This window comes from Gimibacter soli (genome assembly GCF_028463845.1).
In the GTDB taxonomy this organism is placed as follows: domain Bacteria; phylum Pseudomonadota; class Alphaproteobacteria; order Sphingomonadales; family Kordiimonadaceae; genus Gimibacter; species Gimibacter soli.
Window position 1 is genome coordinate 1,529,666 of record NZ_CP116805.1, and the last position, 115,343, is coordinate 1,645,008.

The window sequence follows — 115,343 nt, forward strand, 5'->3', positions numbered from 1 at the left end:
ATATCTGCAAGCTTGGCGGGATCGGCTTTCACGCCCTTCTCGACAAGCGCGCGGCCCTGCACATAATCCTTCACGGCACCGACGCAATCGAGAGCGATCACGCGGCCTTCCTTCAGGTAAATGAGGCTGAAGGTACGCGCCGCCACATCGCCGCGCAGGACTGTGGCGTCGTAACCCGTCGATAGCCCCACGGTTTGCAGGCGCAGGTCATACTGGTTGGACCAGAACCAGGGCACCGCATGATAAGGCGCCGCATTGCCGGTGATGGCAGCGGCCACCACACGGGCCTGATCGTTGGCATTCTGGACGGATTCAAGCCGGATACAGGCGCCGTCTGCGAAGGCGTTCTCGTGCGCCGCGCAGTCGCCGATGGCATAGACGCCTTCAAGCGAGGTGCGGCAAAACGCGTCAACCTCGACCCCGTTGCCAACCTTGGCACCGGCTTTGGCGAGCGGCGCCACAGCGGGCAGGATGCCGATGCCGACAATCACCAGTTCGCAGTCGATCTGGGTGCCGTCCTTTAGCATCACACCCGAAATCGCACCCTTGTTGGTGCCGACAAGATGATCGACCGTCACGCCAAGGCGGACATCGACCCCGTGGCCGCGGTGCAGGTCTTCAAAAAATCTGGAAACGGGTTCGGCGGTCACGCGGGCAAGCACGCGGTCCATCGCTTCAAGCACGGTGACCTTCTTGCCAAGCTTGGTCAGCACCGCTGCGGCTTCAAGCCCGATATAACCGCCGCCGATCACCGCGATCCGTTCGGCAACCGGCAGTTCCACCTTCAGGGCGTCCACATCGGCGCGGTTGCGGATCGAATGGATACCGTCGAGCTCGGCGCCTTTGACCGACAACGGGCGGGGGCTGCCGCCGGTGGCCCAGATAAGGTGCCGCCAGCCATAGGTGTGGCCCAGATTGTCGGTTGCGGTTCTGGCCTCGGCGTCCACCTGTGTGATGGCGTGGCCAAGCTTCAGTTCCACGCCCTTGTCGGCCCAGAAGTGCAAGGGGCGCAGGGCCAGCCGTTCGGCCGGTTTCTCGCCCGAAAGATATTCCTTCGACAAGGGCGGGCGTTCGTACGGCGCATCGGGTTCCTCGCCCGCGAGCGCGATACTGCCTTCAAAACCGGCTTGCCTCAGCGCGATTGCCGCGTTTCCGCCAGCCTGGCCGGCGCCGACAATCAGCACGTCAAAGCTTTGGTCCGGTTTCGTCATACTGCCCTCTTGTCACGGTTGCCTCCTGAATATCGCCCGCGGTTTGGCCTTTGCCAAGGGGCTGATCACTTAAAGTTAACACTCTGACTCTTTTACATTTTCGCCGAACGTGGCAAACTCGGGTCAGGGCAGGTGAGGTTATCCATGCGTGAACTTGAACTGAGACTGGCGCTCGTATGTTTCGGCGGCGCGTCTCTGGCCGTCTATATGAACGGGATCAGCGCCGAGATCCTGAAGCTTGTTCGGGCCTCGCGCGCCTTCCATGCCAGCACGCCGCCGCCCACGAGCGCCGAGGCCTCGGGTCTTGTACGCCCCGAAACGATGGATACCGAAGCCGTCTGGTTCGATCTCCTTCGGGTCGTGTCCGGCAAGGTGAAACTTCGGGTCGTCGTCGATGTGATCTCCGGCGCTTCCGCCGGTGGCATCAACGGCATCTTCCTCGCCCGCGCCATCGCCCACGATCTTTCCTTTGCCCCCTTGCGCGACATGTGGCTGAACCTTGGCGACATTGAAGAGCTGATGGAGGAAGACACGCTCGCCGATGTGCTGAGCAAGTTTTACATGCGCCCTTTCATGTGGATGTACAGCCGCCGCATGTTCGGGCGCGCGGGCGACCCCGAAATCCGCCGCAAGCTGTCGCGCTTCGTGCGGTCGCGCTGGTTCGAGCCGCCCTTCTCGGGCGAGCATATGCTGACCTGGATGATCGATGCCTGCCTCAATATGGGCGAAAGCGGCAAGGCGGGCACGCTGATGCCGCCCGGCCACTCGCTCGATCTCTTTGTCAGCCTCACCAACTTCGGCGGGCAGCGCCGGATTGTGGAACTCCATGACCCCAAGGAGATTTACGAACCCCAGCACCAGCTGACCCTGCATTTCAGCCACCGGTCCACGACCGCTGGCGTTACCCGGTCGGACTTTCAGGATGCGAACGCCGTGGGCCTTGGCTTCGCGGCGCGGGGCACGTCATCTTTCCCCGGCGCCTTTCCGCCTGTCAGCCTTGCCGATCTCAAGGCGCACATCACCCGCCGCAAGATCCCGTGGCCGATGGAGGAAGTGTTCCTCACCCGCAACTTCGCCACCTATCTGGAGGACCGGGAAGCCCTGCAGGAGATGTATTTCATCGATGGCGGGGTGACGAACAACAAGCCCTTTGCTGCCGCAATCAAGGCCATCGGCAGCCGGTCGGCCCACCGGCCGGTTGACCGCCGCCTGATTTTCGTGGACCCGAACCCCGATCGCACCGCGTGGTCGGAGGAAAAGGCGGGCAGGGCACCGGGCTTTGTGCGCACCATCCTCGCAAGCATCGCCGAAATCCCGCGCAACGAGCCGATCTTCGATGACCTTTCGGATATCGCCGACCACAACGCCCGCGTCCGCCAGTTCGAGACGCTGACAGGCGCAATTGAAACCGAAGTTGGCTGCCTGATCGAGAAAGCCATCTATTTCCAGCCAGGCAAAAAGCTCGATAGCGCCATGCTCGCCTCCTGGCGGGAGCAGGCGCACGAGCTGACCCACCGCGAGGCTGGCATCGCTTACCGCGCCTATATGCAGGTGAAGGCCTCGCAGATACTGGAGCGGCTGCCCTTGCTGCTGCACCGGCTGACGGCGAGTGCCGCGGCACCCGCCAGCGCGCGCCGGCTGATGCGCGAAGCCGTGCGCCGCTGGGCGGAGGAGCAGGGGATCGTGGCGATCTCGGGCGACGATACCTGCCCGATCGAGACGCGCCAGATGGCCCAGATCGGCTTCTTCCGGACAACGGACGTCGACTATCGTATCCGCCGCCTGCGTTATCTGGTGCGGAAGGTGAACCGGCATATGTGGCGGATGGACGGTGTCGGCAATGGCGGCACTGACGAGGCAGCCTATCAGGTGCTGCGCCAGCTGAAGCGGCTGATCTATGATCATATCGAGGCCTTGGAAGCACGCTGGACCGCCGATCACTATGCCGAGGCCTGCACCAAGATCAGTGCCGCAGCCACCGGCATGACACCCGACGCCATCGGCAAGGCAGTGGCAGCGGTGCAGGAATGCATGGCGCTTGAGGATATCGACCTTGATTTCGATGCCGAGCTGATCGATGTCGTCAACGGGTTCGAGCAGGATGCGCTGCGCCACGATATCATCCGCGCCTATGTGGGCTTTTCCTTCCATGACGCGCTGCTCCTGCCGGTCACCGGCAATACCGATGTGGCGGAGATGGAGCGGATCAAGGTGGACCGTATTTCCCCGCGCGACTGTATGACGCTCCTTGGCCATCACTTCCCGACCCCCCTGAAGGGCACCCAGCTGCACAGCTTCGGGGCCTTCTTCAGCCGCACGGCGCGCGAGAATGATTATCTCTGGGGACGGCTCCACGCAGCCTCGCGGCTGGTGGACCTGATCTTCGATGCAGCGGGCGACATGCCGCACACTGACCCCGACATGTGGCGGCAACGATTGTTCACCGCCATCCTCCGGGCCGAGGTCGAGCATCTGCCGAACAGCCGGGACATGATTTTGGACCTGATGGACAAATTTGGCGCCAACGGCTGATTCGAACCGGCAATTTCTTCATTTCTGCCAAAATCCGCGGTTGTCCCGATGCGGGACATAAGCCGATGGATTATTTCGCCTATTGCCCCAAATTGAAACAACCTCGCCCGAGTGGCCCGGAAATTGCCAGCTGCGCGTCGGGTTTTGGCCACATTGTTTTGGATTTTAATGAAAATCGTGGCAAACGAACCGTTAACCAAGCCCCGCGTCTTAAAGGCTGTCGCGCCGGGCCAGTATCAAGTCCCAAGCCTGAACATAATCTGATGAGCGTGACCTCAGGGAGAGGGCGCACCGGATGACAGGAGAGAGACAATGAACTTCAACCTTAAAGCAGCGCTGACCGGTGCCGTATTTGCAACCGCAGGCCTGACCAGCGCAGAAGCCGCCACCACCTATTATTCGGGCGACGGCAACGGCACCTGTAACGGTGGTGCTTGCGTATCGATCACCCCGCACGGCGTTTGGGGCGATGTCAGCGACAATGCCGGCCTTGCAGCAAACACTGCCGACTGGATCTCGTTCGCCAACACCGGCATCGGTGGCAGCGTCCTGCCGAGCCTTGGCGGCCCGCGTGACGACAGCAACTATACGATGCTGTTCTCGAACACCTTCTCGGTGGGCGGCACTGGCGACCTGAACCTCTGGGTACTGGCTGACGATACCGCGCTTGTACGCATCACCGGCCTCAATGGCGCTGTACTTGATTTCCCGGCCTTCGCCGGCCAGATCAACCCCTGCGCCGGTGGCGGCCTTGGCAACCCGGTCGGTTGCGTTGAAGGCGACATGGGCTCGTGGTCCTTCTCGGGCCTCGAAGCCGGCAACTACACCCTTGATATCTACAGCTTCCAGACGGGCGGCGACGTGTTCGGCATGCAGTATGCCATGAACGTGACCTCGGCAATCCCCGAGCCCGCCACCTGGCTGATGATGATCATGGGCTTCGGCCTCGTCGGCATGGCTTCGCGCCGCCGCACCGGCGTTTCGATGGCCTAAGGGCTAAGAAGCTGCCACGACTTCGCAAAGGGCGGTATCCTGACAGGTGCCGCCCTTCTGCTTTTCCGGGGCTTGTCACTCGCCGTGCATGCGCCGCTTGATATGGCGCACCGATAGCGCGGTGAAGACGATGGCAACAGGCACGATCACGCCGGTTGCGGCCTCCACGGGCACGGGCAGCCCCATGCCTTTCAGCGCCTTCAGCATGTAGCCGAACAGCGAAACGGCATAATAGGCAATCGCGAAGACCGAAAAGCCCTCCACCGCTTGCTGCAGGCGGACCTGCGTGGCGGCCTGCTTTTCCATCGATTGCAGGATCGCCTGGTTCTGCCGTTTCTGCTCCATATCCACCATGGTGTTCAGAAGATTGACGGCACGGGACACCCGCCCCGTGAAGCCGTCGGCGCGCACCGCTGCCGCCTCGCAGGTGCGCATGGCGGGCCGAAAGGATTTGTTGAGGAAGGTGGTGATGCGCTGGTAGCCCGGCACCACCTCTTCGCGCACATCTGCCAGCCGCCGCGCCACGATATCCTCATAGGCGCGGGCGGCGGCGAAGCGATAGGCGGTGGAGGACACCAGTTCCTCACCCTCGGCAGCCAGATGGGTGATCTGCCGCAAGAGGGGCTCCAGTTCGTTCCCTGCGCGGCTGCGCAGGTCCGCCATCAGGCGGTCCAGTTGCGGTTCCAGCGCGTCCAGCCGTTCCATGGTGCGGCGGGCGACGGGTAGGGCGGCAGCGGCGAGGAAACGATAGGTCTCGATATCCAGAAGCCGCTGCGCAAGGCGCGACATGCGCGGCTCGGTGAGGCTGATATCGATCACCAGAAAGCGCAGGAAGCCCTCCGCGTCGGGGCGGAAATCGGCCCAGACGGCGGCGTTGCCATCGGTCATCAGCCCGCCATAAAGGGGCACCTCGCCGAACTGCTGCCGTGCCGCATGGTAGCCGCCCGCTTCCACATCCGCCCCTGCCGCCACAAAATCGACCCTGACGCCGAGTTGCCGGGCGGCAAGGACAGCCTCGGCGGCTGTCGCCGGCAGGAAGCCGAGCGCGGGGGCGGTGAAGGCCGCCTGATCAGCCTCGGCAGGTACCGCGAAGGTATAATTCGAAACCTCGGTATGGCCTTCCCACTTCACCGAAAAGGCGGGGGTGGCAGCGATATGGTGGCGGGCCTCGGCGGCTGTGAAGCCGGCGTCCGGCGGGATGCCGATCCCTTCCAGAATTCGCCGCCCGCGCGGGGTGACGATATGCACCACCCGGCAGCCCTTCGCCAGCTGCATCCCCGGCCGCGCATGCCATTCCGCGTTGAGGGACAAGAGATCAACGCTATCCACCAGATCACCCATATCCGCCGCCCTGCCAGTGAAAGGATCAGGGCTATCCTAGTGGCTGGAATTAAGGCGAGCTAGGGGATTGTTGGGGAAGCTCACGGTTGCATTTTTCGCTCGGGTGTTTCCTTATTCACTCCGTGTAATTGGACTTTTGGGAGGGCGCGTATGCTTAAGATATCGGGCTGGCTAGTGTCTGCCATTTTGCTGGTGGGCTTGTTCTTGGATTGGGATCCATATTGCATCGACGAGCTAGCAGAAATCCAGATTCTGGAAAACAAGCAGAAGGAAGTCGTTATCAAGGCCACGGACGCAATTTTCTGGAAAAAGTCCTATGACCTCTTGTCTGAAAAATACCCAGAGGCGCTACAGAAGGATTCGTATTTGGCTTGGAACGAAACTACCCGCACGATGTCAACATTCATTCCTATGTCGATGGGGGGAGTTGTAATTATTACGTTCGATGAAAGTGGCGATGCGACAGTCGCTGCCTACAAGTAGCTACCTGCTAAAGAGTGGCGCGGATGAAAATCACCAAGCATGTTGTTGACGCAATTTCACTCGGTCAGAAGGCTTTTGACCTTGAGGTTGATCAATGGGTTCGTCCGCAAATGGTCAAGCTGTCTCGCCCGCTCGAAGAAATTCGTTCTTTGAACCGGGCATATCTTTTGGGCGATGGGTTCGGAGGCGAGGAAACTGTCGATCAGGATATCGTCGATTACATGGCGGCCTACCTGAGGCGGACAAATGCCATCACTGACGAGGAATTCTGGATCGTTCTTGACGATATCGCTTGGGTTGCTGAGCAGATGCTTTCGTCCTATGCGCTTGAGCTTTTAGACTATGTCTTCTCCCGCCACGTGACCAAAGAACGGATAGACCAGACGATGTTGCGACTGAAAGCCCTCTATTCGCAATCCTCGCCGCTACTGAACTCTTCGTGGCGCAATTTTATCCTTGATGCTTCGCATGTGAATGAATGGAGCGATGAACAGGTTCGGGAAGTTTTGAGTGGAGAGGCGTATGGCTTCGTTAAAGAAATCAGAGCGGTCTGAAAAAACATGTCCCCAACTGCTTCCTTCGTGCTTCCGCGAAAACCACAAGCGGCAGCATGCCACAGTCGCAGCACATCCAACATTCTGATTTCAGGGATTTAAATGGTGCCGGCTGCAGGGATCGAACCCGCGACCTGATGATTACAAAGAAGAAAAAGTAATGTTGTCGGATGATGTTCTATGTTGCGGTATGTTGATATTCACCAATAATATCAATTGGTTATATTGACTCCTTGGTTGATGGGTGTTTCCCTTGGTAGCGCGAAATTGAGCCACGCTGCTTACCTATTGCTTACCCGGAGACCACCCCATGAAGCTCACCAAGGCGACCCTGAAGGCCATTGAGGCGACCGATAAGGACATCTTCCTTTGGGACGATACTCTGCAGGGCTTCGGCGTCCGGATCAAGCCGACGGGTGTAAAATCCTACCTCATTCAGTATCGCAACGAGAATGGCCAAAGCCGTCGTGCGACGGTCGGTCGGGACGGCGTCCTGACGCTCGATGAAGCTCGCAAGAAGGCCAAGGCGCTCCTCGGCCGTGTTGCGAACGGTGCGGACCCGCGAGAGGAGGTGGTCGAGAAGCGAAGCGCCGTCCGCTTCGATGATATGACCAAGCGCTTCCTGAAGGAGCATTGCGCGACCCGCTGCAAACCACACACCGTCCGCAATTATGAAACCATGATCGACCGCCATCTGGTACCGGCGTTCGGCACAAAGCCACTCGCCTCGATCACCCGCGCGGATATCGCTGCTTTGCATACCTCGATGGCCGAAATCCCCCGGATGGCCAACCTGGCCCTCTCCGTCCTCTCCAGCATCTTCAATCGCGCCATCGAATGGGGTGTGCTGGATGAAGGGCAAAATCCGGTAAAGCGGGTCAAAGGCTATCCCGAGAAGCCGAAGCAGCGTTTCCTTGTGCAAGATGAGATCAAGCGCTTGGGTAAATCGATCCAGAAACTCGAAGAGGCGGAGGACATTTCGCCATACGTGGCCGCCGCATTTCGCCTGCTCGTGGCAACCGGCGCCCGTCACGACGAGATCCGAACCTTGAAGTGGGAAGATGTTCACCTCGACCGTGGCATCATCCTTCTCGATGAGCACAAGACGAGCAGCAAAGGCGCCAAGGTCATCCCACTCAACGCCACCAGCCGCCGCATTCTGGAGGGGCTGACCAAAGTGTCAGGCAATCCCTATGTGATCGTCGGTGTGCGGGCAGGGCAGCCCTATATCAATCTCCACAAAGCCTGGCGGCGCGTACGTGCGGACGCAAAGCTGGAGGATGTACGTATCCACGACCTGCGCCACACTTTTGCGAGCCAGGCGATTGCCGAAGGGGCATCATTGCCGGTGATCGGGGCACTGCTTGGGCATCGATCAGTGCAGTCGACAGCGGTTTATGCGCATCTTGCGGTTAATACACTTAAGGACGCGACAGAGAAGGTGTCCGATCGGATTGGAGGGATGATTTAGCGAGATGGGAGCGTGACCAGAAGTGTTTAGTGATCTGCAGAAAGCGCCTATGCGGCCCGCCCCTTTGGTCGCGAAGGAAGTGGTTCTAAGGTTCATGTGGAAGACTTCGCACAGGTCCTTGGAATTGAGGTTCAAAGAACCTCCAAGGCGGCTTTTCACTGTCAGCCCTTCGGAGATAACTGGCGTGGCTCATGAAAGTTCGGCCATCTAGGCGGCGGATATCTTATTGCGCACTCTGCTTACGCCAGGATTGAACTGCACGGTCAGTATCAGAAACTGGCTCGTTCTCATTCCACCGATCCCAGAATTCTACGGTAGCACTGTTCGGTTTGAATCTGGGTTCGTATACACGCACCCGCGTGGGCAAGAGGCTTGCATCCCCCACAACAAGGGCTTCGCCTACATCGAGAACCGGCAATAAATCACCAAATCCGCCAAGGCTGTCGGGGAGTAGCCGCTTAATGACCGATTGGTCCTCTCCGTTGGTCAAGCGCATGGCGATAACGTTGTTGCACTGGCTCAGAACAGTCCGGTTAACCTCGGATGGGCGCTGGCTGATAACGGCCAATCCAACACCATATTTTCGGCCCTCTTTTGCAATACGTTCAAAAATCCCAACCGAAATCTCGTCGACTCCGTCCTTTTTACCTCGCTCAGGGATATACAGATGCGCCTCGTCACAGAACAAAGCGACCGGATGCCGCTTATCAACATCTGTCCATTGCATGACCGTGAAAATAAGGCGCGCCAGAAGGCTCACCATGAGCGGCAGGATGTCCGAGGGCACCTCAGAAAAATCGATTACTTTAATGCCACCCTTTCCATCCGTTTGCGATCCCCGCCCACCGATCAGTTGGTGGGTCATCCTCGGGAGCCATGCCATTTCCATGCATTCAGCATGCGGTTGGAACAGGAAACCAAGCCGACGATCCAAACGCTTCGACTCAAAGCGGGCAATCAAGCGGCTGAGTTTCCCATTGAAATCCCCCGCCTTGTCGGTGCCAGCTTTAGCGCCTGGTACACGCTCAGTGTCAAGCCGATTCAGCTCCTCCACCACCTCATCGATACTGAATGGAACGGGACTATCAACGGTGAAATTCTCCAAGATTTCATGATGCCCACCAGCTGTAAGATAAGTGCGTTTGGCATCAGTGATACACCGGGACATGACCATTGCTTGATTGGGTGCATTTTGATCAGAGCGGTCCACGAACAGCGAAACCATCGCCTCATATCCGAGGAGCCAATATGGCAGGTACAACACGCCCGTATCTAGGGCGTTGCCCCCATCAAGATCGCCCGGCCCAGCAATTCTGAAATGCCGGAACTCGTCTCCCTGAAGCGTTTTATACTCTCCGTGGACATCGAACAGGATGGCGTTCGCTTGTTTGAGTACAGCCACCTGATCCAACAATCTGGCTGTCGTCCATGATTTGCCTGAACCGGTACTGCCTACAACAACCGCATGGCGTTGAAACAGCCTGTTCCCATTGAGATAGGCGGTTGCATCCTCGTCCAAAGTGTATCTACCAAGTTCCAACTGTGGGCCATCGCCCGTCACGTTGGAAATGACCTGCATAAAGTTGGTGAGGCGCTCGCCCTCCAAGGCAAAGCAATTTGCATCGATCTCGGGTACCGTCTCCAAAGTACGGCGAAAAACATTCTGGGCTTGCCCCAGACGATCAATCAACGTCCCAATCAGCGACACCCTGACCAGATTGTTTTCCGGCAAGATAACGTCTTCAGATTCGTCCGTTGTCGGATCAACACCCCCGTCTGGTGCTTTTCTGGTAATCCGCGAGACAACTCCGATCAAATGCTGACCGGCCTTGCTACTTTGTAGGGCGACAAGACGGTTGACCTGTACACGCTTCAAGCGTTCCAGTTCATCAACCCTCACAACAACAACCGCGCTATCGACCGCGATGATTTTTCCAAGAGCGTCATTATCCTGATAATCAAGAATCGTCATGCCATGCCTCACAGAACCAGTTCGTTGAATTTTTCGAAAGACCATAGCGTGACATCGGGCAAGATCACGCCGTCCTTGAATGCGTGCGAATATGCCCTTGTTCCACCCTCGCACTCTTCCATGGCGAGATAGGAAGTACCCGCACTCTTCGCCAAGAATTCTTTCGCCTCATCCGTCAGCACTTTGGCAAGAATGACGATCGGGACATTCCTTTGGCGACACCGCTCGACAAGCTTGGGCTGAATGTGGGCATCACGAAAGCCATAACCAACACACAGAAAAGCTGAAGCCGCACCGAGCGCTTCGTCGGCACCTTGCAAGGCAGACCGGAAGGGTTCTTCGTGGGTGCGCTCATATTTGCTGACCCCCGGCGTCACAATTACCGGACTAAACCCCTGCGGAATTTCACTAGACAGAGGCAACGACAAGACCCTGCCCTGAGGGTCTTGAAACCAATCCAGTGAGCCATGAACCTTCCATATCCGAACCGTCCGCGCCGGAGCATTCCCGCGCCTGACCAGAATTTTGTCTGCGCCTTCCCTTTGACGGATAAAACCGGGAATAAACCCGGTATTATGCACCACCCCGGCCATGTCCGAGGCATATTCCGCAACCCGATCATAATTTGGTGTCACAATGTTCAAGGTGGGATTCGTGGACCTGAACAGGCCTTGTATCAATGCCGCAAGAGGAAGCGCTTCTTCCCCCGAGGCTGCCCGCCGCAATACTGACAAGTCATCGCTCGCGATGGCTTTCCATGTGAAATTGACAATTTTTTTGACCAAAGAGGCTGGGGCTGCCGTCTGCTGAAGGGCTTCCTCAAGCCCCATATCATTTGCGAGTGCTCCCCTGATCAGGGTCCATGCGTCAAGCTCTTTGTCGCCCTCAGGTGGCACGTGATCAAGCAGGTATTGGGCTAATGCCCCCATTCCACGGATTTGGTGAGAAACCGATGCCCCACTGCCAAGAACAATCACAGGAAAGTGCTGGAAACAATCTTGCGCAATTTTAGCCACCACATCCAAAGGTTCATTTGTCACAATAGATCATTCCCTTTACCCTGATGGTCTTCATGAGGATCGGCCATTACCGTAAGATTGATTCAAATTTCTACTATTAAGCGTATTATGCAAATTATTGAGTGACCTAGCTACTCAGGTTTCCAGCAGCCAAGCCAATCGAGAAATAAGCTGTCTGCATTACAGCCCTTTTCAAAGCTCCCAAATTAGGAACTTTAGCCCCCCATATTGATATCTTTTGATGCAGGACAGAATAGCTGAGCCGCCAATTTTAGGGCAAGATGTCCCAATCAATCTGACGATTCTCGATCAACGATTTAAGCTCAGGAGGGCTCATGACAGTTACATGCCGGCCCCATCTGATTAAATGCCATGCCATCTCCTGTAGGCCTGCAGCCTTGAATTTAATCGTCAGTGATCCGTCGTCGTTCGCTTGGGCAGTCTGATCGGGATGGAAAATATAGTCCCTCGCGGTTGAGGCCGCGTCGGGGTCAAACCGCCATTCAACATCATAAACTTGATCGAAGTAGACCCCGAAAGATTGGTGCGCATATTCCTGCAAACAAAAACCTTCGGGCACTTCAAACATTTCGTCGGTCAAAAGTACCTTCTCGATAGATGACAAAATGATCTTTCGGAGCTTTCCATCAGCTCTAACGGGATTGTGGGCTACCAAATAGTGGCGATGCCCATACAGGAAACCGTATGGGTGAACCCGTTCACATCGCTTGGTGCCATCACGCTTAGTATAATACAGCTCGCATACGCTGCTCCCTTTGATGGCCTCCCTTAATGTTGACACATGCTCGGTTGGTATCGCTCTGCGCGGCCCAGGCGAGGCAATCAATCCTTCTGCCTGCAATAATGACTCAAGATCAGGGCTAATCCGGTTCCTCTCATCAGGCTTCATCAATGCCTTGATCTTGCGAATTGATGAACGAACCAGTTTGGCGTCGTCCTCATAGCCCTTTAGGTCGATTTTTTGTGCGGCTGTTTCTAGGGCCATCAGCTCATCAATTGAAAACCCAATCAACTTGTCAAAGGTCCCATTGGGAATGCGGTACCTCTTCACGCCATTATCGCCTGTTTGGATGTCCAACTGCGGAAAATAATATTCCATGCTCCGCATAAGTCTTTGTGTGGTGCGGATATCTTCATCCATGTGATCAGCAATTTCTCGGGTTGTCATGCCTACATGCCGGAATTGCAAGGTCACGGCCAAATCCAACGTTCGCATCACTTTTTCAAACCTATCTGAAGTCATGCTTACCACTCCAAAATAGACAACCTTGGCGAAAGTTTATACCCGCGTCCAATTTTGTCACCCCCCTGATTTAGATTCAGGGTCGGGTCAATGGACTCGTAAAATCTGAAACAGAGGAGGAATTGGAAATGGCTACTAACCCGCCAAAAGGTGATGGACGGCGCATCGGAGCAGTTCGCGGTCGATCACAGACCAAAACGACCAGTGGTCACTATGTTAAACGCGACACGTCGACAGGTCGCTTCATGGACGTAAAGACATCCAGCAAAGCGCCTTTCAAGGGCGTCAGGAAGGAAAAGTAGTGGCGAACCGCGTTGAACACGAAATTATCGGCGCTATTGCTGGCGGCACCGTCGCCGCATTGAATAATGATGCCAAGGACCAATATGCTGTAAATTTTGCAGCAGGTGCATTCTTAGGCAAAGTTGCAGCGCGCCTGCCCGATCTGCTTGAGCCAGCTATTCACCCAAACCATCGAGGATTCTTCCATTCGTGGCTGTTTCTCTCTGTCTTGGGCGCAGGCATGGTTAAGCTTTGGGAATGGGAGCCCGAAGCAACCAATCAAAAGGTTTTGAAATGGGCACTGCTCGTCACGGGGGCTGCTTACGCATCGCATCTGCTGCGCGACTCCATCACTCCTAAAAGCCTACCCATAGTGTAGGAGTGCACTATGTCCCTACACACTGCGCGCTTAAGTAAGATCATAAAAATCGCCTACACCGACGAAAAGCTGGCTCGCCGGGATATCCATGCAGATGTCGCAGATCATATCCAGAAAGGTAAAGTCACTGACAAATCCAGTGGGGGCGGCGGAGACTTTCATAGTGAGTTATGGGCGAGGTTCAAAGATTGTATTTTTGAACATGACGCCGAAGGTTTTGACCTGATTGTCACAGCACTGATCAAAGCAAACTCGCGACGCAAGCGTCTTTTCCCCCTACTAGCAGCAGGGCTAAAGTCATGGGGCCTGGAGAAGCGGCGCTGGATGAACGAAGAGATCAAGCGCATCAAAAGCCCCACAGGCACGGTTGATCTGAACAGTCCCGATTTGTCCTTTAAAGTGAATAACATTCTTGCGCTCGAAATTGTCGGGCAAAGCAATCGTTACATCTACCCTTATTTCAGCGCAGAACCGGCCCTGTCCGACGAAGCCGCTCGCGTGGCGCTATGGCAAATTCACAAGGCGCTGCCACACGTCAAATTGGAGGAAGTCCGCATCTTGGACGTACTTCGCGGAAGAAGCTTTTCTGTGTCAGACGTGCCATTTTTGGGTGACGAACAATCACTGTTTGAACATCACGTGACCAACATCATGAAGCGCTGGCATGAGCGTTATGGACAACGGCATAGTGAAGGCGATTGACCTTTGGGCAACCTCTATAGAGCTCAACAATGGTCTGATTTCAGAGAAGCTATTCTGGAAGCAGACGGCTACAGATGTAGCGATTGCGGCAGATCAGGTCCGGATGTCGTTTTACAAGTCCATCACAAAAAATATCGAAGTGGGAAGCTACCTTGGGAATACCCCCAAGGCGCTTGCGAAGTTTTATGCAAGGGGTGCCATGCCAGGCATCATGGAATAATCCCGCCAAATCATGGATGGGACTTCCTCTACGAAAATGACTTAGAGGACCTCGCAGGTAAATGTGACCTATGCAACACCGCACTTAGGTATGAATTCCATATTCATCACCCCAACTGGGAACCCATGGTTGTTGGAACTGTCTGCTGTGACAAATTGACAGCGACCACAGTGGCATCTGATTTCCGAAAGAAATTTATAAGAAAAGAGAATTTTATCCGCTCTCGTAAGTGGAGGGCTCTTAATAACCAGTATTTTTTCAAAAAAGACGCCCTTTACATCGTTATTAGCGAGGGGCTGAATGGGCTAAAAATATCAATCAATACGACCCAAGGAATAAAGACCTATTCCTCTATTGATGAGGCAAAGAGTGTCGTTTTTGAGTTAATTGAAAATGGTAGGGCCTTTGAGTTTATTTGATTTTTTGCATCGGCCCCACAGTATCTATATTAGTGTGGCGTGATAGACACGCCTTGATTGTTAACGCGATGGTGGGTGCAAATGGGCACCAGAACGATCTGCCATCCACTTGGCAAGTAGATCCATGTGTTCGAAGAAACGGACAGACGTGAGCTCTTTAGCGGCGATCAATTTTAACGTCGCCGCCCTTAGCGCAACAATGATGATCACTGCCATAGGTATTTGCGCAGCCAACGGAAGCCACTCCCTCCAGAAGCAAAGGAGGGCAAGTATGCAAACTACAGCCAGCGCGACCTGCAACCATCGCTCCCATTGGGCACGACCAATTTTCTGCAAGAGCTGGCGGTAGGGTTCACTTGTCCAAACTTCACCTAAAGTGTGATTGGCGATTAACACAACTGAGCTTCTTTGGCGTCGGTAATTGCTGACGCGCAATACTGTAACCTGATCGCCGATATTCACACGGGCGTTTGTGGCTGGCAAAAGCGCCATAAAGTTTGAATCGCCGATGTCTGGGCGTGCGATGATTGCTAGGCCAGATAAGCTTTCAGGCCCAGCGAGTTGCCAGGATCGCAGGTCTATAACTCGGCCTCGATTGTATGAAAAATAACAAGATAGACCCAATCCGTTGAAATCCGGCAAAAGCATCTCAGTCTCCTGAGGTGGGAGCAGATTGATGCTATTGTAGTGGGTCTTTTGAAAACTTAAAGCTGCGTGATGTGTCCTAGCGGAGGTTAGGCCGATAGGTTCTTGGCAGTTTTGGAAGTTTGCCTAGCGTACCCAGAAGTCGCGACGCCCGTATCGCTAGTAGACGATCCTGATCACAGTATATTTTGTCTGCGCGATATGGGTGCCGACAGCTTGGCAGAAGCTATACGTCCGAATTTCTCTGCGCCAGATTTGCGCTATCCAAGGTCTAAGCGATTGACGAAGGCCCGCCTTCGATGCCGGGGCAGCGGCGCTAACGACCATGAGTTATTGATTTCTATTGTGTTGTTTCAATTGTGTTCCCTTGCTTCCTAGCGTGACATGAAACATGCCGTATTATTGTTGAAGCAATGAGTGTTGACCTTTGCGGCTTTTGGGGTGGCCAGTCGGCAGGTTGACCACCCAGGGCATGTTTTTCCCGCAGTCGGACCAGGCTTGACCGACATCAAGACGTCATACTGAGCCGTTCGCTAGATTGCTCCCGTCAATCCAAGGGAGCATCCATTCATGACCGATACACGTGCCGGGGTCGCCTTGGCCCGGCGGCTTTTGAGCCCTTTGCCGCTTTTGCCGTTGAACCGATTTCTCGTTCACTTCTCCCGCCATTTGACACGCCGTCACCCGGCTGTCATCCGCCGTCTGGAGCCCGTTACCGGGAAGCGATTTCTTATCACCGCCACCGATCTCGGGCTTTCTTTCGTCATGGAAACCGGTCCAGGCTCGGTGTCGGTGACAGCGGTCCGCCGGGAACATGTTGCGGCGGATGTTCGTGTGCGGGGCTCCTTTATGGCGCTCCTTCATCTGTTGGAAGGGCAACTTGACGGTGACGCATTGTTTTTCTCGCGCGATATCAGCGTGGAGGGCGATACCGAGGCGCTTTTAACCCTCAGGAATGCACTCGACAGCGAGGATATTGACCTGCGCAGCGAGATTGTCACCTTGTTCGGGCCCTTCGCTGGCCTGGTCGACAGGCTCGCAACCGAGGCCGTCGGGACGTGGGCTAGGCTGCTGCACACAGGACACGCTTTTGGGCTGGCCCCGGGCGAGAGGGTTGGCCGATGAAAAAACTGGAACTCGTTTGCCCGGCCGGTACCCCGGCTGCCCTCAGGGCAGCGGTCGATGCAGGGGCTGATGCCGTTTACATGGGTTTTCGCGACGAAACCAACGCGCGCAACTTCCCTGGTCTCAATTTTTCACGCGAGGAACTCGCTGAGGGACTTGCCTACGCCCATGCCCGCGGCGCAATGGTCTTTCTGGCGGTCAATACCTATGCCCGCGCGGGCGATGACGCGGCATGGCGGACGGCCATCCGGTCAGCAAGCGAGTTGAAGGTCGATGCTCTGATACTTGCGGATATAGGCCTCCTTGACTATGCGCGGGAAGCCTATCCCGATCTCAGGCTGCACCTTTCCGTCCAGGCATCAGCCTCGAATGCAGAGGCGATCAATTTCCATGCCCGGCGGTTCGGTGTGCAGCGTGTGGTGTTGCCGCGTGTGCTGACGGTTGCCGATATTGCCCGCCTGAACAAGGAGATAGAAATCGAAACCGAAGTTTTCGCCTTTGGGGGCATGTGCCCGATGGCGGAGGGGCGCTGCACGCTTTCTTCCTATGTCACTGGCAAGTCGCCCAATCGTAACGGGGTCTGTTCGCCGGCCAGCCATGTCGATTATGTCGATGAAGGGTCGAGCCTCGCGAGCCGGCTGGGCGGCTTCACGATCAACCGTTTCGGGGTGGGCGAGCAGGCGGGCTATCCGACGCTGTGCAAGGGGCGTTTCAGCGCTGGCGGCGAGGCGGGCTATCTGTTCGAGGAGCCGACGAGCCTCGATACCTCGGCGATCCTTCCAGAACTGACAGCAGCGGGCGTGACGGCGCTCAAGATCGAGGGGCGCCAGCGCAGCAAGGCCTACGTGAAACAGGTCGTTTCCGAATTCCGGCGCGCCATCGACGCTGCGGCCGAGGGCACCCGTGTATCGCTGGATATGAAAGGCCTGTCCGAAGGGCAGCAGAATACGACAGGAGCATATGCAAAGAAATGGATGTGACGAAACCGGACCTCTCCCTTGGGCCCCTTCTGTTCAACTGGCCGGCAGCCGAGGTGCGGGATTTCTATTGCCGTATCGCCGATGAAGCCGATGTCGATGTGGTGTATTTCGGCGAAGCCGTATGTGCCAAGCGCCGCCCATTCATTGCGCCGCATTTTGAGGAGATCGTGACCCGCCTGCAGACGGGCGAAAAGCGGGTGATCCTGTCCAGCCTGCAACTTGCCATGGACCGCAAGGATATGGCGGCGGTGGCCGACATGGTGGCGATGGCCGACGATTTTCTGGTCGAGGCCAATGACATGGCCGCGTGCAGCCTGCTTGGTGGGCGGTCCTTTGCCATTGGGCCTACGGTGAATGTTTATAACGAAGCAACGCTTCGTTTCTTCGAGAAGGAGGGGGCGGTCCGCATCAGCCTGAATGCCGAACTGCCGGAGGCGAGCCTCCGGGCGCTGGCGACCGCCGCGACGGCGCGTCTTGAGGTGCAGGTCTTTGGGCGCATTCCGCTTGCCATTTCGGCGCGGTGTTTTCACGCCCGCGCGCACCGGCTGGCCAAAAGCGGCTGCCAGTATGTGTGTGAACAGGACAGGGACGGCCTGACGGTCAATACCCTCGATGACCAGTCGTTCCTTGCGATCAATGGCTTGCAGACACTGTCGCACCGCTATCTGAACCTGCTTGGCGAATTGCCGCTGCTTCAGGACATAGGCATTGGCGGTTTCCGGCTATCGCCGCACACGGCGGATATGGTGAAAGTTGCCGATCTTTATCGCGCCCGTCTGAATGGCCGGGTCAGTGGCGAGGAAGCGAACGCCCGATTGGCCTGCCTGCTGCCGGCGGCCTCTTTCGCCAACGGATTTTTCCATGATGCGGCGGGACTTGCTGACATTCCGGCCTGAAGGCCTGATGGCATACAGGAAAGGCGGCTCCCCGGTGCCGGGCGACCGCCTTTTTGTCTGGTGAGGCTTGCAGGGTCAGGCTTCGCGAAGCGCGCGGGCAAAGAGGACGTTGTTTTCAAGGTCGATATGCGCTTCGAGATCGGCCTTGAAGGTGGCAAGGCCGCTATAAAGGGCGCGCCAGGTGTTGCAGGCGCCTTCCGGGGGTGTCAGGCCGTTCGTCAGCCTGTCGATCACGTCAAGCGCTCCGGCATGATCTTCATGCTCCGCCATCATGGCGCGGATGGGCCATGCGGCCATTTGCGCCTGCCCGCTCGTCAGCAGGGGGAACAGGATCTGTTCCTCCTTCTGCATATGGCTTTCCAGTTCGACCGTCATCAGTCGCAGGTGGTCGGCAAGGCCGTTCGGTGCCTCCGGCTTGTCACCGTGGACCTGCTCGACCCGGTCGGCGAGCCGCACCAGTTCCTTCAGTTGGGCGCGGTGTACCAGATGATACCGACCGAGGATATGCTGGACCAGATCGGCGGTCGACGCGCTTTCCCACGTCGATGCTTCATCCACAGGATGCTGCAGCTCCATCAGTTCGTCCATGAGGGCGACATGATTGATGCCAGCTTTGGTCGCGGCCTCAAGAAGTGTGTGGCTGCCGCCGCAGCAGAAGCTGAGGCCATAGCGGTTGAAGACGGCGGTCGCGCCTGGAATTTCCTGTGCAAGGGTGCCAAGGGATTGATCGAGAAGGGTCATGGGGGAGCTCCTTTGGGGATGGGTCAATCGATAGGGGATGCATGGCTGGCATTCCCCGAGATATGGGTCAGGGCGTGCCGCAGGACGGGGCCAAGGGCGGCAAGGCCGTCCCTCACGCCGCCGGTGCTGCCAGGCAGGGCGATCACAAGCGTGCTGCCATAGACATAGGCGACAGACCGGCTGAGCCATGTGGTTGGTACATGCGTTGCAGCGCTTGCCCGCAGAAGCTCGCCGATGCCAGGCACCGGCAGGCCGCCAAGGGCCGAAAGCGTTTGCGGGGTGATATCGCGCGGGGCAAGCCCGGTACCGCCGGTCGTCATGATCAGGTCAAACTGGCCGATCCTTGTCAGAATTTCCTTTTCGAGCGCGTCCGATTCGTCGGGAATAAGGATATGGTCAGCCACGATGGCACCCATCCCTTCCAACCCTTCCTTCAGGAGCTTCCCGGACTTGTCCTCATAGATGCCTTGCGAGGCCCGGTCGCTGAGGGTGATCACCGCGGCTTTGCGGCTGGTGAGGGGCAAGTCTATTCTCGGCGGAGTATTCTCATCCTGCTTGCGTTTGTTTGCTGCCTTGGGTTTGCGCAGATCGATTTGCACCTGAACCTGGAACCCGCCTGCCGTCGCGATCAGCCCGTCCCGGCTCGGCTCTGCAATCTCGTCGGCGAGCATTTGGCGGGGCAGGGTGAACTGCAGGCCATCGGCTTCAATGACTTCAATACGGTCATTCAGTTCGATGAACCATGGCACGACATGGCCACCTGGCAAAATGCAGCGTTCGTAGAGGGTGCCCTGCGCCAGGAGGGCATGCGCCTCATCGCGCGACATCTTGAGGCAAAGCGACGATTCACTGAGTTTGAGACTCGACACACTATCCTCCTATCATGGCGAGATGACGGGTTCGCCCGCTCTTGCCTTCGGTCAGTTCATGAGTTTCGCGTTTGAGGCCAAGCAGTGTTGCCACCCGGTCCTGCATCGTTTCCAGCGTGTCCTCGCGCGCGAGGAAACGGCGAAGGTCGAAAATGTCGTTACCGAACAGGCACAGTTGCAGACCGCCACGGGCCGAAATGCGCAGCCTGTTGCAGGTGGAGCAGAAATCCTTTGAATAGGGAGCGATGAAGCCGATGCTGCCGGTGTAGTCGCTGTGCCGGAACACCCGGGCCGGACCGTCAGTTGCGCGCCGTTCCTGTTCCGCCCAGCTTGCCGTCGCCAGGAAGGAGATCATCGGAGCGGGGTCGAGGTGACGTTCGGCGAAATAAGCGGCACTGTCGCCTGTGCGCATCAGCTCAATGAAGCGTACCGAAAGCGCCCGCTTTTTAATCAGTTTCAGGAAGCCTGGCAGTTCGTCGTCATTGACGCCGCGTTGCAGGACAGTGTTGATCTTGACCGCGCGAAATCCCAGCTCTTGGGCGAGGGCGATGCCATCCAGAACTTCCAGCAACCTGTCGTGCCCTGTAATTGCCTTGAAGCGATCGGGTATGAGCGAGTCGACGCTGACATTCAGGGCGGAAAGGCCAGCGGCCCGGTAATCGGCCAGCGACCGGGTCAGCTTGTAGCCATTCGTCGTCAGCGCCACCGTCTCGATCCCCGGCGTTTCGGCGATCACCGAGATGATGTCGGCAAGATCGGCTCGCAGCGTGGGTTCTCCGCCGGTGAGCCGTACCTTGCGGATACCAAGCCCGGCAAAGGCGCGCACCAGATTGCGGATTTCATCGACCGAAAGGAAATTGTGCGGTGCCGTCTTCTTGTACCCGTCCGGCAGGCAATAGGTGCAACGGAAGTTGCAGGCCTCGGTCACCGATAGCCGAAGGTAAGGGAAGCGCCGGTTATACCGGTCCTGAAGCATTGCCGCCTGCATTGTGGCTCCTTTCCTCGCCCGCCTGCAGTGCATTGCACGCGGCGGGACAAGGGCGAGGATAGGGAGGCAGGGGAAGTGTCAACTTGACCGGGGTCAAGCAGCAAGGAACGACAGGTCAGGCAGCGCCCAGGCGTTCCTTGGAGGGGCATTCGTGCGTGCCGGCGCGCTTGCAGTCGCGCGCGACATAGCTGTCACAATATTCGCACAGGATCTTGAGGTTCGGCAGGGTGATCTCGTCATTGTGCACGTCCAGCCCTTCGTCGCGCATCTTTTTGAGGACGCGGGAGAAGGTCTCGGGCCGCATGTCGAGATAGGAAGCGATGATCGACTTGTCATAGGGCAGGCGAATTCGCCCGTCTTCGCTGCCTTGTGCCAGGCTCAGCTTCAGGAGGAACCAGCCGACGCGGGCTCGTGCATCCTTCAGCCGGTTCTGTTCGATCTGATAGATCAGCGTCTGGGAGCGCAGCGAGATATTATTGAGCATGCTGACGGCCAGCGTGTTGTTGCGATTGACCCGCTGCCGGATCACCGGGGCAGGGATCGAAAGCAGCGTGGCATCGTCGATCACCTGTGCGCTCACGGGCGATTCGGTGTTCAGGAAAACCGCGGCCTCAAGGAGCGTGTCGCCGCTTGTCAGCATCTGCAGGATCGTTTCATCGCCGCTTTCGGTGCCGTTATAGAGCTTCACCCATCCCCGGATGATCACATACATGCGCTGTGTCTGTTCGCCTTGCAGGAACAGGAGCTTGCCGCGCGGATAATCGCGGATCTGGGCGTGGGTCAGCAGTTCGGCGAGGTCGGCGTCGTCGATGCCCGCGAAAAGCGGCAGCGAGCGCAGGTAGGGACGCACCCTTTCCGCCCCCGGCGTGATATGGGTGGGGAAGGCGGGTGGCGTGGTATCCGCGGTCTCGGGGGCAGAGGCGCCGGCAAGCCCGGCAATCATACGCTGGCCCGCCATATGCAATTGGTCGAGCACGCGACTGACGAGATCGAACCATTCTTCGGCATCGAATTTCTCGAAATGCGCCGGCGCCGAGGCCTCCTTCAGTTGGGCATGCACTTCATCGAGTGCGCCCATCTCCCGGCTGGCAAGCACATCGCGGACAATTTCGATCTGGCTCGGTGCGGCAAGGCCGATGAAGCCATCAAGATAGGTGCGGGTTTCGGCCGACAGGGCGGCCATCCTGTCCCAGAATTCGGGGTTGCGGAAGGCGAAGGAATAGAAGCCGCGCGAGCCGAGCGCGCGTTCAAGCCCGATCCGTTCCTTCCATTGCAGGAAATAGGCGAACGCACTGATCAGGGCGGAATTCAGCGCCTTATGCTCGTGGGCGACGATCATGATCGTGTCCAGAAGCGGCATGTTGAGCTCGAACGTGAAGGCGTTGAGCGCCCCCGTGTAGCTTGTCGCAAGTTTGTCGATATCGCCGCGCAGCCCTGACATCGCACCAATGCGCCGCCGGAGGTCGGCAAGACGCGCCTTGCTGAGCGTCGGCAGGGTTGCCGCCTGCTCGGCACGCTTGATGGCGTCAAGGCAGTTTGCAGCTGCCGCGTCGGTTTCAGCACGGCGGCGGGCAAGGCGTTCCTTGAAAATCTTGCCGCGGCTATCGAGGAAAAGCGCCGCACAGCCTCGCTCATACTGCAATGCATGCAGCAACGCTTCCCCGGCTAGTAGAATTGGTGTCACGCTGGCCACGGGGCGATCATTCCTCACATTTCATCAGGTGGTTCGCCTTCAGATAGCATGCATCATCATGCTGTTCAGGTCAAATCACAGCGGCAGATTGTCGCGCGCCGCTTGACCTCGGTCAAACCCAAACCGGCAAAACGGGCGGAGCATGGTGCCACTTCTTGACGAAGAGGAGGCAACTATGACCGATCCGACCGCCAAAGGAATGTCCCCCGCCGGGGGGCTGGCGGCTTCGCACTGGGCGCTGGGGGCAAGCACGCTCGCCTTCACCGTCTGTTTCGCTGTCTGGACAATCTTTTCCATCATCGGTGTCCGCATCAAGGCGGAGCTGGGCCTCAGCGATACCCAGTTCGGTATCCTGATCGCGACGCCCGTTCTCACCGGTTCCATCAGCCGCGTTTTCCTTGGCATATGGACCGACCAGTTCGGCGGACGGGTGATTTTCAGTGTCCAGATGTTGTTGACGGCGGTTGCCGCCTGGCTGCTGACGCTGGCGACCACCTATGAAATGTTCCTCGTGGCGGCCCTCGGGGTCGGCCTCGCGGGTGGCGGTTTTGCGGTCGGCGTTGCCTATGTCTCCAAATGGTATCCGAAGGAACGCCAGGGCACGGCGCTTGGCATCTTCGGCATGGGGAACGTCGGCGCTGGCATCACCAGCTTCGGTGCGCCGATCCTGCTCGCGGCCCTCGGCGGCGAGTGGCAGGCAGTTGCCCGCGTTTATGCTGTGGCAATCGCCATCACGGGTGTTGTCTTTTATCTCGTCACCAAGGATGACCCTGTCACCCGCGCGCGGCGCACCAGTCACAAGGCGCATGCATCGTTCCTTGAACAACTGGAGCCACTGCGGAAACAGCAGGTCTGGCGCTTCGCCCTCTATTATTTCTTCGTTTTCGGTGCGTTCGTGGCGCTGGCGCTGTGGCTGCCGCGCTACCTGATCGGTGCTTACGGCCTTGATATAAAGACGGCCGGCATGATCACGGCGGCCTATGCCGTGCCGGCAAGCCTTTTCCGTGCCTATGGCGGCAGCCTTTCGGACAAGATCGGCGCCCGAAAGGTCATGTATGTGACCTTCATCGTGTCGCTGATCTGCCTGTTCATGCTGTCCTATCCCGCGACCCATTACACGATCGAGGGCATCCACGGACCGATCAATTTCTCGACGTCGATGGGGCTCGTTCCCTTTGTCGTGCTGATCTTCATCCTCGGCTTCGTGATGTCGCTCGGCAAGGCTGCGGTCTACAAGCATATCCCGGTCTATTATCCCGATCATGTCGGGGCGGTTGGCGGGGTAGTCGGCATGATCGGCGGTCTTGGCGGCTTCGTCCTGCCCATCGCCTTCGGGGTCATGAACGACCTGACCAATATCTGGACCAGTTGCTTCATGCTGCTTTTTGCCATCGTTGTCGCATCGCTTGGCTGGATGCATGTGGCGGTTCGCCAGATGGAACGTCAGGCGGTTGGCACCGAACTTGGCGCTTTGCCGCAATTCCCGGAACTGCAGGGCGTCGAAATCCCGAAAGGTGCGGCCGAGCCCAAGGATCACGTGCTGACCGACTGGCGGCCTGAAGACCCTGCTTTCTGGAAAGACACAGGCGCGGCCGTTGCCCGGCGCAACCTCTGGATTTCGATCCCGTGCCTGCTCTTGGCCTTTGCTGTCTGGATGGTCTGGTCTGTGGTTGTGGCCAAGTTGCCGAGCATCGGCTTCACCTACACGACCGACCAGCTTTTCTGGCTGGCAGCCTTGCCCGGCCTATCGGGCGCGACCCTGCGCATCTTCTACGCCTTCATGGTGCCGGTGTTTGGCGGGCGGACATGGACGACGCTGACGACCCTGTCGCTCGCCATCCCGGCTTTTGGGATCGGCTATGCGGTGCAGGACCCGGAAACGCCGTATGTCCTGTTCCTCGTGCTGGCACTGCTGTGCGGCTTTGGCGGCGGTAACTTTGCGTCCTCGATGGCCAACATCAGCTTCTTCTTCCCGAAAAGCCAGAAGGGCAACGCGCTGGCGCTCAATGCCGGGCTCGGCAACCTTGGTGTGTCGGTCATGCAGTTTGCGGTACCGCTTGTCATCACGGCAGGTGTGTTCGGCGTGATGGGCGGCGAGCCGCGCGCTACGGCGGATGGCGCCTCGCTCTGGCTGCAGAATGCGGGCTTCATCTGGGTGCCCTTCATCCTTGCCTCGACCGTCGCGGCCTGGTTCGGCATGAATGACATCGCATCGGCCAAGGCAACCTTCGCCGAGCAGTCGGTCATCTTCCAGCGCAAGCATAACTGGATCATGTGCTGGCTCTATACCGGCACCTTCGGCTCCTTCATCGGCTATTCGGCCGGCCTGCCGCTTCTCGCGAAAAGCCAGTTCCCGGCGGTTGACTCGCTGCAGTTCGTCTTTGTCGGGCCGCTTGTCGGTGCGCTTGCACGGGCCGCAACCGGCTGGATTTCAGACCGTTTCGGCGGCGGGCGGGTGACCTTCTGGTCCTTCATTCTGATGATCCTCGGTGTTGTCGGTGTCCTTTATTTCCTCGACATCAAGGATCAACCGGGCGCCTTCTGGGGCTTCTTCGCCATGTTCATGGTGCTGTTCTTTGCCACGGGGGTCGGCAACGCCTCGACCTTCCAGATGATCCCCGTGATCATGCGCAAGGAAATGGAGCATCTGATGCCGCACCTGAACCCGGCCGACCGGCTGCGTCAGGCAGAGAAGGAAGCGGCGGCCATCATCGGCTTCACCTCGGCGATTGCCGCCTATGGCGCCTTCTTCATCCCCAAGGCTTACGGCAGTTCGATCGCGCTCACCGGCGGCCCTCAGGGCGCGCTGTGGGGCTTCATGATCTTCTATGTCAGCTGCGCCGTCATCACCTGGCTCGTCTACACCCGAAAGGGCGGCCTTCTCCACGATATCGAGCGGGGCCGTGCCGCGCCGCTTGCCACCCTTCCTGAACAACCTGCGGAACAAGGATCATCATCATGAGCAATTTTCTGGACAGGCTCACTTACCTGACCCGCACGCCCGAAACTTTTGCAGACGGGCACGGCATCACCACCGGCGAAAGCCGGGACTGGGAAAAGGCCTATCGCGGCCGCTGGGCACACGACAAGGTCGTGCGGTCGACCCACGGGGTCAATTGCACGGGGTCCTGCTCGTGGAAGATCTATGTCAAGAACGGGCTTGTCACCTGGGAAACCCAGCAGACGGACTATCCCCGCACCCGGCCCGACCTGCCGAACCATGAACCGCGCGGTTGCGCGCGGGGGGCAAGCTACAGCTGGTATCTCTACAGCGCCGCTCGCCTCAAATATCCGATGGTCCGGAGCCGCCTGTTGCGCCTGTGGCGGGACGCCAAGGCAACGCACGCCGATCCGGTGGCTGCGTGGAACAGCATCGTCACCGATCCTGAAAAGGCTAAATCCTACAAGGTGGTGCGTGGCCTTGGCGGTTTTGTCCGCGCTGAATGGGATGAAGTGAACGAAATCATCGCGGCGGCCAATATTCACACGATCAAGACCTATGGCCCCGACCGGGTGGTCGGCTTCTCGCCGATCCCCGCGATGTCGATGGTGTCCTATGCGGCTGGCAGCCGGTATCTGTCGCTTATCGGTGGCGTCTGCATGAGCTTCTATGACTGGTACTGCGACCTGCCGCCCTCGTCGCCGCAAACGTGGGGCGAGCAGACCGACGTGCCGGAAAGCGCTGACTGGTACAATTCGGGCTATATCATCGCCTGGGGCTCGAACGTGCCGCAGACCCGCACGCCCGACGCCCACTTCTTCACCGAGGTTCGCTACAAGGGCACCAAGACAGTTTCGGTGACGCCCGACTATTCGGAAGTCGCCAAGCTCACGGACCTGTGGCTCAATCCGCGCCAGGGCACCGACAGCGCGCTCGCCATGGCGATGGGCCATGTGGTGTTGAAGGAATTCCATCTCGCCGGAAAGAGCGACTATTTCGACGATTATTGCCGGCAGTATACGGACATGCCCTTCCTTGTGCAGCTTGAGGAACGGGATGGCCGCTTCGTCGCCGGTCGCACGCTCCGCGCTGCCGATTTCAAGGACGGCCTCGCCGCCGGCGAGCATGCCGACTGGAAGCCGGTCGTGTTCGACGCCAATGCCGGCAAGGTGAAGGTGCCGAATGGCACCATCGGCTCGCGCTGGGACAAAAGCGCGAAATGGAACCTCGAAATGCGTGCCGCCACCGACGGCAGCGAACTGTGGCCGGAAGTGACCTTCATCAAGAAGCATGACGATGTTGTGGCCGTCGGCTTCCCGTATTTCGGCAATATCGAAAACGACCAGCCGATCTTCCATCACACCGGACACGATAGCGTGCTTGACCGCAATATCCCGGTGCGGCGGGTGAAAACCAAGGATGGGGAGATTCTCGTCGCTACCGTCTTCGACCTGCTTGTTGCCAACTATGGCATCGACCGCGGCCTTGGCGGCGGTAATGTAGCCAAGGACTTTTCCGAGGACATTCCCTACACGCCTGCTTGGCAGGAAAAGATCACCGGCGTGCCGGCAGCCCGTGTCATCCAGGTCGCACGCGAGTTTGCCGACAATGCCGACAAGACCCACGGCCGCTCGATGGTGATCCTCGGCGCCGCCGTGAACCACTGGTATCACATGGACATGGTCTATCGCGGCATCATCAACCTTCTGGTGATGTGCGGCTGTATTGGCAAGTCCGGTGGTGGCTGGGCCCATTATGTGGGACAGGAGAAGCTGCGGCCGCAAACCGGCTGGCTGCCGCTCGCGTTCGGGCTCGACTGGTGCCGTCCACCCCGGCAGATCAACTCCACCAGCTTCTTCTATGCCCATTCCGACCAGTGGCGGTACGAGAAGCTGGATGTGGATGAAATCCTTTCGCCCACGGCGGACCGGGAAAAGTGGAAGGGCAGCACCTTCATCGACTGCAACGTGCGCGCCGAACGCATGGGCTGGCTGCCTTCCGCCCCGCAGCTTGATCGCAACCCGCTTGAGGTCGCGAAGGGCGCGGCGGCGTCCGGGCAAGCGGCCGATGCCTACATTGTGTCGGAGCTGAAGGACGGCAAGCTCGGCTTTGCCTGCAGCGATCCGGACAATCCGGTCAACTTCCCGCGCAACATGTTCATCTGGCGCTCCAACCTGCTCGGCTCGTCGGGCAAGGGGCACGAATATATGCTGAAGCACCTGCTCGGCACCCAGCACGGCCTTCTGGGCAAGGATCTGGGCGAATCCGGCGGGCAGAAACCACAGGATGTGTGCTGGCACGAGCAGGCACCGGAAGGAAAACTCGACCTTGTGGTGACGCTCGATTTCCGCATGTCCACCACCTGCGTCTATTCCGATATCGTTCTGCCCTCCGCCACATGGTACGAGAAGAACGACCTCAACACATCCGACATGCATCCCTTCATCCACCCGCTGACCCGCGCGGTTGACCCAGCGTGGGAAAGCCGCAGCGACTGGGACATCTACAAGGGCCTTGCCCGCAAGTTTTCGGATCTGTGCCCCGGCCATCTCGGAGTCGAGAAGGATCTCGTGACAGTGCCGATCCTGCACGATACGCCGGGCGAGATGGCCCAGCCCTATGACGTGAAGGACTGGACGAAGGGTGAATGTGACCCGGTGCCCGGCAAGACGATGCCGTCTGTCGTCGTGGTCGAGCGCGATTATCCGAACACCTATGCCCGCTTCACCTCGATCGGGCCGCTGCTTGAAAAGCTCGGGAATGGTGGCAAGGGGATCAATTGGAAAACGGAAGAAGAGGTCGAATTCCTCGGCAAGCTAAACGGTACCCATCTGAAGGGGGCAGCCGCCGGGCGGCCGAAGATCGACAGCGACATCGATGCAACCGAGGTCATCCTGTCGCTCGCACCCGAAACCAACGGTCATGTTGCGGTCAAGTCGTGGGCGGCACTTAGCCAGGCCACAGGGCGCGATCACACCCATCTCGCCACGCCGAAGGAAGATGAGAAGCTGCGCTTCCACGACCTGAAGGCCCAGCCCCGCAAGATCATCTCCTCGCCGACATGGTCGGGCCTTGAGGACGAACATGTAAGCTACAATGCGGGCTACACGAACGTTCACGAGCTGATCCCGTGGCGTACCCTCACCGGACGCCAGCAATTCTATCAGGATCACGAATGGATGCGGGACTTTGGCGAAGGCTTCTGCGTCTACAAGGGGCCGGTCAATACGCGCACCCTGAAATCCGTGGAAGGCAAGCAGGACGGCTCCAAGGAAGTGGCGCTGAACTGGATCACCCCGCACCAGAAATGGGGCATCCATTCCACTTATTCCGAAAATCTGCTGATGCTGACCCTCAACCGGGGCGGGCCGGTCGTCTGGCTCAGCGAGATTGATGCCCGCAAGATCGATGTCGCCGACAACGACTGGATCGAGCTTTACAACGCCAACGGGGCGATCGTCGCCCGGGCCGTGGTGTCGCAGCGCGTGCCGGAAGGCATGACGATGATGTACCACGCCCAGGAAAAGATCATCAACACACCCAAATCGAAGGCCACCGGCAACCGGGGCGGCATCCACAATTCCGTGACGCGGGTTGTGGTGAAGCCGACCCACATGATCGGCGGCTACGCGCAGCTTGCCTACGGGTTCAATTATTACGGCACCTGCGGCACCAACCGGGACGAGTTTGTCACCGTCCGCAAACTTCATGACGTCGATTTCGGGGACGAAGTTCCCGCGACGGCTGCCGAATAGGAGGGGCAAGATGAAGATACGTGCACAGATCGGCATGGTCCTCAATCTGGACAAATGCATCGGATGTCATACCTGCTCCGTGACCTGCAAGAATGTCTGGACCAGCCGCGCCGGCGTTGAATACGCCTGGTTCAACAATGTGGAGACGAAACCCGGTGTCGGCTATCCCCGCCACTGGGAAGATCAGTCGCGCTGGAACGGCGGCTGGGTTCGCAAGGACAATGGCAAGCTGCAGCCCAAGATGGGTGGCAAGTTCCGCCTGTTGGCCAAGATTTTCGCGAACCCTGACCTGCCTGAAATCGACGACTATTACGAGCCCTTCACCTTCGATTATGGCCATCTGCAAACCTCGGGCGAGGCCAAGGATGTGCCGACGGCGCGGGCCCATTCAGTGCTGACCGGCCAGAAGATGGAAAAGCCGGAGTGGGGTCCCAACTGGGAGGAAATCCTTGGGGGCGAGTTCGAGAAAAGGTCCGCCGACTATAACTTCAAGGACATCGAGAAGGAGATGTACGGCGAGTTCGAGAACACCTTCATGATGTATCTGCCGCGCCTCTGCGAACATTGCCTCAATCCGGCATGCGTCGCGGCTTGCCCGTCGGGCGCCATCTACAAACGCGAGGAAGACGGCATCGTCCTGATCGACCAGGACAAGTGCCGGGGCTGGCGGATGTGTGTGTCCGGCTGTCCCTACAAGAAGATCTACTTCAACTGGCAGTCCGGCAAGTCGGAGAAATGCACTTTCTGCTACCCGCGCATCGAGAACGGCGATCCGACCGTCTGTTCCGAAACCTGCGTAGGGCGTATCCGCTATCTCGGTGTGATGCTGTATGACGCCGACCGCATTCAGGAAGCGGCGAGCGTGGCGGACGAGCAAGCGCTTTACGAAGCGCAGTGCGATATCTTCCTTGATCCGCATGATCCGGCGGTCATCGCCCAGGCCAAGGTCGACGGCGTGCCGGATAGCTGGATGGAAGCCGCCCGCAATTCGCCAGTTTACAAGATGGCGATGGAATGGAAGATCGCCTTCCCGCTGCACCCGGAATATCGCACCCTGCCGATGGTCTGGTATGTGCCGCCTCTGTCTCCGATCCAGAGCCGCTATGAAGATGGCAAGATCGCGGGTGATGGCGTCATTCCCGATGTGTCGCAGCTCCGGATTCCGGTGAAATATCTCGCCAACATGCTGACCGGCGGCAAGGAGCAGCCGGTGGCCCATGCGCTGGAGCGCATGCTGGCCATGCGCGCCTTCATGCGCACCAAGCATGTGGAGGGGGTCATTGATACCGGCATCCTTGATCACGTCGGGCTCGATACCGAAACGGTCGAGGACATGTACCGGATCATGGCGCTTGCCGCCTATGAGGACCGTTATGTGATCCCGACCAATCACCGCGAATATTCGGGCGATACACCGTTCGAGAACGAAATCGCCTTTGCCTCGCGGTCGGGCTGCGGCTTCAGCTTCGGTGACGGCTGCCACGGCGGTCGTCCGAAGAAGAGCCTGTTCGGCACGCCGACCCACGAAAACACCATGTCCGGCAACATCAGGAGGGGATGATGAAAACCTATAAAACCCTGTCGCTTCTGCTTGGCTATCCGAAAGCGGACTGGCTGTCGCATCACCGCGAACTGAAAGAGGCGCTGATCGAAGAACGTCTGCTGCCGCCCAAGCAGCTTGGCAATGTGGTTGCTCTTCTGGACAGTTTCACCGTCAGCGATCTCCTGACGCTGCAGGAAAGGTATGTGGCGCTGTTTGATCGCGGGCGTGGCCTCAGCCTGCATCTGTTCGAGCATGTGCACGGTGAATCCCGTGATCGCGGGCAGGCCATGGTCGATCTGATGAATCTCTATAAATCGAAAGGTTTCGAGATCACGGCGGCCGAACTGCCCGATTATCTGCCACTGTTCCTTGAGTTTCTGTCGGCATGTGATCCGGCCGAAGCCCGCGAAACGCTTGGCGAGGCCGTTCATATCGTGGCGGCGCTGGCGGCCAAGCTGAAGGACCGGGAATCGCCTTATTCGGCGGTTTTTGATGCCGTCATCGCGCTTGCCAATGCGAAGGTGGACGCCGATTTCGTCAGTCACGCGCTTGAGGAAGATCGTCGGCGCGACGAAAGCCTTGAAGCGCTCGACCGCGAATGGGCCGAAGCACCGGCATTTGATGGCGCAGGCGAGGCTGCCTGTTCCATCTGCCCCACCGTGCAACCACCACGCGCCATAACGCCCACGGCATCCAAACCCGCACAGGAGGTAGCAAGATGAGCCATTATCTCAATGAATTCCTGTTCGGCATCTATCCCTATATCGCGCTTGTCGTGATGTTCGGGGGCAGCATCCTCAGGTACGACCAGAACCAGTATAGCTGGAAGGCGGATTCCAGCCAGCTGATCGCCAGCCGGGGCCTGCGGGTCGGCAGCAACCTGTTCCATGTCGGGATCATCCTGCTTTTCTTCGGGCACCTCGTGGGGCTGCTGACGCCGGAATGGCTGTATGAAATGGCCATCACCCCGGCGGCCAAACAGATGCTGGCGATGGTGGCGGGCGGTGTCTTCGGCACGCTCTGTTTCATCGGTATGACCATCCTGCTGCACCGGCGGCTGACCAACCCGCGCGTGCGCGCAACCAGCAAGCCCGCCGATCTCCTGATCCTCGTGATCCTTTATGTGCAGCTGATCCTTGGCCTTGCCACCATTCCCTTCTCCGCCCAGCACCTGGACGGCAGCTCGATGGTCGCGCTCGCCGAGTGGGCGCAGCATATCGTGACCTTCCGGGGAGGCGCTGCCGACTATGTTGCGGGGCAGGGGATTGTCTTCAAGCTGCATATCGTGCTGGGGCTGACCATCTTCCTGATCTTCCCCTTCACCCGGCTTGTCCATGTGTTCAGTGCACCGTTCAAATATCTGTTCCGTTCCGGCTACCAGATCGTTCGCAAGAGGGGATGAAAATGCCGATTTTCGTAGGTGATGTCGAAATCACGGATAACGCTGTTTTCAACGAAATGCAGTATCACCCCGCGCCGTCGATGGAGGCGGCGCGGAATGCGGCAGCGCAGGCGCTGGTGGTGCGTGAACTGTTGCGGCAGGAAGCACGCCGGCAGAAGCGCAAGATCGGGGACGAGGACGCCCGGCTGATGGGGCTGATCGAGGAGGCCGTCTGCGTGCCGGCGGCGACAACCGAAATCTGCCGCCATTATTACGAGCAGAACGAAGCCCGTTTCCGCGCATCGAACATGCCGGATCAGGTCGTGCCGTTCGACGCGGTGGAGGACAAGATACGAGACTATCTGCAGACCCGCAGCATGCGGGAAGGCATCCGGTCCTATGTCCTTTCGCTTGCTGAACAGACACGGATCGCCGGGTTCGACATATCGGCGGCGCTTTGAGCCGGAGGCAGCGATGGACGCTTACGATCTGCTGATCGATGGTTACCGGGCGTTCCGCAAAAGATATCTCGGTGACGCTGCCGAAGACTGGCGTCACTGGGCGGGCAAGCCGCAGGCACCCCGGATCATGGTCATCGGGTGCAGCGACAGCCGGGTCAATCCTGCGATCCTGACCCATGCCGGGCTCGGCGACCTGTTCGTGGTCAATAATATCGCCAATATCGTGCCAGCCTTCGCCGAGGGGCGGCACACGCACCGATCGGTCGGCGCGGCGCTCCAGTATGCTGTCACGGTCCTCAAGGTGGAACATGTCATCGTGATGGGGCACAGTTCCTGTGGCGGTGTGCGCGCTCTGATGTCGGGGATCGGCGACATCGACGAGGCTACACAGGACGATTATGTCGCTGGCTGGATCCGCGAACTGGAACCAGCCCGTGCAGCCGTTCTTGCCGACATGCCCGACGTGCCATTTGAGGAACAATGTCAGGTCTGCGAACTGGAAGGGGTGCTGGTGTCAATCGGCAATCTGCTGACCTATCCTTTCGTGCGCGCGGCCTTCGATGAGGGCAGGCTTTCCCTTCATGCCTGGTACTTCATGATCGAAAGCGGCGACATGCTCTCCTACGATTATGAGAAGGGCGAATACTGCCGCCTGATACGACCATTGGGCTGAAGTGCCGGGTGCGACATTCCGTCGCATTCTTTCAATAAAACCAGTCGCTTGACCCAGATCAGGTGAGACGATCCCCGACCCGGCGAGACTGCGTTATCTGCTCTGAGGAGACAAGAAATGCAGCTCGCAAACTTCCCCCTGTCGTTCATCGCACTGGCGCTTGCCGCTGCGGGCACAGCCCATGCCGATGACGCCCAAAGCTTGACCGAGGCGCTCACCAAAGGCGACCCGAACCTCGGTTTCCGCTACCGGCTCGAACTGGTTGATCAGGACGGTCTTGCCGAGGATGCGACAGCCTCGACGCTGCGGACGCGGCTCGGGTACCGGACGGGTACCTTCAAGGGTTTCTCGGCCTATCTCGAATTTGAGGATGTCACGGTGGTCGGCGAGACGACCTATAACGACACGATCAATGGCAAGACACGCTATCCCGTTGTCGCCGATCCGGACGGGACGGAACTCAATCAGGCGTATCTCACTTATACGAACGGGTCGGGCCTGACCTTGCAGGCCGGGCGGCAGGGAATAAATCTCGGTACCCAGCGGTTCGTCGGCACCGTCGGCTGGCGTCAGAACGACCAGACCTTCGATGCGGTCACCGGCATTTTTCAGAACGGTAACCTGACGGCTGTCGCCGCCCATGTCTGGAACGTTAACCGGGTATTTTCCGACAGGCATCCGCTCGGCAGCCTCGAAACGGCGACCGAAGTGCTGCAGCTCAGCTACAAGGCGTCGCCCGCGCTTGAACTGACGGCTTTCGGCCTGCTGATCGACCTCGATACCGATACGCCGGCTGTGAATGCGGCGCTGTCCAGCCAGACATATGGCCTGCGGGCTGCCGGTGCCGCGGAGTTCGCTGCGGGCACTCAGTTTACCTACAGTGCCGACTATGCCCGGCAATATGACTATGGTGATGCCATTGTGGATTACAGCACTGACTATTACGCCATCGAAGGCGCGCTGACAGTGTCCGGCATCACGGCTACAGCGGGCTATGAGGTCCTGGCAGCAGCAGACGGCATGGCATTCCAGACACCGCTTGCCACCCTTCACAAATTCAACGGCTGGGCAGACAGATTCCTGACCACGCCGGTGGGCGGCCTCACCGACTTCTATGCAGGTGCCGCAACAAAGATCGATACCGGTGCCTTGGCGGGGCTTGCGCTGCAGGTCACATGGCACACCTTCGCCGCCGAGGATGGCGGCGCGGATTATGGCGACGAGATCGACTGGCAGATATCCAAAAAGCTTGGCAAGTCACTGAGCCTGGCGCTCAAGGGCGTACACTATCGGACGGGTGGTTTTGCAACCGATACTGACAAGGTCTGGCTTACACTCGGGGCCGAATTTTAGGACGGATAGGCTCCGGTGTGGAAGGAGGCGGGAACCCCTAGCTCCCGCCTCCTTTTTCTATTCATTCCCGTCCTTTTCAGGCGAAAAGGCTACGGTCGGCCGGGAAGCAGTTTACCATCTCGTCGCCGTTCAGGGTTTCAATCCCCTCCGGGTGAACAATCCACGCATTCATCAGGGCCATTGAGTGCAGTTTGTAGGACTCTTGCCCGTTGAAGGGCGTGACCATGAGCTTGCCGTTGTCTTCAAAAAGCCCGGCCTTCAGGAAGACCGTGAAGCCCTTCGTGGCGGACACCGCGTCGGACAGACGGGCCTTCACCGGCTGTTCGGCAGGCAGACCAGCAAGCGCGCGCAGGAAGGGGATGGCAAACATCCGCAGTCCCATGGCGGTCGAGACAGGATTGCCCGGCAGGCCAAAGAAATGACGACCGTCGGGCAGCTTCGCGAACAGGATGGGCTTGCCCGGCTTCACGCGGGCACGGTGCAGAAGGATTTCAGCGCCCATGGCTTCGAGCTCCGCCCGCACAAAATCATAGGTGCCGACCGAAACAGCCCCGGTCGAGATGATCACATTCACCGGGCTTGCGAGGGCAGCGTCCAGTGCGCGGCGGAAACTCTCGCCGTCATCGCCCACCGTGGTGCGGCCGAGGCAGTCGCAACCAGCTGCTTTCAACGCGGTTTCGCCGTAGGGGCCTGAACTATTGTATATCTGGCCGGGCAGCAGCTGCCGTCCGGGTTCGTCGACCAGCTCGCGGCCCGTTGAAATCCACCAGACGCCGGGGCGGGGGCGCACCCGGAACCGTTCATGCCCCGAAGCGGCAAGGAGCGGGATTGCCGAGCTCGTAATCAATGTGCCGCTGGCCAACAGCAGGTCGCCAACGGCAAAATCACTGCCTTTGAGGCGTATATTGCGTCCGGCGGGATAGGCGGCGCTGATCAGAACTGTCTCGCCGTCCTGCTGTGTCATTTCGACCGGGATGACACTTACGGCGCCAGGGGGGACGGGCGCACCGGTCATGATCCGGGCGGCTTCACCGGCTGAAAGCGCAACGTTCGTTCCGGGATCCCCCGCCGCTAATGTGCGCGATACTGTCAGGTGTGCCGGCTTTTCGGCGCTGGCCCCGGCAGTATCGACCGAGCGAATGGCATAACCATCCATCGCTGCATTGTCGAAGGAGGGGGAGGCGGTCTTCGCATGCAGGTCACCGGCGAGCACGCAGCCTATGGCTTCGCCGAGCGGCCATTCGGCTGCTGCAGCCGGCGCTGCGTGATCAAGGACGAGGGCGAGGGCGTCGGAATAGGAAAGCATGGGATCTCCTTCAGGGGCGCGGACGGAAGATCATCGGCGCGAAATACACAACAAGGACAAGGAAAGCGAATGACCAGAGGGCAGCGCTGACGCTGAGGCCGGCCGGATACTGATCCGTGAACAGCGGAGCGAGCGTGCGGGCGATGGCAGCTGCGAAAAGGGCAAGATAGGCCACATTCATGGGACGGGTCGCGGCGAGGGGGCGCCCCGTATGCCCCAGTGTCGCCCGTGTGGTGACGGCAACGACCATCAAGCTCATCGCGCCTGCCGTCAGCGCATGCAAGCCCATGGTGGCGGGGATGATGGACGGAGCGATAGCACCGTACCCTGTCAGCACCAGCCCCACGGGCATCCAGAGATAGGCGGCATGCAGGATAAAGACGAGTGGTTCGGCGGTCGTTTTCCAGCCGCACCAACGCATCATCCGCAACCCATGCAGAAGGCCGGAAACGACAACAAGATTGCCCGTCAGTTCGCTTTCAGGAAAGGCGGTCCACCCCGCGAGAGCAAGGATAGTGACGCCGATCACCAGCTTGTCGAACCCGTTGAAGGCGCGTGGACGCTGCGGTTTGCCAGCTTTGATCAGCCAGTTGGTCGTGAAGCTCGGGATGATACGGCCGCCGATCAGGCTGATTAGCAACAGCACCATCGAAAGTGCGAGACGCAGGCTATAGTCCGGCGTGCCAGCCAGGAGGTGTTCGGCATGGAACAGGATGTTGGCAGTGGCCAGAAGGCTGACCATCACGCAAACCGGCAGGTTGCGCCAGTTCTTTCCGGCCAGGATTTCGCGCCACACAAGCGCTGAAAAGATGACGAGGAAGGCACTGTCGAGCGCCGCCCCCGAAAGATCGTCCGCATGGGCGGATAGCATGACGCCCCGTCCGGCGAGCCACAGCAGGAAGAGGAGGGCGAGACGCCATCCGGCGACAGGCAACCGGCCCGTCCAGTTCGGGATAGCAGTCAGCAGAAACCCGGCGATGGCCGCCGACAGGAAACCGAAGATCATCTCATGCGCATGCCAGACAAGCGGGTCCGGTCCGGCGATCCCCGCGCCTGTCAGAAACACATGGACCCAGACCGGCACCAGAAGAAAGGCCGCCGCCCAGGCGCTGAAGAAAAATGGCCTGAAGCCATAGGTGAAAAAGGCAGGGCCTGCCGGCCGACGTCGGGACATAGGTCTTCTCCTTGTTGATCTTGGCCCCTAGGGAACGGCGATTTGGGCGCCACCTCCTTGACCCGGATCAAATCGCATGGCGGCGGATGTTTTAAGGTGGAGGACAGAAACCTTACCGGGGCGCGCCATGACCGATATCGACCACCTGTCTCGCATGAACGCCTGTTTCCTCGGGCCCCGCTCGGAGAACGAGGCTTGGCTGCGGTCCGAGATGCAGGCCATCCTCGACAGCTGGTTCGGCTGGCGCCGCGATCTTTTCCCGGATGATCCCGAGGCGATCCCCTATGACGAGCGCGTCTCGGTACCCTTCCTGCAGCAGCGCGAGAAGCTGGCCCGTCAGATCAGCCGGCTGACGGATATCCTGCGGGACGAGGTGCCGAAGCATACGCCGCGCTATATCGGTCATATGGTTTCCGAAATCAGCATGCCGGCTCTCCTCGGGCATTTTTCGGCGCTCCTTCACAATCCGAACAACACGTCGAAGGAAGTCTCGAAGGTTACGTCTGTCCTTGAAGCGGAGGCGATTACGGCCCTCGCCGCCATGGTTGGCTATGATCCTGCCGGAGCCTCCGGTCATTTCACTTCGGGCGGGACAGTCGCAAATTTCGAGGCGATCTGGCGTGCGCGTTTCCGGCTCGATCACTGGCTGAGCCTAGCTCTTTATCTGGCCGAAGAACACGGCTTGCCGCTTGACGTGTTCAGGGCCGCCCACATGGGCTGGAAGCGCTATTTCGAGCTGATCGCCATGCATGGCGTCGATGAAGGGAAGACACGTCATTACAGCCTCGTTGCCAGCAACCCATTCGAGGCCGCGTCGCTCCTTTCTGCGCATACGAGGTCGCCCTACAAAGGCCCGGTCGTTCTGGTGCCCGGCAACAAGCATTTCTCCTGGCTCAAGGGCGTCAGCATTTTCGGGTTCGGGGAACGGGCTTTCTGGACCATACCGCTCGACGGCGAAGGCCGCACCGATGTGGCGGTACTGGCTGACCTCCTTGACCGGGCGGAAAAGGAGGGGCGGCCGGTTCTGATGGTGGTATCCGTGGCCGGCACCACGGAGGCGGGCGAGGTAGACCCTGTGGACAGGGTGCAGGACCTGCTCGACGAGCGGAAAGCGACACGCGGCCAGGATATCTGGCACCATGTGGACGCGGCCTATGGCGGCTTCTTTGCCAGCCTTCTGGGTGGCGTCGGGGAAAACCTGCTGGCGCCCGGCGTCCGGGCGGCGCTCGCGGCGCTTGGCCGGGCGCAGTCGATCACGCTGGACCCCCACAAGCTTGGTTATGTGCCCTACAGTTGCGGTGCTTTTCTGGCGCGGGACCGGGAAGCCTATTCGGTGTCTTCCTTCCATGCGCCCTATCTTGACCGCGCCGACCTCGGGGCCAGCGTGTGGGCTTATACCCTGGAAGGGTCACGGTCCGCCGCCGGGGCAACGGCTGTGTGGCTAACGTCGGAAGCGCTCGGCTTCGACCCGGCCGGCTTCGGCCAGATTATCGCTTCCACGATCGAGAACTGCCGGTTATTTGCTAAGACGCTTACGACCTCGCTGCCCTTCGTACGGACCTTGCAGCCGCTTGACACCAACATCTTCTGCTTCAATCTGGCCGAACCCGGCATGTCACTCGCCGAGGCCAACCGGCGGACCGAAGCTGTTTTCAGGAAATTCGTGGCAAGCCCGCATTTTTCCGTATCAAGGACCAGCCTGTCGCGGGAAAGCTATGAACAGCTCATCGCGGCGCATATGGCGGGAATCGGCGGGGCTGTGGATGCGGACGCGATGGTGTTGCTGCGCTGCGTCTTCATGAACCCTTTCTGGGCAAGCGCGGACGTTCATGCTCAGTTGATGCCGGAGTTTGTCGCCGAACTTGCCGGCCACTACGGAGAGGTGTCAGGCGCCAGCTTCGGGCCAGCTGCGGATGGCGGCGAGCTCCCCCGGCGTGTTGATATTGATGAAGCTGTGGCTACCGGGCCAGCACACTTCTGATGCGCCGACCATCCGGGCGAGGCGGTGGAGGGAGAGCGATTGGCTCAAATCAAGGGTAGGCCAGATGTTCCCGAGTGCAGCAAGCGGCCAATAGCCGAAGGTTGGATGTGTGCCGGTCTCGTCTGCGGCGATTGCTGGTGAACCGCTGGCTGTCAGTCTCGCCGCAAGGTCTGGCGGAAAGCATGGCCCGTCCACCGGAACGGTGACGAAGCCAGCTGCATTGGGTTCATACGCGGCCAATTGCTTCCAGACGGCGAAGAGCCCGGCGGCCGGTCCACCGGGGCCGTCCGGACAGTCAGCGATGCAGGCGAGGCCAGTGCCGCGATCATCGGCCCCGGAAATCAGAATCTCGCCGACCTGACCGACCAGCCGCTGCCGCACCACGTCGATCATGCGTTGATCATCGATTTTGACGAGTGCCTTGTCGATCCCGCCCATCCGTGACGACTTACCACCGGCCAGTATGATGCCAGGGAGCTGATCTGTCGTTTCAGGAGTCATCGTTCACTCGAGTCCAGAGTGTCTATCGCCGCGACTAGAATGGGACGATCGGTGACAGACGTAAAGAAAGCGTTTGCGAAGCGTTGCAGTTATCATCATACGCACAAGCACGACCAGAGATCTAAGTGGGTATGCTGCTTGATACCCTGCCAACAGTTTTGCGCTAAAATCCGTGCGCCAGATTTGCGCCAAGTGCTTGTAACTCATTGTTACACATAAGAGTCTGGTGCCGGCAGCGGGCACCAATGACTTTAAGTCATTGATTTTATTTGATTATTTTAAAATTTCGCGTGGGCGCGTCTTCGCGTATCGCCGCTGGGATTGGCGTTGGCATGCGGAAATGGCAAGCCGATATGCGGGCTTCGGGCTCGTCAACCATGTGATCCGATCACACCGTCAATAAAGCGGCGAATGTTGGCGATGGCCTTTTCGCTTTCAGGGAGTTCGTAGGCGAGAGCAACGAAGGAGTGGAAAAGGCCTTCGGTGACCTGCAAACTGCAATCGGCGCCAGCGGCGGTCATTTTTGTCATCAGGCGGCGTAAAGAGGGCAGGAATATCTCCCGCTCACCTGCCTGTATGAGGGTCGGCGGGTGCCACGGCCCGAAGGTGCCCATCAGCGGCGAGGCAATCGGATCGTCATGAGGCAATGTGCCCGCGTAACAGGCAGCACATATCTCGAGATCATCTTTGTAGCGCAGGACCGGATCATCCGCTGAAGGGTCATTGGCCGTCATATCGACCCATGGTGACCACAATATCAGTGCAGCGGGAAGCTGGCTCCCCTGCGTCTTCAGACGCTGTATCGTGGCAAGCGCCAGCCCGCCGCCTGCGGAATCGCCGACAAGGATGGTCCTGTTGTTGAGATGCGGCAGGAGGCGTGCGCATGTAGTCTCGACAATCTCAAGACACGTGCTGAAAGGCGCCTTGGGATAGTCGATGGAAATGACATCGACGCCCAAGCGGCTGGCGAGAGGAGCTGCCGCAAACAGGGTCGAGGCGGCGGAAAAGGCCGTAAAGCCGCCACCATGCAGGAAAGCCAGCTGCAGGCCGTTCATGTCGTGAATGGCCGGGATAATCCTGATCGCCGCTCCTGCTTCATCCATCGGTTCGACGGTGACCGCATTTGTTGCTGCGAGCGCCTTGATTACCGCCGCAGAGCGAAGCTGTCCCTGCTTTTCAGCGCGCGCCTGCCATGCCTGCCAGGCCTCGAGGTCTGCGGCAGCCGGCGGAAATGGGCGTTCACTGAACGCAGGAAGTGCGGCAATCCAGGCCTCGGCGGCAGCAGAGGGCATCAGGCGACAGCCTTTCGAAAGTCCTTCTGTGTAATGTAAAGCGCCTTGTAGCGTGCATATGGTTCGGCATAGTCACCGTGAACCGCCATATTCGGCTCAATGGTGCGGGACCGGCGTACCATGGCAGAAACCGCTTCGGTGATGTTCGCATAATGGCCACTGCCAACGGCGGCAAGGATGGCGCTGCCGAGCGCCGGAGCGTCGGGAACTTCGGTCAGCGCAATCGGCTTGCCGATGATGTCAGCATGGATCTGCAGCCAGAGGGGCGAGTTGGGGACTCCTCCGGCGAGGACGATATCATTCAGCGTAAATCCTCCCTTTTCGAAAGTGTCGAGGATGAGACGTGAACCCATCGCCACACTTTCCAGAAGCGCCCGGAACAGATGACCTCGACCGTGCCCCAGTGAGAGGCCAGCGAAGGCCCCGCGCGAATGCGGGTCAGTGAAAGGGGTACGATTGCCCTGAAAATGATCGAGCGCCGTAAGTCCGTTTGCACCTGCTGGAACGGCAGCAGCTTCCTCATCAAGTGTTTTGTAGCTTGTCTCTGCTGCGAGGGTGCGTTTGAACCAGTTGATCGCGGATCCGGTTGAGGCTTGCCCGCCCTCGACCAGATGAAGGCCGGGCAGGAGTGCATTTGCATAGGTGCCCCAGATGCCTTCTCCGGCAAATGGCTTCTCAGACAGGCCAAGATGCAGGTGAGACGAGCCGGTGATGAAAGCAAGGCTGCCCGGCCGGATGACCCCGAGGCCGATCATGCCGATGCCGGCGTCCGCCCCGCCCTGCGAGACTGGCAGGCCGGCCTTCAGGCCAAGATGGTTGGCAGCTTCGGCACTGAGTGGGGCGACCACCTCTCCGAGGCGCACGATTTCCCCGGGCCACTTTGTCGCTAGCTCACCGATGCCGAGGCTGTCGATCAGGCTGGTTGGTTGGCCGCCGTTGGTGACGTCATGATGCCATCGTGCGCTCACGTTGTAGACACTGGCAACCAGTCGTCCGGTCAGCTTGAGGTTCAGATAGTCCTGATATTCGCAGACATAGGCGGCGCGGGCAAAGGCATCCGGTTCGTTCCGTTTCAGCCACAGCGCCTTCGGGATCATCCACTCGGCGGAAACGGGTCCGCGCCCACCACTGTTCACCCGAAGAGCCTTGTCACCACTTGCTGCAACCTCATCGGCTTCTTTGGAGGCGCGGACATCCATCCAGATCATTGCCGGCCTGACCGGCTCACCTTCCGTGTCGAGCAAGACGACCGAGCAGTTGGTGGTGTCGACGGCAAGGCCTTTTACCTGATCCGCAGGGATGCCTGCCGCCGCCATTGCCTTGCGGACCGACTGGCCGCACCCGGCCCACCAGTCGACCGGGTCCTGTTCTGCATGGGCTGGCGCGGGGAAACGGGTTGTGTAGGGCGTGGCCGCAAACGCGAGGGGGCGCCCGCAGGCATCGAAAATGCCAGCACGGATGCCTTCGGTGCCGCCATCGATTCCGATGAAGTAGGGACCGGCCATGGCGTCAGTTTCCGTCCTTCAGGATACGGACCTTGAAGTTCATGGCCCGGGAAAGCGCCACCATTTCTTCGAAAATGTCGCCATACGCGACGGCGATATGATTGCTCATATAATGGGCCATCAGCGTGTCGCGGCCTATGCCAAGATCGGCTGCCATGAAGGGCCATTCGCGGGTCGTACCCTGCCACCAGACTTCACAGACATCATCGGGGAGTTCGACTACGTGGCCGGTGCCGATATCCATCCACAGTTCGCCGTCTTGCAGATAGGCGCGGGCCCATGTGATGGCGCCTGCCTTGGAAACACCTGCGAACGTGCCACCGGGGATCGGGAAATAGGCCGCAGGCTGACGATAGGAGTGAACGCCTTCAAGCGTGTCGGGATTGTGGTTGAAGGCATAAGCGCCTGAAGACCCCGAGTTGAGCAGTACCCACAGGAACTGACCATCATGTTCGGCCCCCCAGCGGATATCGTGGAAGAACACCGCCTGATGCAGGCCTTTCCGCTTCAGCAGTCGCTTCATCATTTCCTGTGGCAACAGGTTGCCCTGATCAGCTTCCGTCGCTGTGGTGATGACGTCGCCGTTCGATTCCGGGCGGCAGGTCGAATTGAATAGACCTTCATTGAAGTCTGACGGTGGGCGCGACCCGATCAGGCCAAGCTGATACTGCCAGCCGAGACAGTCGGCTTCAAACTCCTCGATCATGTCGAGGACGGCAAGATAGTCGCGAAGCTGTTCCCTGGTGGCATCTGGCGTAAAGTCACCGCCATAATGGAAGGTGACGCCCTTGTCGCAGACGAATTTGTAGGCCGTTTCGATGCGTTCATCGGTGACCTTCCTGCCCCGCTCGATGATCCATGCCTGATCGACCTTGTGCTCGGAGAAGCCGACCTTTGATAGCATGCGCGGGCCGAAATAGCCGTTCGTCATGCCCATCGATGTGTCGCCGAGCATGAGGGCAAGAGGCCGCCGCGCCCTGAACTCCGCGAGCACGGCATCAGCCGTTGCACTTGCTGATGGCGAAACCGCAGGGGCTGGCCGGATGGCAGAACGGTCATGCGCGATTGCACCGGTCTTTACCCATTCCTCAAGCTGGTTCATGAAACGATCATCGGCGGTCCAGTCGTCGGCATCGGTCCAGATGCGGCTGGCTTTGCGGTCAACCATTTCAAGACAGGCGGCAGTATTCAGAAGGCCGACAAGGCCTGGCCATGTGCCATCGAAATTGCTGGCGAGGAGCAGGGGACTGTCCTTGCCGACCACACCGTCCACCGTGTGGGGGCCATAGACCCAATGCGAATAGATGCCGATCATCGGCGCATCAATGGGGCCAAGGTGGGTGATGGCGGCATTCGGCTTGGAGAGCACATGAGGCACGCGCGTATGCCGTACGTTCAGCCGGTCAAGCGCTGCTTCCATGCGTGCCGTTGTGGCTTCGATCATTGGCATGGCGAGATTGTTGGGATGCGGGCGATAGTCGCCGGGCCAGAAAAGATGGATGGTTTCAGGCATGATGCATGTCCTCAGGCGTCAATAGAAGCAAGGGTGTCGAGAGCGGCAAGGCGTGCGGCTACATCCGGTAGCGGTGGCAGTGGCGCACTCGGCAGCGTTTCGTACCAGAAGGTGGCGATACTCCAGTCGTCCTGCCGCTCATAAAGCTCGGCCTGATACTCGGCTATGGAATTGGCGCCGGCGCCCGGTGAATGCCCTATTTGCTGGATGGTCAGACGGATGTCGGATTGCCAGTAGATAGGGTCCGGGAAATGCCAGCGATACATGGACACGGCTCCTGTATCGGCCATGTCATCTTTCTCGCGCCAGTTGGCGCCGTGATAAAGGAACGGCGTTTGCTGGATGCCCCATGAAAGGCCTACATAATCTTCCGCGCCGGTGCCGACGATGGTGGCAAAATCGCTGTCACCATCAAGGAATACCTTCACTTCACCTTCGCCCCACCATCGGGGATCGTGGGGGATCACGCCAAAAACAGCACCGAGATAGCGACCGCGGCTGCCCGAACGGTTCAGGAATTCGAAGTCTTCCCTTAGAGCCGTCGGGTTCTGGCGCTGGAAGGATACATGCAGATGCGGGGTATCATCGGTGATATCGTCGCCGAGCGTATAGTCGATCTGGTAAAAGAGCGGCATGCGGACATCACCCTCATTGGTGATCGTGACCCGGGCATGCTTCGCAAACGGCATCGGAATCCAGGCATTCATCCCGACCTTTTCGCCAACCGAATGAGCGGCAGACTGGAAGGCGGGCGTCTTACCGTGGGCAAAACCAAAAAAGTCACCGACCGGTGTCTCGATCGAGGGATGCGTCTGGCCATTCCAGTAGAAACGCAGGACCACGCCCCGCAACAGCTCTATCTTCGGGTGGCAGGTCATCCAGATATGGCGGATCATGCCCGGACCATCAATGGCAGCAAGCTCGATCGTTTCGCCGGGAAACAAGTGACGTGCCGGGGCACCTTTGCGGCCAATGCCGAGGGGGCTGGCTGCCTTGCCGCCTTCTCCTTTGGCACCGGTGATATTTTCAAAGCAGATGGATCGCGATTGCAGATGGGTCGGGATGTTGAAGGGGTTCGGGTCGCTGAAAATCATGGCGGTGTCTTTCTCATCCGGTCACGGAAGCAGGGGTTTGACGATCAGGGCATGGTCGCCGAAATGAATGGGGGCCGCGTCATCAGGGCGAAGGGCCTGCACGGCAGCGATGTCTTCACTCGGCGGGAGGGCGCCTTGTTCGAAGGCATAAAGGCCGTCGCTTGCAGTCGTTTTAAGGCGCAGTGCAAAGCGTTTTGGCTCGGTCCCGGCGCCTTGCAGGCGCAGCACGATGGGACCCGCAAGCGGCCGGTCAGGAAGGCCAAGTACGAGCTGGTCCTCAATCTTCATGGATGTCACATTGGCGCCGTCCGCGATGCCGAAGCCGGTGTAGATGCGTCCCTCGGGCGACCGGATGGTGCCTTCGATGAGGCGACCATCAGGACCCGACACGTCGTAGGTGATGACGATCTCGGGGCCGGTGAGGCCAAGGTCAATCGTCGGCCTTAAATGGGTCTTGCCCTGTTGCACGCCGTAGCGGGTGATGGGTTGTTGGGCTGTTTCGAAGCCCGCTGCCCTTACAAAATCGAGGTCGGCTGGACCAAGTGTCTGGATTTCCAAGTTAAAGGTGCCGGTCGACAGGTCGGCCAGATAGTTGACGTTCACGCTGCGGGGCCGCGCTGGTGTGTATGCCGGAACGACAAGCGCAGTGATGGTCGCGGCGAACAGGACAACTGCGAGGGCGCGCCCAAGGGGCGGAACGGTCACCCCGTCTTGTGTGAACCAGCCGGCGGCGGCCGCCATGAAAGGCCAGCCCAGCAACAGAAGGGGCAGCATCTTGAAATGGCTGAGCTGGAAATTGAACACGGCCTCAAACATCAGGAAGTGATAGAAAGCCATGTATCCACCCGCCAGAACAGCCAGGCCCGCTGCAAGCGCAACGCTTCGCCGAACGGTCACAAGGGCCGCAATGCCGGCGACAAGGCTCGGAGCGATCAGCAGGTAGGAGACGCCAGGGAGGACCAAGGCAAGTGTCAGTCCGCCGAGGGCGGCAATGATCCACACAACATGAAAAAGCGCTGACGCCCCTGCGCGCCTTGCCGCCGCATGTCCGATGGCCAGTGATACCAGCAAGGCTGCCACGACCAGGGCGATGCGGCCCGGCCATGCATGGGGATGGTCAAGGGGATGAAGGTCGCCAAACTGCGATAGCGGGAACGAGAGCAGGTATCCGGCGATGCCGAAGGCAACGGGAACCAACAGGAAGAAGAGGAATGCCCAAGCGCCTTGCCTGAAGCTTATTCCCCGACGGACGACGAGGGACGCACCTAATGCAACAAGCGCAATGCCGGCAAGCAGCGATCCTATATGGGCCGGCCATAGAACCAGGGCCCGTCCAAACAGGTCGAAATAGACAGCGTCCTCGTCAGCCCGGGTCACCTCAATCGGCTGGTTGGCCACGGTGCGCACCGCATTAAGCATATTGTCGCCCTGATGCTGGAGGCTTTTCAGGCTGAGGTTGGCTGGATTGTCGCGTGAGGAATGATAAAGCGAGACACCGCCTGAGAAGGCGAAATTGAGCCCCTGTGCGCCCTTCATCTTGTAGATGGTGAAGTCGGTGCCGTTTGGCATGCGCTTGTACATCTCGACGATCAGTGACGCACTCACCGGGTTGTTGGCTGTTGACCGGAAAGCACGGACAGTTGCGAGGTTATTGTCCCCGGTCTCGAACATGGTGCTCGGACCGTCGACTCCGCGAGCTTCGGCGTTGATGACGAAACCGACACGTTCCATCAGCGGGTGGCTGTCGACGAAGGCCATGGCACCTCGCAGGCCCGTTTCCTCGGCATCCGCAAACAGAAGGATGACGTCATTTGCAACGGGGGCAGCTTTAAGGTTGCCGGCGATTTCCAGCATCGCGGCAATGCCTGAGCCTGCATCACCTGCGCCGGGCGCGCCCGGTACGCTGTCATAGTGTGATGTCACAAGCAGGGCAGGCTGCGCTATGGCGTCGGCGGCACTGCCCGGGATGACCGAGATGATATTTTCAACGAGGGAACAGCCGGGGGCCAGTGGCGAACATTTGAACGTGCGCTGTATTTCACTTGTCAGTCCAAGTGCATCGAGCTTCGCTTCGATCCGTTCGCGAACCAAGGCGTTTTCGGGACTCCCGGAGGGGTGTGGTGGTGCGCCGTCGCCAAGGATGTCAGTCAGGGCCGCGTGAGCGCGCACGGCCGAAAAAACATCGGTCGGTGCATCGGCCGGAACGATATCAACCGGGGCAACGACGATGCTCCTGAGCCCGAAAAGAACGAGGAAAAGCAGTGATGTCACAAGAAGCGGGGCCTGACGTGTGGCAAGGATCATGAACCTGTTTCCTTAGAAAAATCGTCTTGATCGGCAAGAACCAGCACAATGCGGACAAAGGCATAAAGGAGAATGATGGCCATCGTGACCGGAATGATCGCCACGATGACCCCGGTGCTGAAACCGAGTGTTTCGGTTGGACGGTCCAGAAGCCGTTCAACTGTCGCAGGGGCGAACCAGAGGACCGGGCCGATGAAGAGCGCAATGGCGGCAGTCTCTACAATCTGCCGGAGCAGCGCCTGTCTCCGTGTCAGGTCTGGCCGCAGAACCGAAAGGGTGGGGTCCAGCCGACGGTAATAGGCACAGGTCGCCCCGAGCATTGCTCCCCACACCATGGCGTACCGGGCCAGTTCCTCTGTCCATGCCGGCGGGGAGTTGAGGACATATCGCGCAACGATCTGCAGGCAGACGCAAACGAGCATGAGAAGCATCGCGGCGAGACCGAGGCCAAGACACAGGCGATCAATCGAGCGCATAATGGCGCGCAGGAGGCTAATGAGAGTCATTCGGCCCCTCCGCAGTATCCTTGATCCAGCGGCCGACCTGTTCAGTCTTGGCCGGGTCGTACCATTTCGGGTCGTAGAAGTTGACCGTTCGATCTTTCCATGTCTGACGTTCAGAACCGCTCGGCTCGACCCAGTCGATACCGACCCGTGCCAAAGCATCACGTTCCTTGGCGATATAGTGACGGTTCCAGTTTCTGTTCGCGGTGCGCGCCTCAACGACGGCGCTTTCAAAAGCGGCCAATTCTTCCGGGGTGAGGCTTTCGAGCCAGCGGGTTGAAACAACAATCATGCGCCCGGAGGGGCCCATTCGGAGGTCGGTGAAATAGTCGAGCACGCTGCCGTGCCCGAACATGGTGGCGACGGCAGGGGGGTTCAGGTATCCGTCAATCATGCCTGTCTGCAGGCCCTGCGCCACTTCGCCCCAGGAAACCTGAACGCCGCGCACGCCCCAGGCGGCGAACAGTTTCAGGTCTGGCGCACTGAGGAAACGCAGACGGATCTTCTTCAGATCGTCAACAGTGCGCACCGGTACCTTGCGGGTCAGAAGGCCGACCATCGCCCCTGTGTAGGCGATATCCACAAACTTGAAGTCCTGTTTGGCGGCGGCCAGTTCGCTGTTCACCTGCGTGACAAACGGGGTCTGTTCCAGAAATCGGTCCATATGGTCGTATGACTGGAAAAGAAACGGCATGGCTATGCCGTAATAGGTGGGAGAATGACGGGAGATCTCATCCGGGTTGGTGACATTGATCTCCAGCAGGCCGAGGCGCATCTGGTCCACCCGTTCCTGATCGCCGCCAAGGCTTCCGTTCGGATAGATGCGGATTTCCCTGCCTGTCCGTTCAAATGCCTTACGGAAGGCATCAACCCAGACATAGACGCCGTTCCCGCTAAGATCGGTCGGTGTGCTGAGCGCGAACTTCACCGGCTCATCGGCGACAGCCACGCCGGGGACGACGAAGGCTGTGTATGCCGTAAGTGCTATGAGAAGACCACGCATCACAGAAGCCCCATGGCACGCGGCAGGGCCAGCGTCAGGTCCGGAAAGGCCATGACAAGGATAAGCACGGCGAACTCGGCAATCATGAAAGGGATGAGCCGCCGGACGAGGGCCCAATAGGAGCTGCCGGTGATTGTTGAAACCATCACGATGGCACCACCCATCGGCGGGGTGATTAGCCCGATCGTCAGGTTCAAGCAGACAAGGACACCAAGCTGCACCGGATGGAAGCCTTGCGCAATCGCCTCGGGGATCAATAGCGGGGTCACCATGGCAAGCGCCACCATGAGGTCGATCCCCATGCCCATGACGACATAAACCAGCATGATAAGGATGAGGTATTTGTAGCCTGTCATGTCGGCTGCTTGTACAGCGCCGGCGATGGCTTCCGGTACTTGCGCCAGGGCCATCAGGTAGGCGATGAGCGATCCGGCAGCCAGAATGACGAAAATTGACCCCATGAGAAAAAGGGTGCGCTGCAGGGATGTCAGGAAATCGCCAAGGCTGATCGTGCGCCGCGTGCCCCCGATGACAAGTGCAGCTATGACCGCGAGAGCCCCTGCCTCAATCGGAGTTGTCACCCCGAAGACGATGCCTCCAAGGATGATGGCAGGCAGGCTGAGCGCCGGCAGGGCAAGTCTCAAGGTCGGCCAGAAAGGTGGAATATCTTCCTTTTTTCCACCCGGGTGTCCTTCCTTCCAGGCCAGCCAGGCATTGAGGATGATAAGTGCGAGCGCGAGCAACAGTCCCGGCACAAGGCCGGCCGCAAAAAGGGCCGCTACGTCGGTCGACATGATGGCGCCGTAAAGGATCATGATGATCGACGGCGGAATGATCGGCCCGATTACTGAAGATGCTGCCGTAATGGCGCCCGCATATGTCTTGTCGTATCCCTGCCGCTCCATCTGCGGAACGAGCGTATTGCTGAGGGCGGCAACGTCGGCCGCCGCCGAGCCGCTGATCCCGGCGAAGAAAACAGAAGTCGCGACATTCACATGGCCAAGGCCGCCCCGGAACCGACCCATCAACAACATCGCAAAGTCAACAAGGCTGCGCGTTATACCAGTGCGGTTCATCAGTTCGCCGGCCCAGATGAACAAGGGCATCGCCATCAGGGCAAACACATCCATGCTGGCGAACATGCGCTGTGGGGCGATAGCCAGATATTTTGCGTGATCGGTGAGGAAATAGGCGAGGGTGATCCCCGCGCCAGTCACATAGGCGACAGCCACTCCACAGATGAGGAGTAAGGCGACGACAGATGCGATGATGAGTGCGACCACGGGCAATCCTACAAGTTGATGTCGTCAAGTGGCCATATCGGCCTGCCGATACGGACATATGGACGCTTTTTCGGATTAGCATGAAGGGTGCCGGGCGTATCGACATAGAGGATTGCCGATGCCCTTTCACCAAATCCCGCGAAAAAATGATGTGAGGACTTCACGACGACGATGCCGCTACTCCATGGGTCGATCCCAGCTGTCTCAAAGCCGCGTGGATGGAAAGGCTGCTGGCGGAGATCGTTCAGCAAGATGTGGATGCCGTTGCCCTCGACAAGTGCCGTGCGACCCAGCGGGCAGGCGGTGCCATCGGCAATATGGGGTTGTTTTGCATTGGTCCGCAAAGCCTTTACAGTCACTGTCATGGTGACTGGTTCGCCAGAGGAAGGGCTGACTTTGCCGCCGATGCCAAGCTCGAGTGTCGCTCCTTCTCCGGCTTCAAAGGCGCGGTCGACCATGTCGGGGTCCCAGAAATAGCCGAGCACGGCATCGCGAATGCCGGCCTCAATGAAAGCCGAAAGGATGAAGGTGGAATCCGAAGCTGATCCGCCGCCCGGATTGTCTGCCATATCGGCGACGACAATCGTGCCGCCCACATCCTTACGGTGGTGACGGAGGCGCTCCACCAGCTCCGACGAAGACAACAGAGTGGCCTGTGCGCATTCCCGAAGGTCAAAGAAAGCACGGCCAAGCTCGGCAGCCATTTCATCACCGGTGACCTTGTCATTGTCCGTATAGACGAGCGCGCCAGCTCCAGCTTCAGGAAAATCGCCCCATGGAAAGCCGTGGGCAAGGCTTGCAGTGAGCACGCTCGGCTGTTTCTCAGCGGACGAAAGGCGCTCGACGAGTTCTTTCATGGGCGACCTGACAGTTTCGAACAGGCCGAGGACCGGGACGCGGAAAAAGCTCGGCACTGGCCGTACCTTCCCTTGTGCTGCGGCTTCGACCAGATGGTACAATTCGCCTGCGCGTTCCGCAAAGTCGGTGTGCGGATACTCCTTGCAGGGCATGATGACCGTCGCATGCGCAAGCATCTGCCGGGTAATGTTGCAATGCAGGTCAAGAAGTACGCCGACAGGAATGTCGGGCCCGATAATTTCCCGCATACGTGTCAGGATGTCTCCTTCGCAATCGTCATAACCCTCCGCCATCATCGAACCATGCATCATGACGAGGACGAAATCGACAGGCATCGCTGCTTCCAGTTGCCCGAGAATCTCATCGCGCAGGGCTTCGTAGTCCGCGCGCACGCAGGGCGCGCTTGGTTGCGCCCCGGCGCAAGTCCCGACGACGATGTCATGGCCGCGCGCGTCTGCCTCACGCACAAAGTCGCCGGCACCCTTGATGGATTCCAGATGCTGCCGCGGATCACCATGTCCGGGACGATAGAGCCCCGTCTCCTCGAAATTCGCGATACTCGTGGCGACGGGAGAGAAGCTGTTCGTCTCATGTGCGAAATAGAAGGTGAAACACTTCATGCAAAGCCCCCGGCACGCTGTTTTGGCCCGGGGGTAAGATGACGCACATGAAGCAGGCATTTTTGCCTGCTTGCGAGACTGCGTCCTTCTCTCCCCGGAACGACTGTTGGTTGGACCCTATCATGACGAAAAATATTTTCAAATATGAAAAATGATGTTTTATTGCTGCAAGGTCGAGTTCCGGATGGACCGGTATTGCAGTTTATTGGCGCGTGGAGGGGATTTGATGAAGGCGATTGTGGTCGGAGCTGGTGTTATCGGGGTTACCGTGGCCTACGAGCTCAATCATGCGGGGTTTGATGTCACGGTCTTCGATCAGGCCGCTGATGCAGCCCTTGGGGCGACTGACGCCAATGGTGGTCTCCTTACCCCCAGCATGTCGGACCCCTGGAATGCGCCAGGGATATGGAAGGATTTGCTGCGCTGGATTGGTCGTGACGACGCACCGATGTTGCTGCGGCTAAGTGCATTTCCACGTATCATTCCTTGGGGCATCCGCTTTCTGATCGCCTCCCGTCCGGATCTGGTTGACCGGGCATCGCGCCTCAATGCCGAACTCGGTCATTTCAGCTTGCAGTGTTTGGACGAGCTCCGGTCGGCGGTAAGGCTGGGCTTTGCCCACAAGTCAGTGGGCACAATGAAGATATATCGAAATTCTGCGGCGCTTGAGGCAGGAGTGGTAAAAAGCGCCAAGATTGCTGATCTTGGCGTTGTGTCTGTACGATTGGATGCAGAGGAGGCAGTGCGTCTGGAGCCCGCCCTGCGGCCAATACGACATGAACTTGCCGGTGCCTTGCATTTCCCGGAAGACCAGTCTGGACATGCGCCACTGTTTGCGCGTGCGCTGGCGCGGCACACCGCAGATGCCGGGGTCACCTATCACTTCTCCTCGCCCGTGAGTGGGCTGCTTGTGGAGCAGGGGTGTGTTGCTGGTGTGCGGCATGAAGGCGGAATTACGCGGGGTGACATTGTTGTTCTGGCTTCCGGTCATGCACTTGGCCTGCTTGCTGCCGACGGCGGGATTCGGGTTCCGGTCAGTCCGGTCAAAGGCTATTCGATAACCTTGCCTGTCGGCCAGGCGACCCCAGGGGCGCAGGCACCGCTACCGGCCATTCCGATGCTGGATGACGATCTGCACGCGGCCATCACGCCTCTTGGTGATCAATTGCGGATCGCGGGAACTGCAGAGTTCGTGGGGTTGGATGCGAGTATCGCAAAAGGACGCGTGGATAACCTCTGCGCGCTGGTGCGCCAGATCCTGCCGGAACATGCAGGCACGTTGCTGACGGGCGATCTTGGCGCGCGCGCAGGCTTCAGGCCGATGAGTGCGGATGGCTTGCCGATCTTCGGTGCGGGCAAGGTGAAGGGAGTATATCTTGCGGGGGGGCACGGCGCGCTTGGTTGGACACAGTCGCTTGGGACTGCGCGGCTGTTGCGGCAAATGATATTGGGGCAGGCGACCGCAATGCCGGTAGCGGCATTCTCGCCGGAACGGTTCAGCCGCTAGCCGACTGCATCCGGTACAGCCTCCTCGAAGCGGGCGGTCATGACATTCAGGATTTTGGCCGGTTTACCGCCAAGAGCGCGCACGTTGTGGCCCATGGTTGAATCGATATACATGCTTTCGCCAACAGAAAGCCTTGTCGGCTCATAAAATTCCGTCTGAACCTCTACCTCGCCTTCGAGAACGAAAATGAATTCCTCGCCCTGATGGCGCACCAGTTCAGGCTCAAGGCCAGCTTCGATCCACATTACGGTGGGCACGAGCCGGCGGTTTCGGAAATCGGCAGCGTGGTGTTCATACAAGGTATGGGTCGTTTGCACGCGCCGGGCCTGGCCGAGGTGAGTGACACTGCGGCGCCCTGTGACCAGCTTCGGGCCGCTTTGGTCGGGCTCCTCGGGGGAAACCAGTTGCATTACATCGAGGTCAAGTGCCTTGCAGACGCTGACCAGCTTCTGGACATTGAGTGACATACCGCCCGTTTCGACCTTCGATAACGTGGAAAGGGGCACATTGCTTGCCTCGCTCAGGTCCTTGAGCGTCATCTTGCGTTCTTTGCGCCGCGCCCGAATCCTGTTGCCGACCTCCAGAAGGAAAATGGACGTTTCAGTCTCATCCCTTTCTTGCATGGATGTCGATGCGATCATGCGTGCCTCCGGCTTTCAATGTCTGTCCGAGCCATTCTCGTTCTTTCGCTTATATATCATCCCATATTTCTTGGGGGAAAATTTTTCAACATTGGTGCGTGAAATCGCGAATCTGAATGGCTTTTGACGCTTCTGGGGCGACGCGCGTATGGAGTGTCTGCATCATTATGTCGGTTTTCGTGAAAATTTCCTTGACCAATTTTTTGTTTATGAAATGATTTTCATATATGCAAATAATGATCGCGACCGATCGCATTCTGGGGAGGGTGGCTATGTCGCAATATAAAGGTCTTCAATTTTCGCTTCTGCTTGGAGCAAGTGTTTTCGCCATGGCCGGCAATACAGCGGTGCAAGCCGCTGATGCTGATGCCGATAAAGCGGATCTCACGCTTGAGGAGATTGTTGTTACGGCCAACAAGCGCACTGAAAATCTGAGTGATGTAGCAATGAGCGTCCGTGCGATCGGTGGCGAGGAAATCGATGCTCGCGGATTGCAGGGCATGGGTGATTATCTGACGTCTGTGCCGAGCATTGCCTACAATGAGCGGGGTGGTGGCCGGAACCAGATCACCATCCGCGGGATCACCACTGGCGCGCTTGCCGCCGACCCCAACACTGTTGGCTATTATTTCGGCGATGTACCAGTGTCTGCAACTGCCCGCGGCAATCCGGACCTCAAGCTCTTCGACGTGGAACGGGTTGAAATCCTGCGCGGTCCACAAGGCACACTCTATGGCGCCGGCTCGATGGGAGGCACCATCAAGGTCGTTCCGGCGGGCGCCAAACTCAACGAAGTTGAAGGGACCGTCGAGGGCGTAATCTCGAAGACTCGCTATGGTGGCACCAATTACAGCGGTGCCGGTGCGGTGAACGTACCGATAGCGGAAGACAAGATGGCTGTGCGCCTTGTTGCCTACGGTTACGAAAACACGGGTTACGTCGACAATGTCGCGAGCGGCGCGACGGCATATGGCATTCCGGATAAAGTGACGAACAACGTGGCCAGCGAAACGACGAAAGGCGGACGTTTCGCAATGAAGATCCAGGCGACCGAAAAGCTTTCGCTGGATACCATGATCATTGTCCAGAACCAGAATGTGGATGGTCTGCCCGAGGTTTCTTTGCCCGATGGCGGCTGGACGCAAAATCGCTGGCGACAGGAAGACCTGAATGACGACTTCAGGGTCTATAACCTTGTTGCCAACTATGAGGGTGATGCTGTCAACCTCACGGCTTCCACGGCTTATGTGGAACGTGACTGGAACCAGCTGCGCGATATCCACGCTCTTGGGCTATTTGCCTTCCTGCCGGATGCGCCCTTGCAGCTTTATGATGGCAACGAGGAAAAATTCTGGGTGCATGAGGCACGCCTCAGCTCCAACACGGATAGCAAATTCCAGTGGCTGGCCGGCGGCTTCCTTCTCGACAAGAAACTCGACTTCTCAAACGGCCTGCAATGGTTTGGCAGCGCGCAAAGTATAGAGGACTCGCTGCTTGGCGTGCTGTTCGGCGCGACAAAGGACATGGTCCTGCATGCGCGCAATAACACACACAATGCCAACCAGTATGCGCTGTTCGGTGAGGCGAGCTATCAGTTCACCGAAAAGCTGAAGGCAACGCTTGGCTTGCGCTGGTTCAAGTTCACGGACGACCGCGAACTGGCCGTGTCGGGGATTTTCAGCAACAGCACAGACCTGCTGACGACTTCAGCTGATACGTTCAACCCGAAAGTGGCGCTGAATTATACGCCGAATGATGACCACCTCTACTATGTGTCGGCCACGAAGGGCTTCCGTCCGGGCAATCCGAACAATCCTCTGCCGGATGCCTGCACGGCCGACCTGAAGGCACGAGGCTTCGACAAGGCACCCGATGGCACCACGCCTGACAGCCTGTGGAGCTATGAAGCTGGTACCAAGCTCTCGCTGGCCGATGGCCGGGTCGCGCTCAACGGGGCTGTCTTCTACATTGACTGGAAGAATATCCCGACAAGCTACATCCTGCCTTGCGGCTTCTCCTTTGGCTTCAACGCCGATACCGCGACCAGCAAAGGCCTTGAGGTCGAACTCGCGGCACAGATCAGCAGCAATTGGCGGCTTGATATCGGCGGTGCCTACACGGACGCGCATCTCGATGCATCCTTCAATCCCGATACCGGCGAGCTGCGCAACGAAGGTGGCCAGACACCGGGCGTACCTGAGCTCACCCTGGGTCTCGGCACCGATTACAGCTTTGAGCTTGCCGGCCGCTGGGCCAGCATGATCCGTCTGGATGCGCAATATGTTGGCGGTTACTACAACTTCCTGCCTTCCGAAGCTGTCCGGCAGCGGGCAGGGGACTATGCGACCGTGAACCTGCGCTGGAACACCGACTTCAACGGCTTGAACTTCGAACTGTTTGCCAACAACCTGTTCAATGAAACCGTGAACATAGTGGTCGATACCGAATTCACCGATGGCCGGACCTATCGCGGTCGGCCGCGCACCATCGGCGCACGTGTCCGGTATCAGTTCTGACCGCAGCAGGCGAATGCGGCAAAAAGGAAAGCACCCTGCCCAAGCGGGGTGCTTTCTCCCTTGAGGGGGCCTGTAAACGATTGGCATAGGGGAGTGTCATGAGATCCTTAGCAAAGCTTTTTTGTCACGGCATGGCTGTGGTGGCTGTTGCCGTTGGCTGGCAGGCGCAGGCCGACGCCGCAAATGGTACGCAGATCACTGAAGAGGCGGTGACAGCCTGGGCCGACGAGACGTTCGGTGCCGCCCTCGACAAAGGCCAGATCACCGGCGCCACCATCAGTGTGGTTAAAGACGGCGCCCTATTGATGGCCAAAGGGTACGGTCGTGCGAATGCGATGGTTGAAGGTGTTGTGGACCCCGCTGCAACCCGGTTTCGCATCGGCTCCATTACCAAGACTTTCACGGCCACCTTGCTTGCGCGTTTGATTGATCAGGGCATTATCAAATCGGTCGACGACCCCGCCAATCACTATCTGAAACGTTACCAGCTGCCGGACAATGACGGTCACGCGATCACCATTCGCGAGTTGATGACGCATTCGGCGGGTTTCGAGGATACATTCCATTTCCTCGGATCGGAAGAATCACAGCCGATTCCGATTCCTGCCGAGATTTTTGACCGGATGCGCCCGGCCTTTGTTCGGCCTGCCGGTCACAGCGTCAATTATTCCAACTTCGGGGTCGCCACGCTCGGGCTGCTCGTTGAAGACCAGATGGGCGCTCCGATCAATGAACTGATGGAGCGCTATATCTTTGATCCTCTCGAGATGAAGGATACTGACCTGTTGGTCGACACCAAGGTCCCAGCGGGCATTGGGGTGCCGGGTACGATAGCGCCGGATGGTTCAGTTACCGCAACCCGGTTCGTGCCGATCAATCCGGCTGCAGCGCAGACTGGTTCAATCGTCTCGACGGCGCCTGACATGGTCAAATTCATGCTCGCCCATCTTGATGCCGGCCGCACGTCGGACAGGATCATGTCGCCTTCGGGCTTCGCGCGCATGGCAAAGCGCTATGCTGAAAACTCGCCAGCGCTCACGGGCCTTGGTATGACCTTTTTCCTCGATAACTGGAATGGTCATACGACCATCGCTCATGGTGGCAACTGGGTTGGCTTCCACAGCTGGATGACGATGATTCCAGATGAGCATGCGGGCGTTTTCATCTCGCTGATGAGCGAAGCCCCACTGCCGACAGTCGGTCAGCGTTTCCTTTCGGCCTTTTTTCCCGAGCGTGCTGCAAAGCCATCCACCGCCTTGCTTTCCGCGAGCAGCCTGAACGACGCTTTCATGCGGCACTTCCTTGGCCAGAAGCGACCGCTCGGGCCGGCTGTGGAGACGGACCTTGAACAATATGCCGGTTCGTATCAGGCAGACCGACGCAATTTCACAAGCGCTGAGAAGCTGGGTGAACTCATCTATTTCGGGCAAGGCCTGCTGGACGTCACCGCCGATGAAAAGGGGCTGTATCTCGGAGGTGCCGGGCCCTTTGTCCCGCAAGGGCAAGGTATCTTCATGCATGAAACTGCACGGGCTGCGATACAGATAGAGCCGGACAGTTTGACCGGCAGGATGACGCTCACACCTGATATCGGGATTTACACCTTCTCGCGTGTACCGGCCCTCATGCACCCGGCTCTCCATACAGGTATTTTCATCGTGACCTGTCTGGTTGCTGCGCTTTGCATTGTAGCCATAGTATTCGTGCGCCCCGCTGAGGGGGCAGAGCGCATTTCGCTGGCACTGCCGAGCCTTCTTCTTGTCCTTCTGCCGGTGCTCGCCTTTGCGGGGTATGACGCAGCTGGTTCGATGATGAACGACCTGTATGCGGGCGAGCTTGGCCGTACACGCCTGGTGGTAATGTGCGCAAATCTCGCTGTGTTGGCGGCCGTCTGGCTCGCGTTGGGCGTCAGGCACTTGCAGCAACGCGGTGTGAGGTTGATCGCAATCGTCACGCTGGCCAATGCGGCCGTCGCCCTTCTCATCCTGTGGCACTATAACGGGCTCGGCTGGTCTATGCCGGGTTCTGCCTGAACCGTCGGGAGTCTTGATATGCATGTGATTGGTCAGCCACTCGTCCTGAAGGACGGTACTCAAGTGCCGCTCAGTCCGGGAATTCGTTGTGGCAATCTCGTTTTTCTTTCGGGTCAGCTCGGCCTCACACCCGAGATGACGCTGGCCGGTGATGACGTCGTCGTGCAGACGCAGCAGGCGCTTGCCAATATCGCAAGGCTCCTTGATGAGGCTGGCTCCAGCATGTCGCATGTCGTGAAGGCGACCGTCTGGCTCACCGACAAGGCCGATTTTCCTGCCTTCAATAAGGCCTATGCGGCGGCATTCGGAGGATGTTTTCCTGCGCGGTCGACGGTTGTTTCTGATCTGCTCATTCCTGGCGCGCGCGTCGAAATCGAAGTTGTCGCATGCGTGCCGGAGAACTGATCGGAGCAGCAATCGCCGCGGTGTGCGCATTTACCAGTGCGCCGGGTGTCTCAGCGACCGACCCCGCGATTGAGTGGCAAGAGCCTTGTGCATTCGAAGCAGCAAAAGACGTTGCACCTGACCGCGTGAAATGTGGTGTGCTGACCGTCCCGCTTGATTGGTCAGGGAGTGGTACGGCAGCCGCCCGTTTGCCAGTCGCTGTTATTCGTACCCTCTCTGATACCCCGCAGCCTGACCCGGTGGTTTTTCTATCGGGTGGTCCGGGCGGCGCGCCGACCACATCGGCTCATTCTTTCAGTCTGTTCGCTGCGCACGCCTTCGGCAAAGACAGGGACATCATCCTGTTCACCCAGCGCGGTGCCCAGTCGACTGAGCCCGAACTGCGGTGCGATCCGTTGCGTGATATCCGGCTGTCGATTGTGGCGGACGACATGACCATGGCTGAACGCGACGCGAAAATATCGTCGGCAGCGCGAGCCTGCCTCGCATCCCTTGCTGCAAAAGGCATCCCGCTCCATGCTTTCTCAGCCAAGCAGAACGCGCATGATATGCGAGCGTTGCGGCAAGCCCTCGGGGTGCGGCAATGGAACCTCCTTGGGGTCTCCTATGGCACCTATATGGCCCTTGAAGCGGTTCGGCTCGACCCAGAAGGCGTTCGCACCTTGATCTTGGATTCCGTTGTCTCGCCTGAAAGCGATCTTTTCATGTCGGAAGCCAGCGGCAATTTCGAACGTGGCATCAGCCGCATTGTGGAGGCTTGCGCGGCAAGCGAGTCCTGTTCCGGTCATTTTCCCAATCTTTCAGCTTCGTTAGACGCTATCGTGGCCGCCCTCGCCAAAGCCCCGCCCACGGTGATGCTGACGGGCAAGGACGGCAAAGCTGATGTTCGGGTAGTGGTCAACGATCATGATTTTCTGAGCCTGATCCATTGGATGCTCTATAGCCCGCAGGCACTGCCATTGGTGCCAATGTTGATCGATGCTACGGCATCAGGAGATTTGGGGCCGCTGACAACGCTGATGAATAGCGTTTACCCCGCTCCCGCCGCAGTGGGGGACAGCGCAGCAGGAGCATTTTTCGCCATTGTGTGCGCCGACCAATATCGGCCGTCACGCGGCCGCGATCTCGGCAAAGGACGCTTCGGCCACTTCGCGATCATCAGCTTCATGCAAGATGTCTGCGCCGATCCTGTGCGCGGTTACGGCAGGATGCAGTCGTCCGAACCCGTCCGTGTCCAGACGCCGACCCTGATCCTCAGTGGACGTTTTGATCCAATGACCCCTGATGTCTACGCCGAAGAAATCGCTGGAACCCTGCCCAACAGCCAGCTAGTCCGCTTTGGCAACTGGGGGCATTCCGTCCTCAGCGGTTATAGGGAATGCCAGACAGATCTTGCTGCTGCATTCCTGTCGAAGCCGGAGAGCCATCTTTTATCTTCATCATGTGACGCGGAGAAGCTTTCACCGGAATTCAGAGTTCAGCTATCAGATCGAACCTAGCCTTCTGCCGTGCGTCTCGCGAGGAAAGGTGCCGCCGCACCGTTGTTAAAATCCTGAAATTTCGTGCGCCAAAACTGCGCCAAGTCATTGTAACTGATTGATATAATTATAACTCTGGTGCCGGCAGAGGGCGCCGTAAGTATGACAGGGAGAGCGGTGCGGTCACTATGGCATTGCAATGGCTTGGAAATGATGCCTGCAGTCGCGACGCTACCCTGATAGCCATAATAGACGCCCTATAATTCTTTCAAGTTTGTCTGAATTATATTTCCCTAATCATACACATGGTTTCGGCTTGGACCTTGGGGTTGAGCAATATGCCTGCCCCGCTCAGGGGAGGGCCAGATCATGTCATTTGATGAGTTTTTGGCGAACTTGTCGCTTGGTCGCGATGACTTTGAGCGTGTGAAGATGGGGCGTCTTACGCACGATGAAGAACGGGAGGCATTGGCGCTTGTCAGAAGCACAGAGCTCGAAAGGCAGCTTCGGCATTTGCTTGAGGGCACAGGTGGTCGGCAGGTCGTTCCCTTCCGTTTTGGACCGAAACGCCTGTCCGTGAATGACCGTCAGCCCTTTCACTTTCACTACCAGTCGCACAGTCGAGCGCGGCAAGAGGGGCTGCCGCTTTCGCGTCTTCTCTATCGTCCTCTTGGCACGGAATGGCCGAAAGGGACGAGACGTCATGAGCGAATTCGCGACAAGCAATCCGGACGCACTCTGGTTTCTTTGCCCATCAGAGCCATGCCTCCCAAGGACTGGTCACCTGTTCCCAGAACGCAGGCAGTTTTTTTGAGAAAGGGGATTGCTCCAGGAACGAATGCCTGGTTTGCGACAGAATATTTAATACGGGCTGAGGCGGTGGAGACGGATAAGCATGGCGCGCTGATCTATGCCAGTCGCGATGCTCTGAAGCCTGAACTGTGGCAGGCTATCGAAGATATTGAACGGCGCGGCGATGGGCGCTTGCAGACACGTATTATTGCTGAGCTGCCATATGAGTCAGAAATAGGCCCTTGGGGCCGCCGTGAGATTGCGAGAAAGTTTGCTGTCTGGTTTGAGGAACTAGGCTTGCCGCACGTTATTGTGGTGCATCGCCCTGACGATCATGGTGACCAACGGAATTATCATTTGCACGTCGTGTTTCATGATCGGTCGATCTCGATAGTTGATGGCGATCTGTGGTGGGAAAACCGTAAAGATCCGAGATTTTATGCGGGCAAAAAGTCAAATGGTCCTGTGGTCGAACTGCGCCGTTTGTATGCAGACCTCTGCAACGAGCAGTTTGCATGGGCGGGATTACCACGACGCTTTGACCCCGCAAGTTATAAAGAGCTGGGGATAGAGGCTCATCCTGCCAAACATCTCGGTAAGGACGCGTCAGCGCTTGAGCGTTCCGGGCAGCGAACCGCAAGCGGTGATCAGAACTTCCATATTGCACTGGAACGCAGTTATAACCTTGCGAGAGACGCCTATGTGGGCCGTCGGTCTAAGATACACAAGGCGCTTGAAGACGCGCAGAAAATCAAAGACCGGTTGGTTGCGGCTCATCGTAGGGTGCTGAGTATTTTTGCTGAGGAGGGTGCGGGCTGGCGCTTGGCCAGGAGAGAGCCGCCCAAAACAAAAAGGCACGCGAGGGCGCGCCCGGTGGAAGCTTCCTTAGCTCAGGCTATTGAGGCCATCGAGACATCGATCAAATCAATTGAGTGGGCCATGCCAATCCCGGGATGGAGCGTCTTCGCTGATTGGCGCTTAAGCCTGCTGAGGGATGTGTGGCCTGTGTTCCTAGAGCAGGGCAGGCTTGCCGAGCTTGCTAATGTGATGCGCGAGCATTTTTCAAAGCGGTATGAGGCTGCTCACTCCGTGGAGAGGAGGCATCTTGATGCGGTTGGGGCCAATGCTGACAAGTTGCTGTGGGAAGCGGAGGGCCAAGTGCATCTGGCGGAGGCTGCAGAAGCCTGGCTCAGGATGGATTCCGGGGAAAAGGTAGAGCTGTCACCGTCTGGGCCAGCTTCGCAGTATTTGCGTGATTGGCAGCCAAAGAGAAGTCGGTTCCTTGGCTGGTGAACGAAGCGCTTTTCATGATCGCCCAATAGAAAATGAGAAGTATAAAGACCCGGAGTGAGTAGGCAGCATCCAGTGCGCAATTCCGGGTTTTTGAATACGACTACTGTATATGGTTAGTGTATACGGCTACTGATGTGTCATGACTCTTTATAATGTATTGTTTTATAGGCGTTTTTTTAAATTCCCATCGCTCTTGCCTTCGTCAATCTCGAGATGCTGTCAAGTGTGCTTGAAGCCACCGGTCGCAGGGACAGGTGTTTGATTGGGGACGTGACTGAGCCATGAGATGCCTGAATAGACCGCGTTTCAACCTTCTGTCGACTTACTCCAGCATTGTGCGAGGGCTGTTACATGATGGTAGTAGGGTGTAGCAGGCTCATTCTTGGGTGTAGCAAGACTTTTGGGCCGTGTAGCAACGAAAATTCCTCCTGTAGCAAAATGCGGAGACGGAAAATCCGCGATGTAGCAAATGGTCGGAATTTTGCGAGATTATGGCAGGTGGCTGTTACAACGCGCCGGGGTTGTTGTCAGATTGGGATGTCTGTGACTTGTTCGGGAGCGGGTATAGTGGAAAAAAGGAACAGGATATTTGGGAGCTGAGAAGGAAAGCTGCGGTGCCAAGCAACATTCTTGACGCATCTGATCACTTCAGGATCAAAAGGGGGCTCGATCACTGGTGCCGATGTGGGGCTGGTAAAGAGGAACTAATATCTCTCAGGGAATATTTTGCGAAATTTCCGGCCGCGGCCATGATCCTGGACCCGGCAACAAGGTCCGAGGCTAAATTTTATGCTGACCCCGAGGATAGAGAGAGGTTGCGGCGGCGGTGATCCATTTTCTTTGCTGCTTACCGGACGAAGAGCTTTTTCTCGCCGCGACTTCCGAACAGTCTGAGCTTAGTACGCATGCGTTCTATGATGGCCTGGCGACTGGATCGAGCCGCCCGCCGCTGGTCGCAGTCTTAATGCACCAGGGGCACGTCATAGGGCGTAAGGAAGTGAGTGCGGAAACGTTCGAACGGATTTTCGAGCGCGATTATGGCACTGCACTGTTATCGGCTAGAGGGTTTGATGCCGTCCATCAGTAGACGAACGGCTGGGCTGACAAGAGGGCACGGGGCCTAATGTGTGTTGTTCTTCATCCACTTTTCCAAATCGATATCTCTGTACCGAACTACACGGGCGCCAAGCTTTACATAGCTTGGGCCGTCTGATCGCCTGCAACGCCAAGTCCTTAATGTGTTTGGTGACAGGTTAAGATATTCGGCTGCTTCATCAGTCGTTAGTAAGGAGACCCGCGTTTCTGCTCCAGGAGACGACATAGCACGTTCCTTTTGGCGGTTTGACCAAGAGAAAGCTACGCCCGGTCAATGGGTGTAGGAGGGCGTTATCCGATCAGAATTCGGGCTTGTAGAAAATATAATTCAATAAGAATTGGCCACCGAGATCGCTTTTTATGCTTCTCGCACTTGTCATCGGGCGGGCTGCTGAAGCTGATATGCCCTTGAAACTGCTTCCTTTACTAGTTTCGCTACTGTTTGTGCGTCCTTCTTTATCCCAAAATTTGCGATGAGCGCCTTTGCTAGAGGACGATGGGCCGGATATCGCCCGTGCATTTCCTTCACCTTTACCAGGACAGGGGCGAGTATCTCGACGTGTGGATGCAAGGATTGGCGGGAATTCCTATAGTTTTCGAAGGTGTCTGGGGGAAGCAGGTCGATTATATCTTTATATAAAGGGCTATCTGCTGTTTTTATCTTGCGGGCAATCGGCGTGGTTCGCCTTCCAAGCGTGAAGCGAAAGCGATGCGGCCACGATTTGATAGGATTGGCCCCAGCATTGATGAGTCCTGCGGGAATAGGGATGCCGCGGCGTTTGAGCCAATCGGCAAAGTCATGCTTTATCATGAAGAGATGATTGAATGAACGCTCGGTGATGGCCAGGTCATGCCTCAGATTGATTTGTGAGACGGTGTGGACGAGGGCGGCCAAATCTTCGGCTGAACTGCACCTTTGGTAACCTGAAACTAAGTCGCCAATTTCTAGCTGACATTTTTCAGTGATGAGGCCGAAAGTCTTGAGCCAACCACATATGCTATGGGAATGGGTTTCGTAGAATTCAATTCGTGGAGGGAGCCCGATATCGGTTGTCTCAGACGAAGGCGCAGCGTACCTCGAGAATATCTGGAAACGAGTTTCTCCAGGGACCCGTATACCCTCCACCCGAGAATACTCGAATTCCGCCGCCATCACATCTTGAAGCCAAAGGGTGAGCAATTCGAGGCTGTCGTCAATTCGGTCTGAGGTGCAGCCATTGATCATCACCCAAATGCTTAGGTAATCTGTAATATCGTGAGAGGGTCTGGTTGCAAGCGCTGCATCGCGAATAGCTGAAATGGCAGCTTCATCATCAAAATCACCCGTCAAGGCTTTAAGGGCGTCAGGGGCTTCTTGTGGTTCTGGGGGTATATATCTACGGCGGCTACGGTCATCTGTGCGCCTGGATGTTTTGCGGAAAATGCGCTTCAAGAGATTCAAGATGGCTCTCCCCAATTTGCATGGACAGATTGCGTGGGAAGATTATCACGTTCAGGCCACATTGACATCTATCGTGGTGAGCGGTGATCTTCCCGCGAGGAGGCCATATTTTCTAATCAGACGACAAAAGTCCTACTTGCTTACCTATTGCTTACCCGGCGCAAAGCACGAGCGCCCCGCGAAATCGCGGGGTCGATAAGTTATTGATTTTATTGATTTAAATGGTGCCGGCTGCAGGGATCGAACCCGCGACCTGATGATTACAAATCAACTGCTCTACCAGCTGAGCTAAGCCGGCACCTTGAAGGTAGGTGGCGGTGTTTTAGTCGTAAACGGCGGGGGGTGCAAGGGGGAAAGCGGACTGGTGTTCACGCGCCTGCCGGGCGGGGCTTGCGGCCACTCGGGCGCGTGCCTATCTGAAGGGGTGAGAGCCCTTTTACCCCCTGCCGGAGGCCCCTTGCATGAGCGCCATCATCCTTGCCTGCCCGCGCTGCGCCAGCCGCAACCGCATGCCGATTGACCGCCTGACCGGCGATGGCAAATGCGGCAAGTGCGGGGCCGCGATGTTCAATGGCCGCCCGGTGGAGCTGACGGCTGCGAATTTCGACCGGCACGCCGGGGCCGACCTGCCGCTTGTTGTCGATTTCTGGGCGCCCTGGTGCGGGCCGTGCCGCACGATGGCGGCGGTTTTTGAAGCGGCTGCCGCGGGGGTGGAGCCCGCCGCGCGCTTCGCCAAGGTGAATACGGAGGCGGAGCAGCAGCTGGCCGCGCGCTTCCAGATAAGGTCGATCCCCACGCTCGCCATCTTCCACAAGGGGCGCGAGGTGACGCGGCAATCGGGCGCCATGCCCGCCGGCATGCTGGCCCAGTGGCTGGAGGCGCATCTGCCGGTGCCGGGCTGACCCGGCCTCAGGCTTTTTGCTGCAGCCGATTTTACAAAAATGTTGCACCTGCGAAGAAAGTCCCTTGCCAAGCGGGGCTCCGGGATGTTCTGATTGGCGTGTCACGGAGGCGGGAAGGCAATGGCTTTCAATGAGATGTTGGCGGGTGACGGCAGTATCCGGCCACCCTATGCACAATATGCCGACTGGTTTGCGGCGCAGGACCCGAAAGGGCTGGCCGCCAAAACGCTTGAGGCCGAGCGCTTCTTTCGCCGCACCGGCATTACCTTCGCGGTTTACGGGCAGGATGGCTCGCCCGAGCGGCTGATCCCGTTCGATATCGTGCCGCGCATTGTTTCGGGCGCCGAATGGCGGCGGCTGGAGCAGGGGATCGAGCAGCGCGTGATCGCGCTCAATGCCTTTCTCGAGGATGTCTATAACCGGCAGGAAATCATCCGCGCCGGCCGCGTGCCGAAGGAACTGATCGCCACTAACGAGGCTTTCCTGCCGCAGATGATTGGCTTCCGGCCTCCGGGCGGCGTTTACACCCATATCATCGGTACCGATATCGTGCGCACCGGCGAAGGCCAGTTCCATGTGCTGGAGGATAACGCACGCACCCCTTCGGGCGTTTCCTATATGCTCGAGAACCGCGAAACCATGATGAAAATGTTCCCCGAACTTTTCGCCATGCACCGCGTGCGCCCGGTGGAGAATTACACCACGCTGTTGCGCCGCAGCCTTTCGGCATTGGCACCCGCCGCGTGCGATGGCCCGCCGACGGTCGCCGTGCTGACCCCCGGCATCTATAACAGCGCTTATTTCGAGCATTCCTTCCTCGCCGACCAGATGGGCGTGGAACTGGTGGAAGGATCGGACCTCCGCGTGGTGGATGGCCGCGTGGCGATGCGCACCACGCGCGGCTACAAGCCGATTGATGTGCTGTATCGCCGGGTGGATGATGATTTCCTTGATCCGCTCACTTTCCGGCCCGATAGCGCGCTTGGCATCCCCGGCATCATGGATGTGTACCGCGCGGGCCGCATCACCATCGCCAACGCGCCCGGCACCGGGATCGTGGACGACAAGGCGATCTACAGCTATATGCCGGACATCATCGAGTTTTATACCGGCCGCAAGGCGATCCTTGAAAATGTGCCCACATGGCGCTGCGCCGAGAAGGACAGCCTTGCCTATGTGCTGGATCACCTCTCTGAACTCGTGGTGAAGGAAGTGCATGGTTCGGGCGGCTACGGCATGCTCGTGGGGCCTGCAGCCAGCAAGAAGGAACTGGCAGCGTTTGCCAAAAAGCTGAAGGCGCGCCCGAAGAATTATATCGCGCAGCCGACCCTGTCGCTTTCCACCGTGCCGATCTTCGTCAAAAAGGGCCTCGCCCCCCGGCATGTGGACCTGCGCCCCTTCGCGCTTGTTTCCGACAAGGTGAAGATCATCCCCGGCGGGCTCACCCGCGTGGCCCTGAAGGAAGGGTCACTGGTGGTGAACTCGAGCCAGGGCGGCGGCACCAAAGACACCTGGGTTCTGGAGGACTGACGGGATGCTCGGACGCGCCGCCGATGGTCTGTACTGGATGTTCCGCTACACGGAGCGGGCGGAGAATATCGCGCGCCTGATTGATGCAGCCGCCCATATGGCGCTGACCCACACCGATCCCGCCGATGACGGCTGGGATTCGGTCCTGAATAGCGTGGGTGGCCACGCGGCTTATTGCGCCAAATATGAAGGTGTCACCGGGCCGCAGGTCATCGATTTCCTGCTGCGCGACTGTGATAACCCGTCAAGCGTGCTGAATGCCGTTTATTCGGCGCGCAACAATGCCCGCACGGTGCGCACCGCACTTACCCGCGACGCATGGGAAAGCACCAACGAATTCTGGCTGGAAATGAGCCGCATGCTCGCCCGGCCCGTGAAGCCGTCGGACCTGCCGGAAACGCTGGATGCCATCAAAAGGCACACCGCGCTCATCCGCGGGGCCTTCCACGGCACGATGCTCAGGAACGAGATTTTCGATTTCGCCCGGATCGGCACCTTCATCGAGCGTGCGGACAACACGGCGCGTATTCTGGACGTCAAATATTATGTCCTGCTGCCGGCGGTTTCCTTTGTGGGCTCGTCTTTGGATAACGTGCAGTGGGAATCGATCCTTCGTTCGGTGTCCGCGCACCGGTCCTACCGCTGGGTTTATGACGCCGATATCCAACCCGCCAAGATCGCCGAATATCTGATCCTGTCGGAGCGCATGCCGCGCGCGCTGACCTTCTGCTATCAGAAGATCCGCGATAGCCTGACCAATCTGGAACGCGAGTACGGTGAACGGCACGCGGCGCACGATACGGTCGCACGGACGCTCGCAACCCTCGAGAACCGCGTGGTGGCCGACATTTTCGATGAAGGCCTGCATGAATTCCTGCTTGGTTTCATCGAACGCAATAACCAGCTCGGCAGCGAGGTGGCGGAGGCATACAGGTTTTACTGATGCGGCTGAAGATCACCCATACGACCGAATATCAATACGATTCCCCCGTGCATTTCGCGCTGCAACGCCTGCGCCTGCGCCCGCATTCCACGCCGTGCCAGCAGGTGCTGGACTGGAAGCTGACGCTGGAGGGTGCCACGCACGAGGTTGCCTATATCGATCATTTCGGCAATGCGGTGGACCTGATCTCCTGCCTTGGCGAAAGCCACACGATCCGCATCCATGTGTCGGGCGAAGTGGAAACGATGGACAGGGCAGGCGTCCACGGCCTGAACACCGGCCCCGTGCCCCTTTGGCTTTATGAAGAACCGACCGCATTGACCACGCCCGGCAAGGGTATCCAGCAGCTGGTGCGGGCGCTGGACGCGGGTGAGGATGTGCCCCGCCTGCATGCACTGATGGCCGCGATCCGGGAGGCGGTCGCCTACAATATCGGCATCACGCACGCCGCGACGACGGCGGAAGAGGCGCTGGCCCACGGCGAAGGTGTGTGCCAGGACCATAGCCATCTTTTCATCACGGCAGCCCGGCTGATCGGTTTCCCGGCCCGCTATGTGAGCGGTTATCTGCTGCTGGATGATACCGCCCATCAGGCGGCAAGCCACGCCTGGGCGGAGACCCATGTGCCGGGGCTTGGCTGGGTCGGCTTCGATGTTTCGAACGGCATGTCGCCCGACGACCGCTATGTGCGCGTCGCCGTGGGGCGCGACTATGCCGATGCCGCCCCCGTGGCCGGTATCCGGCGGGGCAATGCCGAAGAATCGCTTGCCGTTTCGATCCGGGTCGAGCAGTAATGAAGGCACGGGCAGGCAGTATCCGCCGCCCCTTCTGATGGATGGAGCGACATGACCTATTGCGTCGGCCTGCGCCTCGATAAGGGCCTTGTTTTCATGTCCGATACCCGAACCAATGCGGGCATCGATAATGTCTCCGTTTTCCGCAAGATGTATCGCTGGGTGCGCCCGGGTGACAGGGTGCTGACGCTGCTGGCAGCCGGTAACCTTGCCACCACGCAAGCTGTTGTCGGGATGCTGGAGGAGCATTCAAAGGCAGCAGACGAGCGCGCGCCTTCGATCCTGCAGATGCCATCGATGTTCCAGACGGCCAAACTGATCGGCGAGACGCTGAAGGAAGTCATTTCGGATAGTGCCAAGAATGGCCCCGAGAGCGAGGCTACCTTCGGGGCCAGCTTCATCCTTGGCGGGCAGATCAAGGGCGGTGCGACCCGGCTTTTCCAGATTTACCCCGAAGGCAATTTCATCGAGGCAACGGCGGACACGCCTTTCTTCCAGATCGGCGAGCACAAATATGGCAAGCCGATCCTCTTGCGCGCCTACGACCCTGCCATGAGCTTCGCGGAAGCGACCAAGCTGTTGCTTCTGTCCTTCGATTCCACGCTCAAGGCCAACCTCTCTGTCGGCCTGCCGCTGGACCTGCAGTTTTACGAGGACGGCAGCCTGAAGGCGGGCGCGGAATTCCGGATCGACCAGAACGATCCCTATTACCGCGCCATTTCGGATGGCTGGTCCGATGCCCTCAAGGCGGCCTTCGCAAGCCTGCCGGATTTCGACCGGGTCTAGGCTGCCGCAAGTGAGGCTGTGAACAGCTTCACGGGAATGCCGCCGTGGGAAAAGGCCAAGGGCTCGCCCGTGAACGGCAGGCCAGTGGCGCGGGCGAGCTTGTCGGCGCCTGTGACGATGCCGACCCGCCAGCCGCCGAAACGCTCCGTCAGTACGCGGCCGAGAGTTTGATAAAGCGGCAGGAGCTTTTTGTCGTCGCCCAGTCGTACGCCGTAGGGCGGGTTGATGAAAACGAGGCCCGCCGGCCCTTGAGGCGGTGTCAGGTCGCTGATCGGCTGGCGAGCGAAGCTCGTGATGGCGGCCACACCCGCGCTGTCGGCATTGGCCGTGCTGCGGCGGATTGCGCCTTCATCGCGGTCGAAGCCGTGGAAGCGGAAGTCGGTCTCGCGGCGGAACTGGCCTTCCTTCATGGCGTCCCAGGCGCTCGCATCGAAGGTTTGAAGCTGCTCGAACGCGAAGGCGCGATCGCGTCCGGGGGCGAGGTTCATGGCAATCTCGGCGGCCTCAATCACGAAGGTGCCGGAGCCGCACATGGGGTCCACAAGCGGCATCTTGCCGTTGAAACCGGCGTGGCGCAGCATGAGGGCCGCCAGCGTTTCGCGCATCGGCGCCTTGTTCACGGCTTCCTTGTGGCCGCGCTTGTGCAGCGCTTCGCCTGATGTATCAACACTGAGGGTGCAGATATCATTCACGATCCGCGCCTTGATGCAGATGTCGGCTTCGGCGTCGACGGGGACACCAAGGCTCGCGGTGATGGCCTTTTCAATCCGCTCGGCTGCCGCCTTCGAATGATAGATTTTCGATTTGCTGCAACTGGCTTCCACGCGCACCGGCATCTCGCGCTGCAGGGTTTCACCCCACGGGAACTCGCGGGCGAGCTTTTCCAGCTCGTTCAGATATACGGCCCGGAAGCTGCCTAGGCGCACAAGGATGCGGCTCGCGCCCCTCAGCTCCAGATTGGCCCGCCAGACATCCTTCCAGCCACCCTTGATGGTGATGCCGCCCTTGGTGACCTGCGGCTTGCGGAAGCCCTTCTCGGCCACTTCCGCCCGCAGAACGGCCTCCAGCCCCGGAACGGTGGCGAGGAAGATTTCGAGATCGGTGTCGGTTGTCATGCGGGCAGGGCCTTTTCAGTGGGGTTGTTCAGCGTCTCCATAAACACACTTCCGCCGGGTCACAAGCTGAAGCGCCATTTATAGCCTCGGCAGCTCAGTCAGCAGGAACAGGATGCACCCGACGATGCCGCCAACGATGGTGCCATTCATGCGGATGAACTGGAGGTCGCGGCCCACTTCCAGTTCCAGTCGTTCGGTCAGGGTGCTTGCTTCCCAGCTGTCCACGACCTCACGGATGAAAGCGCCGATCTCATGCCGCCACGGCACGATATAGCTGCGCAGCACAACAAGCACGGCTTTGTTGAAGCGTTTCTGGATCGCGGCGTCCTCGCCGAGCGCCCGGCCAAGCGATTGCACAGCAGCGCTGAGGGCGGCCTGAAGGGGGGCAGAGCGGGCGCTGGTGGCTTCCGACAGCTTTGTGCGGACCTGATCCCAAAGGGTGGCGAGGTATCGCTGCACGGGTTCGCTGCCGAAAAGCTTTTCCCGCATCTCCTCGACCGTACGGCGGGTTTCGGGATCATGCTTCAGCTTTTCGATGAAGTCAGAAACGGCGGCATCAAAGTCACGGCGGACCTGATGGTCGTGGTGGGACAGATCGCCCAAAAGGTCCGAAATGCCGGTGATCAGCCCTTCGGCGATCCGTTTGTCGACGCTCGCCGGCATCCACCACTGGCTGCGTTCCTCGACAGCGAGGAAAATGGCGCCGCGGTTTTCATCCAGATAACGGCGGGCGGCGATGAGCCCGTGGTCCAGCAATTCATGATGGCGGTCGCTATCCTTTAGAAGGGCGAGCACATTGCCGGTCAGGCCGGCGAGATCAATGGTCTTCAGCTCGCCTTCAAGCGCGCGGGCCATGAACTGCCGGATTTCGGCATCGCTGACCGAATTCAGAATATGCGGCACGGCGTCGATGATCCCGGCGGCAACCTTGTCGGCCACGTCGGGCCTGGACAAGGCATTACTGACCCGCATCGCCACATTGATCGAGCGGAATTTTGCCGTCAGAAGGCCGGGGTCCAGAAAGTGCCGCTCCACAAAATTGCCGATGCCTTCGGCAAGCCGGGCCTTGTTGCGCGGCAAAACGGCGGTGTGGGGGATGGGCAGGCCAAGCGGATGACGGAAGAGGGCGGTCACCGCAAACCAGTCAGCAAGGCCGCCGACCATCGCGGCTTCAGTGCCGGCTTGCAGGAAGGATATCCAGAAGCCCGGCGCATCAGCCAGATGCGTGAGGCCAAAGACTAGCGCCATGACCAGCAGCATCAGCGTGGCAACCATGCGGTAGCGACTGAGGGGCTGGCGCTGCAGGTCGGTGGCGTCGGCAGAAAGGGCGGTTGTCATAAAACACCTTAGGGCAGTTCGGACGTCTGGTCAGACTATCACGGTTACCCGGTGTCGGGCGTCATGTCGTAAGTCCGTAAACTACCCCACATCTTGAAGTGATTTAATAATGTTCCACAAGTGTGGCGCACTTCAAACGAATGTGTCCCGTCGCTAAGGTCATTTGTCGTGTCCATTTTTTTTCGGACTTGATTAGTGAACTAATCTAATTGGCTCAGTCTCAGATAGCCGAAACGCCAAAAGCATACGTTTTACTGCGCCAGATTTGCGCCATTGATGATCTATGCGGTTGGTATTGGCTCGCGTTCGGTGCCGGGGCAGCGGCGTTGTTGCTGCCGTGGATTTCTTCAAATCCACCAATGTCGCTCCGCATATCGCTGTTTCAGCGAGCCAGTGAGCAATCCCGCCAGCAACACAAGTCTGCATGCTATCCACCAAGGCTGATGGCGACTTGGGCTCGATTGACGCGAGACCCAAATCCTCCTGAACTTGCGACCTCAAATCTGTGTCATTTGTGCTGTCGGGGGACACTCAGAATGGGGGAGCAGTTAGGCGTGAAAAAGTTTGTCACACTGTCCCACCGAGTGGTGTCTAATAATCTAGAACTTCATTTCGAGAGGTTTAAATTGACGAAAGACCAGGAAATTGTTGTCCGAAAGGCAAAGGATGGTGACGCCGCCGCCCTCACCCAGTTGGTGCGCGCGGTGCAGGACAACGTCTTTCGTCTCTCGCTGCGTATGCTGGCGGATCCAGACGGAGCGCAGGACGCGACACAGGAAATCCTGATCCGCGTTATCACAAAGTTGTCGACATTCAACGGCGAAAGTCGGTTCGAGACGTGGGTACATCGTGTGGCGGTGAACTATCTTCTTACCGCGCAAAAGGTGATGGCACGCGATCCTGGGCTGACGTTCGACATATTCGGTGCTGACCTGATCGATGGGCTGGTCGACGAAGACATGGCGTCACCAGAAGACCATGCCATGCTCAACGACCTCAGGCTGAACTGCACGATGGCCATGCTGTTGTGCCTCGATCACAAACACCGCGCAGCATACGTTCTTGGCGAAGTGCTCGAATTCGAGCATGCGGAGGCCGCCGCCATATTGAGCGTCGAACCGGCCACATTTCGCAAGCAGCTTTCGCGAGCGCGGACCAGTGTACAGGCATTCGCCAGCACGCATTGCGGCCTCGTTGACGCCACTGCGCCATGTTCTTGCCCGCGCCGCTTGCCAGCCGCCCTCACCTGTGGACGGCTGGGTCCAGGGCCCAACAGCGTCTTTGCCGACGCGCCTGGATATGCAGCGGCTAAGGCAATGGCCGGTGCGGTCAACGCAGGTCTCGCCGCGGTCGAGCTGCAACGCGCGATGGGGCCGCTGCGCGCGCCCGAGGATTTTGCTGCCAAGGTGCTAAGCCTGGTCGATCCACCCGATTAAACGCCGAACCCACCACAAAGGAGAAATGAGAAATGAGACGCGCATTTGCGTGGACGCTGTTGCTTTGCCTGGCGCCGTTATCTGCGGGCTGCGCCATGGAATCGAAGACCGAGCCCGCACCAATCCAACACATAGGAACACAAAACATGAATAAGGACCAAGCAGACGTTCAGAACACAATCGAAGGGATGACGTCAGCCTTTGAGAAGAACGATATTGACGCGGTGATGGCTACTTATGAACCCGGCGCCGCGATCTTGTTCGAGCCGGGCCAGCCAGTGACCGACGTACAGCAGGCCCGCCAGATGTTTGACGGTATGGCGGCGGCAAAGCCTACCTTCACCTATTCGGGCCACGAAGTTGTGGTGAGCGGCGATACCGCTATACACATCGCGCCTTGGCAGATGACGGCGCATATGCCCGATGGGCAGGAGATCAAGCAGGCCGGTCTTTCGATCGCGGTGCTGCGTCGGCAGGCCGATGGATCGTGGAAGATGGTGATAGACAATCCCCATGGCTCACGGCTGATGGAACAGTCCAAGTAGGCGCAGGAAAGGTCGGTCGTTCCATATGGCCGACTGAAGCTCGATGCCAAGATTGGCATGAGGAGCTTCGCAAGGTGTGAAATGTCCCTCTATAATCTCAAGGGGGACATTTCTTGCTCGGTCAAAGCTTATGCGTCGGCGTTCGCGATTAATTGTCACCGCCCTACCTGACAGCCCGTCTGATGTAGGTGAAGCCTGCCCGTTGCCAGAACACTTGGCGCATGCTGCGGCGTAGCTATGTGGAGTAATATTCTTTATTTGTTGGGGAAGACCAAAATTCTCATCAAAAATATCTCAGAATAGTGAGTATTTCCCTTTTTGAAATGGCGTGAGACTTTAATCGTATGGGGTTTTTTGCAGAAGTATCGATTCCAATATCTGCTCCAAAACAGCGATCTCCTTTAGCGTGAGGTGAAGGCCAAGTTTTGATCGGCGCCATAAAATATCTTCAGATGTTCTAGCCCATTCCAATTCGACCAGATATCGAACCTCTGCTTCGTAAAGAGTGTCACCGATGTGCTGCCCGAGATCATCAAGGGATTGGCAGCCGCTCAGGAACTGGTGGCAAAGTGTGCCATAGCTTCGCGCAAAGCGAGAAAGCATCTTGTTAGGTAGCCACGAATAGCTTGCTTCCAGTTCAGCTTTGAATGCGTCTATGCTCTCTATCGCACCACCTGGCAGCGGATTTCTGGCAGTCCAGCGTTCACCCATTCCGGGGAACGTCCCCCGCAAGTGATCGACAGCAGCCTCCGACAATATACGGTAGGTAGTAATCTTGCCGCCGAAAACGGACAATAATGGTGCCTCATTACCCGCTTGGCCTACGTCCAACTCTAGTTCGTAGTCCCGTGAAGCCATCTGGGCTTTTGTGGTGTCATCGTCCATCAACGGCCGGACCCCTGAATAGGACCAGACAATTTCATTGGATGTTGTCTGAGTCATGAAGTGGGCGTTGATGACTGACAGAAGATAGTCGATCTCATCCCTCGAAATGGCAACATCGGTAGCGTCACCGTCGAAATCAACGTCCGTAGTCCCGACCAAGGAATATACATCTTCAAAAGGTATGACAAAGACGATACGTCCGTCTTGATTTTGCAGGATATAGGCCTCAGGTGCGTCATGCAGACGCGGAACCACGATGTGACTCCCTTTCACTAAACGGATACTGTGCGGCGAAGAGGAGTCGATGACTTCACGAAACAGGCTCTCGACCCATGGGCCGGTTGCGTTGACAAGTGTGCGACAGCTTCTCGTCAAAACTTCGCCAGTCTGCTGGTTGCGAAGTGTGACAAGCCAAATGCCGGCCTCGCGTCTCGCCGCTATGCACTTTGTACGGGGGTGTATTTCTGCACCTAGTGCCTTGGCGCCACGGGCCAGAAGGACTACCAACCGTGCGTCGTCGACCCAGCCATCACTATATTCATAACCGCAATGCATTTCACGCTTTAAGGGACTCTTCTCTCGGAAGCGGATAGCGTGACTAGGTCCTGAAACCAACCGCCGGGCCAGATTGTCATATAGGAACAATCCGGCTCGGATCATCCACGCTGGCCTTAGGTGTGGTCGGTGTGGCAGGCGGAATCGAAGCGGCCGCATGATATGGGGAGCGTTCCTTAGTAGCCGCTCCCGTTCTTTAAGCGCCTTTCGAACAAGACCAAAGTCATATTGTTCAAGATACCTTAGTCCGCCATGGATTAACTTACTCGACGCAGATGAAGTTGCGCCGCCAAGATCGTTCATCTCACAAAGAAGCACTTTTAGTCCGCGTCCAGCGGCATCTAGCGCAATTCCGGTGCCGTTGACCCCACCGCCGATTACGACGACATCAAAGTCCGCGTCCAGAGCATCCTTTGCTCCAATGTCCAACATGTCAGCCTACCTGTTCTTGGCGCCGAAGCTTTTCGCATACGGATTGTCAGGATCAGGCAAACCCTGCAGCTCACGGAGGCTAGGCACGAAGAAATCGGGCATGATGTCGATATCGGCCACGCCGTCTGGGCCATAGTGTGTCAGGTCAGTAATGCCATTCGCCGCGAGAAGCTCGTCGTCAATAAAGAAGTTGCCGGTCACGCTGCGAGCGTCCGAGGTCATTATGAGATAGGCTGCATCGGCTAATATATCAGGGGAGCGCAGGTGGCTTGTATCCATGTGGCTTGCAAATTCCGCCATTGCTGCTGTGTCAATTGCCGTGCGCGGCCACAGGGCATTGACGCCGACGCGCCCTCGAAACTCACCAGCTACTCCTAGCATAACCATGCTCATGCCGAACTTGGCCATTGTGTATCCCACGTGTGGGGCGAACCAGCGTTCCTCCATTGAAAGTGGAGGAGAAATGGACAGGATATGAGGGTTTGAGGATTTCAAGAGGTGCGGCAGGGCCTTTTGTGTAACAAGGTATGTCCCTCGCGCATTAACGCCGTGCATCAGGTCGAACCGTTTGACCGGAGTGTTCAAGATTGAAGTCAGTTTCACCGCGCTTGCATTGTTGATGCAGATGTCGATACCTCCGAATACCTCGACGGTCTTGGCAATAGCGGCTTCAACATTGTTTTCGTCGCGGATGTCACAAACTAGCGGCAAGGCAACCCCGCCGGCTGCTCTGATCGTATCGGCCGCCGAATAGATCGTACCTGGCAACGAGGGATGGGGAAGGGCGGTCTTGGCGGCGAGGGCTATATTGGCCCCTTCCTGTGCAGCCCGGCATGCGATAGCGAGCCCAATGCCTCTCGAACCGCCGCTGATAAAAATGGTTTTACCTTCCAGTGGTCGTTTCATCGTCGATCCTCGGTCTTTCTAATTTCGTAGAATTGAATTTTGGGCTTGGCGGGGCTGAGAGTAGATTCAGCGGTCCCCTCAATTTTGAGGGGTATTCGTTGGATAGGTCTCTGCAATTGTTGCGACGGGGCGCAACAGTGTCCGGTCAAGGTCACGTTTGACGATTTTGCCGGTCGGATTGGTGGGAAGCTTGGCCATGACCGCCATCAGGCGTGGATACTTGTAAAGGGCTATCCGCGCGCGGCACCAGTCAGCCAGTTCCGCAGGTTCGATTTTGGTTCCTGGTACTAGCTGCAAGAAGGCAGCGACCTCCTGTCCGAGCTTTGCGTCCTCGACACCTACCACCGCGGCAAGCTGTACGTCGGGGTGCTGCAGTAACACTGCTTCCACTTCTGAGGGGTAAACATTATACCCACCTCGGATCACCAGCTCTTTGCGCCGGTCGAAGATAGTAATCGTACCGTCGTCATTTATTTGCACAAGATCCCCAGTGGGGAACCATTCCTCTGACTGTCGTGGCGTAAGAATGCCGTCAATATAATAACCGCGGAATATGTTGGAGCCGCGCAGCTCAAGTTCTCCCCTGTCCAAGCTATCGTCAGCAAGTGGCACGACCCGGAAGTCCAGAAAGTCAGATATGCGCCCAACGCCGGGGGTCGGAGGCTTGTTTACATTCTCAAGGGCAATGCAACATCCTACTTCGGTCATGCCATAGCCCTTATGGAGCGGTCGGCCAAAGGCTCGCTCAAACGCCTCGGCAATGGCTCCGGATAGCGGAGCGCCTCCGGTGAGGGCGCAGCGGAGGCGGCGACAGCCTTGGCTGGCGCGTTCGCGCTCGGTGGTGGCAAGGTCTGCCAGAGCTGCAAATGTCGTGGGTACAGCTGCCATCAGCGTCGGAGCCGTCCGAGACATGGCTTCAAGCACGCGTTTCGGGTTTGCGCGTGGCACCAATACCAGGGCAGCTCCGGCCATAAGTGCGCCTAGCATCAGGACCATCTGCCCAAAAACGTGCGACAATGGTAACGGGCACAGAAGGGTATCCTGTGTTGTTATGCCAAGGGTCTCATTCGAATAGCGTGTATTGTTGATGACCGCCTGCTGCACTAGGGAGGCGCCCTTAGGGCGACCTGATGTGCCCGACGTGAAAAGGATCAGGACTTCCTCGCTGAGACCGCGGGGAGAGGAGGGTAGCGTTGGATCCGCACGCTCCATCAGAACGTCAAGCGACACTATTTCGTCGTCCGAGCTTCCGAAACACAAGATCGGCGCAATACCCGAAAGACTTTCGTTTTGGCTTGAGAAATACCCTGCTGCGGGCATGTCGGCACTGCTTGCACTGATGACAATCAGTGACGGCAGCATTGATGATAATATGAAATCTAGCTCCGCAGTCCCAAGCAGCGGATTCAGTGGAATCACGACGAGTCCCGCCCGATGTGCGGCGAAATAGGCGATCACAAATTCTGGTGAGGTTGGCAGCAATAGGACAATCCTGTCACCAGGGAGGAGTCCAAATTCAACAAATGCTCCGTGGGCCTGCGCAATACGAGCATTCAGTTCGTCATATGTAAGGGTCAGGTTGTCACAGCAAATGGCAGGAGCGGATGGAGGCATATGGCCAAGCGCTCCGAACTGGCAAAGCAACTCTGGCGTTCTCGATGTAGCTGAGTTGAAGCTTTGGCCTTTGTTTGTCATTTTTTCCTCGATTTCCGCTTAGCCGGTGCCGACCAGCCGCTGTCAAAGATGTTCAGGCCGCCGATAACGCCCCGACAGGCGTTGTCAGGGTCTGGCGCACAGCCAAGTTCCAGCCCGCAAGTCGTGCCTGTCGTTCGTCTGGCGATAGTTGAGGGGAAAAGCTTGCCGATCGATGCCACATTGCCTCAAGATCTGCGAAGCCAGACCAGAGCCCTATTGTCAGGCCGGCCAGGAAAGCAGCCCCAATAGCAGTAGAGTCATGGTCTTCTGGGCGTTCGACATCCATATTCAACATGTTTGAAAGAAACTGTGCGAACCAGTTGTTGGTGGATACACCACCGTCAATTCGAACAGAACCGACGTTGGCAAGACTGTCATCCATCATGGCGCTGAGGAGGTCGGTCGTCTGAAATGCCACGGCCTCTAGCGCTGCTCGCACTAAGGTAGCCCGATCCGTATCGAAGGTTAGGCCGATGATCGAAGCTCGCGCATCTGGTCGCCAATAAGGTGCTCCTAGGCCAACGAACGCTGGTATCAGGTGAATTCCGTGATCGGCTGGGGCCTCTGCTGCCAAAGCCTCAGTATCTGCAGCGCTTGAAATAAGGCCTAGGCGGTCACGTAGCCATGATATCGTGGCACCGGCGGAAAAAATGGATCCTTCTATGGCATAGGCTTTTTCGGCACCAATCTTATAGATTGGCGTAGACAGAAGGCGGGCTTTGGAAATCACGGGACTGGCCCCCACGTTGGCCAGCATGAAACAACCTGTTCCGTAAGTCGATTTTATGGTGCCGCGGGCGAAGCAGCATTGACCAATCATTGCCGCCTGTTGATCGCCCGCCATTCCGGTGATCGGGAGGCGACGAGCTAGGACCTCCGGTGAGGTCTCTCCAAATAGATGGCAGTTATCACGTACCGAAGGTAGAAGTGCTGCCGGGATATCAAATAGGTGGAGTAGATCCATATCCCACGAATGAGTGGTGATATCGTAAAGCATCGTGCGAGCAGCGTTAGTGGCGTCTGTTGCATGTACTGTTCCTCCTGTCAGGCGCCAAAGCAGAAAACTGTCAATGGTTCCAGCGGCCAATTCGCCGCGGGCCGCTCGCTCACGTGCCCCGGCCACATGATCGAGGATCCAGGCGAGCTTCGACGCTGAAAAATACGGATCGATCAGTAAACCGGTTTTTGATCGCACACCGGCTTCCGCTCCTTCGTTTACAAGTGACAGACAAAGAGCGGCCGTTCGCCTATCTTGCCACACAATAGCATTGTAGATAGGGACGCCCGTTTTACGGTCCCATACAACTATCGTTTCGCGCTGGTTTGCAATGCCGATAGCGAGGGTGTCGTCCTGTACGACATCGCTAAGGACGGCGAGCGCGGATTGCCAGATGTCTTCCGGGTCCTGTTCGACCCATGCCGCGTGCGGATACATGCAGGCCAGGTCTCGGGTGGATTTGTGTTGTATGTGACCGAAGCCATCCATCCTGATAGCGCGGGTTGAAGTCGTTCCCTGATCGATCGCAACTACCGTTCCACGAGTCATTACTTGGTCGCCCGTCTGCCAACATCAGACCGTGCAGCGCGGTCTGCATCATTGGAAATCGCCACATTGACCCAGCTCAACAGGGCTGCAACGACTTCCCGCTCGTTGGTCTCATTCAGGATTTCATGGCGAGCATGCGAGAATTCCAATGTGCTTGGATCCAGGCCAGCAGTTTTATATCGCTTTACCAGCTCCTTATACCGGCCATAAGTCGTGGCGACAGGGTCCTCAGAGCCGACCATGATTAGGATCGGAAGGCTCCGCCTGATGCCCTTGAGGGCAGAAGGGTCAGCCAGGAGAGAGCCGGCTGCGGCCAGCGTCGCCATTGAAGCTGGCACCAGAGAGAACCCGCACAAGGGGTCGGCAATATAGGCGTCAACCTCGTCAGGGTCGCGGCTCAGCCAGTCGCACTGCGTGCGAGCTGGTTCGAAGCATCGGTTGAAAGCCGCTAGCACATCTGGTTCGTCCGCGAGGTTCTCCATAAGCACATCGACGCTTGCCGTGCCGATCAGAACAAGCCCCGCCAACTGGCCAGAATGTTCGAGTGCTACTGCCTGAGAAATGAAGGACCCCATGCTATGGCCAATCAGCAACACAGGCAGGCCTGGATTAGCAAGTCGAGCGAGCTTGATGACGGCTCCGACGTCGCGAGCAACGGCGTTGAAACCGCCGGGGCCGAAGTCCCCGGGGTCGCGGTCACCGAGGTCTATTGTTGCGCCATGCCCTCGGTGGTCCATCGCATAGACATCAATGCCATCTGCGATCAGATCGGCCATCGGCCTTTTGTAGCGTCCCGCATGTTCTCCCATGCCGTGAGCGACAACGGCGACCGCTCTTGGTGTTTGGCCTGATGTCCAATGATAGACGGCGATTTTTTCACCGTCTGGTCTTGCTAGTACAAACCGGGCTTCACGCACCATTTCACCTTCCTCCGAGTACGGTTTCAATAACGGATGGTGAATTCTACGCCAAACCTGCGCGGGTAGGGCAGTACAGTGAAGCGCGTTGCCGATGTGGCGTCACCAACGATGCCACTCGGCTCGCTGTTATCGGTCAGGTTTTTGCCGTAGATCGCAAATTCATACTTGCCAGAAACATCGGCTACTGCGATCCGTGCCCCGACATCCCAGAATGCGCCGATCTTGATGTTCGGGTCGTTCGCCGCCGTGATAAATTGCGACGAAGAATGCAGGGCATCACCATGCACGAGCAGTTCAAGATTGTCGCCAAGCGGCACATTGTAATCCAGTGCCAGATTGTAGGTCACTTTCGGTGCCTCTATCAGGCGATTGCCTGATAGATCGATCCCTGCAAGCACGAGGTCTTTGAACTCGCCGTCCAGAATGCCGAGGCCGCCGCTGATCCGGAGATTGCTGGTCGGCATGGCGACCAATTCAAGTTCCAGCCCCTTCATGCGGGACGCCCCGGCGTTGACCAATTGCTGTGAGGTCACGCCCACCACATCGGTGAACTGCTGGTCCTTGAAATCGTACAGGAATGCGGAGGCATTGAGGGTAAGGCGACGATCCAACCATTGCGATTTCATGCCGATTTCATACGAATCGAGCTTTTCGGGATCGGCGACGCTCACATCGTTCGGGTCGACGAGGGCACCTCCATTGAAAGCACTGCTGCGATACCCCCGCGCAACCTGGCCGTAGACCATGGCATCGTCGCTCAAGCGTACTTCAAGCCCGAGCCGTCCTGTCGGCTCCTTGTCATGGTACTTGAGGTCCGGCTGCAGGTTGATCGTCGGGATTACTTGGAAATTGCTCAGGACGCCCTTGTCGTCGGTATAGCGCAATCCTGCATAGACTGAGATCGCATCGTTGATCCTGTAATTGCCGTCAACATAGGCGGCATACGAGGTCCGTTTTTGGTCGTACCGCTGGTCGAGTGTAGGTCCGCCCACTTCATGGAACAGACTGTAAACAGTCTGGACGCCGATCTTGTCCTGATAGAAATACACACCGCCAATTAAAGAGAGGTCGCTGTCGCTGTTCGTGGCAATCCTCAGATCCTGGCTGATTTCCTCATTGTCTGCATGGAAGTCTATATGCAGCAAGTCGACAATAGAGCCGTCGGCATCCACGAGATTGAGGAAGCTGCCATTCACATAAGAAGTGATCGATGTCAGGGTACCGAACCCCAGATCCTTGTTCAGGGTGAGGTATCCGCCGGCGCCTCGCGCCTTGATGTCGCCCGACCTGTCGGTTGCCACTTCATGGTCACCGAGCGGCGCTCCCGTGAACGGATTTAAACGCGGATCGATGCCTAGTGCGTTTAGGCCACCTGCTGCGAGCCCGGTATTAACTGCCCCGATCGCTTTCGGCGAAGAGTCGGTGAAGAACAGACGCAAGGTGGCATCGAACCCTTCGTTGTCACGGTAGCCGAGGGTCAAGCGCCCGGCCTTGTGGTCGATGTTTGACAGATCCTGCCCGTCGGGGTTGGCGTTCTTGATAAAGCCGTCTGAGTTCGAATAATTGACGGCAACGCGCACCGAAAGCTTGTCGGCGACGAGCGGCACTTCACCAGCGGCCTTCACTTCCTTGAAGTTCTCGGAACCGTACCCGACCTGCAGCATGCCGTCGGGTTCGAATAGTGGGCCTTTGGAGATGAAGTTGATGGCGCCAGCTGTCGTGTTCTTGCCATAGAGTGTCCCTTGCGGGCCCCGCAGCACTTCGACCCGCTCCATGTCGAACATCTGGGCGCCGCCAAGATATTGGGCACCGATATAGACCTCGTCATAGAAAACGCCGGTCGGCGAAATAGCATTCAAGTTGAAATCCGGGGTAGAAACGCCGCGCAGCGAGAATTTCGGCTGGGTTTCGTTGCCGAGTACAGAGACACGCAGGTTTGGCGTCTGCCTGGCAAGCTCGGTGCCGCTGTCGATCCGCGCATTCTTCATCGCGGATTCGCTGAAGGCCGCTACCGAAACCGGCACGTCCTGAAGGCGCTGCTCACGTTTCTGGGCGGTCACGACGATCTCTTCAAACGGAGAGATTTCCGTTGCGGATTCCGCCTCGGCTTCGCCAGCCACCTCCGCTCTTGCTATCGATGTATGCGATACTGCTGTCAGCAGTGTTGCGGCCAACATATAACGTTGTTCAGTTAGATATTTCATGACTTCCCTCCCCGGATAAAATCTGAAACCCCTGATGCCCCAAACATCGGTGGGTTTGTGTACGTCGTATATAATAATTTACACTGTAAAATTATAAGTCAATATATTTAGTGCATACAGTGTAAAAATATGCTTGGTTAATGTCGATACTTGTGTTGATGCCAATGTCGCGCTGCATGTGGGTTGGGCTGAAAAGCTTATGCGTGACTATAGGTTAGATGATGTTATGGAGAAACAGAGCGCGTGACCGAAACTGCAATGCCAACGAAGCGACGTGGACGCCCGCGGGCCCATTCGACAGCTCTCGCAGCAGATCATGATAAGACGCGGCAGCTGATATGTGGGGCTGCGTTCGATTTATATCAGGCGGGGGGGCTACCTGCGGTGAGTATCCGCGATGTTGCCAAACGTCTCGGTGTTTCTCCCATGATGCCTTACCGATACTTTCCCAGCAAAGATCATATCATGCAGGAAATGCGCGTGGTCGCGTTCCGCCAGTTTACGGCTTCGCTACGACGAGCACGTCTGAAGGCAAAACGACCGGAAGATAGCTTGGCCTATGTATGCAGCGCTTATCTGATTTTCGCAGCGTCGAAACCACACCTGTATCGGCTGATGTTTGACCTGTGGGTATTTGACAACGTATCCCGGGCGAAGCAGGAATTTGGGGAAGGTGTTCACTGGCAACCAGAATCATGGCGAGAAATCGAAGCGTCAATCATTTCCTATCTGCGCTTGGAGCATAGCACCGAAGAGACATCCGTACTGACAAACCTTGTTTGGATTTCACTTCATGGGGCGGCTACTCTGCACCAGGCGAGAAAGTTGGTCTTTTTCCAGAACTTGAAGAAACTCTCGCGTCCACTGATCAACATGCTTCTTGCAGAGGTCGCCAAGCATAGGATCAAATGACTGTCATATGATGGCATCCCATCATGGTTAGGGTGGTTTCTTCAAGTTTGCGAAACGACATCTGACGCGACTGCCTCGGGGGCTCAACAATGTCCTCCTAATGTTGTCCCCTCTGTGTTGAGATTGGGGACTGCGGGCAGTAGTCGGTCGGGACCTTTAAGATTTGCTCATATTTTTAGCCATCCAGCTCGTCATTGCCGCCACGATTGTGGCCCATTACAGGGGTTGATACAGATCCATAACCTCAAAAATCCGTGCGCCAAATTTGCGCCAAGTGCTTGTAATTGTTTGATATCAATAGGTCTATGGTGCCGGCAGCGGGCGCCGAAGATTTTGGTTCATTGATTTTCGTGTTGAGGGAAGCTTTTAATTGGCTCTGACGTGAGATGGGGAAGCGCGTCCGAACAATTCCAGTGGGCGCCTTGGTCCACGAGTCTGTCCGAGGTTGGTATGCGAGCTCGGAAACTCGTTACGCCCCCAGAAACCTTGATGTGACAATATGCAATTGGGAGCCCGGCGTGGATTTATGTGGGTTCTTAAGGCGCGACCAATGCCGAGCGAGATGCATTATTAGTTGAAAGGGGAGTGGATCAACCTTCGGCAGGTCTGGTCGCTTTCGATTGAGGCTATGTCCAACCTGGACAATATGTCAGTAGCGCTCAACCGTTTCAGAGGGCCGCAGATTTCTGCGGCCCTCTTATAGCTGGAATCCGTCATTCAGTTGCATAGCATCAAGTGCGTTCACCAATAATAGATATGCGGCTTCCTGTTTCCGAGCGGCCACGCGATCGCTTCGGCGTCACATCCGCGCATGACCTGAAGGCATAGGAACTTGATCTTGCGACGCTTGGGCCGGGTCATAAAGAGGTTGCGCCAGGCCCAAGGCGAGCCGCCGGGAAAGCTCACCTGGCCGATATCGCGCAGCCTTTGCCCGGTCTTGTGGTCAAGACGATAAGTACGACTCATTGATGGTCTCCTAGGTTGTTACCTAGAAGACGGCACCTCTGCGCGATCGGTACTGGATGGGAGGCAAACAAAAAGCCCCGTAGAGACTGCGTCCCTCGGGCAAGAATGGCTCTCTCAAGCTATGCGGAATATAGAATTTGTCGGTTGCGATGGATTCTAGAACACTCAGACAGAAATGGCAATCTTCGGCCGCCGCACGGGCGTGATGGAACCTCGGCCGCTTCAGTTTGCTCGCCGCCGCAAGTCGTTTCTGCTATCGTGGCTCCTGATCATGGGAGGGTATTTTGCGTCTGTCCGGCATTCTTGAGGACGGCATTCTCGCCACCGTCCCCGACAGACTTTCCCCAGGCGGGGAAGGCACGGTTCTTGTTGCCACCTTTGTCGAGGACTATAAGGGCCGCTGGCCGCCGGGCCGACTGATCTGCACATCCCTGATCGAACGACTGGCCTTACCCTACGTCTTTACTCTGAACAGTGTTTATGAGTTGATCGGACAGCTTGAGGAGACCCGCCTGACTTTCGAGGCGTATCGCACACTACGCCAGAGGGGTGTCTCTCACGCCCAGTTGCTTGGACTCTACAGGGCTGGTTTCTTCCAGTCCTTCGACGGGGGCTAGGGAGGGTAGGGCCGCCTTCTCCGTACCTTCCATGGTATCAAGAAACACGCTTTGCGTTTCTGCCCCCAATGGTCACATTAGCCGGCACACAGTACGCTATTGAGGGTGCCTGTGCGGTAGGGAAGGGACGGCGCTGAGCGGCCATCTGATCGAGGAATGCATGTCTGATCCGTTTCAACGTCCGGCATCGTCGCATAAGCTGATCGATCATCCTGCGGATGACGGCAGGCTCTTCGTCTGCGGCGACCTTCAGGGTTGCTATGACGAGCTTATGGCAGCGTTGGACGCAGCAGCGTTTGACCGCCAATGCGATCAGGTGCTGGCCCTCGGTGACCTGATTGATCGCGGCCCTAAGAGTTTCGAGTGCCTGATGCTGCTGCACGAGCCCTGGTTCCGTTCGATCCTCGGCAACCATGAGGATATGATGGTCCGCGCGCTGAACTCGGACTGGGACTTGCCGATGTGGCGCAGCAATGGCGGGACCTGGTTCGAAGGGCTCACGCCCGACCAGCAGGAAAGAGTCTGGTGGCTTGTCGACGACCCGTTGCCGCGCCTGCCCCTCGGCATGACCATCGTCCTGCCCGACGGGGGCAAGGTCGGCCTGATCCATGGTGACCCGCCCCATGACTGGCTGAGGGCTGTGGATGGCAGCCATCCGAGAAATAGTGCGCTCTGGGGGCGCACCCGGTCAGCCTGCCAAGACCAGTCACTTGTCCAGAATGTTGATCTTGTGCTGGTGGGGCATACGCCGGGAGCTTCGGTTCTCCAGCTTGGCAATGTCTATTATCTCGATACGGGCGCGGGCTATCCGGACGGGCGTCTGACCCTTCTTGAGATACCGCCGTCGCTCTCCGCCCTACAACAGACGTTGGCCGGCCTCGCCGCCTAAAATCGTTGCAGGTTTCTGTCCTGCTATTGGATAGGCTGTGGGCGAAATACAATTTAAGGTATATTATGCGCATACTATACGGGATTTGGAGGGTGGCCATGTACTTCAAGAACAGCATCTGCAGCCTTGTCTTGTTGGTTGCTAGCAGCCTGCCGGCGGCGGCTGAAAAGTTCACCTGTGGCTCAGATCAGGGATTCAGTCCCTACGCCCTGCCCGATGCGGCAACGCTCGGCTTTGACCATCTCAAATACGCGCCCCTCGACCGCGAGGGCGTCAGGGACTATGGCGTCTTTGCGTCGAGGTTCGACGGCCCCGATGATGATGGGGATGGCATTCTCGACATGCGCGCCGGCCCCGTCTGGGTCTCCTATGAACTCAAGGGCCTTGCAGATCCGGGCGGGGACCTCTCCTTCAAGGAGCCCGATATCTCGATCAACCGGCCCGGCGACTGGTACAAGAGCACGGGCTATGATTTTCTGTGGACCCAAAACCCGGCCGTTACCAAGCGCCGGATCGACAACAGTTACGACGGGATCGGTTCGATCTGGAACCGGGGCCACCTGATGATGGCAGACCATGCCCAACGGGTCTCCTGGGAAGCCAGCTGCAACACCCACATCTACTGGAACGCCGTGCCACAGGCGGCGGCGATGAACCAGGGTCCATGGCTTCACATTGAATCCTATGTCGCAGCTCTGTCCAATCGGTACGGCGCGGTCTGGACGATTGCCGGCCCGATCTATGATCCCGACACGCCCATCCTGGCGATCGGGGATGAGGGCGAAATTCCGGTTTCCATACCCCATGCCCTATTCAAGGTGATTGTCATGGAAGGCCCGGATGGCGTGCCGCTGGTTCGGGCCTTTCGCTTCGACCAGCCCGCTGAACTTGGCGCCAATGGCAAGCCGCGGCCCACGGCGACTGCCGCAGCTGGCTGGGTGAAATGCAATCAGGTCAAAAAGAAGCAGCACGTCTATGATCACAAGTCGCGACTGGTCGCGCTCAGTGACCTGATGCAAAAGACCGGCCTGACTTTCCCGGACGCGCTTGTGACCGCCGCTGCGGCTGATCCAGAGGCGACCTCGAGCCTGTGGTCGGTGGATACACGATACTGGAGCGGGGCGGTTTGCGGTGGGCAGAAGTACGTTCCGTGATGCTTGGATAGCCGAAGGACAAGCATGCCGAGTGGGGCAAAGTCCCGTCGATTATGAACATGATATTGTGAACGGAAATTCGGAAGTCGTTCACATTTTCATGTAAGGAGCTGGGTCCTGAATTGGCCATTGGCGCCCAATGGTGACACCATCTCGATGGCTGGTCGCTGGGCGCTCCGTTGAACCAGTAGGCGCATCCGTCCAAGGATCTCTGATCACACTCCATGGCCGATAGCCACCAGCCTCAGGACGCTGCTCGCTCCCAAGGAGGTCGATCAAATGGCAGCAAGTTGGCGCTTCCGGAAGCGCGTAGCAATGTGACAAAGGCCGAGACCGAGCAGCATCATGAGCCAAGTTGCCGGCTCGGGGATGTCTGATGTCGGTGTGGCAAGGGCCAGATAGCCTTCGGACAGCGTAGCGCCTTCGAAATGGGACACCGATAACCCGCCAAAGGTAATGGAAAAGTCGGAATAGTCGGGCAGGCCGTCACCATTCGTGTCCAGATACAAGACCGTTTCGCCGAGACCATTTTCCAGGAAGAGAACCCCCCAGAAGTCGCTCTCAATGCCAAGGTCGGCATAGATCGGTGCCAGCCCGATCTGATCTCCTGCCGCAAAATCCGATATGAACTCATGTCCCGTGATGACCAGCCCGCCCCTGACCGGGTCAAGATAGGTATAGGTGTCGCGTCCACTACCGCCTTCAAGGACGTCGTTGCCGAAGTCGAGGTAGAAGATGTCGTCACCGCCGCCCCCAAAGATCGTGTCGTCGCCACCCCAGGGGACAAATTCGTCATTCCCAGGCGTCCCGACGAAGAGATCTGCAGAATTCGTTCCGTAAAAAGTGGCCATGGTGTTTCCCTGCGATGTCGGCTCATGCCGGCGCTTTATGCGCCGGCTTGGGGCGGCCTGCGAACAATTGCCGACCTTTAATGTCGAAGGATATTGAGGTGTTGCGCCCAAAGGCAATCTAAAATTGTAGCGCCTTCAGTGGGCCGGTTGAAGTCCAGGGCCGATCGGGCGGACGGCTCCTGTGGGTCCGGGGCCTTGCATGGGGTCAGGCCCTGCTTCAAGGATGGGCAGGCTCTCTCTGTCGTGACGGTGATGGGAATCTGGCCTGCCGACGAAATGGTCACTCTTTTAATTATAGTAAAAAACGTATGCGGATTTTATTTTTAAATATTCGTGATACGCATGTATGTATCGCGAATATTTAGATATAATAAATAATTATATATTGCGGTGCAATATTGTTAATGAATGTGTGATTCGCACCTGATTCGTTTTAATTGTGCACTGCAATAAATTTTTATTTTCTTATATAAGTGTATGTTAATTAAAAATTAATTTTTGCACACTTGATCGTGGTTAATTTTATGCGAGAGGCTGATTGCCTGTGGCGATGTATGGCGCTTTCCCCGGTGTAGACGGAAGGAATAAGCTATGTACGATCAGCTCGATCTTGAAAAACTAAGAGATCTCAGGGAAAGGATGGAGACCCTCCGGCCCCTCGCTGTCGACCCCAATCTAGGGCGTGACGCGGTTCAGGCCGCGGCCGCCCGCCTCGACCTGAGTGAGAGGCATGTTCGACGCTGTGTCACCGACCTCCGTAACAATCCGATCGCCGACAGCGTCGATCCGGCACGGCAGCAGGGCAGACCGCGCCAGCCGCGGCTACCGCGGCAAACCCGGATCATCCTCTATGCAAAAATCCAGTCCTTTCTGCTCGGGACGGCGGAATGGAAAAGCCGGAAGGCTCTGCATGCCGAGATCGAGGCGGCTTGCCTCGATACAAATACGCTGGTGCCGAGTTTGAGTACCGTGCGCCGAAAGGTCGCGGAGCTCTCCAAGATTTGCAAGGCTCGCGCCCGCCAGATCAAGGGCGAGGTACGCGACTATAAGCCGACCCCGCACCATCATGACGTCGCCTGGCCCCTCGACGAAGTGCAGATTGATCACACGCTTATGGACCTGATCGTCGACCTCGAAGAATTTGGGCTTGGTTTGAAACGGATCTGGTTGACCCTCGCGATCGATGTCGCGTCTCGCATGATTTATGGCTTCCATCTGGGGCTCAAGGCGCCGACCGCACGAACGGTCGGGCTCACAGTCATGATGGGGATGCTGCCCAAGCGACCGGTCGTCGAGGCAAGCGGTGTTTCCTGGGAGGAGGTTGTTGAGGCGATCGAGGTAGATCCCTGGCCGATCTTTGGCGTGCCTCAAGTGATCGCCACCGACAATGGCAAGGACTTCAGGAGCCGGGCGGCGCAGATGGCCTATGTCCAATTCGGCATCCGCGCGTCCTATCGGCCGGTCGGTGCCCCCCATTATGGCGGCCACATCGAGCGTCTCATCGGCACCTTCATGAAGGCAGTACACGAACTGCCGGGCACCACGAGCTCTAGTCCGAAATGTCGAGGTTCCTATGACAGTGCCGGGAAGGCGTTCCTGACCCTCGAAGATGTCGAGCAATGGCTTGTCGCTAAGATCCTCGAGTATCACCTGACCCCGCACAAGGGTCTCGATGGCATCACTCCGCTTCAGAAGTTTCAGCATCTCGAAGCACAACGACCGCACCGCTTTCCGATGATTCCTGACGAAGTCGACATCCGCACGGCCTTCCTCCCGACAGAAAACAGAATGGTCGGCAAGCAGGGGATCCGCTTCGCCAACCGCTACTATTATCACCCCGGCCTCGCGGAGCTGGTGGGGCGGCGGGTCGCGGTCAAATATCACCCCGCCAGGATCAACCAGCTCTATGTCTGCCTGAACGGCCTGAAGCCTACGTTCGAGGCGTTGCCGATCCGAAACGCCGGCCGGTGTCGGTACCTGGAGGCTCTGGTCGATCGCCTGCCGACGGCGGCAATGGCAGCGGAAACCAAGCGTCAGGCCGCGGTGGCGCGGCGCCTGATGGTGCAACGCAATGCCCTGGTTGAACGGGCCCGGGGACACCGCTTGCGGCGGACACCCGCCAAGGCGCTCGCGACACCCCAGGTTTCCCTGCGGACCCAGGCAGGTCGACCGGCCCCCAGCCAGCCGGCGCCATCGACGCGCCTGCGGAACAGGGGGTGAGTCATGGTCCGGTTGAACGAAGCTGTTGGCAATAGCGTTCCGCAGACACTGCCAAATGGCGTCTGGAAGCCGAATACCGCGCGCCCTCGGCAGCAGGTTTCCGGGGGCAGCCAGAAGCGCCGGTCGGATGGCCGGCGAGGAGCTGAGCGGGAAGCGACGACGAGGCCTGTGAGTGAAGAGGCGACGGCGCCAGATATCGACAGCGCGACAGCCCCCGATCGGACTCACCTCATCAATGATGCCGTCCGTCAAATGGTCGACATGCCGCTAAAGCGACGCCTTGACTATGTGTTTTCGCCGCATTGGTACAATCTTGACTATGCTGTCGCGCTAGAAGAACGGTTCGACGAACTTAGAGAGGAGGCGAGGCTTTCGAGAGAGGCAATCGGCATGCGGATAGTGTCCCCAAGCGGCATGGCCAAATCCTTGATCATGCGACACTATTGTGACAAACACCGGCCCTATCAGGATAAAAAGGCGCGCGTCACCATCACCCCGGCGCTTTTCATGGAGATCGCGCCAGGGCACTCCGGCGTTACTGATGTGATGAGCATGATTTATCAGGCCCTGAAGGCCCCGTATCAGAGCGGTTCGTTTGATCGAAGAAAGGTCCGGTGCATCGCGGATCTCGAGGAATTGAACATCCAAATCCTCATGGTCGATGAAATCAATATCATTACGAATCTGCCGGATGACATCGCGATAAAAATTCTCAATATGCTTAAGTGGCTGAACAACTCATTGGGTATACCGTTGGTGCTTGGCTCGACACCGGGCAAAAGTGAACTATTTAAAGCCGACCATCAATATGCCCGCCGTTTCCGGCCCTACCATCTCGCCAAGTGGCAGCTGGACGACGCCTACGCACGTGCGGTCAGTACGATCATGGCCTATATGCCGCTCGCCGAGCCACCAGAGGCAGCGATTTTTGAGGATGAGGGCCTCTCCTACCTCCTGCGTATAACCGACTACGAAACGTCATCGCTCGTCCGTCTGATCAAGTTCGCCACGCGTATGATCATGAAAGAAGACGGCGACAGATTGAGCCTCGATGCGTTGAGGCTGGCGGCGGCAACCTATGGCTATTCTCTCCATTCTGAGGACTAAACGCCTGCCTTTCCATCCCTGGCCGTGTCCGGATGAGACCGTGTCCAGTTGGTTGTCGCGGTTGGCCGGTATCTATGGTTATGAAAAAATCTTGGCCTTTCTTGACGACCCCTATCTCCGCTTTGAAGGCTTGGCCGCCCCGTACGATCTTGATCGACCGCTGCCACGCCTCCTTGAATACCGCTTGGCGCGCCTCGTCGGGATGCCATCGCGGCTGTTGCGGCAGCTGGCACTCGACGGGGATGGCTGGGTGACGGCAACGGGGTGCACCGCTGCCTGTCCCTTGTGTTGGCTCGACGATCTGGTAACCGGCCAGCCGCCGCGTCGGCGCCGCCGCTGGATGCGGGCGACCGCCTGGTGTTGTCCGCGACACCGTTTTCCCTATCTCGACCTCGGGAGCGTGCCGGCAGGTGAAGCCGAATGCCGGCTGCACCTCGAGCCCCTGATGTTCCGGGGGGCGATCGCCGCCGCCCATATATCGGCGCCGGTGGCTGCCTTGCTGCGTTTTGAGGCTTTTCTGGCGGCGCCCAACGCGCCAGTTTCGCTCGATCTGGTGTGTGGACTGCTCGACCGGGTCGGGCGGGTCCTGTTCCAGTCAACGGGGCAGCGCCGGTGGCAGGCGCGACTATGGCTCTATCGGTTCGAAGCACGCGGAGCGCTGCCGTGGGAACTGCTTTTCGGTTCGGACGACGGGCACGATCCGGCCGGAGTTCAGCCAAGCTGCCCTCAGCCGCCGGGCTATCTGGCCGAGCCGGCGATCGGCAAGCGGCGGCAGATGGCCTATGCCCTGCTTGACCTGCTGGCGCGCCAGTATCGGGATGGCCTCGGGGCGGTCTCGTGGGTCACGCCCCGCTTGCGCAGCGGACTGGCCGGGATGGCAACCAAGGCCGCGACGGCGACCGCGGTGGCGGCGCTCTCGGCCTTTGCTGCACGGGTCATGCCGAGCAGTCGCTTCGATCCGGTCTATCGTCCCGTGCCGGCGAAGGGAGGCCAAACAGATGACGGGTGAGTGTCCGGCGGCCGCGACCGCGCATATAGGTGACCGCCTGGGCGGCGCTCTTGAGACGGGTCTGTTCCATCAGGCTATGGAGGCCGATCCCGGCGTCGGCGGCGGCGCTGGCGAGGCCGGCCCGCAAGCTGTGGCCGCTATAGGTGGTGGGGTCCTGGCCGAGGCGCTGGACGGCGGCCTTGACGATGCGGCCCGCGGCGCGCGGCGCCAGGGGCTGGTAACGGTGGCTGCCGCTACGGTGGATCTGGCAGAAGAGCGGACCGGCGCGGTCGCCGCGCTCGGCGAGCCAGGCCTTGAGGGCGCGCACCGGGCAGACGGCCGGGTCGGGATGGCGGCTGACGGGGACCTTGGCGCCACGACCCGCCGGGTCGCCCTTGCCCTGGCGGATGGTGACGGTCAGGCCGTCCGGCGTGAAGCTGATGTCAGCCAGCGTCAGGGCGGTGATCTCGGCGCGGCGCAGCGCGGCGGCGAAGCCGAGGAACAGGACGGCCCGGTCGCGCCGCTCGATGCGGCTCGGGCCGAACAGACGGCCGAGCCGGCGGAGGTCGTCGAGGCTGACGGGGGTGGCTTGGCGGGCTGGGGCCAGGCCTTTCTCGCGCGCCGCCCCCCGCATCACCAGACGGATCGCCTCGTGGCGGGTGTCGAGGCGGACGCCCGCCAGTCGGTGGGCGACGCTGATCGCGGCCAGCCGGGCCTGGAGGGTGGTCGGGCGGACCTTGAGCGACAGGGTGGCGAGATAGAGGGCCACTGTCCCGGGGTCACCGGACAGCGGGGCGACGCCGACGCCGCGACACCAGGCCTCATACTGGGTCCAGGCGGTCTTATAGGCGCGACGGGTATGGTCGGCATGCGCCATGCGCGCCAGCGCCGCGGCGCGGTCATAGACGGCGTCGAGGTCGCGCTGGAGCGCCTCGCGGACCGGCAGCCAGCCGAGGAGGCGGGCGGCGGCATCGGTGGCCGCGAGTGCCGGGCGCGGAATGGGGTCTGTCGGACGTGCCATGGCCAGTTTCTCCGGGGTCCAAAGGCGCAGTCTAGCAGAAGTTGGCCCCGGACGACAGGAACCCTGCTGTCACCGATCGGCGCGGCCCGGGGAAGAAGGAGCAGGCGATGACGCATTTCCGTCTTGAGGACCGCGCGATCACGATCGGCCGGGGACACCGGGTCCGGTCCTTTTCGCTGGTACATCTGCAGGTCAGCAACCCCTTGCGCGGCTTCGACCGGCCCGCGCTCGCCGCCCATATGGCGCCGTATCTGGGGGCTGACCAGGGGGCGCCTATCCTGCAGCGCGCCGCCCGCTGGGTCGCCGGGGAGGGGAGCGAACGCCCCGCCCGCCTGGTCCATGACCTGGTGGCGGCGGGACAGGGCTATGGCCTGGCGGGCCAGTCAAACCTTGCCTGGATCCTGTGGCAGGCGGCGGCCCTGATCCTGATCGAGGCCGGGGTCGACCATCCGAACGAGTTGCTGGTTCGGGGCGACGGCGCGGGGCCGGCCGGGGACACGGCCCGATAGCCCCATCCCTCCCAACCTTGCGCCGGGCCTGCGCGCCGGCGGGGCGGCCCTCACAAGCCCCTGCATCCTAACAGGGCGGCTGTTAGGATGCAGAATGGCCGTTAGTCTGTTGGCATTCCGTCTTTTCTTCTCTCGCGATCCGATGGCGGCCGACCGGTCGGGGGCGGCACTTTTCTGGCGCGCGGCGAGGGGTGCTGGCGGCGCGGAATCGGGCGCTCTGCGGCGCCGTCATCCCCGGATTTCGGGGCGCAACGGCCTGGCTGGGGGCCGATAAGTGATAGTTATCGGGCACCAGAGTTCGGGAAATGTTCCAAGGGCGAATTACATCTTATTGGGGAAGGATTGCGGAATAGCCCTCTTGACCGATGAATATTCTTGGTTGAAATGTGTCAATTAATAGAGGGGTTGATTACTGGGGAAGAGCGTGAGTCAGCATAAGAACAGTTCGATTTATAGCTTGGCGTTGGTTGCGGATGCGATGGCCAACTCAGGTGACTATATTTCTGGATTTGTTGAGCTTTTGTCCGATTACGCAAATGATCATGCGGAAAAATATTTCGAAGCCGCATCGGTCCGATCATACTTTGATGCCGAACTAGGGATAGAAATTTCAGAAGAAATAGCAACATTTCTCATATCGCGTTTAGTGAAAGCCGGGATGCTCTCCACTACAAGAATTGGGGGGGGCGGGACTGTTAGTTATAAATGGGTGGGGCGCGCTAAAAATACCAGCCTCGATGCCATTCAGGGAGAACTTGAAGGTGAAATTTCGAGGCTTTTGAAGGCGTTCATGTCTTTTGTCGAGCGCAACTTCGCCGAATTTAGCATGCCAGACGAAGACCGGGCACTTGAGGGGTTGACCAAAGTCCTAGCATCGATTGGTAGCCAGGTTGAGGTCGGTGAAGCTAACTCTGGATCGCTTGAAGAAGACAGCGATCCTGAATCGCAACGACTGACATACCTTGCTGGGAGATTTATTGCCGATCTAGCCGATGCCAATCTAGAACTATTCGAGTTTTCGATAAAATTGACCGGTGCCGCAATGCTCGCCGAGGCTCTGGCTGATATGCGAAATCCCGGTGCTCGCCATTCATCACTGGCAGGTCGCACGTTTATATTAGATGCCCCGGTGGTGATTGATGCCCTTGGTTTGGCTGGGCATCTAGAGAAAGAAAACAGCAAATTTGTTCTTGATAGGCTGAGGGCATTGAAAGCCACAGTTGGTGTTTTAGAGCACTCTGTCGACGAAATCGCCGAGATTCTAAAAATGGTACTTTCGGCTCAATCCTTTGAACGCAGGGGATCAATAGGCAATGCACTGCGTACTGGGCAGGTCCGTGAACCTGAATTGCGTGCAGTGCAGATGGATCCTGAAGCCGCAATCAAAGATTTAGGAATTTCGATATTCAAGACGGAGAACGTTACGCCTAATTCCGTTAAGTATTTTGACGAGAGCCATGAAAACGAATTGATGAACGACCTGCTCGGCGGCGGCGGGTGGTCCAATCCGGTAGCGGCAGAGCGCGATAGCAGGTCAGTCGCCTATGTAATGCGCCGGCGTATGGGCAAACGAGTCGTCGATGCTCTGGAAGCTACATATCTTTTCATTACGAATAACGTGACCCTCCGAAACAGAACTCACAGATTTTGTACTAGCTCGGGGTTGTTTAGCGACCGGCATGCTGGGCCCATTATCATGAGACGTAGAATGGCAACGCTCTTATGGCTAAATGATGGAAATGCAACAATTAAAGAACTGTCACGACGCCAAATCCTTCTAAACTGTGACCGTGTCGTTCGAGCTTCTCCTGCATTGATTCAGAAGATGCAGTATTGGCTGAAAAACTTAAATGGCGGCAAGGCTGATCACTTCGCGGCGTTGCTTTTGAAGCCTCGTTCAGCTCAGGTAATGTCGGATCTTACTCTGAATGATGCATCGATCGTTACCAGCGGCAATGCCGAAGAGCTACTCGCCGCTATGGAAGCCGAATTGGAAAAAAAATATGAGGAAAGCGCCGCAGACAAGATGTTGCAGCAGAGTTTAGTGCATGGCGCTATTGTCTCAGATCTTGTGAAAGGACAGGAGGAGCTCAAGGGGAGCAATTTGAGTCTTGAAAGAGAAGTCCTGACAGCTAAAGAGTCTGCCACTGCTGAAAACAAAATGAGGAAGGCGACAGCACTACGTTCGGCAAATATTGTGTATTCATCCTCTGTGAGAAAGTTCGATGCATTTATGAAATTATCGGCATTAATGTTTGTTTTTATTTCTGTTCTGCCGGTGTATTTTGCTTTTTTGAACGTGTGGTACGCAATTATAAGTGCATTGATATCACTTTTTACTATTCGCTTTTCCTATGATGCAATCAGGAAATATTTCATGGAGCATGCATTGTCGAATGCAAAGAAGCACTTATCCACTATTGGTGCGGGTGAGTTTAATGTGGAACTGAAAATTGATAGTGGCACTCAAAAACTTGAGTGGAGGAAGTGATAGTGGAAGCCTAACCGCAAAGCCGAAATTGTTTGCTGGGAGGCACAACTGCAATCACTGGATATCAAGACAGCGTGCTCATCCAGTTGAGGTTGGCAGGGATACTCCGAGAGTATTCTTGAGCGCGGATACTAACTCATTTTGTGAAAATTTCAGCGAGTGTAGACCATGGTTTCAAGTGCGTAGATTAGCTTCTATCGAACACACCTTATGGCGGAAGTTGGTCTGCTAATTGAGTTTTCGATAGGGCCATGTCGGGGTGACTGAGATCAAAGCTTTAAAGCGTATGCCTAAAGTGTCACGAGGCTATAATGAATCAACTGGAGTTGGAGGCATCGAACCGGAGAGGCGTTTCATTATGTATCGCGGATTGGAGCGTTACAGCAATTCTGAAGGCGTACAGTTGCTAACGCTTTATGGCCTGATTGAGGCCATCCTGGTGGGAATAAGTTCTTTCTAATCATGAGTAGGCTCAAATACATAGGTCGCCGCCTCTCTTGGTTGGATGAAAAGCAGAAGAAGCATCTTCTGGCAGACAAAGATATCCTCGAAAAATTCCAAACGCCCGTAGTCGTACTTGCTCCTCCAGGGATGGGCAAAACGCGTTTAATGGAAGAATTAGCGCGATGGCAAGGAGCAGAATACATCCGCGCGAAGACGCTTCTGAGGCAAGAGGAGCATCCTCTTGCTTCGGGCCATCGATTGATAATCGATGGTTTGGATGAGGTGTCCTCTACGGACGACGGAGATGCTCTTCATAAAGTTTTGAGCAAACTAGCACAGTGGGGCAGGCCCAATTTCGCTATCTCTTGTCGGGCAGCGGAATGGGACAGCGTCGTTCAAGGATCAGATATTCTGGACGACTATGGTGCGCGTCCCGTAGAGCTTATACTGGAGCCCTTGGAAAGGGCAGATGCAACAGAAATCCTTAGGGAAATTTTGCCGGATGTTGAGGTTGATGCCCTGCTGGACAAGCTTGATGCGGCGGGGTTAGGTGAACTGTGTACAAATCCACTGATGTTGGAATTTGTCGCGTCAATTTCGGACGGCAAGGACGAATTTCCATCTGGGCGAGGTGAATTATATCGACGCGCAGCATCTGGTCTATGCGTTGATAAAAATCCGCTACATCCTTCAAGCCGCAAGCTTCAAGGTATTTCTGTCAATCAGGCTTTGTTCACGGCCGGCGCTATAATGGCTACCTTATTGTTGTCGGGTCGCGATGCCGTCGTGGCAACTTCGTCGATTGATGAGCCTAGTCTGTTGCCTATTTCTGATCTGGCCGATTTGGTCGATGCGGACCATATGCGCCTAGTCTTAAAGACCAAGCTCTTTAAGGTACAGGACAGCCATAATTCAAATTATGTCCCCTTCCACAAGACGATAGCGGAGTTCTTAGGAGCATATTGGCTTGCGGAACACGTAAGTGTGGATCAGCGGCCTATCCGTATGGCATCGCGCGTGCACAACTTATTCACGCATGCAGGCGGTGTTCCTTCATCTCTACGTGGACTCCACGCTTGGTTGGCCTATTTTAGCCCGACAATCTTTGGTCCTCATGTCATTGAGGTCGACCCATACGGCATTCATGAATACGGCGACGCCGCAAGTTTGCCAGATGAGGAGCTATCGCGGCTACTTTGCGCCCTGCAGCGATTGTCGACGGAAGACCCTGCGTTCCGTGAGAATTCTTGGGAACGTCAATCTAGTGCGACCCTCGTGCGGAAAAGCATTCTCGGCGTTTTTTTGCGCATTTTGATGTCTCCGGATACATCTTGGCCGCTCCGTTCTTTATTGCTTGAGGGGCTGAAGAATTCGGATGTGACGCCGGAGATCGAAAAGGACTTGTGGGAGCTTTTACGCAGTTCCGCGCACAGCTACCGCGAGAGATATGAGGCTAGTGAAGTATTGATTAGCCTGCACCAGGATAGCGATGTTTGGACGCCCTTTATTGAAGGTCTTCTATGTGCAGATGAAGAGGATTCCTCTCGTCTGGCTATCGATGTTATGGATCGAGTAGGCTTTGGGAAATTCTCAGACGCTTTGATAGTAGATGCGGTTATTTCCGAGACGGGGATCAAGAATGACCCTGAGGACGAAGAAAAGCGCGATCGCGTTTATGGAGGTCTTTACCTAATTTACCGAGACATTCCATTGCACAGAATTGAGAGCTTTTTGGACCTGCTCTCGGCGCGCGTTTCCCTCATATTTGAAGACGATGTGCGCTACAAAGATAGGCATGATTTGTCGACTGCGCTGTTTGATTTATCAGTGATGGTCAATGAGTTGATTTCGCGACTTATTGCTGCTGATGCAAGCTCGTTTACACCACTTCAGTTTCTGAAATGGTTGCGAGCTCTTGAGCGTGAAAGAGGATATCAACGGGATGCTCGCGATCGTGTCGCCGACTTCTTAAAAGACAACGCGGATTTCAGAGAAGCTGTGTGGGATGTTGCGTTCGGCAATCTTGCCAGCAGTAAAGACTTTTATTGGGAGAGCTATAAACTGCAATCCCTGTCAATAGGCCTGAAACTCCAGGACGATGACATTCTAAGATTTCTTCGCAAACTAGCGGATATGAAGGATGTTTCCAGAGAAGAGCTATGGAGGGCACTCGTATCTCATTTCTGGGGAGAAGCAGGGTTGCCCAAAGAAGTTCGGGCATTAGCGCTGACTTATGCAAACAACAGGCAAGATTTGCTTGATTTTATTGCCTCGATGAATGGACCAAGGCCACTGCCAGAGTGGAAAGTTCGCGAGAACATCCGCGAGAAAGCTGAAAAAGAAGCGCAAGAAATTGCGCGAGCAAAGATGCTCGCTGAATATGACACTCACCTTGAGGACCTTAAAAAGGGGCAACTCGAATGGATATATCGACCGTCTAAAGTCTACTTGGGACTCTACCGCGACTTGGATGAAAATGCTTCACCTGAGGAGAGAGTCAGGCTGTGGCTGGAGGATAAGTTCGTCGTTGCTGTTCAAACCGGGCTCGAGGCTGTCTTGCACCGAAGTGATCTTCCAACAACGCTACAAATCACAGAAGGATATGCCAAGTCGCAGCGATGGAATTTTGTTTTCCCAATGATTGCTGGGGCGGCTCAGCGTTTGCTGCGTGGGGAGGGGCTGGCGGACTTTTCCGATGACTTACTCACATCGATTGTAGTTTCGGCAGACAGGGAGGGCATAACGGAGTCAGCGTTTGCCCAGTCTATAGGCTTGGATAAATTTCTTCACGATGAGATGATCGGTCGAGATGGCGTCTATGAACGGTATTTGCGGCAAAAATTTGAGCCGCAATTCGCCGCGGAGAGCGCTCACGTCTCGGGTTTGTACGCCCTCTCTAGGTCGAGAAAAGAGCCGTTAATCACTGGATCGTTGATACTCGAATGGCTCACTCGGTATCCAAATATCAATATTCAAGCCTGCCACGAGATGGTTGGGCAACTACTTCTATCTTCCATAAGCCGGGATGCCGAAGTTCTTAAAGGCCTCGAGCAGCTTGCAATGGATAGGCTTGAGCAGCTGCAAGGCCCGGGCCTTTCGGAGCAAGAGATTTCCCACAAGGGGCTCTGGGGGTCGGTGTTATTCGCAACGGATTTTGAGAAAGCGGCTACGATTTTGCCTCCGATCACAATGGAAAGCCGAGGCCTTCTGTGGCAAATTGCCTCGTGGTTTCATGGCAGGTATGGTGAGGATGATCGCGTTCTACCTTTGAGTATTGATCAAGCCGCTTGGCTGGTGCGGCACTTTAGATCTGTATGGCCAAAGGTGTTACGACCGAGAGGAACGACATCGGGTGACAGAAATACCTGGGACGCCACAAACATCATTGAATGGGCGCTGGGACAAATAGCCAAGCATCCAAGCCCTTATGCTGCGGAGGTCCTGAGGGGACTTCGAAATGAAGCCGATGACGGATACTCTCTGACCATTCAAATTGACATTGCTCGTCAAATTCGAGCTAGGCGTGAAGCTGAATACAAGCCGCCGAAGCTGGAAGAAATAAAGTCAGGGGCTTTGAACAAGGCTCCCAAAAATGCGGCCGACGTTCAATCAATTGTCATCGCCGAACTTATTGACTTCCAAGCTCGGGTCAAGGGTGATCGGTTCAATGTTGTAAAACTGTTTTACAATGAAAAAGGACAGCCTCTGTCGGAGAATGAATGTCGGGATCGTTTATTTAATGCACTTGGCCAGAACCTGCCATTTGGCATTCAGTCTAGTCCTGAGGCCGCGATGCCTAACGGAAAGAGGAGCGATGCAATTTTTGGCTTCAATGACATTGCGATACCTATGGAGGCAAAGGGGCAATGGCATAAAGACGTATGGACAGCCGCAGAAATTCAACTGGATCGGCTCTATGCAACGGAGTATCGGGCCGCGTCAAAAGGAATATACCTCGTGTTCTGGTTTGGCAAAAATGTCGTGGCGGGAAAAAGGCTCAAACCCCCACCAAGAGGTATTGATGTACCTGAAACCTCAGACGAAATGCGGGAAAGTTTGGAGGCATTGCTTCCAGAGCATCGGCGCGGTGATATTGCTGTATTTGTCCTGGATTTAAGTCGTGGTTAGCTGCGTACCTGCTAGTCACCAGTGTCTCGGACAGCGTGGGATAACTGAAGGAGCGGTCATGTCGAAGCGGAATATTGAGATTAGCTATGGCGATATAGTTGAGCATCGCAAGTTTGGCAGAGGTCGCGTTCTGGATGTTGAAGGTGGGAAGTGTGAGATTGATTTTTTTGACGCCGTCGGCATCAAGAGGGTTATGAACACCTATCTGGAAAAACTGCATTCCGGAGATGGCAAGGGGATCAAGTTTTGGCAGAAAGAGTGGGATGCCCTGGTTGCCGAGCTTATTGATGCGCAAATGGCCGCGATGAATCTGCTACCCTCTCTCTTTCGTCCCATTGGCGATGATGCAGCGCAACTGCACCGGCAATACCAACAACTTCAGGAGCGCTCTCGAGCTGTGGAGGGGCGGGTGCGGCAATTCCTTATCGCTGAGCAGGCGGGTGAGCACAAATAGCGAGTTGCATCTTCTGAACATCGCAAAATTTCGCGGGATTGTTATTCTATTGTGCTACGCCAGTTTTTGTTAGGTTTCGGGTGCCTACTCGCCGTGGAATTATATTTCCTGAATTTCAGATCTGCTCCAGACGTCACTTTCTGAATCTTTTAAGGTAGTCCTCTCTCGCTAATTTGTGGAGAGAATGGTCGGGGCAAAACAACGTTGGCGGCGATTCTGAGATCTTTGGGTACAGATGATGCTGAACCTCTATCTGAAAGACAAAGGCTAGGCTCCCAATCGACGTCACACGTCGTCATTCAGGCTGACGCAGGAAATTGCATTTTTCAGAATGGTTCTTGGAACAATAGCCTGCCAGTCGGGGTGATTTTTGATGACTTTTTTGTCGCGACGAACGTTTGCTTCCGGCAGAAAGTGGTGGATTGGCACCTTTATAGGTCTTCAACCTCGACCTCGATCTCCGGTTCATTCAAACGCCCCCGAACAATCTCTGCGAGTTCGCTATCTATTATGCATTCTATGAGCCGCTCAAACTCTTTCGCGGGAACGACATAGAATGCGGGTTCGCTACGTTTCATGACGGCTATAGTTCGCCCTTTGCCCTCGACGACAATCGCCATAGGACTTTTCTTGAAAGCGGAGAGGCTCACGCAGACGTTGGCCAGAATGGGATAGGTGGAGGGCACTCTATGTCTCCTTGTATGACCGCGCATGAGACCTTTCTGAGGGTACGTGCATCAATAGCTGTCAGATTGAAGGCGCATGATCGGGTGTCAAGCTCGATGCGTTCTGGTGCTAGCGGAAACTGACGGCGCTCCATAATATATTATCGAAGAAACAAAAATTTCGCGGGATCGTTATTTTATTGCGCTGCGCCCGTTTTCGTTGGGTTTCGGGCACCTGTACCGCGTGTAATTATATTTCCTAAATTTCTGGTCCGCTTCCGGGGCCCCTTTATGAATCTTTCACGGCCTGGCAATTATCGCCAACTGTGACGCAAATGGTCATTCCTAGTGAACACCGACACCCGGCTGGGTGTTTGGCATTCCGGTCATTTCCTGTCCCGGATTCGGGGGTGTTATAGGGGGTATAACACACCTTGAGGCTTGTTTTAGGCGTCGGCGCCGCAGGCCCGGTGATCTTTCTGAAAAATAAAACCATTTAAAATCAATGTACTATACGATTTTTGAAGAATCTTCTTCGAATCCCCTTGTCAGTGCCGATTAGGTGTTATACATAACTAATACACCGGCACGATAGATCACCGAAACAGAGTGACAGCGAGCCGGACGGGATAAAGGCAAAAGCCGGCCCGGGTTGAGACAACGAGGAAGTAAAGAGTTTGCCAAGAAGCCGATAGCGAGGAAACAGGCCCAAGGCAGCAAGCCCCGAAAAGAGGGCATCAAGTGGGCAGCGGGCCCGGAGACAACAGAAACCGGGTCCGCCGCCAAAAACAAACAAACGAACGACAGCAACATCAAAAACCGGGGCAAAGCCCCGAAGATAGCGAGGAGAGATACAATGAACACGACTTACAATTTCAGCAGCGTGAAACGTTCCATCCGCCGCAGCCGCCGCCTGGCGCGCCGGACCGACCTGAATAACAAGGGTTTTGCCCCGGTATCGCACGCAGCCTGAACCTGCCGCAGCCATCGCGCTAGAACGCTAACAGGAGGGACAGGAATATGACGCCGGATTGGACGGACGAACAACCGATCTACCGGCAGCTCCGGGACAAGGTAGTAACAGCGATCATGGAAGGGTCGCTCCGCGAGGGAGAGGCTCTTCCATCCGTCCGTAACGTCGCCGTTGATCTGTCGATCAACCCGATTACTGCCTCAAAAGCCTATCAGGAGCTGGTCATGGAAGGTTTGGTTGAAAAACGCCGCGGGCTCGGAATGTTCGTGGTTGAAGGGGCGCAATCGAAGCTGATGGAAGCCGAGCGCACCCGTTTTCTGAATGAAGAATGGCCCCGTGTGATGGAAGTGATCCGGCGGCTCGGCCTCAGTGCCGAAGACCTGCTGAAATCGACCGGCGGCGGCCAGACGGGGAGGACACAATGACAGAAATCCTTATCAAGGCACGCGGCGTCGGAAAGCGCTTCAACGGCTTCACCGCGCTCAAGAATGTCAATATCGACATTCCGGTCGGCCGTATCGTCGGCCTTATCGGGGCCAACGGCGCCGGCAAAACCACCCTTCTGAACGCCATCCTCGGCCTTGCCTCCTACGAGGGCCAGCTTGAGGTCCTGGGGCTTGATCCCTCCAAAGATCGTGGCCAACTGATGCAGGATGTCTGCTTCATCGCCGACGTGGCAACGCTGCCGAAATGGATGACCGCCGGCCAGGTGATCGATTATGTGGCCTCCATCCATCCGCGCTTCCACCGTGAAAAGGCGATGGATTATCTGGCCCGCACCTCGATCCCCCTCGACCGCAAGGTCAAGGCGCTGTCGAAAGGCATGACGGTGCAGCTGCACCTTGCCGTGGTGATGGCAATCGACGCGAAGCTTCTGGTGCTTGACGAGCCGACCCTTGGCCTCGACATCCTGTTCCGGAAGAAATTCTACCAGAATCTCCTCGAAGATTATTTCGACGAGGAACGCACCATCCTCATCACCACCCACCAGGTGGAAGAGGTGGAGCATATCCTCTCTGACGTGATCTTCATCAAGGGTGGCGAGATCGTCCTCACTGCCGAAATGGATGAACTGACGAGCACCTATACGGAGCTCATGGTCGCACCGGGCAAGGAAGACGAAGCCCGCGCAATGGGACCCATCCGCACCGGCACGAGCTTCGGCCGTACCACCTGTGTCTATGCAAACAAGGACCGCGCAACGCTCGGTAGCCTCGGCGAAACCCGCCGGCTTGGACTTGCCGACATCTTCGTGGTCACCATGACGGGAGAAGGGCAATGAACACGATGAAAGCCCTGATTAAACGCGAGTATCTTGAAGGCTGGAACTATTATGTCCGCCTGCCGGCGATCCTGCTGGCGCTGACCATCTTCTTCGTCGTCCTGACGGTGATGGGGGTTGGTAACGTCCAGTTCGGCGATATGGACATCCGCAACATCGAGAGTTTCGGTGAAGCCCTGACGCTGGCGCAAGCCAAGGAAAGCGACCAGTTGCCTGCCGCCATCACCCTCGGTTACTGGGCGATGAGTGCACTTGCCTGGGGGGCGCTGCCCTTCGTGGTCTTCTTCTCGCTCCTCGGTACGCTCTATGAAGAACGCCGCGATCGCTCGATCCTGTTCTTCAAGTCGCTGCCGGTGACCGACTGGCAGGAAGTGCTGGCCAAGCTTGTGACCATCGTGATCATCGTTCCTATCGGTTTCTTCGCGATCATCATGACGGCGCATATCCTGACCGCCATGCTGCTTTCGGGTGTTGCCCTTGTGCAGGGTGGTCCGGTGTCGGTCCTGTGGCCGCTGGGTACGATGATCGGTGGCTGGGTGGCGTTCGGCGCCTACTATATCCTGGCGATCCTGTGGGCGCTGCCGCTTCTGGCCTGGGTGCTGGCTGTGTCGGCCTATGCGAACCGCGCACCCTTCCTGTTCGCAGTCCTGCCGCCGATCGTGGTGATGGTTGCCGAGGAAGTCTTCTTCGACAGCAACTACTTCCTGGAATGGGTCGGCCTGCATATGGGCGGCTGGCAGGGGCTGGTGTTCGAAGTGGTGCACGGCAACGTGGATATCGACGGCCCGGCTGACATCCTGCGCTACCTGACTACCGGCGAGATGTTCCAGGGCTTCCTGAGAAGCTTCGTCCAAGTCGAGTTCCTGTTCGGACTTCTGGTTGCTGCCGGCTTCATCTACGCCTCGGTCCGGCTCCGCCAGCGCTCGCTCTGACAGATATCAGGGAAGAAAAGGGGAAATACGATGCAAACCGCAGTTATGAAAGAAAGCAGTGTAAAGGCCCTTGAGGCCGCAGGTTTCCCGGTCAGCCTTCTGGCCCACGCCGCAAAGGCCCGCCAGGCCAAGGAAACCAAAGAGACAACCAAGCACTAAGGTTCACTTCCAAGCACTCGACGAGCCGCCTCCGGGCGGCTCTTTTCTTTTGTGGGGAGCTAGGCGCCGTCAGGAGACCAGCCTTTTTCCGGCATTTCAAACCCGTCGAAGCTGAAGCCGGGGGCGACAGTGGCTCCAACGAGCGTCCAGCCACCTTCGGCGTTCGAGCGCTGCCAGACGCCGGCGGGCACCAGAATCTGCGGGCGTTCGCCGGCGGCGAAATCATTGCCCAGCCGGTGGGCCGTCTTGGCGCTACCATCGCCCGCTGCGGTTTCAATGGTCAGCGGGGCGCCGGCATACCAGTGGTAAATTTCGTCGCCGTCGGTGCGGTGCCAGCGTGAAAACTCCCCGCCTTCGAGGAGATAATAGATGGCCGTCATATGGCCGCGGCCTTCGGGGCCTTCGGCGTGGCGGTAGGTGCGGCGGTAGTAGCCACCCTCGGGATGGGGCTCAAGTCCGAGGGCATCGATGATGGTGCGGGCGTCGGTCATACAGGGTCAGTCCTTGCGGCCGCGCATGCCAAGCTCGTAAAGCGCGATGGCGGCGGCGTTCGATACATTGAGGCTTTCGACAAGCCCGCTCATGGGGATGCGGGCGATCATGTCGCAGTGCTTGGCAACAAGCGGGCGAAGGCCTTTGCCTTCGGAGCCCATCACGATTACGATATTCTGGCCGAGGTTGACGTCGGCAAGCTCGGTCTCGGTATCGCCGTCGAGCCCGACATGCCAGTAGCCCATCTCTTTCAGTTCATCGAGGGTGTGCGACAGGTTGCCGACCCGCATCCAGGGCAGGCTTTCAAGCGCACCGGATGCCGAGCGGGCCAGCACGCCGGATTCGTGCGGGCTGTGCCGGTCCTGCGTGATCAGGGCGCGGGCGCCGAGGGCGGCAGCCGACCTGAGGCAAGCGCCAACGTTGTGGGGGTCGGTCACCTGATCCAGCATCAGGATGATATTGGGGCGGCCGTCTTCAGGCGTCAGTTCGTCAACCGAATGGCCGGGCAGGGGACGCACCTCGAGCACGATGCCCTGATGCGGCGAATCCGTGGGCACAAGCCCCGAGAAGAGAGAATCGTCTTCGGCATTGACGACCGGCAGGCGCGGCCAGCGGTCTTTCACGATGCCGGCGGTTTCGGCGGCGCGCGGGGCAGCGATCAGGCGCAGGGCTTCGCGCTCCGGATTCGCGGCGGCGGCTTCCACCGCATGGCGGCCATAAAGGAAGATGCTGTCGCTTGAAAGCGGGCGCAGGCTGGCGGTCTTTTCCGGTCGCTCGGTGCGCTCGGGCCGTGGCGGGCGAGGGCCGCGCTGCTCGCTGCGCTGGTCAGTGCGCTTGTCGTCCCGATAGGGCGGGCGCGGGCCTTTGCGGGTGTCGTGTCGGGGCTTGCCCGGACGATCCTTCTTGTCACTCATGGCCGCGGTCTCCTTGTGCATCCGGCCTGACTTGGCCGCTTTTGCCGAAGCGGGTCAAGCGCTTTTCAAAAAATGCGGAAAAGGTTCCAAACACATGTTGACATGCCCCGATATATAAGCATATTGCGGCCTCACCGCCGGGCCCGAGTTCTGGTCCGAACGGTAGTTTCGCGGAGGGGTGGCCGAGTGGTTAAAGGCACCAGACTGTAAATCTGGCCGCGTACGCGTACACAGGTTCGAATCCTGTCCCCTCCACCACTTCTCTCCCCATGGATCGCCGTGTGGGAGAGTTTTGCATTATCGGCGTCCGCGCCGGTGGTGCTGAAGCGAAGTGGGTTCTCTCGGGTGATGCGGGTGTAGCTCAATGGTAGAGCAGAAGCCTTCCAAGCTTACGACGAGGGTTCGATTCCCTTCACCCGCTCCAGAGATCTCCATTTCCGCATATTTAAGCTTCTGGCAGAAATGCCGTCCATGATGGGCGCAGCTGCCATGGGATCAACCGAATACGCGCATAGGGTTTCGCCCCGGCGCGGTTGCTTGTAGAGGTTAACGGGCAATGGCTAAGGCTAAATTTGAGCGGACCAAACCGCACTGCAACATTGGTACGATTGGTCACGTTGACCATGGCAAGACGACGCTGACGGCTGCGATCACGAAAGTGCTTGCTGAGACTGGCGGCGCGGCGTTCATGGACTATGCGAACATCGACAAGGCACCGGAAGAGCGCGAGCGTGGCATCACGATCTCGACCGCCCACGTTGAGTATGAGACGCCTGCGCGTCACTATGCACACGTAGATTGCCCGGGCCACGCTGACTATGTGAAGAACATGATCACGGGTGCCGCCCAGATGGACGGCGCGATCCTCGTAGTGAACGCCGCTGACGGCCCGATGCCGCAGACCCGCGAGCACATCCTTCTTGCTCGTCAGGTTGGTGTACCGGCGCTTGTTGTTTACATGAACAAGGTCGACCAGGTTGACGACGAAGAGCTCCTGGAGCTCGTCGAGATGGAAATCCGTGAGCTTCTTTCGGTTTACGACTTCCCGGGCGACGACATTCCGGTTGTCAAGGGTTCGGCTCTGGCCGCTCTCGAAGGCCGTGACGACAATATCGGTAAAGACTCGATCAAGGCTCTGATGGACGCTGTTGACAGCTACATCCCGCAGCCCGAGCGCGCCATCGACGGTGCCTTCCTGATGCCGGTTGAGGACGTGTTCTCGATCTCGGGTCGTGGTACGGTTGTGACCGGTCGCGTCGAGCGTGGCATCGTGAAAGTCGGCGAAGAGATCGAAATCGTCGGTATCCGTGACACCCAGAAGTCGGTTGTGACCGGCGTCGAGATGTTCCGCAAGCTTCTGGACCAGGGCCAGGCTGGTGACAACATCGGTGCTCTCCTGCGTGGTATCGGCCGTGAAGACGTCGAGCGTGGCCAGGTTCTGGCTCACCCCGGCACGATCAAGCCGCACACCCAGTTCACGGCAGAGACCTATATCCTGTCGAAAGACGAAGGTGGCCGTCACACGCCGTTCTTCGCCAACTACCGTCCGCAGTTCTACTTCCGTACGACGGACGTGACCGGCACCATCGCTCTGCCCGAAGGCACCGAGATGGTCATGCCGGGTGACAACATCACCCTGACGGTCGAACTGATCGCGCCGATCGCCATGGACGAAGGCCTCCGCTTCGCTATCCGCGAAGGCGGCCGTACCGTCGGTGCAGGCGTTGTGGCCAAAATTCTCAAGTAATCTTGCTTGAGTGCAAGCGGGCCGGAGCATGCTCCGGCCCGTTTCTCTTTCGCCTTTCCGGAAGCTTTTCCGGGGCGGGTGAAAGTTGCGGGTGAATTTGGGGGAGCTTCCCAAAAAACACTTGCAAGGCAGCGCGGTGAAGGCTACACCGCGACGCCTGACCGGCGTAACCGGTCGGTGGCGGCGAGCCCCGAAAATGGTTCGTCAGCGCGCGTCACGCCAGATAGGGGCGTAGCTCAGTTGGTAGAGCACCGGTCTCCAAAACCGGGTGCCGGGGGTTCGAGTCCCTCCGCCCCTGCCAGTGACGCAAGCGAAAGGGTGGCCAGCCCTGCCAAAAAGGCCAGGAAAAGGATGCGTCTGCGCGGCGCCGAGTGATCGGAAGCCGGACGCGACAAAATAGGGCGAAGGACCGTATCGCTGCCGGGAGGCGGCGGGAGGACCTATCCGCCCTGATGGTATGAGGACGGCAAGCTATGACGAAAACCACACCGGGTGAATTCGTCCGTCAGGTACGGCAGGAAGGCGCCAAGGTAACCTGGCCGACCCCCCGTGAAACGACGGTTACGTCGGTCATGGTCTTTATCATGGTTGTCGTCATGGCGATCTTCTTCCTGGGCGTCGATTTCATTCTGAATGCCGGGGTCCAGTGGATCCTGGGCCTGGGGGCATAAGACGATGAGCAAGGCTCGCTGGTATATCATTCACGCCTATTCGGGCTTCGAGAAGAAGGTGGCTGCGGCCATCCGTGAACAGGCTGCGCAACAGGGTCTTGAGGCCCTCGTTGAAGAAGTCGTTGTTCCGACCGAAGAGGTTGTCGAGGTCCGCAAGGGCAAGAAAGTCAAAGCCGAGAAGAAATTCTTCCCCGGCTATGTGCTGATCAAGATGGTGCTGACCGACGACACCTACCACGTCGTGAACAGCAACCCGAAAGTGACCGGCTTCCTCGGGCCGCAAGGCAAGCCGAGCCCGATTTCGGAAGAAGAGGCTGCCCGCATTCTCCACCAGGTGGTGGAAGGCGTCGAGCGCCCGCGTCCGAATATCGTTTTCGAGGTGGGCGAGGAAGTGCGCGTCGTCGACGGCCCGTTCACCTCGTTCGTCGGCCATGTGGAAGACGTGGACGAAGACAAGGCCCGGCTCAAGGTGTCGGTCTCGATCTTCGGTCGCGAGACCCCGGTCGAACTGGAATATGCGCAGGTCGAAAAGGTCGCCTGAGGCGACATTTACCCTGTGAAACGAAATCCGGCTGCTTCGGCAGTCCGGGTGTGAGGCGCGGGAGGCCATGCCATTGGCCGTACCGCGCGTCCTTAGAGCGCCAGCCCCTGACAGGGCGGGCATTGTTGAAAGGAAAGAGAAATGGCCAAAAAGATTACCGGCTATATCAAGCTGCAGGTGAAAGCCGGCCAAGCTAACCCGTCCCCGCCGATCGGCCCTGCGCTCGGTCAGCGTGGCGTGAACATCATGGAATTCTGCAAGGCGTTTAACGCCAAGACGCAAGGTATGGAGCCGGGCATGCCCCTGCCGACCATCATCACCGTCTATGCAGACCGTTCGTTCACCTTCATCACCAAGACTCCGCCGGCGAGCTACTTCCTGAAGCGCGCCGCGAAGATCAACTCGGGCTCCAAAGCTCCGGGTCGTGACACGGCTGGCACGGTTACCCGCGCCCAGCTGCAGGAGATTGCGGAAGCCAAGATGGTCGACCTGTCGGCCAACGACGTGGATGCCGCTATCGCCATTATCGAAGGTTCGGCCCGCTCGATGGGCCTGAAGGTGGAGGGCTAATCCATGGCTAAAGTAGCAAAGCGCATGGCGAAAGCCTGGGACGGTCTTGACCGTGAGAAGCTCTACACGGTTGCTGAAGCCGTTGCCGAGCTGAAGTCGCGCACCGCCGTCAAGTTCGACGAGACCATCGAAGTTTCGATGAACCTCGGTGTTGACCCCCGCCACGCCGACCAGATGGTCCGCGGCGTTGTTGCCCTGCCGCACGGCACCGGCAAGACCGTTCGCGTTGCCGTCTTCGCTCGTGGTGCCAAGGCTGAAGAAGCCAAGGCAGCGGGTGCTGACCTCGTGGGCGCCGAAGACCTGATGGAAATCATCCAGAAGGGCGAGATCGCGTTCGAGCGTTGCATCGCGACCCCGGACATGATGGGCGTTGTCGGCCGTCTCGGTAAAGTGCTCGGCCCGAAAGGCCTGATGCCGAACCCGAAACTCGGTACCGTGACCATGGACGTCAAGGCTGCTGTTGAAGCTGCCAAGTCGGGCCAGATTGAATTCCGCGTCGAAAAGGCCGGTATCATTCACGGTGGCGTTGGCAAACTGTCGTTCGACGAAGCCAAGCTCGTCGAGAACGTTTCGGCCTTCATCGACGCAGTGGTCAAGGCCAAGCCGTCGGGCGCCAAAGGTACCTACGTCAAGAAAATCGCCATGTCCTCGACCATGGGTCCGGGCCTGAAGATTGACGTCGCGTCGCTGAACGCGTAAAGAGTTTGCACCGGACTGTCCCTAGAGGCAGCCCGGTGCGACCGCTTGGGCGCCAGGAATTCATGTAATTCCATTGGCGTTTCAAGCGTTTGACTGTCCGAGATTACAGGTGCTCCGGTAAGGGCTTGCCCGAATCGGTGTTTAAAAGAAGCAGGGCTCGCGGGCCTGCAGCCTGTATGAGACGGGGTTGGAGATTGAACATCTCCCCGGAATTTCCGTTCCTGGGAATGGTCGCCGCGGTTCTCCAAGGTTGGGATGTCCCGCCTGCATACCCCCGGACAGGGGAGTGCATCCGATGCCTTTCAGGCGCGGATGCGTGGCTCAAAGTGAATGAGGACGTGGTTCCTTCGGGAATACGGCCTCGCAATCGGAGACGAGAGAGTGGAAAGAGCCGAAAAGCAGGCGCTGGTCGCATCCCTGCACGAGGTCTTCTCTGACGCTGCGTCGGTTGTTGTCGTTCATTACGACGGCCTGACTGTAGCTGAGATGACCAACCTGCGTGCACGTATGCGTGAAGTTGGTGCCAGTTTTAAAGTGACCAAAAACCGGCTGACTCGTCTCGCGCTCAAAGGCACTGAATACGAAGGTATCGGTGACCTGCTGACTGGTCCGACGGCCATCGGCTATGCGGCTGACCCTGTTGCCGCACCCAAAGCCATTGCTGCCTTTGCCAAGGAAAACGAAAAGCTTCGTATCCTCGGTGGCGGCATGGGTTCGACGGTGCTGGACATCAATGGTGTCAAGGCGCTCGCCGATCTTCCGTCGCTCGACGAACTTCGTGGCAAGCTTGTGGGTCTCCTGCAAGCTCCGGCCCAGAAGCTCGCCGCAGTTACGCAGGCTCCGGCCGGGCAACTCGCCCGTGTCTTCGGTGCCTACGGCGCGAAAGACGCAGCCTAAGCAGAAACTGGACCGGGTGGCCATGGCCGCCTGACCGAACCGCATACGTAACAATCGCAGGTCCCGTATCAACCTTGGGACCGAATTGACTGGAGTGAACCAAATGGCTGACCTCGCCAAGATCGTTGAAGAACTGTCGGCACTGACCGTCCTGGAAGCTGCTGAACTGTCGAAACTGCTCGAAGAGAAGTGGGGCGTTTCCGCTGCTGCACCGGTAGCTGTTGCTGCTGCTGCTGGCCCGGCTGCTGCCGCTGCTGAAGAGAAAACCGAATTTGACGTGATCCTCGCTGCTGCTGGCGACAACAAGATCAACGTCATCAAAGAAGTCCGTGCCATCACCGGCCTGGGCCTCAAGGAAGCCAAAGACCTCGTCGAAGGCGCTCCGAAGCCCGTTAAGGAAGGCGTTGCCAAAGCTGAAGCTGAAGAGCTCAAGAAAAAGCTCGAAGCTGCTGGCGCGAAAGTCGAACTCAAGTAATTTCTTGGGTTCTTTGAAGTCGGGGTCGGGAACGAAATTCGTTCCCGGCCTTTCGGCGTCCTGATAGGGCAGGGACGTTAAAAACAGGCTCTCCTTCGGGCAGCAGGCCCGATTGTACCGGATTTTTCTGAGGTTTGGGCTTGACCCCAAGCCTCGCTAGGCGGCCCCCCGGGCTGTCCCCCCGATGCGGGATGGACGGGCGCGGCGTAACTCAAGGGACGAGGCGAAGCATGGCGACTTCATTCACCGGTCGTAAGCGCGTGCGCAAAGACTTTGGTCGGATTGCGGAAGTAACCCGTATGCCGAACCTGATCGAGGTGCAGAAGCAATCCTACGATCAGTTCTTCAAGCCGGGAGCAACGGAAGAAGAACGGCTGGGTTCCGGTCTGGAAAAAGTGCTGCGGTCGGTATTCCCGATTCAGGACTTCTCGAGCACCGCTTCGCTCGAGTATGTGAAGTACGAACTCGAAGACCCGAAATATGACGTGGACGAGTGCCAGCAGCGCGACATTACCTATGCCGCCCCGCTTCGCGTCACCCTGCGTCTGATCGTGTTCGAGGTGGATCCTGATACCGAAGCCAAGTCGGTTCTCGATATCAAGGAACAGGACGTCTATATGGGCGACCTTCCGCTGATGACCGACAATGGTACCTTCGTGATCAACGGCACCGAGCGCGTGATCGTGTCCCAGATGCACCGTTCGCCCGGTGTGTTCTTCGACCACGACAAGGGCAAGACCCACTCGTCGGGCAAGTTCCTGTTCGCTGCTCGCGTCATTCCTTACCGCGGTTCGTGGCTCGACTTCGAGTTCGATGCGAAAGACATCGTCAACGTCCGTATCGACCGTCGCCGCAAGCTGCCGGCAACCTCGCTCCTTTATGCCCTCGGCATGTCGAGCGAAGACATCCTCCAGTATTTCTACGCGACCGCGACCTATCGCCGCGTGGAAGGTGGCTGGCGTGTGCCGTTCCGTGCCGACGCATGGCGCGGCAAGAAGCCGGCGTTTGACCTTGTCAATGCCGACACCGGTGAAGTGATTGCCGAAGCTGGCGCCAAGATCACCCCGCGCCTTGCCAAGAAGCTCGAGACCTCGAAGGTTGAAGGCATCCTGCTGCCGGCTGAAGAGATCGTTGGCAAATATGCCGCAGCCGACATCATCAACGAGAAAACCGGCGCCATCTTCATCGAAGCTGGTGACGAATTCTCGGCCGCGACCCTCGAAGCGCTGGCCGCTGCCGGCTTCGACGAAATCTCGGTTCTCGAAATCGATGATGTCACCGTCGGTGCCTACATCCGCAACACGCTGAAAGCCGACAAGGTGGAAACCACCGATGGCGCGCTGGCAGAGATCTACAAGGTTATGCGTCCCGGTGAACCGCCGACCAAGGAAACCGCAGAAGCCCTGTTCTACGGCCTGTTCTTCGATCCCGAGCGTTACGACCTTTCGGCGGTCGGTCGCGTGAAGATGAACATGCGCCTTGGCGTGAACTGCGAAGACACCATCGGTACGCTCCGCCGCGAAGACATTCTGTCGACCGTGAAGACGCTCGTTGAGCTGAAAGACGGCCGCGGCGAGATCGACGACATTGACCACCTCGGCAACCGCCGTGTGCGTTCGGTCGGCGAACTGATGGAAAACCAGTATCGCATCGGCCTGCTGCGCATGGAGCGCGCGATCCGCGAGCGCATGTCGTCGGTCGATATCGATACCGTGATGCCGCATGACCTCATCAATGCGAAGCCGGTTGTGGCTGCTGTTCGTGAATTCTTCGGCTCGTCGCAGCTGTCGCAGTTCATGGACCAGACCAACCCGCTTTCCGAGATTACCCACAAGCGTCGTCTTTCGGCTCTCGGGCCGGGCGGTCTGACCCGCGAACGCGCAGGCTTCGAAGTCCGCGACGTACACCCGACGCACTATGGCCGTATCTGCCCGATCGAGACGCCAGAAGGCCCGAACATCGGTCTGATCAACTCGCTCGCTACCTATGCGCAGGTCAACAAGTACGGCTTCATCGAAA

95 protein-coding genes and 4 tRNA genes (2 of these 99 running past the window's edge) are annotated in these 115,343 nt (G+C 57.9%); 59 read left to right on the forward strand and 40 right to left on the reverse strand.

Translation table 11 applies throughout. The features are described 5' to 3' along the window. Positions 1 to 1,211, reverse strand: partial view of an NAD(P)/FAD-dependent oxidoreductase gene (locus PH603_RS07140; protein WP_289505358.1) — the 5' portion only. 31 nt of this gene lie to the left of the window's left edge; 1,211 of the gene's 1,242 nt are visible here — the first part of the coding sequence; it begins with the start codon at positions 1,209 to 1,211; its stop codon lies off the left edge, out of view. Positions 1,212 to 1,355: 144 nt separating this feature from the next. Between PH603_RS07140 and PH603_RS07145 the strand changes: the two genes are divergently transcribed. Further along, positions 1,356 to 3,743, forward strand: a complete 2,388-nt coding sequence (locus PH603_RS07145) for a patatin-like protein (RefSeq protein ID WP_289505359.1) — start codon at positions 1,356 to 1,358, stop codon at positions 3,741 to 3,743. A 312-nt stretch (positions 3,744 to 4,055) separates the two neighbouring features. Continuing rightward, positions 4,056 to 4,736 carry a PEPxxWA-CTERM sorting domain-containing protein gene (locus PH603_RS07150; protein WP_289505360.1) on the forward strand — a complete coding sequence of 227 codons (681 nt, stop codon included), beginning with the start codon at positions 4,056 to 4,058 and terminating at the stop codon, positions 4,734 to 4,736. Between the two features lie 75 nt (positions 4,737 to 4,811). Here the strand turns inward: PH603_RS07150 and PH603_RS07155 are convergent, their stop codons facing one another. Continuing rightward, the gene (locus PH603_RS07155) at positions 4,812 to 6,077 is read right to left on the reverse strand and encodes a DUF3422 domain-containing protein (RefSeq protein WP_289505361.1); all 1,266 of its coding nucleotides are present in this window, start codon (positions 6,075 to 6,077) and stop codon (positions 4,812 to 4,814) included. A gap of 150 nt (positions 6,078 to 6,227) precedes the next feature. Here PH603_RS07155 and PH603_RS07160 point away from each other — a divergent pair, with 150 nt between their 5' ends. The 3 genes from PH603_RS07160 to PH603_RS07170 all read left to right on the forward strand — a co-directional run bounded on the left by PH603_RS07160 (position 6,228) and on the right by PH603_RS07170 (position 8,585). Continuing rightward, entirely contained in the window at positions 6,228 to 6,560 is a 333-nt protein-coding gene (locus PH603_RS07160) for a hypothetical protein (RefSeq protein WP_289505362.1), read from the forward strand. Positions 6,561 to 6,583: 23 nt separating this feature from the next. Further along, positions 6,584 to 7,114: a hypothetical protein gene (locus PH603_RS07165; RefSeq protein ID WP_289505364.1), complete on the forward strand. Its 531-nt coding sequence runs from the start codon at positions 6,584 to 6,586 to the stop codon at positions 7,112 to 7,114. Positions 7,115 to 7,424: 310 nt separating this feature from the next. Continuing rightward, positions 7,425 to 8,585 carry a tyrosine-type recombinase/integrase gene (locus PH603_RS07170; protein ID WP_289505366.1) on the forward strand — a complete coding sequence of 387 codons (1,161 nt, stop codon included), beginning with the start codon at positions 7,425 to 7,427 and terminating at the stop codon, positions 8,583 to 8,585. A 223-nt stretch (positions 8,586 to 8,808) separates the two neighbouring features. Here the strand turns inward: PH603_RS07170 and PH603_RS07175 are convergent, their stop codons facing one another. The 3 genes from PH603_RS07175 to PH603_RS07185 form a co-directional block, all read right to left on the reverse strand. Continuing rightward, positions 8,809 to 10,557 carry an ATP-binding protein gene (locus PH603_RS07175; protein WP_289505367.1) on the reverse strand — a complete coding sequence of 583 codons (1,749 nt, stop codon included), beginning with the start codon at positions 10,555 to 10,557 and terminating at the stop codon, positions 8,809 to 8,811. Positions 10,558 to 10,565: 8 nt separating this feature from the next. Continuing rightward, the gene (locus PH603_RS07180) at positions 10,566 to 11,597 is read right to left on the reverse strand and encodes an SIR2 family protein (RefSeq protein WP_289505368.1); all 1,032 of its coding nucleotides are present in this window, start codon (positions 11,595 to 11,597) and stop codon (positions 10,566 to 10,568) included. 250 nt (positions 11,598 to 11,847) lie between these two features. Continuing rightward, the gene (locus tag PH603_RS07185; protein ID WP_289505370.1) at positions 11,848 to 12,840 is read right to left on the reverse strand and encodes a helix-turn-helix transcriptional regulator; all 993 of its coding nucleotides are present in this window, start codon (positions 12,838 to 12,840) and stop codon (positions 11,848 to 11,850) included. Positions 12,841 to 13,141: 301 nt separating this feature from the next. On the opposite strand from PH603_RS07185, the gene PH603_RS07190 reads away from it, so the two are divergent. The 3 genes from PH603_RS07190 to PH603_RS07200 are packed head-to-tail and all read left to right on the forward strand — an operon-like array spanning position 13,142 to position 14,842. Further along, entirely contained in the window at positions 13,142 to 13,501 is a 360-nt protein-coding gene (locus PH603_RS07190) for a metal-dependent hydrolase (RefSeq protein WP_289505371.1), read from the forward strand. Between the two features lie 9 nt (positions 13,502 to 13,510). Next, positions 13,511 to 14,203: a hypothetical protein gene (locus PH603_RS07195; RefSeq protein ID WP_289505372.1), complete on the forward strand. Its 693-nt coding sequence runs from the start codon at positions 13,511 to 13,513 to the stop codon at positions 14,201 to 14,203. Between the two features lie 3 nt (positions 14,204 to 14,206). Continuing rightward, entirely contained in the window at positions 14,207 to 14,842 is a 636-nt protein-coding gene (locus tag PH603_RS07200) for an HNH endonuclease (RefSeq protein WP_289505373.1), read from the forward strand. A gap of 60 nt (positions 14,843 to 14,902) precedes the next feature. On the opposite strand, the gene PH603_RS07205 is transcribed toward PH603_RS07200, so the two are convergent. Continuing rightward, positions 14,903 to 15,490: a hypothetical protein gene (locus PH603_RS07205; protein WP_289505374.1), complete on the reverse strand. Its 588-nt coding sequence runs from the start codon at positions 15,488 to 15,490 to the stop codon at positions 14,903 to 14,905. 567 nt (positions 15,491 to 16,057) lie between these two features. Here PH603_RS07205 and ubiT point away from each other — a divergent pair. The 3 genes from ubiT to ubiV are packed head-to-tail and all read left to right on the forward strand — an operon-like array spanning position 16,058 to position 18,488. Then, positions 16,058 to 16,612 (forward strand): ubiquinone anaerobic biosynthesis accessory factor UbiT, encoded by a 555-nt coding sequence (gene ubiT, locus PH603_RS07210; protein WP_289505375.1) that lies wholly within the window; start codon positions 16,058 to 16,060, stop codon positions 16,610 to 16,612. Next, entirely contained in the window at positions 16,609 to 17,592 is a 984-nt protein-coding gene (gene ubiU / locus PH603_RS07215; protein WP_289505376.1) for a ubiquinone anaerobic biosynthesis protein UbiU, read from the forward strand. Before ubiT ends, ubiU begins: the two co-directional genes overlap by 4 nt. Beyond that, positions 17,583 to 18,488: a ubiquinone anaerobic biosynthesis protein UbiV gene (gene ubiV / locus PH603_RS07220; protein WP_289505377.1), complete on the forward strand. Its 906-nt coding sequence runs from the start codon at positions 17,583 to 17,585 to the stop codon at positions 18,486 to 18,488. The genes ubiU and ubiV overlap by 10 nt, the downstream gene beginning before the upstream one ends. Before the next feature lie 75 nt (positions 18,489 to 18,563). Here ubiV and ytfE read toward each other — a convergent pair whose 3' ends face one another. The 4 genes from ytfE to PH603_RS07240 all read right to left on the reverse strand — a co-directional run bounded on the left by ytfE (position 18,564) and on the right by PH603_RS07240 (position 22,740). Then, positions 18,564 to 19,229 (reverse strand): iron-sulfur cluster repair protein YtfE, encoded by a 666-nt coding sequence (gene ytfE, locus PH603_RS07225; RefSeq protein WP_289505379.1) that lies wholly within the window; start codon positions 19,227 to 19,229, stop codon positions 18,564 to 18,566. 23 nt (positions 19,230 to 19,252) lie between these two features. Next, a complete protein-coding gene (locus PH603_RS07230; protein ID WP_289505380.1) occupies positions 19,253 to 20,098 on the reverse strand; it encodes a MogA/MoaB family molybdenum cofactor biosynthesis protein in 846 nt (281 codons plus the stop codon). Between the two features lies 1 nt (position 20,099). Next, positions 20,100 to 21,086 (reverse strand): GTP 3',8-cyclase MoaA, encoded by a 987-nt coding sequence (gene moaA, locus PH603_RS07235; RefSeq protein ID WP_289505381.1) that lies wholly within the window; start codon positions 21,084 to 21,086, stop codon positions 20,100 to 20,102. A gap of 115 nt (positions 21,087 to 21,201) precedes the next feature. Then, positions 21,202 to 22,740, reverse strand: coding sequence for a nitrate- and nitrite sensing domain-containing protein (locus PH603_RS07240; protein WP_289505383.1), 1,539 nt, complete (start codon positions 22,738 to 22,740; stop codon positions 21,202 to 21,204). A 214-nt stretch (positions 22,741 to 22,954) separates the two neighbouring features. Between PH603_RS07240 and PH603_RS07245 the strand changes: the two genes are divergently transcribed. The 8 genes from PH603_RS07245 (at position 22,955) to PH603_RS07280 (ending at position 34,886) form a co-directional block, all read left to right on the forward strand. Then, a complete protein-coding gene (locus tag PH603_RS07245; protein ID WP_289505384.1) occupies positions 22,955 to 25,741 on the forward strand; it encodes a nitrate/nitrite transporter in 2,787 nt (928 codons plus the stop codon). Continuing rightward, the gene (locus tag PH603_RS07250; protein ID WP_289505385.1) at positions 25,738 to 29,475 is read left to right on the forward strand and encodes a nitrate reductase subunit alpha; all 3,738 of its coding nucleotides are present in this window, start codon (positions 25,738 to 25,740) and stop codon (positions 29,473 to 29,475) included. The genes PH603_RS07245 and PH603_RS07250 overlap by 4 nt, the downstream gene beginning before the upstream one ends. 10 nt (positions 29,476 to 29,485) lie before the next feature. Next, a complete protein-coding gene (gene narH, locus PH603_RS07255) occupies positions 29,486 to 31,036 on the forward strand; it encodes a nitrate reductase subunit beta (RefSeq protein WP_289505386.1) in 1,551 nt (516 codons plus the stop codon). After that, positions 31,036 to 31,740: a nitrate reductase molybdenum cofactor assembly chaperone gene (narJ, locus tag PH603_RS07260; RefSeq protein ID WP_289505387.1), complete on the forward strand. Its 705-nt coding sequence runs from the start codon at positions 31,036 to 31,038 to the stop codon at positions 31,738 to 31,740. The genes narH and narJ overlap by 1 nt, the downstream gene beginning before the upstream one ends. After that, positions 31,737 to 32,420: a respiratory nitrate reductase subunit gamma gene (gene narI, locus PH603_RS07265; RefSeq protein WP_289505389.1), complete on the forward strand. Its 684-nt coding sequence runs from the start codon at positions 31,737 to 31,739 to the stop codon at positions 32,418 to 32,420. Before narJ ends, narI begins: the two co-directional genes overlap by 4 nt. 2 nt (positions 32,421 to 32,422) lie before the next feature. Next, positions 32,423 to 32,860, forward strand: coding sequence for a hypothetical protein (locus PH603_RS07270; RefSeq protein WP_289505391.1), 438 nt, complete (start codon positions 32,423 to 32,425; stop codon positions 32,858 to 32,860). A 13-nt stretch (positions 32,861 to 32,873) separates the two neighbouring features. Then, complete coding sequence (locus tag PH603_RS07275) at positions 32,874 to 33,533, forward strand: carbonic anhydrase (RefSeq protein WP_289505393.1); 660 nt, start codon at positions 32,874 to 32,876, stop codon at positions 33,531 to 33,533. Positions 33,534 to 33,650: 117 nt separating this feature from the next. Further along, positions 33,651 to 34,886 carry an alginate export family protein gene (locus PH603_RS07280; RefSeq protein ID WP_289505394.1) on the forward strand — a complete coding sequence of 412 codons (1,236 nt, stop codon included), beginning with the start codon at positions 33,651 to 33,653 and terminating at the stop codon, positions 34,884 to 34,886. A 76-nt stretch (positions 34,887 to 34,962) separates the two neighbouring features. On the opposite strand, the gene PH603_RS07285 is transcribed toward PH603_RS07280, so the two are convergent. Both PH603_RS07285 and PH603_RS07290 read right to left on the reverse strand, forming a co-directional pair. Beyond that, positions 34,963 to 36,192, reverse strand: a complete 1,230-nt coding sequence (locus tag PH603_RS07285; protein WP_289505395.1) for a molybdopterin molybdotransferase MoeA — start codon at positions 36,190 to 36,192, stop codon at positions 34,963 to 34,965. A gap of 10 nt (positions 36,193 to 36,202) precedes the next feature. Continuing rightward, positions 36,203 to 37,366 (reverse strand): NnrS family protein, encoded by a 1,164-nt coding sequence (locus PH603_RS07290; RefSeq protein WP_289505396.1) that lies wholly within the window; start codon positions 37,364 to 37,366, stop codon positions 36,203 to 36,205. Between the two features lie 127 nt (positions 37,367 to 37,493). Between PH603_RS07290 and PH603_RS07295 the strand changes: the two genes are divergently transcribed. After that, on the forward strand, positions 37,494 to 39,347 hold the full coding sequence (locus PH603_RS07295) for a pyridoxal phosphate-dependent decarboxylase family protein (protein WP_289505398.1): 1,854 nt from the start codon (positions 37,494 to 37,496) through the stop codon (positions 39,345 to 39,347). On the opposite strand, the gene mobA is transcribed toward PH603_RS07295, so the two are convergent. The 10 genes from mobA to PH603_RS07345 form a co-directional block, all read right to left on the reverse strand. Then, complete coding sequence (mobA, locus tag PH603_RS07300; RefSeq protein ID WP_289505399.1) at positions 39,252 to 39,848, reverse strand: molybdenum cofactor guanylyltransferase; 597 nt, start codon at positions 39,846 to 39,848, stop codon at positions 39,252 to 39,254. The genes PH603_RS07295 and mobA overlap by 96 nt on opposite strands. Before the next feature lie 371 nt (positions 39,849 to 40,219). Further along, positions 40,220 to 41,140 carry an alpha/beta hydrolase fold domain-containing protein gene (locus PH603_RS07305; RefSeq protein WP_289505400.1) on the reverse strand — a complete coding sequence of 307 codons (921 nt, stop codon included), beginning with the start codon at positions 41,138 to 41,140 and terminating at the stop codon, positions 40,220 to 40,222. Further along, a complete protein-coding gene (locus PH603_RS07310; RefSeq protein ID WP_289505401.1) occupies positions 41,140 to 42,645 on the reverse strand; it encodes an FGGY-family carbohydrate kinase in 1,506 nt (501 codons plus the stop codon). The genes PH603_RS07305 and PH603_RS07310 overlap by 1 nt, the downstream gene beginning before the upstream one ends. 4 nt (positions 42,646 to 42,649) lie before the next feature. Next, on the reverse strand, positions 42,650 to 44,158 hold the full coding sequence (locus PH603_RS07315) for a hypothetical protein (protein WP_289505403.1): 1,509 nt from the start codon (positions 44,156 to 44,158) through the stop codon (positions 42,650 to 42,652). A gap of 11 nt (positions 44,159 to 44,169) precedes the next feature. After that, entirely contained in the window at positions 44,170 to 45,252 is a 1,083-nt protein-coding gene (locus tag PH603_RS07320; RefSeq protein WP_289505404.1) for a glycoside hydrolase family 172 protein, read from the reverse strand. A gap of 21 nt (positions 45,253 to 45,273) precedes the next feature. Continuing rightward, the gene (locus PH603_RS07325; RefSeq protein WP_289505405.1) at positions 45,274 to 47,556 is read right to left on the reverse strand and encodes a M28 family peptidase; all 2,283 of its coding nucleotides are present in this window, start codon (positions 47,554 to 47,556) and stop codon (positions 45,274 to 45,276) included. Then, positions 47,553 to 48,062, reverse strand: a complete 510-nt coding sequence (locus PH603_RS07330) for a TRAP transporter small permease (RefSeq protein ID WP_289505406.1) — start codon at positions 48,060 to 48,062, stop codon at positions 47,553 to 47,555. Before PH603_RS07330 ends, PH603_RS07325 begins: the two co-directional genes overlap by 4 nt. Beyond that, entirely contained in the window at positions 48,049 to 49,062 is a 1,014-nt protein-coding gene (locus tag PH603_RS07335) for a TRAP transporter substrate-binding protein (RefSeq protein WP_289505407.1), read from the reverse strand. The genes PH603_RS07330 and PH603_RS07335 overlap by 14 nt, the downstream gene beginning before the upstream one ends. Next, on the reverse strand, positions 49,062 to 50,345 hold the full coding sequence (locus PH603_RS07340) for a TRAP transporter large permease (RefSeq protein WP_289505408.1): 1,284 nt from the start codon (positions 50,343 to 50,345) through the stop codon (positions 49,062 to 49,064). The genes PH603_RS07335 and PH603_RS07340 overlap by 1 nt, the downstream gene beginning before the upstream one ends. A gap of 8 nt (positions 50,346 to 50,353) precedes the next feature. Beyond that, positions 50,354 to 51,823: a M81 family metallopeptidase gene (locus PH603_RS07345; protein ID WP_289505409.1), complete on the reverse strand. Its 1,470-nt coding sequence runs from the start codon at positions 51,821 to 51,823 to the stop codon at positions 50,354 to 50,356. Between the two features lie 226 nt (positions 51,824 to 52,049). Between PH603_RS07345 and PH603_RS07350 the strand changes: the two genes are divergently transcribed. Beyond that, positions 52,050 to 53,330 carry an FAD-dependent oxidoreductase gene (locus PH603_RS07350; RefSeq protein WP_289505410.1) on the forward strand — a complete coding sequence of 427 codons (1,281 nt, stop codon included), beginning with the start codon at positions 52,050 to 52,052 and terminating at the stop codon, positions 53,328 to 53,330. On the opposite strand, the gene PH603_RS07355 is transcribed toward PH603_RS07350, so the two are convergent. Further along, a complete protein-coding gene (locus tag PH603_RS07355; RefSeq protein WP_289505411.1) occupies positions 53,327 to 53,971 on the reverse strand; it encodes a helix-turn-helix domain-containing protein in 645 nt (214 codons plus the stop codon). The two genes, PH603_RS07350 and PH603_RS07355, sit on opposite strands and share 4 nt — an antisense overlap. 329 nt (positions 53,972 to 54,300) lie before the next feature. Here PH603_RS07355 and PH603_RS07360 point away from each other — a divergent pair, with 329 nt between their 5' ends. The 5 genes from PH603_RS07360 to PH603_RS07380 all read left to right on the forward strand — a co-directional run bounded on the left by PH603_RS07360 (position 54,301) and on the right by PH603_RS07380 (position 62,488). After that, positions 54,301 to 56,487, forward strand: a complete 2,187-nt coding sequence (locus tag PH603_RS07360; RefSeq protein WP_289505412.1) for a TonB-dependent receptor — start codon at positions 54,301 to 54,303, stop codon at positions 56,485 to 56,487. A gap of 98 nt (positions 56,488 to 56,585) precedes the next feature. Beyond that, complete coding sequence (locus PH603_RS07365) at positions 56,586 to 58,520, forward strand: serine hydrolase domain-containing protein (protein WP_289505413.1); 1,935 nt, start codon at positions 56,586 to 56,588, stop codon at positions 58,518 to 58,520. Positions 58,521 to 58,538: 18 nt separating this feature from the next. Continuing rightward, the gene (locus PH603_RS07370; RefSeq protein ID WP_289505414.1) at positions 58,539 to 58,925 is read left to right on the forward strand and encodes a RidA family protein; all 387 of its coding nucleotides are present in this window, start codon (positions 58,539 to 58,541) and stop codon (positions 58,923 to 58,925) included. Then, the gene (locus PH603_RS07375) at positions 58,907 to 60,424 is read left to right on the forward strand and encodes an alpha/beta fold hydrolase (protein ID WP_289505415.1); all 1,518 of its coding nucleotides are present in this window, start codon (positions 58,907 to 58,909) and stop codon (positions 60,422 to 60,424) included. Before PH603_RS07370 ends, PH603_RS07375 begins: the two co-directional genes overlap by 19 nt. 348 nt (positions 60,425 to 60,772) lie before the next feature. Continuing rightward, positions 60,773 to 62,488, forward strand: coding sequence for a MobA/MobL family protein (locus PH603_RS07380; RefSeq protein ID WP_289505416.1), 1,716 nt, complete (start codon positions 60,773 to 60,775; stop codon positions 62,486 to 62,488). A gap of 1,120 nt (positions 62,489 to 63,608) precedes the next feature. Here PH603_RS07380 and PH603_RS16510 read toward each other — a convergent pair. The 3 genes from PH603_RS16510 to PH603_RS07390 form a co-directional block, all read right to left on the reverse strand. Continuing rightward, complete coding sequence (locus PH603_RS16510) at positions 63,609 to 63,809, reverse strand: helix-turn-helix transcriptional regulator (protein ID WP_353507374.1); 201 nt, start codon at positions 63,807 to 63,809, stop codon at positions 63,609 to 63,611. A gap of 150 nt (positions 63,810 to 63,959) precedes the next feature. Further along, complete coding sequence (locus tag PH603_RS07385) at positions 63,960 to 65,024, reverse strand: hypothetical protein (protein ID WP_289505417.1); 1,065 nt, start codon at positions 65,022 to 65,024, stop codon at positions 63,960 to 63,962. 222 nt (positions 65,025 to 65,246) lie between these two features. After that, positions 65,247 to 65,322 (reverse strand) — tRNA-Thr (locus tag PH603_RS07390). 163 nt (positions 65,323 to 65,485) lie between these two features. Here PH603_RS07390 and trxC point away from each other — a divergent pair. The 5 genes from trxC to PH603_RS07415 all read left to right on the forward strand — a co-directional run bounded on the left by trxC (position 65,486) and on the right by PH603_RS07415 (position 69,979). Further along, on the forward strand, positions 65,486 to 65,926 hold the full coding sequence (trxC, locus tag PH603_RS07395; protein WP_289505418.1) for a thioredoxin TrxC: 441 nt from the start codon (positions 65,486 to 65,488) through the stop codon (positions 65,924 to 65,926). A gap of 135 nt (positions 65,927 to 66,061) precedes the next feature. Continuing rightward, entirely contained in the window at positions 66,062 to 67,456 is a 1,395-nt protein-coding gene (locus PH603_RS07400) for a circularly permuted type 2 ATP-grasp protein (RefSeq protein WP_353507391.1), read from the forward strand. A gap of 4 nt (positions 67,457 to 67,460) precedes the next feature. Then, on the forward strand, positions 67,461 to 68,399 hold the full coding sequence (locus PH603_RS07405) for an alpha-E domain-containing protein (protein ID WP_289505420.1): 939 nt from the start codon (positions 67,461 to 67,463) through the stop codon (positions 68,397 to 68,399). After that, the gene (locus PH603_RS07410) at positions 68,399 to 69,193 is read left to right on the forward strand and encodes a transglutaminase family protein (RefSeq protein WP_289505421.1); all 795 of its coding nucleotides are present in this window, start codon (positions 68,399 to 68,401) and stop codon (positions 69,191 to 69,193) included. The genes PH603_RS07405 and PH603_RS07410 overlap by 1 nt, the downstream gene beginning before the upstream one ends. A gap of 51 nt (positions 69,194 to 69,244) precedes the next feature. Beyond that, positions 69,245 to 69,979, forward strand: a complete 735-nt coding sequence (locus PH603_RS07415) for a proteasome-type protease (RefSeq protein ID WP_289505422.1) — start codon at positions 69,245 to 69,247, stop codon at positions 69,977 to 69,979. Here PH603_RS07415 and PH603_RS07420 read toward each other — a convergent pair. Then, positions 69,976 to 71,094 carry a THUMP domain-containing class I SAM-dependent RNA methyltransferase gene (locus PH603_RS07420; RefSeq protein WP_289505423.1) on the reverse strand — a complete coding sequence of 373 codons (1,119 nt, stop codon included), beginning with the start codon at positions 71,092 to 71,094 and terminating at the stop codon, positions 69,976 to 69,978. The two genes, PH603_RS07415 and PH603_RS07420, sit on opposite strands and share 4 nt — an antisense overlap. Before the next feature lie 78 nt (positions 71,095 to 71,172). After that, the gene (locus PH603_RS07425) at positions 71,173 to 72,432 is read right to left on the reverse strand and encodes a DUF445 domain-containing protein (RefSeq protein ID WP_289505424.1); all 1,260 of its coding nucleotides are present in this window, start codon (positions 72,430 to 72,432) and stop codon (positions 71,173 to 71,175) included. A gap of 554 nt (positions 72,433 to 72,986) precedes the next feature. Between PH603_RS07425 and PH603_RS07430 the strand changes: the two genes are divergently transcribed. Next, positions 72,987 to 73,868: an RNA polymerase sigma factor gene (locus tag PH603_RS07430; RefSeq protein WP_289505426.1), complete on the forward strand. Its 882-nt coding sequence runs from the start codon at positions 72,987 to 72,989 to the stop codon at positions 73,866 to 73,868. Positions 73,869 to 73,900: 32 nt separating this feature from the next. Further along, on the forward strand, positions 73,901 to 74,413 hold the full coding sequence (locus tag PH603_RS07435) for a YybH family protein (RefSeq protein ID WP_289505428.1): 513 nt from the start codon (positions 73,901 to 73,903) through the stop codon (positions 74,411 to 74,413). A gap of 336 nt (positions 74,414 to 74,749) precedes the next feature. On the opposite strand, the gene glpD is transcribed toward PH603_RS07435, so the two are convergent. From glpD to PH603_RS07465, 6 genes are all read right to left on the reverse strand, one after another. After that, positions 74,750 to 76,285, reverse strand: coding sequence for a glycerol-3-phosphate dehydrogenase (gene glpD / locus PH603_RS07440; protein ID WP_289505430.1), 1,536 nt, complete (start codon positions 76,283 to 76,285; stop codon positions 74,750 to 74,752). 6 nt (positions 76,286 to 76,291) lie between these two features. Further along, positions 76,292 to 77,191, reverse strand: coding sequence for an SDR family oxidoreductase (locus PH603_RS07445; protein WP_289505431.1), 900 nt, complete (start codon positions 77,189 to 77,191; stop codon positions 76,292 to 76,294). 78 nt (positions 77,192 to 77,269) lie between these two features. Continuing rightward, complete coding sequence (locus PH603_RS07450; RefSeq protein WP_289505433.1) at positions 77,270 to 78,886, reverse strand: class I adenylate-forming enzyme family protein; 1,617 nt, start codon at positions 78,884 to 78,886, stop codon at positions 77,270 to 77,272. A gap of 52 nt (positions 78,887 to 78,938) precedes the next feature. Beyond that, positions 78,939 to 80,432 (reverse strand): glycerol kinase GlpK, encoded by a 1,494-nt coding sequence (gene glpK / locus PH603_RS07455; protein ID WP_289505434.1) that lies wholly within the window; start codon positions 80,430 to 80,432, stop codon positions 78,939 to 78,941. Further along, complete coding sequence (locus PH603_RS07460) at positions 80,432 to 81,352, reverse strand: alpha/beta fold hydrolase (protein WP_289505435.1); 921 nt, start codon at positions 81,350 to 81,352, stop codon at positions 80,432 to 80,434. The genes glpK and PH603_RS07460 overlap by 1 nt, the downstream gene beginning before the upstream one ends. Positions 81,353 to 81,375: 23 nt before the next feature. Further along, complete coding sequence (locus tag PH603_RS07465) at positions 81,376 to 83,556, reverse strand: TonB-dependent receptor (protein ID WP_289505436.1); 2,181 nt, start codon at positions 83,554 to 83,556, stop codon at positions 81,376 to 81,378. A gap of 243 nt (positions 83,557 to 83,799) precedes the next feature. On the opposite strand from PH603_RS07465, the gene PH603_RS07470 reads away from it, so the two are divergent. Next, positions 83,800 to 84,468 (forward strand): TetR/AcrR family transcriptional regulator, encoded by a 669-nt coding sequence (locus tag PH603_RS07470; protein WP_289505437.1) that lies wholly within the window; start codon positions 83,800 to 83,802, stop codon positions 84,466 to 84,468. A 741-nt stretch (positions 84,469 to 85,209) separates the two neighbouring features. Here the strand turns inward: PH603_RS07470 and PH603_RS07475 are convergent. Next, positions 85,210 to 85,434 (reverse strand): hypothetical protein, encoded by a 225-nt coding sequence (locus PH603_RS07475; protein ID WP_289505438.1) that lies wholly within the window; start codon positions 85,432 to 85,434, stop codon positions 85,210 to 85,212. 284 nt (positions 85,435 to 85,718) lie between these two features. On the opposite strand from PH603_RS07475, the gene PH603_RS07480 reads away from it, so the two are divergent. From PH603_RS07480 to PH603_RS07490, 3 genes are all read left to right on the forward strand, one after another. Beyond that, positions 85,719 to 86,051 (forward strand): hypothetical protein, encoded by a 333-nt coding sequence (locus tag PH603_RS07480; protein ID WP_289505440.1) that lies wholly within the window; start codon positions 85,719 to 85,721, stop codon positions 86,049 to 86,051. A gap of 160 nt (positions 86,052 to 86,211) precedes the next feature. Next, on the forward strand, positions 86,212 to 86,940 hold the full coding sequence (locus PH603_RS07485; protein ID WP_289505442.1) for a metallophosphoesterase: 729 nt from the start codon (positions 86,212 to 86,214) through the stop codon (positions 86,938 to 86,940). A gap of 98 nt (positions 86,941 to 87,038) precedes the next feature. Then, positions 87,039 to 88,094 carry a DNA/RNA non-specific endonuclease gene (locus PH603_RS07490; protein WP_289505443.1) on the forward strand — a complete coding sequence of 352 codons (1,056 nt, stop codon included), beginning with the start codon at positions 87,039 to 87,041 and terminating at the stop codon, positions 88,092 to 88,094. 275 nt (positions 88,095 to 88,369) lie between these two features. Here the strand turns inward: PH603_RS07490 and PH603_RS07495 are convergent, their stop codons facing one another. Next, on the reverse strand, positions 88,370 to 88,945 hold the full coding sequence (locus tag PH603_RS07495; RefSeq protein WP_289505444.1) for a PEP-CTERM sorting domain-containing protein: 576 nt from the start codon (positions 88,943 to 88,945) through the stop codon (positions 88,370 to 88,372). A gap of 591 nt (positions 88,946 to 89,536) precedes the next feature. Here PH603_RS07495 and PH603_RS07500 point away from each other — a divergent pair. From PH603_RS07500 to PH603_RS07510, 3 genes are read left to right on the forward strand one after another with little or no spacing between them, the layout of a single operon-like run. Then, positions 89,537 to 91,165 (forward strand): TnsB C-terminal domain-containing protein, encoded by a 1,629-nt coding sequence (locus tag PH603_RS07500; RefSeq protein WP_289505445.1) that lies wholly within the window; start codon positions 89,537 to 89,539, stop codon positions 91,163 to 91,165. Positions 91,166 to 91,168: 3 nt separating this feature from the next. Then, on the forward strand, positions 91,169 to 92,272 hold the full coding sequence (locus PH603_RS07505) for a TniB family NTP-binding protein (RefSeq protein ID WP_289505446.1): 1,104 nt from the start codon (positions 91,169 to 91,171) through the stop codon (positions 92,270 to 92,272). Further along, a complete protein-coding gene (locus PH603_RS07510; RefSeq protein ID WP_289505447.1) occupies positions 92,244 to 93,281 on the forward strand; it encodes a TniQ family protein in 1,038 nt (345 codons plus the stop codon). The genes PH603_RS07505 and PH603_RS07510 overlap by 29 nt, the downstream gene beginning before the upstream one ends. On the opposite strand, the gene PH603_RS07515 is transcribed toward PH603_RS07510, so the two are convergent. Continuing rightward, positions 93,208 to 94,281 (reverse strand): tyrosine-type recombinase/integrase, encoded by a 1,074-nt coding sequence (locus PH603_RS07515; RefSeq protein WP_289505448.1) that lies wholly within the window; start codon positions 94,279 to 94,281, stop codon positions 93,208 to 93,210. The two genes, PH603_RS07510 and PH603_RS07515, sit on opposite strands and share 74 nt — an antisense overlap. 107 nt (positions 94,282 to 94,388) lie before the next feature. Here PH603_RS07515 and PH603_RS07520 point away from each other — a divergent pair, with 107 nt between their 5' ends. From PH603_RS07520 to PH603_RS07535, 4 genes are all read left to right on the forward strand, one after another. Continuing rightward, positions 94,389 to 94,790, forward strand: coding sequence for a hypothetical protein (locus tag PH603_RS07520; protein WP_289505449.1), 402 nt, complete (start codon positions 94,389 to 94,391; stop codon positions 94,788 to 94,790). A 424-nt stretch (positions 94,791 to 95,214) separates the two neighbouring features. After that, on the forward strand, positions 95,215 to 97,281 hold the full coding sequence (locus PH603_RS07525; RefSeq protein WP_289505451.1) for a hypothetical protein: 2,067 nt from the start codon (positions 95,215 to 95,217) through the stop codon (positions 97,279 to 97,281). Positions 97,282 to 97,743: 462 nt separating this feature from the next. Further along, positions 97,744 to 101,853, forward strand: coding sequence for an NACHT domain-containing antiphage protein EruA (gene eruA, locus PH603_RS07530; protein WP_289505452.1), 4,110 nt, complete (start codon positions 97,744 to 97,746; stop codon positions 101,851 to 101,853). 58 nt (positions 101,854 to 101,911) lie between these two features. Beyond that, positions 101,912 to 102,307, forward strand: coding sequence for a hypothetical protein (locus PH603_RS07535; RefSeq protein ID WP_289505453.1), 396 nt, complete (start codon positions 101,912 to 101,914; stop codon positions 102,305 to 102,307). A 431-nt stretch (positions 102,308 to 102,738) separates the two neighbouring features. On the opposite strand, the gene PH603_RS07540 is transcribed toward PH603_RS07535, so the two are convergent. Beyond that, positions 102,739 to 102,993 carry an antitoxin gene (locus tag PH603_RS07540; protein ID WP_289505456.1) on the reverse strand — a complete coding sequence of 85 codons (255 nt, stop codon included), beginning with the start codon at positions 102,991 to 102,993 and terminating at the stop codon, positions 102,739 to 102,741. Between the two features lie 999 nt (positions 102,994 to 103,992). Here PH603_RS07540 and PH603_RS07545 point away from each other — a divergent pair. Genes PH603_RS07545 through PH603_RS07560 form a run of 4 tightly spaced genes read left to right on the forward strand, consistent with a single transcriptional unit; the run spans position 103,993 to position 106,318 of the window. Then, complete coding sequence (locus PH603_RS07545; RefSeq protein WP_289505458.1) at positions 103,993 to 104,370, forward strand: GntR family transcriptional regulator; 378 nt, start codon at positions 103,993 to 103,995, stop codon at positions 104,368 to 104,370. Next, a complete protein-coding gene (locus PH603_RS07550) occupies positions 104,367 to 105,227 on the forward strand; it encodes an ABC transporter ATP-binding protein (RefSeq protein ID WP_289505459.1) in 861 nt (286 codons plus the stop codon). Before PH603_RS07545 ends, PH603_RS07550 begins: the two co-directional genes overlap by 4 nt. Beyond that, positions 105,224 to 106,159: a hypothetical protein gene (locus tag PH603_RS07555; protein ID WP_289505460.1), complete on the forward strand. Its 936-nt coding sequence runs from the start codon at positions 105,224 to 105,226 to the stop codon at positions 106,157 to 106,159. Before PH603_RS07550 ends, PH603_RS07555 begins: the two co-directional genes overlap by 4 nt. Positions 106,160 to 106,189: 30 nt before the next feature. Continuing rightward, positions 106,190 to 106,318 (forward strand): hypothetical protein, encoded by a 129-nt coding sequence (locus PH603_RS07560; protein WP_289505461.1) that lies wholly within the window; start codon positions 106,190 to 106,192, stop codon positions 106,316 to 106,318. A gap of 59 nt (positions 106,319 to 106,377) precedes the next feature. Here PH603_RS07560 and PH603_RS07565 read toward each other — a convergent pair whose 3' ends face one another. Continuing rightward, the gene (locus PH603_RS07565) at positions 106,378 to 106,809 is read right to left on the reverse strand and encodes a cupin domain-containing protein (RefSeq protein ID WP_289505463.1); all 432 of its coding nucleotides are present in this window, start codon (positions 106,807 to 106,809) and stop codon (positions 106,378 to 106,380) included. A gap of 6 nt (positions 106,810 to 106,815) precedes the next feature. Beyond that, entirely contained in the window at positions 106,816 to 107,724 is a 909-nt protein-coding gene (gene rlmB / locus PH603_RS07570; RefSeq protein ID WP_289505464.1) for a 23S rRNA (guanosine(2251)-2'-O)-methyltransferase RlmB, read from the reverse strand. Positions 107,725 to 107,896: 172 nt separating this feature from the next. Here rlmB and PH603_RS07575 point away from each other — a divergent pair. The 11 genes from PH603_RS07575 to rpoB form a co-directional block, all read left to right on the forward strand. Next, a tRNA-Tyr gene (locus PH603_RS07575) sits at positions 107,897 to 107,982 on the forward strand. A 92-nt stretch (positions 107,983 to 108,074) separates the two neighbouring features. Next, a tRNA-Gly gene (locus PH603_RS07580) sits at positions 108,075 to 108,148 on the forward strand. Positions 108,149 to 108,280: 132 nt separating this feature from the next. Beyond that, the gene (tuf, locus tag PH603_RS07585) at positions 108,281 to 109,471 is read left to right on the forward strand and encodes an elongation factor Tu (RefSeq protein WP_289505465.1); all 1,191 of its coding nucleotides are present in this window, start codon (positions 108,281 to 108,283) and stop codon (positions 109,469 to 109,471) included. A gap of 225 nt (positions 109,472 to 109,696) precedes the next feature. Then, positions 109,697 to 109,772, forward strand: a tRNA-Trp gene (locus tag PH603_RS07590). 172 nt (positions 109,773 to 109,944) lie between these two features. After that, complete coding sequence (gene secE, locus PH603_RS07595; RefSeq protein WP_289505467.1) at positions 109,945 to 110,142, forward strand: preprotein translocase subunit SecE; 198 nt, start codon at positions 109,945 to 109,947, stop codon at positions 110,140 to 110,142. A 4-nt stretch (positions 110,143 to 110,146) separates the two neighbouring features. Further along, a complete protein-coding gene (gene nusG / locus PH603_RS07600) occupies positions 110,147 to 110,683 on the forward strand; it encodes a transcription termination/antitermination protein NusG (protein WP_289505469.1) in 537 nt (178 codons plus the stop codon). 141 nt (positions 110,684 to 110,824) lie between these two features. Further along, positions 110,825 to 111,253, forward strand: a complete 429-nt coding sequence (gene rplK, locus PH603_RS07605) for a 50S ribosomal protein L11 (RefSeq protein WP_289505470.1) — start codon at positions 110,825 to 110,827, stop codon at positions 111,251 to 111,253. Positions 111,254 to 111,256: 3 nt separating this feature from the next. Further along, a complete protein-coding gene (gene rplA, locus PH603_RS07610; RefSeq protein WP_289505471.1) occupies positions 111,257 to 111,952 on the forward strand; it encodes a 50S ribosomal protein L1 in 696 nt (231 codons plus the stop codon). Positions 111,953 to 112,333: 381 nt separating this feature from the next. Then, the gene (gene rplJ / locus PH603_RS07615) at positions 112,334 to 112,849 is read left to right on the forward strand and encodes a 50S ribosomal protein L10 (protein ID WP_289505473.1); all 516 of its coding nucleotides are present in this window, start codon (positions 112,334 to 112,336) and stop codon (positions 112,847 to 112,849) included. 103 nt (positions 112,850 to 112,952) lie between these two features. Next, a complete protein-coding gene (gene rplL / locus PH603_RS07620; protein WP_289505475.1) occupies positions 112,953 to 113,324 on the forward strand; it encodes a 50S ribosomal protein L7/L12 in 372 nt (123 codons plus the stop codon). Between the two features lie 230 nt (positions 113,325 to 113,554). After that, on the forward strand, positions 113,555 to 115,343 hold the 5' portion of the coding sequence (gene rpoB, locus PH603_RS07625) for a DNA-directed RNA polymerase subunit beta (RefSeq protein ID WP_289505476.1). The gene runs 2,309 nt beyond the window's last position; 1,789 of the gene's 4,098 nt are visible here — the first part of the coding sequence; it begins with the start codon at positions 113,555 to 113,557; the stop codon falls past the right edge of the window.

What these genes read in the sequence shown, in the direction of transcription:
- PH603_RS07350 (WP_289505410.1), top strand. Translation starts at nt 52,050, where the DNA reads ATGAAGGCGATTGTGGTCGGAGCTGGTGTTATCGGGGTTACCGTGGCC.
- PH603_RS07415 (WP_289505422.1), top strand. Translation starts at nt 69,245, where the DNA reads ATGACCTATTGCGTCGGCCTGCGCCTCGATAAGGGCCTTGTTTTCATG.
- PH603_RS07445 (WP_289505431.1), bottom strand. Translation starts at nt 77,191, where the DNA reads ATGAAACGACCACTGGAAGGTAAAACCATTTTTATCAGCGGCGGTTCG.
- PH603_RS07170 (WP_289505366.1), top strand. Translation starts at nt 7,425, where the DNA reads ATGAAGCTCACCAAGGCGACCCTGAAGGCCATTGAGGCGACCGATAAG.
- PH603_RS07270 (WP_289505391.1), top strand. Translation starts at nt 32,423, where the DNA reads ATGCCGATTTTCGTAGGTGATGTCGAAATCACGGATAACGCTGTTTTC.
- PH603_RS07425 (WP_289505424.1), bottom strand. Translation starts at nt 72,432, where the DNA reads ATGACAACCGCCCTTTCTGCCGACGCCACCGACCTGCAGCGCCAGCCC.
- PH603_RS07305 (WP_289505400.1), bottom strand. Translation starts at nt 41,140, where the DNA reads ATGCCCTCTGCTGCCGCCGAGGCCTGGATTGCCGCACTTCCTGCGTTC.
- PH603_RS07460 (WP_289505435.1), bottom strand. Translation starts at nt 81,352, where the DNA reads ATGGTGCGTGAAGCCCGGTTTGTACTAGCAAGACCAGACGGTGAAAAA.
- ubiU (WP_289505376.1), top strand. Translation starts at nt 16,609, where the DNA reads ATGAAAAAACTGGAACTCGTTTGCCCGGCCGGTACCCCGGCTGCCCTC.
- PH603_RS07290 (WP_289505396.1), bottom strand. Translation starts at nt 37,366, where the DNA reads ATGTCCCGACGTCGGCCGGCAGGCCCTGCCTTTTTCACCTATGGCTTC.
- PH603_RS07315 (WP_289505403.1), bottom strand. Translation starts at nt 44,158, where the DNA reads ATGCCTGAAACCATCCATCTTTTCTGGCCCGGCGACTATCGCCCGCAT.
- PH603_RS07330 (WP_289505406.1), bottom strand. Translation starts at nt 48,062, where the DNA reads ATGACTCTCATTAGCCTCCTGCGCGCCATTATGCGCTCGATTGATCGC.
- PH603_RS07565 (WP_289505463.1), bottom strand. Translation starts at nt 106,809, where the DNA reads ATGACCGACGCCCGCACCATCATCGATGCCCTCGGACTTGAGCCCCAT.
- PH603_RS07380 (WP_289505416.1), top strand. Translation starts at nt 60,773, where the DNA reads ATGTCATTTGATGAGTTTTTGGCGAACTTGTCGCTTGGTCGCGATGAC.
- PH603_RS07310 (WP_289505401.1), bottom strand. Translation starts at nt 42,645, where the DNA reads ATGGCCGGTCCCTACTTCATCGGAATCGATGGCGGCACCGAAGGCATC.
- rlmB (WP_289505464.1), bottom strand. Translation starts at nt 107,724, where the DNA reads ATGAGTGACAAGAAGGATCGTCCGGGCAAGCCCCGACACGACACCCGC.
- PH603_RS07370 (WP_289505414.1), top strand. Translation starts at nt 58,539, where the DNA reads ATGCATGTGATTGGTCAGCCACTCGTCCTGAAGGACGGTACTCAAGTG.
- PH603_RS07485 (WP_289505442.1), top strand. Translation starts at nt 86,212, where the DNA reads ATGTCTGATCCGTTTCAACGTCCGGCATCGTCGCATAAGCTGATCGAT.
- PH603_RS07250 (WP_289505385.1), top strand. Translation starts at nt 25,738, where the DNA reads ATGAGCAATTTTCTGGACAGGCTCACTTACCTGACCCGCACGCCCGAA.
- ubiT (WP_289505375.1), top strand. Translation starts at nt 16,058, where the DNA reads ATGACCGATACACGTGCCGGGGTCGCCTTGGCCCGGCGGCTTTTGAGC.
- PH603_RS07550 (WP_289505459.1), top strand. Translation starts at nt 104,367, where the DNA reads ATGACAGAAATCCTTATCAAGGCACGCGGCGTCGGAAAGCGCTTCAAC.
- PH603_RS07150 (WP_289505360.1), top strand. Translation starts at nt 4,056, where the DNA reads ATGAACTTCAACCTTAAAGCAGCGCTGACCGGTGCCGTATTTGCAACC.
- PH603_RS07280 (WP_289505394.1), top strand. Translation starts at nt 33,651, where the DNA reads ATGCAGCTCGCAAACTTCCCCCTGTCGTTCATCGCACTGGCGCTTGCC.
- PH603_RS07275 (WP_289505393.1), top strand. Translation starts at nt 32,874, where the DNA reads ATGGACGCTTACGATCTGCTGATCGATGGTTACCGGGCGTTCCGCAAA.
- moaA (WP_289505381.1), bottom strand. Translation starts at nt 21,086, where the DNA reads ATGCAGGCGGCAATGCTTCAGGACCGGTATAACCGGCGCTTCCCTTAC.
- rplL (WP_289505475.1), top strand. Translation starts at nt 112,953, where the DNA reads ATGGCTGACCTCGCCAAGATCGTTGAAGAACTGTCGGCACTGACCGTC.
- PH603_RS07295 (WP_289505398.1), top strand. Translation starts at nt 37,494, where the DNA reads ATGACCGATATCGACCACCTGTCTCGCATGAACGCCTGTTTCCTCGGG.
- rplA (WP_289505471.1), top strand. Translation starts at nt 111,257, where the DNA reads ATGGCTAAAGTAGCAAAGCGCATGGCGAAAGCCTGGGACGGTCTTGAC.
- PH603_RS07365 (WP_289505413.1), top strand. Translation starts at nt 56,586, where the DNA reads ATGAGATCCTTAGCAAAGCTTTTTTGTCACGGCATGGCTGTGGTGGCT.
- PH603_RS07555 (WP_289505460.1), top strand. Translation starts at nt 105,224, where the DNA reads ATGAACACGATGAAAGCCCTGATTAAACGCGAGTATCTTGAAGGCTGG.
- PH603_RS07545 (WP_289505458.1), top strand. Translation starts at nt 103,993, where the DNA reads ATGACGCCGGATTGGACGGACGAACAACCGATCTACCGGCAGCTCCGG.
- PH603_RS07475 (WP_289505438.1), bottom strand. Translation starts at nt 85,434, where the DNA reads ATGAGTCGTACTTATCGTCTTGACCACAAGACCGGGCAAAGGCTGCGC.
- PH603_RS07400 (WP_353507391.1), top strand. Translation starts at nt 66,062, where the DNA reads ATGTTGGCGGGTGACGGCAGTATCCGGCCACCCTATGCACAATATGCC.
- PH603_RS07245 (WP_289505384.1), top strand. Translation starts at nt 22,955, where the DNA reads ATGACCGATCCGACCGCCAAAGGAATGTCCCCCGCCGGGGGGCTGGCG.
- secE (WP_289505467.1), top strand. Translation starts at nt 109,945, where the DNA reads ATGACGAAAACCACACCGGGTGAATTCGTCCGTCAGGTACGGCAGGAA.
- PH603_RS07335 (WP_289505407.1), bottom strand. Translation starts at nt 49,062, where the DNA reads ATGCGTGGTCTTCTCATAGCACTTACGGCATACACAGCCTTCGTCGTC.
- PH603_RS07420 (WP_289505423.1), bottom strand. Translation starts at nt 71,094, where the DNA reads ATGACAACCGACACCGATCTCGAAATCTTCCTCGCCACCGTTCCGGGG.
- PH603_RS07405 (WP_289505420.1), top strand. Translation starts at nt 67,461, where the DNA reads ATGCTCGGACGCGCCGCCGATGGTCTGTACTGGATGTTCCGCTACACG.
- PH603_RS07320 (WP_289505404.1), bottom strand. Translation starts at nt 45,252, where the DNA reads ATGATTTTCAGCGACCCGAACCCCTTCAACATCCCGACCCATCTGCAA.
- PH603_RS07145 (WP_289505359.1), top strand. Translation starts at nt 1,356, where the DNA reads ATGCGTGAACTTGAACTGAGACTGGCGCTCGTATGTTTCGGCGGCGCG.
- PH603_RS07435 (WP_289505428.1), top strand. Translation starts at nt 73,901, where the DNA reads ATGAGACGCGCATTTGCGTGGACGCTGTTGCTTTGCCTGGCGCCGTTA.
- eruA (WP_289505452.1), top strand. Translation starts at nt 97,744, where the DNA reads ATGAGTAGGCTCAAATACATAGGTCGCCGCCTCTCTTGGTTGGATGAA.
- PH603_RS07410 (WP_289505421.1), top strand. Translation starts at nt 68,399, where the DNA reads ATGCGGCTGAAGATCACCCATACGACCGAATATCAATACGATTCCCCC.
- PH603_RS07515 (WP_289505448.1), bottom strand. Translation starts at nt 94,281, where the DNA reads ATGGCACGTCCGACAGACCCCATTCCGCGCCCGGCACTCGCGGCCACC.
- PH603_RS16510 (WP_353507374.1), bottom strand. Translation starts at nt 63,809, where the DNA reads ATGTCGTCTCCTGGAGCAGAAACGCGGGTCTCCTTACTAACGACTGAT.
- PH603_RS07205 (WP_289505374.1), bottom strand. Translation starts at nt 15,490, where the DNA reads ATGCTTTTGCCGGATTTCAACGGATTGGGTCTATCTTGTTATTTTTCA.
- PH603_RS07505 (WP_289505446.1), top strand. Translation starts at nt 91,169, where the DNA reads ATGGTCCGGTTGAACGAAGCTGTTGGCAATAGCGTTCCGCAGACACTG.
- ytfE (WP_289505379.1), bottom strand. Translation starts at nt 19,229, where the DNA reads ATGACCCTTCTCGATCAATCCCTTGGCACCCTTGCACAGGAAATTCCA.
- PH603_RS07535 (WP_289505453.1), top strand. Translation starts at nt 101,912, where the DNA reads ATGTCGAAGCGGAATATTGAGATTAGCTATGGCGATATAGTTGAGCAT.
- PH603_RS07285 (WP_289505395.1), bottom strand. Translation starts at nt 36,192, where the DNA reads ATGCTTTCCTATTCCGACGCCCTCGCCCTCGTCCTTGATCACGCAGCG.
- PH603_RS07560 (WP_289505461.1), top strand. Translation starts at nt 106,190, where the DNA reads ATGCAAACCGCAGTTATGAAAGAAAGCAGTGTAAAGGCCCTTGAGGCC.
- narH (WP_289505386.1), top strand. Translation starts at nt 29,486, where the DNA reads ATGAAGATACGTGCACAGATCGGCATGGTCCTCAATCTGGACAAATGC.
- PH603_RS07490 (WP_289505443.1), top strand. Translation starts at nt 87,039, where the DNA reads ATGTACTTCAAGAACAGCATCTGCAGCCTTGTCTTGTTGGTTGCTAGC.
- ubiV (WP_289505377.1), top strand. Translation starts at nt 17,583, where the DNA reads ATGGATGTGACGAAACCGGACCTCTCCCTTGGGCCCCTTCTGTTCAAC.
- mobA (WP_289505399.1), bottom strand. Translation starts at nt 39,848, where the DNA reads ATGACTCCTGAAACGACAGATCAGCTCCCTGGCATCATACTGGCCGGT.
- PH603_RS07155 (WP_289505361.1), bottom strand. Translation starts at nt 6,077, where the DNA reads ATGGGTGATCTGGTGGATAGCGTTGATCTCTTGTCCCTCAACGCGGAA.
- PH603_RS07495 (WP_289505444.1), bottom strand. Translation starts at nt 88,945, where the DNA reads ATGGCCACTTTTTACGGAACGAATTCTGCAGATCTCTTCGTCGGGACG.
- PH603_RS07160 (WP_289505362.1), top strand. Translation starts at nt 6,228, where the DNA reads ATGCTTAAGATATCGGGCTGGCTAGTGTCTGCCATTTTGCTGGTGGGC.
- PH603_RS07345 (WP_289505409.1), bottom strand. Translation starts at nt 51,823, where the DNA reads ATGAAGTGTTTCACCTTCTATTTCGCACATGAGACGAACAGCTTCTCT.
- PH603_RS07355 (WP_289505411.1), bottom strand. Translation starts at nt 53,971, where the DNA reads ATGATCGCATCGACATCCATGCAAGAAAGGGATGAGACTGAAACGTCC.
- nusG (WP_289505469.1), top strand. Translation starts at nt 110,147, where the DNA reads ATGAGCAAGGCTCGCTGGTATATCATTCACGCCTATTCGGGCTTCGAG.
- PH603_RS07520 (WP_289505449.1), top strand. Translation starts at nt 94,389, where the DNA reads ATGACGCATTTCCGTCTTGAGGACCGCGCGATCACGATCGGCCGGGGA.
- rplK (WP_289505470.1), top strand. Translation starts at nt 110,825, where the DNA reads ATGGCCAAAAAGATTACCGGCTATATCAAGCTGCAGGTGAAAGCCGGC.
- PH603_RS07450 (WP_289505433.1), bottom strand. Translation starts at nt 78,886, where the DNA reads ATGACAAACAAAGGCCAAAGCTTCAACTCAGCTACATCGAGAACGCCA.
- PH603_RS07165 (WP_289505364.1), top strand. Translation starts at nt 6,584, where the DNA reads ATGAAAATCACCAAGCATGTTGTTGACGCAATTTCACTCGGTCAGAAG.
- narJ (WP_289505387.1), top strand. Translation starts at nt 31,036, where the DNA reads ATGAAAACCTATAAAACCCTGTCGCTTCTGCTTGGCTATCCGAAAGCG.
- glpD (WP_289505430.1), bottom strand. Translation starts at nt 76,285, where the DNA reads ATGTTGGACATTGGAGCAAAGGATGCTCTGGACGCGGACTTTGATGTC.
- PH603_RS07510 (WP_289505447.1), top strand. Translation starts at nt 92,244, where the DNA reads ATGGCTATTCTCTCCATTCTGAGGACTAAACGCCTGCCTTTCCATCCC.
- PH603_RS07325 (WP_289505405.1), bottom strand. Translation starts at nt 47,556, where the DNA reads ATGATCCTTGCCACACGTCAGGCCCCGCTTCTTGTGACATCACTGCTT.
- PH603_RS07375 (WP_289505415.1), top strand. Translation starts at nt 58,907, where the DNA reads ATGCGTGCCGGAGAACTGATCGGAGCAGCAATCGCCGCGGTGTGCGCA.
- narI (WP_289505389.1), top strand. Translation starts at nt 31,737, where the DNA reads ATGAGCCATTATCTCAATGAATTCCTGTTCGGCATCTATCCCTATATC.
- PH603_RS07185 (WP_289505370.1), bottom strand. Translation starts at nt 12,840, where the DNA reads ATGACTTCAGATAGGTTTGAAAAAGTGATGCGAACGTTGGATTTGGCC.
- PH603_RS07360 (WP_289505412.1), top strand. Translation starts at nt 54,301, where the DNA reads ATGGCCGGCAATACAGCGGTGCAAGCCGCTGATGCTGATGCCGATAAA.
- PH603_RS07500 (WP_289505445.1), top strand. Translation starts at nt 89,537, where the DNA reads ATGTACGATCAGCTCGATCTTGAAAAACTAAGAGATCTCAGGGAAAGG.
- glpK (WP_289505434.1), bottom strand. Translation starts at nt 80,432, where the DNA reads ATGACTCGTGGAACGGTAGTTGCGATCGATCAGGGAACGACTTCAACC.
- PH603_RS07175 (WP_289505367.1), bottom strand. Translation starts at nt 10,557, where the DNA reads ATGACGATTCTTGATTATCAGGATAATGACGCTCTTGGAAAAATCATC.
- PH603_RS07195 (WP_289505372.1), top strand. Translation starts at nt 13,511, where the DNA reads ATGTCCCTACACACTGCGCGCTTAAGTAAGATCATAAAAATCGCCTAC.
- tuf (WP_289505465.1), top strand. Translation starts at nt 108,281, where the DNA reads ATGGCTAAGGCTAAATTTGAGCGGACCAAACCGCACTGCAACATTGGT.
- trxC (WP_289505418.1), top strand. Translation starts at nt 65,486, where the DNA reads ATGAGCGCCATCATCCTTGCCTGCCCGCGCTGCGCCAGCCGCAACCGC.
- PH603_RS07465 (WP_289505436.1), bottom strand. Translation starts at nt 83,556, where the DNA reads ATGAAATATCTAACTGAACAACGTTATATGTTGGCCGCAACACTGCTG.